This window comes from Pseudomonas sp. HOU2, from assembly GCF_040729435.1.
In the GTDB taxonomy this organism is placed as follows: Bacteria; Pseudomonadota; Gammaproteobacteria; order Pseudomonadales; family Pseudomonadaceae; genus Aquipseudomonas.
Window position 1 is genome coordinate 4135001 of record NZ_CP160398.1, and the last position, 115343, is coordinate 4250343.

The following is a 115343-nucleotide window of genomic DNA, read 5'->3' on the forward strand; positions in this document are numbered from 1 at the left end:
GTCGAGCAGGTACGAAAGTAGGTCTTAGTGATCCGGTGGTTCTGTATGGAAGGGCCATCGCTCAACGGATAAAAGGTACTCCGGGGATAACAGGCTGATACCGCCCAAGAGTTCATATCGACGGCGGTGTTTGGCACCTCGATGTCGGCTCATCACATCCTGGGGCTGAAGCCGGTCCCAAGGGTATGGCTGTTCGCCATTTAAAGTGGTACGCGAGCTGGGTTTAGAACGTCGTGAGACAGTTCGGTCCCTATCTGCCGTGGACGTTTGAGATTTGAGAGGGGCTGCTCCTAGTACGAGAGGACCGGAGTGGACGAACCTCTGGTGTTCCGGTTGTCACGCCAGTGGCATTGCCGGGTAGCTATGTTCGGGAAAGATAACCGCTGAAAGCATCTAAGCGGGAAACTTGCCTCAAGATGAGATCTCACTGGAACCTTGAGTTCCCTGAAGGGCCGTCGAAGACTACGACGTTGATAGGTTGGGTGTGTAAGCGCTGTGAGGCGTTGAGCTAACCAATACTAATTGCCCGTGAGGCTTGACCATATAACACCCAAGCAATCTGCATGCTCGAAAGAGACCAGATTGCGGTGTGTGAAGACGCAATGAACCGAAAGTTCGCGCTGCTCACAAACACCTGTATCACATACCCGATTTGCTGAAGCGAGGCCAGCCGGTCACGAGTCAGTACCCGAATTTCTTGACGACCATAGAGCGTTGGAACCACCTGATCCCATCCCGAACTCAGAAGTGAAACGATGCATCGCCGATGGTAGTGTGGGGTTTCCCCATGTGAGAGTAGGTCATCGTCAAGATTAAATTCCGAAACCCCAATTGCGAAAGCAGTTGGGGTTTTGTTTTGCCCGCAGGAAAGTTCCTACGACATGCAGGTGCCCCTTCCGGCTGTCACAGCCCGCCGACAGTGCTAAGGTTCTGCCCTGGCTTTTGTACTTTTCCAAGGAAGCTTTTATGCCGGACGCCTCGTCCCTCAATGCTGCATTCATGGTGGTCCAGAGCAATAGCCTGGACGAGCTGCGCAGCCTGGTGGTCAGCATTATGCGGCGCTATCCATTGGCGCCCTTGGAGAATGAAATCGCTCTCGTGCAGAGCAACGGTATTGCCCAATGGCTCAAGTTGGCATTGGCTGAGGATCCCCAGGACGATGATCTCGGTGGTTGCGGAATTGCTGCAGCCATCGACGTGCAATTACCCGGCAGCTTTATGTGGCAGCTCTACCGCATGGTCCTGGGCCGAGATGAAATCCCTGCCAAATCCCTGCTCGACAAGGCACCCTTGACCTGGCGATTGATGCGTCTGTTACCTCAGTTGATCGACCGTCCGCATTTCGAGCCGCTCCAGCGCTTCCTCACCCACGACACCGACTTGCGCAAGCGCTATCAATTGTCTGAACGCCTGGCGGATCTTTTCGACCAATATCAGGTGTATCGCGCGGATTGGCTTGAAGACTGGGCGCAAGGTTTCCACCAATTACGTAATGTCAGGGGCGAAATCAAACCCCTGCCGCCGACCAGTTGCTGGCAGGCCGAACTGTGGCGTGCGCTATTGCAGGATGTTGGCGAACAAGGCATGGCCCAGAGTCGTGCGGGTGTCCATCAGCGGTTTATCGAGAGAATAAACACCCTCGAAGTCGCCCCCGCAGGCCTGCCCTCGCGGGTGATCGTTTTTGGTATTTCTTCTCTGCCGGCTCAAGTGCTTGAGGCTCTGGCCGGACTTGCACGTTTCAGTCAGGTCCTACTTTGTGTGCACAACCCCTGCCGTCACCATTGGGCCGATATCGTTGCCGACAAAGATCTGCTGCGCCATCAGTACAAGCGCCAGAGCCGCAAGACCGGCATGCCGTTCGTACTTGATCCTGACACCTTGCATCAACATGCCCACCCGCTGCTCGCCGCGTGGGGCAAACAAGGTCGCGACTACATCAGCCTGCTCGACAGCTATGATGATCCAAATAGTTATCGCGCGGCATTTCGTGACGGGCGCATCGACCTGTTCAGCGAAACGCGGCCGCAGAACCTGCTCAATCAGCTCCAGGACGACATCCTGGAGTTGCGACCACTTGATGAAACGCGCGAGCATTGGCCCGCTGTCGATCTGATGCAGGATGAGTCGATCCGCTTTCACATCGCCCACAGCGCGCAGCGTGAGGTCGAGATTCTTCATGATCAGTTGTTGGCCCGCTTCAGCGCCAACCCTCAACTGCGTCCCCGCGATGTGATCGTCATGGTGCCGGACATCGACAGCTATGCCCCGCACATCCGCGCGGTGTTTGGCCAGCTCGAGCGACACGATCCGCGCTTCATCCCGTTTACTCTGGCCGATCAGGGGCAGCGCGGCCGCGATCCCTTGCTGATTGCCGTCGAGCACCTGCTCAAGTTGCCGGACAGTCGTTTTCCGGTCAGTGAAATCCTCGATTTGCTCGACGTTCCCGCATTGCGTGCCCGATTCGGTGTTGAGGAACGTGATTTGCCGACCCTGCATCGCTGGATTGAAGGCGCTGGTGTGCGCTGGGGCATGAATGCCGAGCAACGGGCCGGTCTCGGACTGCCATGTGAACTCGAACAAAACAGCTGGCATTTTGGCTTGCGCCGGATGTTGCTCGGTTACGCTGTCGGCAGTTCCAATGCCTGTGCGGGTATCGAGCCCTATGATGAAATCGGTGGGTTGGATGCCGCGCTGATCGGGCCTCTGGTCGCGTTGCTCGATGCGCTGGAACTGGCGCATCAGGAACTCACGCAACCGGCACAACCCCATGAGTGGGGCCTACGTCTCCAGGCGCTGATGCAATTGTTCTTCAAGGCCTGCAATGAACATGACGACTTCTTGCTGACCCAGTTGGAGGAGCTTCGCGAGACATGGCTGGAAACCTGCGAATCGGTAGGCCTGACAGATGAACTGCCGCTGACAGTGGTGCGTGAGGCCTGGCTTGCCGGTCTGGATCAGGGCCGCCTGTCCCAGCGCTTTCTCGCCGGTGCCGTGAATTTCTGCACTTTGATGCCGATGCGTGCGATTCCTTTCAAACTCGTCTGTTTGCTGGGAATGAATGATGGTGACTATCCACGCGCGCAGCCGCCCCTGGATTTCGACCTGATGGGCAGCGATTACCGTCCGGGAGATCGTTCCCGACGGGAGGACGACCGTTATCTATTGCTGGAAGCGTTGCTGTCTGCGCGCAATCAGCTCTATATCAGTTGGGTCGGCCGCAGTATTCGCGACAACAGCGAGCGCCCGGCGTCGGTGCTGATCGGGCAACTGCGAGACCATCTCGCCGGTGGCTGGCGATTGGCCGACGAGAGCAGGAATCTGCTGGATGCGTTAACCGAGGAGCACCCGTTGCAACCGTTCAGCGCGCGTTACTTCCATGAGGGCAATCAGCTATTCAGCTATGCCAGAGAATGGCAGGTCTTGCATCAACCCGTTCAGAGCCAAACTGCGGAGCAGTTGCTCGATCCCTATGTCCAGGAAGAACCTCTGACTCTGGTCCTGCTGCAGGACTTCCTGCGCAACCCGGTTCGCCACTTTTTCACCCAGCGACTCAAGGTGTATTTCGAGGCCGCCGAAGCACCACTGGCGGACGAGGAGCCTTTCGTACTCGATGCATTGCAGCGCTACACCCTCAGTGACAGCCTGCTCGACGCGGCACTCCGGCAACCGGACAATGTCGATCAGGCGCTCGAGGCGCATGCCCGTCGCCTGCAAAACAGTGGTCTGCTGCCCATGGCCGGTTTCGGTGAGTGCCTGCAGCGTGAGTTGATCGAACCGCTGCCGAATTTGCTTCAGCGCTTTCAGCAACTGCTCACTTTATGGCCAACACCGCTGACCAGCGCAGTTCCGATCAGTCTCCGATTGCACGGACTGCGCCTTGAAGGTTGGCTCGCCAGCCTGCATCAGCGTGCCGATGGTGGATTGCTATCAGTCACGACCATTCCCAACAGCATCGGCTCGATCAAGAGTCGAAAATGGCACCGGTTGATCAAACCGTGGGTCAATCATCTTGTTGCCTGTGCCAGCGGACTATCGATGACCACTGCGTTGGTAGCCAGTGATGACACGCTGTTGCTCGAGCCCATGGAGCAGGATCGGGCGCTACGTTTCCTCGGTGATCTGCTGCTTGCCTGGCAGGCCGGAATGCGTCAGCCGTTGCCGATCGCAGTAAAAACCGCATTTGCCTGGTTGTCCCAATCCGATCCGCTCAAGGCGCAAGCTGCGGCCCGCAAAGCCTATGAAGGTGATGGCCAGACCAGCGAAGGCGAGCGTCGTGAGAGCCCGGCGCTGTCCAGGCAATTCGCCGACTTTGATTCGCTACTCAGCGATGAGACATTTTCAGGGTGGTGCGACGCCTTGTATCGCCCTCTATTCGAAGCACCCTGGCGCTCACTCGCAAGCGAAGGGGGGCGCTCATGAGTTCGAAGATCCCGCTGGCACTGGCTTTCCCGCTGCACGGCAGCCAATTGATCGAAGCCAGTGCCGGTACCGGCAAAACCTTCACCATTTCCGCTCTGTATCTGCGGCTGATCCTCGGCCATGGCGGCGACCTGAATGGCTTCGGTCGTGAGTTGTTGCCTCCGCAAATCCTCGTGGTGACCTTTACCGATGCGGCAACCAAGGAGCTGCGCGAGCGGATTCGTACTCGATTGGCCGAGGCTGCCCGATTTTTCCGTGATGAGATACCGGCGCCTGATGCCCTGATTGCTGATCTGCGCGAGCAATATGCGCCGCAACAATGGTCCGGTTGCGCCAATCGGCTGGATATCGCCGCGCAATGGATGGACGAGGCCGCCGTTTCCACCATTCACAGTTGGTGTCAGCGCATGTTGCGTGAACACGCCTTTGATAGCGGCAGCCTGTTTACTCAATCCCTCGAGACCGATCACAGCGATTTGCTTGGCGAGGTGCTGCGCGACTACTGGCGTCTGTTCTGCTACCCGATGCAGGGCGATGTCCTCAATTGGGTGCGCAACAACTGGGGCGGACCCGCGGCGCTGCTGCCTCGAGTGCGTGGCCTGTTTGCCAGCGAGCGCGACAGCGACGAAGGCAAGCCCCCGGCAGAGCTGATCGACGAGTGTCTGCAGGAGCGTCGTGCTGCCTTGCTTGAACTGAAGATGCCCTGGCGCCAATGGGCCGATGAGCTGCTCGTCATTTGTCATGAAGGCGTTGCGAACAAGGCCGTCGACGGTCGCAAGATGCAGGCGCGTTACTTTGAGCCCTGGTTTGAAAAGCTCAAGGCCTGGGCTGAGGACGAATCGCTGGAGCAACTGGACATCGGCACCGGCTTCACCCGGCTGACGCCCGACGGCATGGCGGAAGCCTGGAAAGGCCAGGCACCGAGCCACCCGGGACTCGATGCAATGGCAGGGCTCAAGTCGAGTCTCGATGCATTGCCGACCCCTGATGCTGCAGTTCTGCAACACGCGGCCAAATGGGTAGGCGCGCGTTTTGAAGAAGAGAAACGTCGTCGCGCCGAGATGGGGTTCGATGACATGTTGCTGCGTCTTGACGCGGCACTGCAGTCCGATGGCGCGGAGCGCCTTGCCACACTGATCCGCGAGCAGTTTCCAGTCGCGCTGATCGACGAGTTTCAGGACACCGATCCGGTGCAGTACCGGATCTTCGAAAGTATCTATCGCATCGAAGACAACAGCCCGGACACTGGTCTGTTTCTGATCGGCGATCCCAAACAGGCGATCTACGCGTTCCGTGGCGCCGATATCTACACTTATCTGCGTGCACGTGAGGCTACCGCCGGCCGACTGCATACGCTGGGTACCAACTTCCGCTCCAGCCACGGCATGGTGAAAGCGGTTAACCATGTGTTTGAACGCGCCGAGTCCCGAGAGCTGGGGCGCGGCGCGTTTCTGTTTCGGCAGAAAACCGGCAAGAACCCGGTACCGTTTCAACCCGTCGAGTCTCAGGGTCGCAAAGAATGGCTACAGATTGCCGGACAGGACGTTGCGGCGCTGAACGTCTGGCACCTGCCTACCGACCAGCCGCTGTCGGGTGCCGTCTATCGCCAGCAACTGGCGGCGGCCTGTGCCAGTCAAATCACCGCGTTGCTCAATGGCGGGCAAGCCGGCAGTGCTGGATTTGTGCAGAGTGGCAAGGAATTCAGAGGCCTGCGTCCTTCGGACATTGCGATTCTGGTTCGCGATGGCAAGGAGGCGCAGGCCGTTCGTGGCGAACTGGCTGCGCGTGGCGTGCGCAGCGTCTACCTTTCGGACAAGGACTCGGTTTTCGCCGCCCAGGAAGCCCATGACTTGCTGTCGTGGCTCAAGGCCTGCGCGGAGCCGGACGTCGAGCGCTCGCTGAAAGCCGCGCTGGCCTGCATCACTCTCAACCTGCCACTGGTCGAGCTGGAACGCCTGAACCAGGACGAGTTGGTCTGGGAAACCCGCGTCATGCAGTTCCGCGGTTATCGCGAATTGTGGCGCAAGCAAGGTGTGCTGCCGATGCTGCGTCGCCTGCTGCACGACTTCCAGTTGCCGCAGATCCTCATGGCACGCAGCGACGGCGAACGCGTGCTGACCAACCTGCTGCACTTGTCGGAATTGCTGCAGCAGGCTGCTGCTGAGCTCGACGGCGAGCAGGCGTTGATCCGGCATCTGGCCGAACACCTGGCATTGTCCGGTCAGGCGGGGGAAGAGCAGATTCTGCGTCTGGAAAGCGACGAACAACTGGTCAAGGTCGTGACCATCCACAAGTCGAAAGGCCTTGAGTATCCCCTGGTGTTCCTGCCGTTCATCTGCTCGGCAAAACCAGTGGACGGTAGCCGCTTGCCACTCAATTACCACGACGCGTCGGGCAAGGCGCAGGTAAGCCTGAAACCGACTGCTGAGTTGATTGCCTTGGCCGATGATGAGCGTCTCGCCGAAGACCTGCGTCTGCTCTACGTGGCATTGACCCGCGCGCAGCATGCCTGCTGGCTGGGCGTGACCGATCTCAAGCGCGGTAATAACAACAGTTCAGTGCTGCATCTTTCTGCCCTTGGATACCTGCTGGGTGGTGGCGAGATGCTGGGCGAGTCCACCGGATTGAATCACTGGCTGCAGGACCTGCAACAGGATTGCCCGGCCATCGCCATCGCTGACATGCCTCAACCCACGGACGAGCATTATCAGCCACCGCGCACTGCAGCGACGCTCAGCGCGACGCTGTTGCCCAAGCGCAAGGCCAGTGAAAACTGGTGGATTGCTTCCTACAGTGCCTTGCGCATCAGTGATGTATTGAGTGTCGGCAGTGATGAAGCGCCGGACAGTCCGCAAGCGCAAAAACTGTTTGATGATGAGCGCCTTGATCCCGAGGCACCGAGAGAAATCATCGCTGGTGGCGCCGATATACATCGCTTCCCACGCGGGCCCAATCCAGGGACATTCCTCCACGGTTTGCTGGAATGGGCGGGTGACGAAGGTTTCGCCGTTCCGCGCGATGCGCTGGAGGACGCGATTGCCCGGCGCTGCAACCTGCGTGGCTGGAAAGGCTGGATCACCACATTGAGTGATTGGCTGGAGCATCTGCTGAAGACACCGTTGCCGGCAGGTACCGGGCGATCACCAGTGGTACTGGAGCAATTGACACAGTACCGGGTCGAGATGGAGTTCTGGTTCGCCAGCCATCAGGTCGACGTGCTCAAACTCGATGAGCTGGTGCGCCAGCACACCCATGGTGGCGTGGCGCGGGTGGCGGCCGAGCCGGTGCAGCTCAACGGGATGTTCAAGGGATTCATCGACCTGACCTTTGAACACGATGGCCGCTACTACGTGGCCGACTACAAATCCAACTGGTTGGGTGCTGACGACATGGCTTATACCGAGCAGGCCATGGAACGCTCGATTCTCGACAGCCGCTATGACCTTCAATACGTGCTGTATCTTTTGGCACTGCATCGTCAGCTCAAGGCGCGGCTGCCTGATTACGATTACGACCGGCATGTGGGGGGCGCGCTGTATCTGTTCCTGCGCGGCACACGGTCGGACAGTCGCGGCGTGTATTTTGCCCGTCCGCCACGAGAGCTCATCGAAAGCCTGGACCGCTTGTTCCAGGGCAAGCCTGCACCCAAAACCGAGCCTGCATGGGAACAGGGAGTCCTGTTATGAACCGTACCTTCGCCGATCTGCTGCCGACACCGTTGGCCGACGACAGTCTGTCGACCTTGTCACCGCTGACCCGCGCCGACGATCTGCTAATGTTGCTGACCCGCTGGGTCGAACGGGGCTGGCTGCGTTCACTGGACAAGGCGTTTGTCGCGTTCCTTCATGAGTTGTCACCCGAGGCTGATCCGCTGGTGCTGCTTGCCGCCGCGTTGACCAGCCATCAGCTCGGTCACGGGCATGTGTGTCTGGATTTGTTCGAAACCCTCAAGGCCCCGGATTTCGCCTTGTCGCTCCCTCCCGAAGGGGATGTGCAAGGGGGTGTTCTGCTACTGCCGTCGCAATTGCTCGAAGCCCTCGACGGCGCTCATTGGTGCAAGGTGCTGGCGGGCAGTCCGCTGGTCGCGCTGGCGGCTGACACAAGTGCAGTGGCGCAGGAACGCCCCTTGGTGTTGTCCGGAAAGCGCCTGTATCTGCGCCGCTACTGGGCTTATGAACGACGGATCGACAGCGCCTTGCGTCTGCGTCTGGCGCAGAGCGAAATGCCGCCGGCGGACTTGCCGCAGCGCTTGAATGAGCTGTTCGGGGCGAGAAAACCAGGTGCAGTGATCGACTGGCAGAAACTCGCTTGCGCCCTGGCCACGCGCGGCGCATTCAGTATCGTCACCGGCGGCCCGGGCACCGGCAAGACCACCACGGTGGTGCGTCTGTTGGCGCTGCTCCAGGCGCCCGCCGTGGAGGCCGGGCAGCCGCTGCGGATTCGTCTGGCGGCGCCCACCGGCAAAGCGGCTGCACGCTTGACCGAGTCCATCAGTCAGCAAGTGCAGTCGCTGAAAGTCGCCGACGCCGTGCGCGAGAAAATCCCCTGCGACGTGACCACCGTACACCGTCTGCTCGGCAGTCGGCCCGGTACCCGTCACTTCCGCCACCATGCGGGCAACCGCTTGCCGCTGGACGTGCTGGTGGTCGACGAAGCGTCGATGATCGACCTGGAAATGATGGCCAATCTGCTCGATGCCTTGCCGCCCCATGCGCGTCTGGTGCTGCTCGGGGACAAGGACCAACTCGCCTCTGTGGAGGCCGGTGCGGTGCTCGGCGATCTGTGTCGCGATGCCGAGGCTGGCTGGTATAACCCGCAAACCCGGCAATGGCTGGAGTCAGTCAGTGGCGAATCGCTGCAGGACAGCGGTTTGCACGAAGACAACGACGGCGCGCATCCACTGGCCCAGCAACTGGTGATGTTGCGCCACTCCCGACGATTCGGCGAGGGCAGCGGCATCGGGCAACTCGCGCGGCGAGTCAATCATCAGTTGCCCGAGGAAGCGCGGCAACTACTGAGCGCTGGTCATTACGCCGACGTGTTTTCGCTGCCGCTCAATGGCGAACACAACCACAAGTTCGAACGTCTGGTGCTCGATGGCCATGGCGACGGGCCGCAGGGCTATCGCCATTACCTGAGCGTGTTGCGAAATCAACGACCACCACAAGGCCGACCGCTGGAACACCCGGACTGGATTCACTGGGCGCGTGAAGTGCTGCAGGCATTCGATACGTTCCAGTTGCTGTGCGCGGTGCGCAGAGGCCCTTGGGGTGTAGAAGGCTTGAACCAGCGCATCACCGACGCCTTGCTCAAGGCGCGGCTGATCGACAGTGACCAGCAATGGTACGAAGGCCGGCCGGTATTGATGACCCGCAACGACTATGGCCTGGGCCTGATGAACGGTGACATCGGCATTGCGCTCAAGCTGCCGGAGCGTGAAGGCCCCGACGCGGGCAAACCGATATTGCGCGTGGCCTTTCCGCGTAACGATGGCCAGGGCGGTGTGCGCTTCGTGCTGCCGAGTCGGCTCAACGACGTGGAAACGGTGTACGCCATGACCGTGCACAAATCCCAGGGTTCGGAGTTCGCGCACACTGCGCTGATCCTGCCGGATGCCTTGAATCCGGTGCTTACCAAAGAGTTGATCTACACCGGGATCACTCGCGCGAAAAACTGGTTCACCCTGATCGAACCTCGCGCAGGCGTGTTCGAAGAGGCCGTGCAGCGCAAGGTCAAGCGACTCAGCGGACTGATGCTGGAACTGGAGGAGGGTGGCGAGGCTCGGGGATGAAAGATCTGGCGATTGGCGGCGGTTACTGACCAGCCGGTCAGGAGGCACTGTTTCGCGGGTGTTACTCCGCTGTGCTATCGTTGCGGCATCATTTCGGTACGATGCAAGAGAATCCCTGCATGAAGGTGGCAGTCTGGGCGACAGAGCGCGTGGTTCGCTGCAAGCACGTATTGCTTGTCGGTCTGCTCTGTTTGCTGACAGGCATTGCCATGGCACAGCCACAAACGCCCACGGGCATGGCCGAACAGCGCGCCCAGGCAGTGACGCAAGTCGTGCTGGGCATCCTCAGCTACGCACGCTGGCCGGTCGAGCCTGCGCAGTTGCGCCTGTGTATCGTCGGCCCCACCGAGTACACCGACGATCTGGTCAAAGGCACCACGCAAGCCACTGGTCGTCCGGTCACTGTACGCCGACTGCTGGCCGACAATCCGGCCATCGTCAGCGAGTGTGATGCGGTGTACATCGGCAAACTCACCGCAGATGAACGCAGTCGGCTCTTCTCTTCATTGATCGGCCATCCGGTGCTGAGCATCAGCGAAGGTGGCGATCAGTGCACGGTCGGCAGCCTGTTCTGCCTGCGCGTCAGCGATGAGCAGGTGTCCTTCGAGGTCAATCTCGACTCCGTTGCCCGTAGCGGTGTACGCATTCACCCGAGCGTGCTGCAGTTGTCGCGCCGCAAACCGGCGGCACCATGAAACTGTTCGGCTCCAGAACCCGCCCGACACTGGGCTCGGTCATCGGTCGTGGACATTTGATTGTCGCGCTGGTGGCCGTGACGATGGCCAGTGTGTCGCTGACCCTGTTGGGGGTTCTCGCGCTGCGGGTCTACGCCGATCACAACCTGCACCTGATTGCGCGCTCGATCAGCTACACCGTGGAAGCGGCGGTAGTGTTCAACGACAAGGCTGCCGCGACGGAAGCGCTGGCGTTGATCGCCTCCACCGAAGAAGTGGCGGACGCCCAGGTTTTCGATGCGCAGGGCCAACTGCTGGCGCGTTGGCAGCGGCCCGAAAACGGCCTGTTTTCCGAGCTGGAAATGCAGGCTGCCCGTACCATTCTGGAAAAACCCATCAGCCTGCCGATCGTGCATCAGGATCGTGAGATAGGGCGCATTCTGCTGGTCGGCCACGGCGGTAGCCTCATGCGCTTTTTGCTCAGCGGTCTGGCCGGGATCATCCTGTGTACCGCCATCAGTGCCTGGGTCGCGCTCTATCTCGCGCGTCGACAGTTACGCGGTATTACCGGACCACTGCGTAGCCTCGCAACGGTGGCCCACGCTGCCCGCAGCGAGCGAGCGCTGGATCGACGCGTGCCGCCGGCGCAGATCGCCGAACTGGATAACCTCGGCAACGACTTCAATGCCCTGCTCGACGAACTCGAGTCCTGGCAAACCCACCTGCAAAGCGAGAACGAAACCCTCGCCCACCAGGCCAGCCACGACAGCCTGACCGGCTTGCCGAACCGGGCCTTTTTCGAAGGCCGGTTGATCCGTGCACTGCGCAATGCCGGCAAGCTCAATGAGCGGGTAGCAGTGCTGTTTCTCGACAGTGATCGCTTCAAAGGCATCAATGACAACTTCGGTCATGCCGCCGGCGATGCAGTTCTGGTGGCGGTCGCCAACCGGGTGCGTGCGCAACTGCGTGAGGAGGATCTGGTGGCGCGCCTGGGCGGTGATGAATTCGCCGTGCTGCTCGCGCCGTTGCACAAGGTCGAAGACGCCGAGCGCATTGCCGACAAGATTCTCGCCAGCATGGACGTGCCCATCGCGCTGCCGGGGGATACCAGTGTGGTGACGTCGCTCAGTATCGGCATCGCGGTTTTCCCCGATCATGGTGCCACGCCAGGCGCCTTGCTCAATGCGGCCGACGCGGCGATGTATCAGGCCAAGCGCCTGTCGCGTGGCGCTCAATTCACGGCCGGGTCGGAGAGCCCGGTCGTCAATCTTCAAACCAGGAGCTGATTCCGTGTTCACATTTCCCGCTCGACTGTTTTCCGCCTTGCTGATGATCGCCGTACTGGCGCTGACCGGGTGCCAGACCGCACCGCAGAAAGGCCTGACCCCGGCGCAGATCGCCGTCCTCAAGCAACAAGGATTCGAGGCGACCGACGAGGGCTGGGAGTTTGGCCTGTCCGGCAAAGTGCTGTTTGGCAGCGATATCGAAAGTCTGAACAACCAGAGCACGGAAATCGTCGAACGCATCGGCAAGGCGCTGCACGGCGTCGGTATCGAGCGGGTGCGGGTTGACGGTCATACCGACGCGTCGGGCAAAGAGACCTATAACCAGCAACTGTCGCTGCGTCGGGCCAAAAGTGTGGCCAAAGTGCTGACCACCGTCGGTATGAAAGAAGAGAACATCCAGTTGCGCGGCCTGGGCAGCAGCGAGCCTGTGGCGTCCAATGACACTGCCGCCGGACGCACCGAGAATCGCCGGGTGTCGATTGTGGTCAGCGCCGATTAATCGGCAAACCGCATCTCGCGGGTCTGCCCCATCAGAAGGCCCTGATTGCGCTCGGTCACTTCGCGGATGTAATCCCACAACAAAGTTATCCGCTTCAATTTCCTCAGATCCTCCCGGCAGTACATCCAGAACTGCCGGGTGATGTCGATTTCCTCGGGCAGCACCGGCAGCAGGCGCGGATCCTGCGCGGCGAGGAAGCACGGCAGAATTGCCAGTGAACGCCCTTGCTGCGCCGCGACGAACTGCGCGATGACGCTGGTGCTGCGCAGGTTTGCGCTGGCGCCGGGCAGCACATTTGCCAGGTACAGCAGCTCCGAGCTGAACGCCAGGTCATCCACGTAACTGATGAATTGATGCTTGCCCAAATCCGCAGGGCGGCGGATCGGTGGGTGCTGGTCGAGGTAGTCCTGGGTCGCGTACAGCTGCAAGCGGTAGTCGCAGAGTTTGCAGCACACGTACGGGCCGTGCTCCGGGCGCTCCAGGGCAATGACGATGTCGGCTTCGCGTTTGGACAGGCTGATGAAGTGCGGCAGCGGCAGGATGTCCACCGAGATCGCCGGGTAGGCGTCGACGAAATGGCTCAGCTGCGGGGTGATGAAAAAGCTGCCGAAACCTTCGGTGCAACCCATGCGCACGTGCCCGGACAGTGCCACACCAGAGCCCGAAACCTGCTCGCAAGCCATGTGCAACGTGCTTTCAATCGACTCGGCATATCCCAGCAGACGCTGGCCTTCAGTGGTCAGGACAAAACCGCTGGTGCGTGATTTTTCGAACAGCAATGTGCCCAACGCCGCTTCCAGCGAACTGATGCGCCGCGACACGGTGGTGTAGTCGACGGCGAGCCGTTTGGCTGCGGTGCTGGCCTTGCGGGTGCGGGCGACTTCGAGGAAAAACTTCAGGTCGTCCCAGTTCAGCGACCCGAGGGAGGTGATGTTTTTTTGCATGATGGACGGGCTTATATGTGCGTTCTTATTAGAAGTTTGCACATCTATACTCCAAAAACAGTCCGACAACCAATTCGTGACACACGCCTCATCTCAAGGCGAACCTCTTCGCCTTGGCTCCTACGATAAAAACAAGTTTCGGAGACCAGCATGAACGCATCGCTTACGCCCAACGAAACCACGGTCCAGAAGGTCAAGCTGCTGATCGACGGCGAATGGGTCGAATCGCAGACCACCGAGTGGCACGACATCGTCAACCCGGCGACCCAGCAAGTGCTGGCCAAGGTCCCGTTCGCCACTCCCGCTGAAGTCGACGCCGCCATCAGTGCCGCGCACCGCGCGTTCCAGACCTGGAAACTGACCCCGATCGGCGCGCGCATGCGCATCATGCTCAAGCTGCAGGCGCTGATTCGTGAACACTCCAAACGCATCGCCGTGGTGCTGAGCGCCGAGCAGGGCAAGACCATTGCCGACGCCGAGGGCGATATTTTCCGTGGCCTGGAAGTGGTCGAACACGCCTGCTCCATCGGCACCCTGCAAATGGGCGAGTTCGCCGAAAACGTGGCCGGTGGCGTCGATACCTACACTCTGCGCCAGCCGATCGGTGTGTGCGCCGGCATCACCCCGTTCAACTTCCCGGCGATGATTCCGCTGTGGATGTTCCCGATGGCGATCGCTTGCGGCAACACCTTCGTCTTGAAGCCTTCCGAGCAGGACCCGCTGTCGACCATGCTGCTGGTGGAACTGGCGATTGAGGCGGGCGTTCCGGCCGGTGTGCTCAACGTGGTTCATGGCGGTAAAGACGTGGTTGATGGCCTGTGCACTCACAAGGACATCAAAGCGGTGTCGTTCGTCGGTTCGACCGCGGTCGGTACGCATGTATACGACCTGGCCGGCAAGCACGGCAAACGCGTGCAATCGATGATGGGCGCGAAGAACCATGCCGTGGTGCTGCCGGATGCCAATCGCGAGCAAGCGCTGAATGCACTGGTCGGCGCGGGCTTCGGTGCCGCCGGGCAGCGTTGCATGGCCACTTCGGTGGTGGTGCTGGTCGGTGCAGCGAAACAATGGCTGCCGGATCTGAAAGCGCTGGCGCAGAAACTCAAGGTCAACGCCGGCAGCGAGGCGGGCACCGATGTCGGCCCGGTGATCTCGAAGAAAGCCAAGGCGCGGATTCTCGACCTGATCGAAAGCGGCATCAAGGAAGGCGCCAAGCTTGAGCTCGATGGTCGCGACATCAAGGTGCCGGGCTACGAGCAAGGCAACTTCGTCGGCCCGACCCTGTTCTCGGGCGTGACCACCGACATGCAGATCTACACCCAGGAAATCTTCGGCCCGGTGCTGGTGGTGCTGGAAGTCGACACCCTCGATCAGGCCATCGCACTGGTCAACGCCAACCCGTTCGGCAACGGCACGGGCCTGTTCACCCAGAGCGGTGCAGCGGCGCGCAAATTCCAGAGTGAAATCGATGTCGGCCAGGTCGGTATCAACATCCCGATTCCAGTGCCGGTACCGTTCTTCAGTTTCACCGGTTCGCGCGGATCGAAACTCGGCGACCTCGGCCCGTACGGCAAGCAAGTGGTGCAGTTCTACACCCAGACCAAAACGGTCACGGCGCGCTGGTTCGATGACGACAGCGTCAATGACGGCGTGAACACCACCATCAACCTGCGCTGAGGACTGGCCATGAAAATCGCATTTATCGGTCTGGGCAACATGGGCGCGCCGATGGCGCGCAACCTGATCAAGGCCGGCCATTCGCTGAATCTGGTGGACCTGAACAAGACGGTGCTGGCGGAACTCGAGCAACTGGGCGGCACCATCCGCGCCTCGGCCCGTGAAGCAGCCGAAGACGCTGAACTGGTGATCACCATGCTCCCGGCCGCCGTGCATGTGCGCAGCGTCTGGCTCGGTGAGGACGGTGTGCTGGCCGGCATTGGCAAAGGCGTGCCGGCGGTGGATTGCAGCACCATCGATCCGCAGACCGCCCGCGATGTGGCCGCTGCGGCAGCTAAACAAGGCGTGGCCATGGCTGATGCACCGGTCTCCGGCGGCACCGGCGGCGCAACCGCTGGCACGCTGACCTTCATGGTCGGCGCCACCCCGGAACTGTTCGCCACCCTGCAACCGGTGCTGGCGCAGATGGGGCGCAATATCGTGCATTGCGGTGAAGTCGGCACTGGGCAGATCGCCAAGATTTGCAACAACCTGCTGCTGGCGATTTCGATGGTTGGTGTCAGCGAAGCGATGGCGCTGGGTGATGCGTTGGGGATCGACACTTCGGTGCTGGCCGGGATCATCAACAGTTCGACCGGGCGTTGCTGGAGTTCGGAAATGTACAACCCGTGGCCGGGCATCGTCGAAACGGCACCGGCCTCGCGCGGTTACACCGGTGGTTTCGGCGCCGAACTGATGCTCAAGGATCTGGGCCTGGCGACTGAAGCGGCGCGTCAGGCGCATCAACCGGTGGTGCTCGGCGCGGTGGCGCAGCAGTTGTATCAGGCGATGAGCCAGCGTGGGGAGGGTGGCAAGGACTTCTCGGCGATTATCAACAGCTATCGCAAGCCACAGTAATGCCGCTGGGTGCGATTCTTTGTGGCGAGGGAGCTTGCTCCCGCTGGTCTGCGTAGCAGACCCAAACCCGGTCAATGCGGTTCTTCAGAAAAACCGCATTGACTGAATTTACGACTGCTGCGCAGCCGAGCGGGAGCAAGCTCCCTCGCCACAGGTGATCTCCCGGCTTTTTTATGTGAGACAAAAAAGATCGCAGCCTTCGGCAGCTCCTACATGGGTGAGACTAGACCCTGTAGGAGCTGCCGAAGGCTGCGATCTTTTGCGTGTCAGGCGAAGACGAAATATTTGCGCACGGTCTCCACCACTTCCCAGGTGCCTTTCATCCCCGGTTCAACCACGAAGATGTCGCCAGCGCGCAGGTGAATCGGCGCCATGCCGTCCGGGGTGATGATGCAGTAGCCTTCCTGGAAGTGGCAGTACTCCCACTTCACGTAATCGACCCGCCACTTGCCCGGCGTGCAGATCCAGGTGCCCATGATCTTGCTGCCGTCTTCGCTGGTGTAGGCGTTGAGGTTGACGGTGTGCGGGTCACCTTCGAGTTTTTCCCATTTGCAGGCGTCGAGTACCGGCAGCGGGTGAGTGTCGCGCAGAACGGTGATGGGGGCGGTCGCGGTCATGTGGACTCCGGGCAGAAGGATTTGAAGTCGAACCCTATAGCGCCTGCTCGTCGTTCAGTTGTCTGGGGTCGACATCGGGCTGCTCAGAAACGCGCGGATCGGTGAGCGCGTGTAACAACGCCCGGGCGTAATTGGGCAACGCGGTGAAGTCCCTGGCGCACAGCATGAGCGTGCGGCGCGCCCACGTTTCATTGAGCGCAACCCATTTGAACGACCGCAACGCGGCCCGCTCGACAGCGGCCAGCGGCATAATTGCCAGCCCGGCACCTCGGGCGACCATGCGCATGACCCCGTCGAAACCGTCGGCGCGGATGCGGATCTGCATCCGCGAACCGCTGTGCAGTGCTTGTTCTTCCAGATACACCGCCAGTGCACTGTCGGCGCGCAGCCCTACAAAGTCATGTTGCAGGGCGTCGCTGAAGCTGACCTCGTCAGCGTCAGACAACGGATGCCCGAAGGGCAGGATCAGTGCCAACGGATCATGCCGAAACGGCAGCGTCTGCAGGTCTGAACTGTCCACCGCGTCGGACACGATCCCCAGATCCGCCGCCCCTTGGCGTAACGCATGGGTGATGCGCGCGCTGGGCAACTCCTGCAGATCGATGTCGAGGTTGGGATGGTCGCGCAAAAAGTCCGCCAGTGCCTCCGGCAGGTATTCGGTGATCGCGGTGGTGTTGCACAGCAGCCGCACCTGACCTTTCACCCCCTGAGCGTAATCCGCCAGATCCTGCTGCATGCGCTCGGACTGCTGCAGCAGCACGCGCGCATGTTGCGCCAGTGCCTTGCCCGCGGGTGTCGGGGTCACACCACGGCGGCCGCGGTGCAGAAACTCGGTGCCCAGCGAGGCTTCCATCGCACGAATCCGCGCACTGGCGGCGGCCAGTGACAAATGACTGCGCGCGGCGCCGGCGGTGATGTTGCCGGTGTCGAGGATGTGCAGGTAGAGGCGCAGGTCGGTGAGGTCGAAGTGCATGGGGCAGCCTCTGGTTTTTCTGGTGTCCGGGATGGCCCTATCGCTGGCAAGCCAGCTCCCACAGGATTTGTGTTGTGCACAAATCCTGTGGTCCACACTGAAACCTGTGGGAGCTGGCTTGCCAGCGATGAGGCCAGAAGCCCTAATCAAATACCAAGCCTCTTGTATTGGAAGAGGCAGCCTCAGTATATGGCAGATTTTCAGTACACCCGCAAAGGCGCACAGTAGCGCCATGAACGCATTCGCCGATTTCTATCAAAACCTGGGTCTGGCCTTGTCCTTGCTGGTCATCGCCACCTTCATAATGGCCGGCCTGGTCAAAGGCGTGATCGGCCTCGGCCTGCCCACTGTTGCCATGGGCCTGCTCGGTCTGGCTATGGCGCCATCACAGGCAGCCGCGCTGCTGATCATTCCGGCGACGCTGACCAACCTCTGGCAACTCGCGTTCGGCGGGCATCTGCAGGCGCTGATCAAACGCCTGTGGCCGCTGCTGCTGATGATCTTCCTCGGCACCGCCGTCGGCACGCTGTCGATCGGCATGGCGGGCGGGCATTGGGTCGTGCGCGGGCTGGGCGCGGCGTTGCTGCTTTATGCGTTGAGCGGGTTGTTGCTGCCGACGTTGCGGGTCAATCCGCGCCTTGAGCCGTGGCTCGGTCCGCTGTGCGGGTTGATCACCGGCGTCATCACCTCGGCCACAGGCGTGTTCGTGATTCCGGCGGTGCCGTACTTGCAAGCGCTGGGCTTTAATCGCGATGAACTGGTGCAGGCGTTGGGGCTGTCGTTCACCGTCTCGACCCTGGCGCTGGCCGGCGGCCTGTTCTGGCGCGGTGCGCTGGGTGGTGGCGAATTGAGTGCGTCGCTGCTGGTGCTGATCCCGGCGATGCTGGGCATGTGGTTTGGGCATTGGTTGCGTCAGCGCATCAGTGCCGTGCTGTTCAAGCGGGTGTTCTTTATCGGACTGGGCGCACTCGGCGCCCATTTGCTGATCAGCGGCTAGCCGAAGAAGTGCTGAGCATGTCGATCCGACGGATATCGAAATCGCGCTCCAGGTACGTCATGCGGTTGTCGAAAAACTCGCGCATGTGCGGCAGGTTCGAGTGCACGTCCAGATGCGCCTGGCTTTCCCAGATCTCGTAAAAGATGAACAGCGTCGGGTCTTCCTTGTCGCGCAGCATGTGGTACTCGATGCAGCCGGGCTCGGCGCGGCTCGGCTCGACATAGGCGCGAAACAGCGCTTCGAAGGCCTCGGCTTTCTCCGGGCGGGTCTTGGCGTGCAGGATGAAACCGTGGCGTTCACTCATCAAAACAACTCCTCAAATGCAGATGGCCGAAAATGCTATTGCAATAATCGGCATTCGATTCGTGCTTTTTGATCAAATGTATTTTGCGCCGGCGCGGCTTATTTCGCGCGAGAGGGATGGTTAACCTGCCGCCATTCGTTTTCCCATCTTTCTCCAGCCTGATGGCTGCGTGAGGCGTTCTCATGAAAAAAGTGCTGTTGCTCAATGGCGGCAAGAAATTCGCCCACTCCGACGGTCGTTACAACGCCACCCTGCACGAAACTGCACTGAGCGTGCTGGATCGCGGTGGTCTGGATGTCAAAACCACGTTCATTGACGAGGGTTACGACGTCGCTGAAGAAGTGGCGAAATTCCTCTGGGCCGACGTGATCATTTATCAGATGCCGGGCTGGTGGATGGGCGCGCCGTGGACGGTGAAAAAATACATCGACGAAGTGTTCACCGAAGGCCATGGCAGCCTCTATGCCAGTGACGGTCGCACCCGTTCCGATTCGTCGCAGAAATACGGCAGCGGCGGCCTGATTCAGGGCAAGCAGTACATGCTGTCGCTGACCTGGAATGCACCGCAGCAGGCCTTTGATGACCCGACAGATTTCTTTGAAGCCAAGGGTGTGGATGCGGTGTATTTCCCGTTCCACAAGGCCAATGAGTTTTTGGGCATGAGCGGGCTGCCGACGTTCCTCTGTGTGGACGTGATGAAGCGCCCGAACATCGAGAATGATGTTGCGCGGTATGAGCAGCATCTGAAACAGGTGTTTGCTCTCAAGGCTTGATGGATTTCAGGCTACTATCGAATGGCTTGGCCTGATCCTGTGGCGAGGGAGCTTGCTCCCGCTGGGCTGCGCAGCGGCCCTCGCTTTTACCTGAACCGCAGGGGAGCGCTTCGCACTCCAGCGGGAGCAAGCTCCCTCGCCACGATGAATACGCATTCGATTAGAGAGTTTCCGTGAAAGCCAGATCCGATGAGTTGCAGATTTTCGTCTGCGTGATCGAGTGCGGTTCGATTTCCGCCGCCGCCGAACAGGTCGGGCAGACGCCGTCGGCGGTCAGCCGCACACTGTCGCGGCTCGAAGCCAAGCTCGACACCACGCTGATCAACCGCACCACGCGGCGCATGGACCTAACCGAGGAGGGCAAGTATTTCTTCGAGCAGGCCAAGCTGATTCTCGACCAGATGGATGCCCTCGAAGAGCGTCTGTCGTCACGCCAGCAAACCCCGTCCGGGCGCCTGCGGATCAACGCCGCGTCGCCATTCATGCTGCACGCCATCGTGCCGTACATCGACGAATTCCGTGATCTGTACCCGGACATCCAGCTCGAACTCAACAGCAATGACCTGATCATTGACCTTCTGGAACAAAGCACCGACGTCGCCATCCGCATCGGCACCCTTGCCGATTCGACATTGCATGCGCGCTCGCTCGGTTGCAGTCCGCTGCTGATCGTCGCCAGCCCGGCCTATCTGGAAAAGCACGGCGCGCCGCAGCAGGTTGCCGACTTGAGCGAACACGCCTTGCTCGGCTTCACCCACAACGAAGGCCTCAACCAATGGCCGCTGCGCTACGTGCACGGTGACCGCTGGCCGATCACCCCAGCCATCAGCGCCTCTAGCGGTGAAACCGTGCGCCATCTGGCGCTGGAGGGGCAGGGCATTGCCTGCCTGTCGCACTTCATGACCATCGACGACATTCGCGCCGGGCGCCTCAAGGTGCTGTTGGCGGAGTTCAACAGCGGTTATCGCCAGCCGATCAACGCGGTGTACTACCGGAACTTGCAACTGGCGCTGCGCATTCAGTGCTTTCTCGACTTTATCCAGAGCAAGCTTGCGGCGTACGCCAGCAGCGATTTCAAAGGTTGATTCGTGACCCCTGCGCAACAGTGAATTGGGTGATCGCGGGTTTTTCCACCGGGGTGAGCGGTCGATACTCACTGCATCACTTATTCACGCAGGGAGTTTCTCCATGAACGTATTCATCACCGGCGCCGCCGGTTTTATCGGCGGTTCCATCGCTACCGGTCTGGTTCAGGCCGGGCACAGTGTCACGGGCCTGGTGCGCAGCGTCGCACAGGCTGACGAGCTGAAAGCACTGGGCATCACCCCGGTGATCGGCACCCTCGAAGACAGCACATTGCTGGCCGATCAGGCCCGCGCCGCCGATGCGGTGATCAACGCCGCCAGCAGTGACCATCGCGGCGCAGTCGAAGCGTTGCTCGATGCCCTGCGCGGTTCTAACAAAGTGTTCCTGCACACCAGCGGTTCGAGCATCGTCGGTGATGCGTCGGGCGGCAAGTCCAGCGACGTCATCTACTACGAAGACAACCTGCCGGAACCCACCGTCGACAAGGCGGCTCGCGTGGCCATCGACAACCTGATCCTCGCCGCTGCCAAGGACGGGGTGAACTCGGCAGTGATCTGCAACACCTTGATCTACGGCCACAGCCTGGGCGTCAATCGCGACAGCGTGCAGTTGCCGCGCCTGCTCAAGCAAGCGCGCAAAAGCGGCGTGGTGCGGCATGTCGGCACGGGCCAGAACATCTGGTCCAACGTGCACATCGAAGACGTCGTCGCCCTGTACCTGCTGGCGCTGACCAAAAACGTGCCCGGCACCTTCTACTTTGTCGAAAGCGGCGAAGCGTCGTTCATCGACATGACCACAGCCATGGCCGAAGCGCTGAATCTCGGCGAGCCACAGGACTGGCCACTGCAAGACGCCGAAGCCGAGTGGGGCTATGAAATGGCCAACTACGGCCTCGGCTCCAACAGCCGCGTACGCGGCAAACACGCTCGCGAACTGCTGGGCTGGGTGCCGAAGCGGACGTCGGTGGTGGACTGGATTCGTAGCGAGATGGTGTGAGCCCTACACAAACCATCCAAACACCACCGAATCTGTGGGAGCTGGCTTGCCAGCGATAGCGGTCGACCAGTCAGCATCTGTGTTGGATGTTACGCCGCCATCGCCACCAGGCTGGCTCCCACAAGTGAACCGCATTCTGACTGACGGAATGCAATCAACCTGTAGGAGCGAGCCTGCTCGCGAAAGCGCTGGCTCAAACAACAGAATAGTCGGCTGGCACGCCGTCATCGCCCGTTTTTTTGTCCCGGTAAACCCCCGCAAATACGCCGCATGCCAGTGGAATTTAATTTTTAGCGGGGACTTGTCCGGGCGCTCGGGAAATTACCGGCTAGGCTGCTACCGCGGTGAAACGAGGGCGGCTGCGATGCATGTCGCGCTCTATGTGTTGCAGGCATGAGGCCCGTTCAGCACGGCACCACCCATGGAGTTTTTCTGGCAAAAGGAATTTGCGATGGCGACACCCATTGATGCCTTCTCGTAAAGGCGTATCCCCCGGCGGACACACATGAATCCGCGATCTCCCGATGAGTAATGGTCGGCCATGACGGCCGGCATCTGTCATTGACTCTGGTTATTGCATTGCACGCTACGCGCGTGGGCGAAGCCGTCACCTCAATTGGCGAAAACAAGGAATAGTTATGATCATTTTGGGTATTACGAATAATGATTTGGCGGGTGCTTGCCTGGTACGTGACGGTCAGATTCTTTCGGCGGTCAGCGAAGAGCGTTTCACCCGGATCAAGGACCATAAAATCTGGCCGGCCAAGTCCATCGAGTTTGTGTTGAGCCAGGCCGGCGTGTCGCTGGAAGACGTCGATCATGTCGCCTATGGATGGAACGCCGGTTTCAGTGCCGACAAACATCTGGAGTTGTACTTCGATCGCATTGTCGAGGAGGTCAGGAACAACCCCCAGGGGCTGGCGCAGTTCCGCCAGCGGGTGACCGATGAAATCAACAACGACAAGGCAAGGCGCGGCGAATTCGACCAGTTCATTGTCGACAACGGTCTGCAAGGCAAGGCGTATTACATCGATCACCACGAGTGCCATGCGCTCGGTGCCTATGTCTGCTCGCCATTCGAGGAAGCGTTGACATTGACCTGCGACGGACGCGGCGATTTCCAGTCGCTGACCGTCACCTGGTACAGCCCGACAGAAACCACGGTGCTGCAACGCGAAACCAGCATCGACAGCCTCGGTTATTTCTATGGCCGGATCACCCACCTGCTCGGTTACAAGCCCAACCGCCACGAAGGCAAGGTCACCGGGCTGGCCGCATTCGGTGATCCGCAGAAACTGCTGGGCGTGATGCAGCAGATGATCCGTTTCGAAGACGGCCGTATCAAGGCGCGCTGCGGCGATATGTTCCTGCCGTCCTACAACACCTACAGCGAGCCGCTGGAAACCCTGTTTGCCCGGGAAACCCCCGAAGACATCGCCGCCGCCGTGCAGCGTCACAGCGAAGACCTGCTGGTGGCCACCGTCAGCCATCATCTGGCGCAGCGCGGCACTGCCAACCTGTGCCTGGCCGGCGGCGTGTTTGGCAACGTCAAACTCAACCAGCGCCTGCGCGAGATCCCGGGCGTCAAAGACGTCTACGTGCTGCCGTGCATGGGCGATGGCGGCCTGGCACTAGCGGCGGCAGTCGGCGCCGCATACCTGGAAAACGGCACCCGTTTCAAGAATCCGTCGATGATGCTCGGGCCACAATCGCGCAGCGTTTCGCAGAACATCAACCTGATCATTCGTGACTACCCTGAACTCGGTTATCACACGCCGTCGAACATCATCGAGGTGCTGACCGAGGCGCTGACGGAAAATCAGGTGCTGGGCATGTTCAAGGGCAAGATGGAGTTCGGCCCGCGCTCGCTGTGCAACCGCAGCATCGTCTATCACGCGCAGGATGCCGAGGTGAACGACTGGCTCAACAAACGCATGCACCGCACCGAGTTCATGCCCTTCGGCCCGGTCACGGCCATCGAGCAGGCGGCGGCCTGCTACGTCGGTTGGGACGAGCAGCAAGTGGCCGCCGACACCATGACCATGACCTACGACTGCCATCCGCAATTTCGCGAGGCGAGTCCGGCGGTGGTGCACATCGACGGCACCGCGCGCCCGCAGATCATTCGCCCGCAGAGCGACCCGTTCATGCATCGCCTGCTGACGGCCTGGCATCAGAAAACCGGTCAGGCGGCCTTGATCAACACCTCGTTCAACCGCCATGAAGAGCCGATCGTGTGCTCTTCCCAGGACGCACTGGATGCGCTGAAAGAAGGCATGGTCGATCTGGTGGTCATGAGCGAATCGCTGATTGTCTGGCGCAAGGGCAGAAACAGCTTTACTCAACAACGCTTCGAATAAATGGATGGTATTCAGGGCTCCCCGGGAGTCCTGTTTCAGGAGTACCGGGCGTATGGTTGACGCATGTATTTAATCTTTTTCGGGTTCTTTGCGGCGGAAGGGATCATCTATCCGTTCTGGCCGACCTGGCTGGATTCCCTGGGCTTCAGTGCCAGTGAAATCGGTTTGCTGATCGCCGCCGCGTATTGGCCGCAGGTGGTGACCGGGGTGCTGATCACCTACGTGGCCGACTGGCGCGTGGATCAGTTGCGGCTCGCCGCTGTTCTGAGCGTTACCGCCGCGTTATGTACGTTGCTGTTCTACTTCATCCCGGCGCATTTGTGGATGTTCGTGTGCCTGAGTGTGCTGTTTGGCGGGGTGTGGATGGTGGTGCTGCCGCTGTCCGAATCCTATCTGCTCAAGCGCGACAAACTGGCCCTGCAGAATTACGGCTGGGTGCGGGCGGTGGGTTCTTCGGCCTTTATCCTGACCTCGACCCTCGGTGGTTTTCTGTTTGCGCAGTACAGCCAGTCGTGGGTGCCGCTGGTGATCGCGGCGAGCATGTTGATCACCGCTGTGGCGTGTCTGCGCCTGAAACGCCAGGTGTCGCGGGCGCATCTGGCGCCGCCCGGCCCGGCGCGCAAACGGCCTGAGTGGCGGGCGCTGTTGGCGCACAAAAGCCTGTTGATTGCGATTGCTGCCGCCAGCTTCATTCAACTGAGTCACACCCTGTACTTTTCCACGGCTTCGATCGGTTGGGGGGTGAAGGGCTTTTCTTCCTCGGCGATCGGCATGTTCTGGGCAGTGGCGGTGATTGCGGAAATCATCTGGTTCGCGCTGTCCAACAAGGTCCTGGCGTTTTGCGCGCCGTTGTCGTTGGTGATGTTTTCCAGTGTCTGCGCGGCGCTGCGCTGGGTGCTGTTTGCCAACAGCGATGCGGTGTCGATGATCCTGCTGGGCCAGTGCCTGCACGCGCTGAGCTTTGCCGCCTACCACGCGGCGATCATGCGTTTTATTCGCGACCAGGCACCGCAGGATATTCAGGTCTTTACTCAAGGGGTTTATTACTCCCTGGCGGTGGCCTTGCCCATGGGCCTGGCCACACCTTTCGCCGGTTACCTGTACCAGACCCGGCCGCAGTGGTCCTACTACGTGATGGCGCTGTTCGCGTTGGTCGGAACGGTGCTGGCGTTCATTGCTCATCAGAAAATGCGAAGTTCAACTCATGGCTCAACAAACGTTTACAGCCGTCTGCTTTGATATGGACGGTGTGCTCATCCAGTCCCGCGAGGTGATTGAACACGCCTGGACCACCGTGGCGCGCGAGTACGGGATCAGCGTCGATCAGGCGTTCATCGATGAACACATCCACGGCCGTCCCGGCGGTCATACCCTCAGGACCTTGTTCGCCGAGTTTGACGAAGCGCAGCAGGTGGCGATCAAGCGCGAAGTCGACGCCATTGAGCAGGTAACGAACTGTGCGCTGGTGCCGGGCGTCGCGACGTTGATCGCCCGACTGCGCGAGCACGCCGTGCCGCTGGCGCTGGTCACCAGCAGTTGGCGGGCGCGGGTCGGGCACGTTCTGCAGCAACACGACCTGATGTCGGCGTTCGACAGCATCATCTGTCGCGACGACGTGCGCAGCGGCAAACCGGCGCCCGATCCCTATCGCCTGGCGGCAGCACAATTGGGCCGGCAAAGTGATGAATGCCTGGTCTTTGAAGACTCTGTCAGCGGTGTGCAGTCGGCGGTCAGCAGCGGTGCGCTGTGTATCGGCATTGGCGACGACCCGACGCTGACCGCGCATGGCGCCGCAGGCGTGTATGCCGATTTCACCCGGCTTGCGCTCAGGCTGGACGGCAGGGGCGCCCACGGTTATGCCGATGGAGCGCTGTTCATCAACACGCACCCGACCCAAAGGTTTGCCCGCTCATGACATTGACGTTGCAGCACGCCAGCGTGCTCTGGAAATTCCTCTGTGCGGGGCGCCAACACAGCGCTTGTGAACTGATCGTGGTCTGCGGCTCCTACGACTTGCGGGTCTGCGATTACGCCTGCCAACTGTTGAAAGACGGCGTGGCACCGCACCTTTTGTTCACTGGCAATACCGGCAACTGGACCCGACATTTGTGGGAACGCAGCGAAGCCGATATTTTTGCCCAACGTGCCCTGGCGCAAGGGGTGACGGCGCAGCAGTTCACCCTGGAAACCCGCGCGACCAATTTTGCCGAAAACATCGCGTTTGCCCGGGCGATGTTTCCCGATGTGCGTCGCGCGACCTTTCTGACCAAGCCCAATTCGATCCGGCGCGTGGCGTTGACCCTGCCCGTGCAGTGGCCCGGACTGGAAGCCTTTGTTGATGCGCCGTCGTTCGGTTTTCCTGATGACGTCAGCAACCTGATCGGGGTCTTGGGCCTGATCGACGAAATGGTCGGCGATGTACACCGCATCATGGTTTACCCTTCGCTGGGATTTCAGGTCGAGCAGACCATCCCCGAAGAGGTTCAGGTAGCCTGGCGGTATCTGGTGGAGCAAGGCTTCGATCACCATTTGATCAAGGGCAGGAGTTGACGCTGACTCCCGCCGGGAGACAGACATGCAGTACGACACGCTGATCCGCAACGCCACCGTCATCGATGGCAGCAACACGCCCGGTTACCGCGCCGATGTGGCGCTTCTCAACGGGCGCATCGAGCGTATCGGCGACTTGCACGATGCCCGCGCCACGGAGGAAATCGACGCCGCCGGCCGCGTGCTCGCCCCAGGCTTCATCGACGTGCACACCCACGACGACACCGTGGTCATCCGCCAGCCGCAGATGCTGCCGAAACTCAGTCAGGGCGTGACCACGGTGATCGTCGGCAACTGTGGGATCAGCGCCTCGCCGGTCAGTCTGAAAGGCGATCCGCCGGACCCGATGAACCTGCTCGGCAGCGCAGCGGCGTTCGTCTATCCACGTTTCAGCGATTACCGCGCCGCCGTCGAAGCAGCGAATATCACGCTGAATGTCGCCGCACTCGTCGGTCACACCGCACTGCGCAGCAATCACCTCGACGACCTGTTCCGCACCGCCACGCCTGACGAAATCGCCGCGATGCGCGAGCAATTGCGTGAAAGCCTTGAAGCCGGCGCGCTCGGTTTATCCACAGGTCTGGCCTACGCCAGCGCCTACAACGCCTCCACCGACGAAGTGAAACAACTGACCGAAGAACTGACGGCATTCGGCGCGGTGTACACCACGCACCTGCGCAGTGAATTCGAACCGGTGCTGGAAGCGATGGACGAAGCGTTCGGCATTGGCCGTCACTCGCGGTCACCGGTGATCATTTCCCACCTCAAATGTGCCGGTGTCGGTAATTGGGGGCGCAGTCCGCAGTTGCTCGCGGCGTTGGAGGAAGCAGCGAAAACCCAGCACGTAGGATGCGATTGCTATCCCTACGCGGCGAGTTCTTCGACGCTGGATCTGAAGCAGGTTACCGATGCTCACCGCATCACCATCACCTGGTCGACGCCGCACCCCGAAGTCAGCGGCCGTGATCTGATCGACATCGCCGCCGAATGGAACGTGCCACTGCTCGAAGCCGCCAAGCGCCTGAAACCGGCGGGCGCGGTGTACTACGGCATGGACGAGGCGGATGTGCGAAAAATCCTCGCCCATCCGTTGTCGATGGTCGGGTCTGACGGACTGCCGGAAGACCCGTTCCCGCATCCACGCCTGTGGGGCGCTTTCCCACGGGTATTGGGACATTTCAGCCGTGATGTCGGGCTGTTTCCGCTGCACACCGCCGTGCACAAGATGACCGGTCTGTCGGCGGCGCGGTTTGGCTTGAAAGGGCGCGGCGAGATTCGTAAAGGCTATTGGGCGGATTTGGTGTTGTTTGATCCGGCGACGGTGCGCGATGTGGCGGATTTCACTGATCCGCAGCGGGCGGCGCAGGGGATTGACGGGGTGTGGGTCAATGGCGTGTTGAGTTATCGCGACGGACAGGCGAACGGTCGTCGGGAAGGACGATTTCTGGCGCGGAACGGGGATTTGCGCGAAGGATTTCATTGATTGCCAAGCCCCTGTAGGAGCTGCCGAAGGCTGCGATCCTTTGATCTGCGTCTCATAGTGGCACTCTGAGATTAAAGAATGTCGAAACCAAGCCGAATTGCTGACATCCAGCCCGGCTACACTCTTGGGCCAACCAGTCAGGGAGCACCCCATGAGCTTCGGCAAAACCACCCCGATCCTGCGGATTTTCGATGAAGCCAAGGCGTTGGAATTTTACGTCGACTTCCTCGGTTTCAAGATCGACTGGCAGCATCGCTTCGAAGCGAATTTCCCGCTGTATCTGCAGGTGTCGCGTGGCGAGTGCGTGCTGCACCTGTCCGAGCATCATGGCGATGCGACGCCGGGTTCGGCGCTGCGTATCGAGACCGATGAGCTGGAGGTGTTTCAGCAGCAATTGGTGGCCAAGGACTACAAGTTCTCGCACCCACAGATTCAGGCGATGCCGTGGGGCAGTCAGGACATGACGATTGCTGATCCGTTTGGTAATCGGTTGGTGTTTACCAACGCGATCAGTGTTTGAGCTGAGAAGAGCCCCTCACCCTAACCCTCTCCCGGAGGGAGAGGGGGACTGACCCCGGGGATATTCGAGAAATACGCCGACCTGAACCTCCTTTACCGAATCCATAATCGACTCGGTCATTCAGGTCGATGTACGACGCCAGACACCTCGATGGCCCCCTCTCCCTCCGGGAGAGGGTTGGGGTGAGGGAAAAAGATTCACGCCATACAAAAAAGCCCGCAGCCAAACCATTAAGGTCTGGCTGCGGGCTTTTTCGTTATTCGGTCGGCACTAATTGATCCAGCACCCGGTTGACGGCGATCTCCGCCACCATCACTACTTGCGCGATGCCTTGCAGGGTCTTGCGGTGCGAGCCTTCCAGCAGCCCGGCGAAGTCGTTGAGCATTACGGTGGCCGAGCCGAGGGATTCGCAGGCATCGGCCAGCAACGGTTCGGTGCCGCTGGCCGGGTTGGCCATGTAGAGACGATTGGGCTGGTACGGGGTGGCCATGATCGCGGGCCTCGGTGGGCCGAGGTAGTGGTCGAGGGCGCGCTCGGCGGCTTCGTGGAATTTCTTTGATTCGGGGGATTCGTAGGGGGAGGCCGCGTCGGTGGGCGGCGGGTTGGGTGTAACTTTGAACATTTGCCAGATCCTCATTGAGGGCTGGCCGCCGTTTCCCTACTAAAAGAAATGGAGGCAGCCGTGCGCAGGTTAGTAGACCGGGGATCTGGGAAACCGGCGCGCCCGAGGGCGCCCTGCGCACAGCCACCATAACGTTCAGGCAAGACCTGACTGTCTGATGAGCGATACGCCCCAAAAACCTCGGGCTACTAAACCCGATCACTGGAAATCAGTGACGGACTCAAGTTACCGACGGCCTCCGGGGCGCACAAGCCGGCGGATTCTGGCGTAGCCGTAGGCAGTGGCGCAAGGATTTGTAGGCAGTAGGGCGTAACACTGAGTGTCTTTAAACACTGGGGCTGCAGCGGGTTTATCGGCCGCTGAAATTGAGGAATTGTCTGTCGGGTTTTTGGTGTGGCCACTGCCGCCATCGCTGGCAAGCCAGCTCCCACAGGGTTATGTGCGAGCCGCAGATGTTGTGTACGACCCGGTCAATGTGGGAGCTGGCTTGCCAGCGATGAGGCCAGAATAGTCACCCCCGATGCATCTGCCGAAACTCCCCCGGCGGCATCCCGCGCCGGCTCTTGAACGTGCGGTGAAACGATCGCGGCTCGGTAAACCCCAGATACTGCGCAATGTCCTGGATCGGCAACGTGCTGTTGAGCAAATAATGCTCCGCCAGTTCCTGACGCAAATCATCGAGAATCTGCTGATACGACGTCCCCGCCTGATGCAACTGGCGTTGCAACGTGCGCACCGACACCGCGAGCTGTTCTGCCACCTGCTCCTTGCGCGGCAAGCCTTCCTTGAGCAACTGGCGCAGGATGCTTTTGACCCGCTGTTCCAGCGACGCATCCTCCAGCGTCGCCATCAAGCCCATCGCGTGTTCTTCCAGGGTACGCAGCAATTGCGCGTCGGCCTGGCGCAGCGGTAACTGCAGATACGCCAGCGGCACGATCAGCGCCGAATACGCCTGCTCGAACAGCACCGGGCAATCGAAAAACGCTTCGTACTGCGCCTGCGTAGCGTTTGGCGGGCATGGATGTTCCAGCCACACGGCAGCGGGTGACATCTGCGTGTCGGCGATCCAGCGCGCATATTGCAGCCATGAACCAAGAACGTTTTCCACCAGATGCCGGCGAATTCGCGGACGCTCATAGCGGCAAGTCCAGATCAGATGCACATGGCCGTCCTGCACTTCGGCGCGGCTGACGCCCATGTCGCCCACCAGTTTTTCGAACGGCATGATCCGGCTCATCGCATCGCCCAGGGTCGCGCAGTTCATGGTGATGTAACCGAGCACGCTCCAGGAATTGGGCAGGACGAAATTGGCCGCGTTGAGACCAAACAGCGGATCGCCCGAGTGCTCACAGAAATAATCGAGCAGGCGCTCATGAGTTTCGCCCGGCAGGCGCAGGCTGTTGTCGCTCAGTTGCTGCGCCTGCAAACCGGCTGCCGCCAGCGCCGGCTCGATGGCCATGCCCAGTTGCTCGGCATGGCGCACGTATTTGAGCAGCGGCGGAACCGAGGTGAAGCCGAGCGATTGCATGATCCGAATCCCTTGATCAAGGCCTGCGTGAGCGAATGAATGGCTGAAAGGTAATTTGAAACCCCGACTAAAGTAAATGCCTGGCACTTGCGCGACGTTTGACTCAATTGGCTACTCGAACTGGCCGGATGCGACCGTGACACTTTGCGGCCGCTGACTAGTATGGAGGCCTGCCACATCACTGATCAGACTGCATAAGAAGGACACACGCATGCGACGCTGGAACGGCTGGGGAGAGGCAACAACGGTGGTCGAACTGCCGGCCCAGGGCGCGAGGTTTCTCCATGAACGACTGGGGGCCGGGCGCGCGCTACCCGATGCCACGTTGGACGCGGCATTGGCGCGGGTGCCGCTCTCGCGGCTGGCGGCGCACGCCTTGTACAGCGTCGACGCTCACGACCGTCTGCTGCATGCCCGGGGCCAGAGCCTGCCGGACTGGCTGGCGCTGCGCGAAGGCGCGCTGGGCAACTATCCCGATGCGGTGGCGTTTCCCGAAACTGCGGAGCAGATCCGCCAATTGCTGGCGCTCGCCCATGAGCAGGACCTGTGCCTGATTCCCTACGGCGGCGGCACTTCGGTGGCCGGGCACATCAACCCGCCGGATTCGGCGCGGCCGGTGGTGACGGTGTCGCTGGCGCGGATGAATCGCCTGATCGACCTCGACGAGCAGAGCCAACTGGCGACGTTCGGCCCCGGCGCCAGTGGCCCGCAGGTGGAAAGTCAGCTGCGCGCTCGCGGCTACACGCTGGGGCATTTCCCGCAGTCGTGGGAGTTGTCGACGCTGGGTGGTTGGGTTGCCAGTCGCTCCAGCGGTCAGCAGTCGTTGCGCTATGGGCGCATCGAGCAATTGTTCGCTGGCGGCACCCTGGAAACTTTCGCCGGGCCCTTGGAAATTCCGACCTTTCCAGCCTCGGCGGCGGGGCCTGATCTGCGCGAAGTGGTGCTCGGTTGCGAGGGCCGTTTCGGGATCATTTCCGAGGTCAAAGTGCGAGTCAGTCCGCTGCCGGTCGATGAACGTTTTTACGGGGTGTTCCTGCCCAACTGGAGCAAGGCGCTGCAAGCGATTCGCCAATTGGCCCAGGCGCGGGTGCCGCTGTCGATGCTGCGGCTGTCGAACGCGGTGGAGACCGAAACCCAACTGGCGCTGGCCGGCCATCCACAGCAGATCGCCTGGCTGGAGAAGTATCTGAACCTGCGCGGTGCCGGTGAAGGCAAGTGCCTGCTGACCTTCGGCGTGACCGGCAACCGTCGGCAAAACGCGCTGTCGCTGAGCCAGGCGCGCCAGCATCTGAAAGCCTTCGGCGGTGTGTTCACCGGTACTTTGCTCGGCAAGAAATGGGCGCAGAACCGCTTCCGTTTCCCCTACCTGCGCGAGAACCTGTGGAACGCCGGTTACGTGGTCGACACCCTGGAAACGGCCACCGACTGGAGCAACGTCGACCACCTGCTCAACCTGATCGAAAACAGCCTGCGCGACGCCTTGGCAGCGCAGGGCGAGCGGGTGCATGTGTTCACCCATCTGTCCCACGTCTATGGCGAAGGTTCGAGCATCTACACCACTTACGTGTTTCGCCCGGCGGCGGATTATCCGGCGACGCTGGCGCGCTGGCAGGCACTCAAGCACGCGGCCAGCCAGACCATCGTCGACAACCACGGCACCATCAGCCACCAGCACGGCGTCGGCAAGGATCACGCGCCGTATCTGCCGCGCGAGAAAGGCGCGCTGGCGATGGACACCTTGCAGGCGCTGAGCAAGCACTTCGATCCGGCCGGGCGCCTCAACCCCGGCACGCTGTTGCAGGAGTGACGGCCATGCACCCGGACTGGAACGCCGCGTGGCGCCAGAAAACCTTGCCGACATTGGCCGACGAAACGTGGGACCTGATCGTCATCGGCGGTGGCATCAGCGGTGCCGGCATTCTGCGCGAAGCGGCGCGGCGCGGTTGGCGTTGTCTGCTGCTGGAGCAACGGGATTTCGCCTGGGGCACCTCCAGCCGATCATCGAAAATGGTTCATGGCGGTTTGCGTTACATCGCCAAGGGCCAGTGGCGGCTGACCCGTGATTCAGTGCGCGAGCGTCAGCGCCTGCTCGACGAAGCGCCGGGGCTGGTGGAACCGATGAGTTTCATGATGCCGCACTATCGCGGCGGCTTTCCCGGGCCGCGTGTGTTCGGTGGCTTGTTGTCGGTGTACGACGCATTGGCGGGACGCCGCAGCCATCGTTTTCATGACGCGCAGCAACTACGTTTTCTCGCACCGGGGGTGAAGGAAACCCAGCTGCTGGGTGGCACCTGTTTTATTGATGCACTGACCGATGATGCGCGGCTGGTGATGCGCGTGTTGCGCGAAGCGCGGACCGATGGCGCAGTGGTGCTTAACGGGGTGCGCGTCGAACATTTGCTGCGCGAAGACGGCCGGGTGTGCGGGGTTCAGGTCGAAGATTGCGAAGCGGGCGGGTCGTTGCAACTGCGTTGCGGCGTGCTGGCGGTGGCGACCGGGGCATGGGCTGAGCGCTTGCGGTTGCCCGAGGCACCACGACAACTGCGGCCTTTGCGCGGCAGCCATCTGCTGCTGCCGGGCTGGCGTTTGCCGGTGGCGCAGGCGTTCACGTTTCTGCATGAGCGCGACCGTCGGCCGGTGTTCGTTTTTCCGTGGGAAGGGGCGACGGTGGTTGGCACTACGGATCTCGATCATCGCGAGAATCTGGACCAGAGCGCGAGCATCAGCGCCGAAGAACTCGACTATCTGCTGGCGGCTTGCACGCAACAATTTCCCGGTGCCGAAGTGACGGCCAGCGATGTGCTGTCGACCTGGTCCGGCGTACGTCCGGTGGTGGGCAGCGCGGCGGGTGAGCAGCAAGGCAAGCCGTCGAATGAAACCCGTGAGCATGTGCTGTGGCAGGAGCCGGGGTGCGTCACGTTGGCTGGCGGCAAACTGACGACGTTTCGCCCGCAAGCCATCGAAGTGCTCAAGGCCTGTGCCGACATGCTTGGCCGCAATTTCGAAGATGATGCCGCGCCGGTGTTCGCCGCGATACCGCCACTGATCATTCCCGGACTCAGCCCGCAACAGTGGCGACGTCTGGCTGGACGCCATGGCCGTGACTTGCCGAAGCTGGCGCAACTGATCACTGAGTTGGGTCACGAAACGGTCGGCAACACCGACACCTTGTGGGCCGAACTGGCCTTCGCCTGTGAGGCGGAAATGGTGCTGCACCTCGATGATCTGTTGCTGCGCCGCACCCGTCTGGGCCTGTTGCTGGCGCGCGGTGGCGAAGCGCATTTCGCGGCCATCCGCCAACTCTGCCAGCCCCGCCTGGGCTGGGACGATGCACACTGGCAGCAAGAGCTGCAGCGTTACCGGGCATTGTGGCAACGCCATCACGGTCTGCCGGATGCCACGCCTTGAGGCCCCTTGAAGAGAGCGCCATGGATAACCACCCGAACAAGCGCTACCTGCTGGCGATCGACAACGGCACCCAGAGCGTGCGCGCATTGCTTTTCGATTTGCAGGGCAATCTGCTCGGTAAAGGCAAGGTCGAGTTGCAGGCGTACTACTCGACGCAACCGGGCTGGGCCGAGCAGGATCCGGACTATTACTGGGCGAAACTCGGCGAGGCCTGTCAGCAGGTGTGGGCGCAAACCGGGATTGATCGCTCGCAGATTGCCGGGGTGTCGCTGACCACTCAGCGCGGCACGGTGATCAATGTCGATGCCGAGGGCAAACCACTGCGCCCGGCCATTCTGTGGCTCGATCAGCGCCAGAGCGAAGTCGAGGGCGGGATTAAGGGGCCGTGGGGCTGGCTGTTCAAACTGGTCGGCGCGCAGGCCACCGTGGATTATTTTCGCGCGCAGGCCGAGGCCAACTGGATCGCCCGACATCAACCGGAAATCTGGGCGGCGACCGACAAGTTTCTGCTGCTCTCGGGCTTTCTCACCCATCGCCTGTGCGGGCGCTTTGTCGACTCGGTGGGTTGCTGCGTCGGCTACCTGCCGTTCGACTTCAAACGCCTGAAATGGGCCGCGCCCAGTGACTGGAAATGGCAGGCGTTGGCGGTGCGTGCGGAGCAATTGCCGACCTTGCACAAACCCGGCGAAACCCTCGGCTACATCAGCGCTGAAGCCAGCCGCCACACCGGGATTCCCGAGGGCTTGCCGCTGATTGCGGCGGGCGCTGACAAGGCCTGCGAAGTGGTCGGCTCCGGCGTGGTCGATGCGAGCACGGTGTGCCTGTCCTACGGCACCACGGCGACGATCACCAGCACTCGCTCGCGCTACCTGGAAATCGTCCCGCTGATCCCGCCGTACCCCTCGGCGGTGCCGGATCAGTACAACTGCGAGGTGATGATTTATCGCGGTTACTGGATGGTCAGCTGGTTCAAGAACGAGTTCGGCCTGCGCGAAATGCAGCAGGCCAAAGAGCAGGGCATCGAGCCCGAGCAACTGTTCGATGCGCTGGTCAACGCGGTGCCGCCGGGGTCGATGGGGCTGATGCTGCAACCGTACTGGTCGCCGGGAATTCGTGAGCCGGGTGTCGAAGCCAAAGGCGCGATGATCGGCTTCGGCGACGTGCACACCCGCGCGCATATTTACCGGGCAATTCTCGAAGGGCTGGCGTATGCGTTGCGTCAGGGCATGGAGAACATCGAGAGGCGTTCGAAGGTGTCGATCAAGCGTCTGCGCGTGGCCGGTGGCGGTTCGCAGAGTGATGCGGCGATGCAACTTACGGCGAATATTTTTGGCCTGCCGGCGGAGCGTCCGCATGTGTACGAAGCGTCGGGGCTGGGCGCGGCGATCTGTTGTGCGGTGGGGTTGGGCTTGTATGCGGACTTCCCCACGGCGATCGCCGCGATGACGCGCGTGGGCACGGTATTCACCCCACAGCCCGAGGCACAGCAGATCTATGAGCGTTTGTACAACGAGGTGTACCTGCGCATGTATCGCCAGCTCAAACCGTTGTACCAGAGCATCCGCAAAATCACCGGTTACCCCGCCTGAAACAACACCACCAATCCCCTGTAGGAGCTGCCGAAGGCTGCGATCTTTTGACTTGGATTTTTAAAAACAAGATCAAAAGATCGCAGCCTTCGGCAGCTCCTACACAGGTGAGCGGTGAGCTTCATATGGCGCTATCGGAGACTTTTTCTGGTGAGATCGGACAGTGTCAGCGCCGGAGGCGGTTGTTAGGCTCAACCCCCACAGCACCTCCAATAAGAATTAAAAGCAATGAAGCTGACATTTCTCCTGTTGCTGCTTTGTGCAATGGCCCCGACGGCGTGGGGCTGGTCGAACCACACGGTGGGCAGCTATCTGGCGTTGCAGGAACTGCCGGCGCTGCGCGATGCGCCGCCGGTCGAAGTCGAGCCGCTGGAGCGTTTTCTCGCCGAGCAGTATCCGGCCGTGGTCGCGCTGCTGGAGCAACAGGAAAGCTTCGCCCGTGAACACTTCACCCAGTACCCGCCGCGCCCCGACAATCTGAAGCTGCCCGCCGTACCGAGTGACGATCTGCGCCATGATTTTCTCACCGCGTTGCGACTCAATCCGCGCATTCATCTGGCGATGGTCATTCAGCCGCTGCCGGGCCAAGACATCCCCGAGCGCGAACATCTCAGCGCCGATCAGGTGATGGTCGAGCAGACGCTTTCGCCATGGAATCGTCAGCGTTTCATTCGCGTGGCGGACGGCGAAAAAGTCGCGGCGCTGGCGGTATTGGCGAGCGCCGCCGACGAGCCGGATTACGGTCACGACATCAACCTGTTCAGCGATAACCCCGGCGAGGTCGGCGCGCTGTATGGCTTCGGCCCGCAGCCGTTTGGCGATGTGCGTTTTCAGTACAGCTCGCAGGCACCGTTCCACATGGGCTTCTTCCATGAAAGCGCGGTGGTGTATGCCGCTGCCGGATTTCTTCAGCGCAGTTGGCCGGACTGGCGCGCCTATCAGTACCTGGGGCTGGCGCGTTTGGCATTCGCCTCTGGCCATCCTTACTGGGGCTACCGGTTTCTCGGTTGGGGCGTGCACCACGTGCAGGATCTGACCCAGCCGTATCACGCCAAGCCATTGCCCGGGGTGGAGCTGCCGAGTCTGTTGCTGCTGGAGGGCAAGGCGCTGGCCGGTTTTGCCGAGGACAAACAGGCGTCCATCGAGCGCGTCGCCACCCGCCATATGGAAATCGAGAAATATCAATCGACCTGGCTGCGCCGCGTGCTGCGCACCGGTCAGGCGCATCCGATGCTCGCGGCCTACGCCGATGTCGCTCAAGACCAACAGTATCCGCCGTACTCGGTGGACTACTTGCGCGAGGTGGTCAGCGCCGAGTCGGTCGAGGACTCGGCAGCGTTCGATGAGGCCATCGGTCAATGGCTGGATACGGCGCCGGTGACCAGTGATTTCAGCAGCGGCAATCAGTTGCAGCGCGAGACGTTCGAGCATCCGGCACTCAATCAGCAGCTGTTCAGACTGCTCGGCCATTTCGGCGCGCACAGCCGGATTTATGTCCGTGCGGGACTGGCACCGTAGCCATCGCGGCCACGCATAAAACAATAAGAACAAGGAGGAACCCATGATCAACACTCGATTGCGCCTCACCGGCGTAGCACTTCCCGGTGTCGGCCTGGCAGGGCTGCTGCAACTCTGTGCGGTGGATGCGCTGCAGGCTGCCGAGTTCAGCGTGCTGGGCAATCAGGTCACCGGCTCGATCGACACGACCCTGTCCTATGGTCGCTTGTGGCGGGTGCAGGGCCGCGACAAGAACAACGATGACGTCAACACCAACGACGGCAATCGCAACTTCGACACCGGACTGGTTTCCGAGGTGTACAAGATCACTTCCGAGCTGGAAGCCAACTACCAGAACTACGGGATGTTCCTGCGCGGCACGGCGTTCTACGACACCCAGCTGATGGACAAGCGCAACGATTACTACCGCAACAACAACCCGGCACAGCCGAGCCAGAGCTATCCGCAGGACGACCGTTTCACCAGCCAGACCCGCGACATCGCCGGCAGCCGGATCGAGATGCTCGACGCCTATGTCTACGGCAATTGGGACGTGGCGCAGATGCCAGTCACCGCGCGGGTCGGGCGTCAGGTGTTCAACTGGGGCGAGGGGATTTTCTATCGCGGCGGTGTCAACACCACCAACCCGGTGGACGCCGCGAAATACCGCTTGCCCGGCGCCGAGGTCAAGGAAGTGCTGATGCCAGTGGAGGCGGTGAGCTTCAACGTTGGCCTCAGCGATTCGCTGACCCTGGAGAGCTTCTACCAGACCAACTGGAAGGAAACCCGCATCGACCCGGTCGGCACGTTCTATTCGCAGACCGACCTGTTCGCCGATGGCGGCAACACCGGTTACAACAACTTCAGCGGCACTGCGCTCGACACCCCGGTACCCGGCTTTGGCAACGTCATCGGGCTGTACAGCGCACTGGGCAACAACCCGTTGCTCGGCCCGGCACTGAAAAGCACCGGCCTCTACGCCAACGGTGTGACGCCGGCCTACGGCAATACGCTGAAAGTGGCGTCGATCGGCAAGGACTACAACGCACGCAATGACGGCCAGTTCGGCTTCGCCTTCCGCTACATCGCCGAGGAACTCAACAGCACTGAGTTCGGCCTGTACCTGGTCAACTACCACGCCAAGGAGCCGACCATCGCCGCTGACCTCGGTGGCTACAAAGGCATCGACATGAATGCCCTGACCAACATGCTCGCCGGTGTCGCCGGCAGTCAGGCCGGGGCGCTGGCCAACGGTCTGGCGACGGCCGATGTGATGGGCAACATTCAGGCGCATCGGCGTTACGCCGAAGACATTCGCATGTACGGGTTCAGCTTCAACACGACTTTGGGTCAGGCCTCGGTGTTCGGCGAGATCGCCTATCGACCGAATCTGCCGATCGGCATCGCCGCGACCAACGACCTGATCGGCGACCTGGCCAACGGCGCCGCTGTGGCGGTGACCGGCAAGCCCGTCAACGTCGGCGGGCAGATGGTCACCCTCGACAGCGAGATCAACAACGCCGAGCGCGTCGAGGCGTTCAACACCTCGCTGGGCAGCATCTACAACTTCGGTCCGACGCTGTCGTTCGACTCGATGTTCGGCATCTTCGAACTGGCCTCCGAGCACTTGCGCGGCAGCAGCCTGCAATACACCGCCTACGACGGCAGCACGCGCTATTACGCCGGTACCGGCAACACCTCTTATGTGTCCGGCGGTGATCGTGACGATCAGGTCAACCGCAACTCCTACAGCTACACGGTGATGTTCAACGGCACCTTGAACGACGTGTACGCCGGGGTCAACGTCTCGCCGTATGTCGTCTACAAGGACGACTTCAAGGGCAACAGCTATCAGGCCGGCAACACCATCGACGGGCGCAAGGCCTACACCCTGGGGATCAAGGCCAACTACCAGAACAAGCTCGAAGCCGAGGTGCAATACACCAACTTCTGGGGCGGCGGGCAGAACAACGGGATTCGCGACCGCGACAACGTTGGGTTCAATCTCAAGTATTTCTTGTGAGTTTCAGACGCAGATCCCGGGACAACTCATCCCCCTGTGGGAGCGGGCTTGCCCGCGAAGACGGCAGCACATTCGACATCAATGGTGGCTGACCCACCGCTATCGCTGGCAAGCCAGCTCCCACAGGGTACGCATTCTGGAGAAGAACATGTTTCATATTTCAAGATTGACGAAGACAACGCTGGCGCTTGTGCTGGGTCTCGCTGCGAGCAGCGCTTTCGCCGCCATCACCCCCCAACAAGCCGAACAACTGAAAACCACCCTCACACCCATGGGCGCCGAGCGCGCCGGCAACGCCGCCGGGACCATTCCGGCCTGGACCGGCGGCATCACCCAGGCGCCCGCCGGCTACAAACCGGGCCAACATCACCCGGATCCATATGCCGCGGACAAGCCGCTGTTCACCATCACCAAGGCCAATCTCGATCAGTACAAGGCCCACCTCAGCCCCGGTCAGATCGCGCTGTTCAACAGCTACCCCGACACGTTCCAGATGCCGGTCTATCCGTCGCGTCGCTCGGGTTCGGCGCCGCAGTGGCTGTATGACAACACCCTGAAGAATGCGACCTCGGCCAAGCTGCTGGAGGGCGGCAGCGGGTTCGCCGATGCCTACGGTGGCGTGCCGTTCCCGGTGCCCAAGGACGGCATCGAAGTGCTGTGGAATCACATCACCCGTTATCGCGGGATCTATGTGGTACGCCGCGCCTCCGAAGCCCCGGTGCAGCGCAACGGCAGCTTTGCGCTGGTGACTTCGCAGCAGGAAGCGCTGTTCAATTTCTACCGTCCGGGCGGGCAGTACGCCGACCTGAAAAACATCCTGTTCTACTACCTCGCCTTCGTGAAAAGTCCGGCGCGACTGGCCGGTGGTGCGGCGCTGGTGCACGAGATGCTCGATCAGCTTAAGGATCCGCGCCAGGCCTGGGTCTACGACGCCGGGCAACGCCGCGTGCGCCGCGCGCCGAACCTGGCGTACGACACGCCGATCGCCTCATCCGATGGCCTGCGCACTGCCGATGACACCGACCTGTTTAACGGCGCACCGGACCGCTACGACTGGAAGCTCAAGGGCAAGCAGGAAATCTACATCCCCTACAACAACTACAAGGTCGGCAGCCCAGACGTGAAGTACGCGCAACTGCTGACCCCGGGCCACCTCAACCCGCAATTCACCCGCTACGAGCTGCACCGCGTGTGGGTGGTCGAAGGCAATCTCAAACCGGGTGCGCGGCATGTCTATTCCAAGCGCGTGCTGTTTCTCGACGAGGACAGCTGGGGCGCGGCGCTGGTTGATCAATACGATGGGCGAGGGGAGTTGTGGCGGGTGTCGATGGCCTACCTGAAAAACTTCTACGACCTGCCGACCACCTGGAGCGCACTGGACGTATTCCACGACCTGCAGGCCCGCCGTTACTACGTGCAGAACCTCGATAACGAAGAAGCTTCCACCGTGGACTTCTCGCAACCGGTGCCGGAAGACGCCTATTTCATGCCATCGGCGTTGCGCCAGCGCGGGACACGATAGAGGCGTATCACAACCCCTGTAGGAGCTGCCGAAGGCTGCGATCTTTTGACTTTGATTTTAAAAAACAGGATCAAAAGATCGCAGCCTGCGGCAGCTCCTACACAAGGCGGGTTGTCTTTGACATTGGGTTGACTGGTCGGACGCCATCGCGGGCAAGTCCGCTCCCACAGGTTTTTCGGTCGTTCACACATTTTGTGTTCGACTCGTGACCTGTGGGAGCGGGCTTGCCCGCGATTGGATTTACGCTTTGGCTGCTGACTGAAGGTCAGACGCGGATATGGCTGACCATCTGCTGCAATGAGAATGGCCGTTCGGAAGATTGCCCGGTGTGAGCCAGAACCGATGTGTTAGTCTGCAATCAATGATTTCATTGATTGCAGGGGGCGTCATGGCCAGCATCACCATTCGAAACCTTGACGAGAAGCTCAAGGAACAGTTGCGTATCACCGCTGCTCACAACGGACATTCCATGGAAGAAGAGGCGCGCCTGATTCTCGGTCGAGCCTTGGCCACAGTTGATCGTGCCGGCGGACTTGGAAGCCGGATACGCAACAGGTTCAGTGCAAACGGCGGAGTTGAACTGGATTTGCCAGAGCGCGCAGAGAAAGCCACCGGGGTGGATTTTTCTGAATGATAGTGCTCGATACCAACGTGCTTTCAGAGTTCATGCGTATCGAACCTGAAGCCAGAGTGCTGGCTTGGGTTGATGCGCAGCCCGCCATGGATCTGGCCATCAGTGCGATAACGGTGGCTGAGATACTCCACGGCATCGCCCGACTTCCCTCAGGCAAGCGCAAACAGAATCTTCAAGCCCATGCGATGGCTATGTTCGAGGAAGACTTCGCGGGACGCATTTTGCCGTTCGACGCGCATGCCGCTGTCGAGTACGCGGCACTCGTCGCAGATTGCGAAGCAAAGGGGCGGGCGGTGTCGATGGCTGATGCTCAGATAGCCGCAATCTGTCGGGCTCATGGTGCGGCAATCGCCACGCGTAACGTGAAGGACTTTCAGTTCTCGGGAGTGGAAGTGATTAATCCGTGGGAAGCGTGAGCGTTGAGGCAGTGAGTATGGGCTGACTGGACTGACGCCATCGCGGGCAAGCCCGCTCCCACAGGTTTTTCGGTCGTTCACATATTCCGTGTTCGACTCGTTTCCTGTGGGAGCGGGCTTGCCCGCGATTCGATTTACGCTTTGGCGCTGACTGAAGATCAGACGCGGAAGTGGCTGACCATCTGCTGCAGCTGGCCGCCCAGGCGCGCCAGTTCAACGCTGGACGCTGCGGTTTCATCACTGGCCGCGGCGGTCTGTTCCGACACGTCGCGCACGTTGATGATGCTGCGGCTGATTTCTTCGGCCACGGCGCTTTGCTGCTCGGCCGCGGCGGCGATCTGCTGGTTCATCGACTGGATATTCGACACCGTGCGGGTGATGTTTTCCAGGGAGTCGCCAGCCTTGCGGGTCAGGGCCACGCTGCTGTCGGTCAGGGCGCGGCTGTTGTTCATCACGGCAGCCACTTGCTGGGTGCCGTTCTGCAGACCGGCGACCAGGCCTTCGATTTCTTCGGTGGATTTCTGCGTACGCTGAGCCAGGCCACGGACTTCGTCGGCAACCACGGCAAACCCACGACCGGCTTCACCGGCACGCGCCGCCTCAATCGCGGCGTTGAGTGCCAGCAAGTTGGTCTGTTCGGCCACGGCCTTGATCACGTCCATGACGCTGCCGATCTTGTCGCTTTCCTGTTGCAGCACGCTCATGGCTTCGGTGGAACGCACCACTTCGCTGGCCAGACGCTCGATCTGCGCGATGGCTTCGTTGACTACCTTGTCGCCTTCACGGGCTTCGCCATCAGCGGCGGCAGCGGCTTGCGAGGCTTCTTCGGCGTTGCGCGCGACTTCCTGCACGGTGGCGGTCATCTCATGCATGGCGGTGGCCACCTGGTCGGTCTCGACCTTCTGGCTGTTCACACCGGCGCTGGTCTGCTCGGTCACGGCGGAGAGTTCTTCGGCGGCGCTGGCGATCTGGGTGACGCCGTCGCGGATGCCGCTGATCAGGTCGCGCAGGGTCACGCCCATGCGCGCGATGCCCTGTTGCAGCACACCGAGTTCGTCGCGGCGGGTGACGGTGACGTTCTGGGTCAGGTCGCCGCTGGCAATGCGCTCGACCACGGCCAGGGTTTCCTGCAATGGACGGGTGATCTGACGGGTGATGATCACCGCGGCAATCACACCGACCAGCAGTGCCAGCAGGGTGCTGATCAGCTGGAAAGTACGGGCCTGGGCGCTTTCGATGTCGCGACGGTCGAGCTGAATCTGGTACAGCTGCTCGCTGGTGTTGACGATCGCGGTGCCCTGATCGGTCATCTCCTTACGCGCCTGCACCGCTTCGCTGTTGGCGTTCTTGTAGGCCTGCAACGCGCTGCGGTAGTTGCTCAGGGCGGTTTCCAGCTGACGCAGGGCGTCTTGCTGGGTGGCGGCGAAATGCACGTTCAATTGCTTGAGGCTGGCGATCGCTGCGTCCAGTTGGCCGACGGCTTTCTGCTCGGTTTCGGCGTTGGTGGTGGCGGTGTAGCCGCGCACTTCATAGCGCGCGAGGATGAAGGCTTCCTTGGCCTGGGTGATGGCCTGGAACTGCTCGAAGCGCTGCTCGCTCATGTCCATTTGCTGCACGCGCTTGCTGATGGTTTCGATCAGGTTGTAAGCGGTGTCGGCGTTGGTGCCCATCACGTCGCGGGCGCTGTTGCCGGTGCGGTAGGCGTTGCGCATCTTGTTCAGCGAGGTCTGGTATTCGGCGATAGTCGCGGCCTGCTCTTTCAGCAGTTTGACGTTTTCCGGGCTCTTGAACTTGTTGATCAGCGCCTGTTGTTGCGCGGCGAAGCTTTCGAGGGTGGTTTGTACATTCTGCGCGGCGGTTTCGTCGCCGTTGGTCAGCATGTATTGCAGGCGCACCACGCGCAGCTTGGTCAGACCGGCATTGAGCTGGGTGATGTCGCTCATCCAGTTGCTGCGGTCAATCAGGCCGCCGAGGCTGGTCCAGCCCGTCAGGGCCAGCACGCAGGTCAGGGCCAGGACCAGGCCGAAGCCCAGGCCCAATTTCATGTTCACGCTGATGTTGCCGAACCAGCTATTCATCACAATTCCTCCAGGAACGTAGAGCTACTTGATCGTCGGTCAGGCTGGAAGATTGTTGTTTTTTTGAGCCAGCAAGGGTGTTAGCAGGACTGTATCGGCCGCAAACACGAGAGCTGAAAGGATTTTGTCCGGCGGAATTTGTAACAAGGGCACTTCAAGACTTTTTTCACATACGTTTCACCGACCGCTTACGCCGGCTTCACTAACCTCGCCGCATCGAATTGACTGTGATGGATGCCGACGAGGCGGCCCGATGTGGAATTGAGACTGAGTCTGTTCGGCGTCAAACGCTCGATATCCCTGAGCGGATTGGCCCGCTATCGCAATACCTGGGCCGTGCTTGGCGCATCGCTGCTGGTGATTCCGCTGACCCTGTGGCTGCTCGCCCCGGCGGCGGTGCCGGATCTGGCCCATGGCAATATGTCCGGTGCCAAGGCGCTGGCGGCCGGTTGGGCCAAGGGCGAGATGATTGTGCTGGTGCGTCACGTCGAGCGCTGCGATCACTCGCCGGCGCCGTGCCTGAGTGGCGATGATGGCATCACCGACCGCTCGCGCAGTGTTGCGGTTGGTGTCGGCGCACAGTTCGAGCATCTGGGCCTGAATAACGCCGACATCTACAACAGCCCGATGCTGCGCACCGTGCAGACCGCCGGTTACATGTTCAATCGCGCGGCCAGCGGCGAAGACTGGCTGATCAGTTGCAAGGGCCACATCCTGCAGGAAGCGCTGGCGCACAAGCTTCCGGGGCGCAATCTGATTCTGGTGACCCACAGTGAGTGCATGGCGGAGTTGGAGAAGGACTTGAATTCACCGGTTTCTGATCCTGGCTACGGTTCCTCGCTTTTTGTATCTGCCGCAAACAAAGCGGACCCGCGCGTGCTTGGCTTCATCGAAGCCTCCGACTGGCACTCAGTGAGCACTCGATGAACTGACGTTTGCCAAGCGTCAGCGCAAACAAAACCCGCCAGCGACGGCGGGTTTTTTATTGTCTGGCGCGAAGGATGTTAGTAGCCGACGAAGTAATACGCCTGGCGCCCGACCATCATGGTCTTGAGCACCTTGAGTGGTGGGACGGGTTCGCTATCTGCCGAGATCACCGCGACGTTCGAGGGTGAAGCACTGAGGAAGTCGTGCAGTTGCGCGTCGGTGTCCAGACCCTTGAGCACGCTTTGGGTGTAGAACACGCTGGCGCCACCGACCCGTTCATTGGCCTGGAACAGCGCAACCTGCTGACCATTGGCTTGCAGGGTCTGAATGTGTTCAGTCAGCGGCAGGAACGACAGTTCCTTGTCGGCGTTGGGCAATGCCCACTGGGCCGCGCCGAGGTAGCTGGCGATCACCACCGTGAGCAATCCTGCGGCAAGCGCCTGACGATGGCGCGCGACTTTTCCGATAAACCGGTCGGCGGTTTCACGCGCCTGCAAGCGCTCGAACAACACGCGCGCGTACTCCGCGGCGATCACCGCCGCCGCCGGGGTCATCGACATCAGGTACACCGTGCGTTTGCTCGAGGCCAGGGTCAGCATGATGAACTGCGCGACGATCCACAGGCTGAAAAACAGCAGATAACGGTTGGCCTTCAGCGCCTTGCGGAAATGCCACAGCCCCAGATACACCAGAATGTTCCACGGCAGGAACGCTTCCGGCAGTTTGGCCAGATAGTAATAGAACGGCTCGTAATGCCCGGCCTCGACGAACGAGCCGCTGAAGCGGCCGACGCTGTTGGTCAGCAGCACTTCAGCGACAGCGTGCGAACCACCACGCTGATAGAGCACGGCGAGCCAGATCAGCAACGGAATCAGACCCACCACCGTCAGCAGGCCGGGACGCAGCCAGGCGCCGACCTTCAGGCGTTTGTCGATCAGGTTGTCGGCCAGCAGGTAGGCGAAAATCACCACCCCCGGCATCGCCAGTCCCAGCACGCCCTTGCTCAAAGTGGCGATGGCGATGCCGACGATAAACAGCAGCGAGTTAGCCGCGTTCGGTGCGCGTTGCGCCTGAAAGAACGCCAGCAGCGCGGTGGTCACGCCGAGCGCCAGCAGCGCATCTTCGCCGACCCCGCGCACGTTGCTCCAGTAACTGGCCATGGTCGCCAGCAGAATCCCCGCTGTCCATGCCAGCGCTTTCGGCCGACCGAAGCGGCGCAACATGCCGTACAGCACCATGACACTGAGCAACCCGGCCACCGCCGACGCCAGCCGCACCGCCCACGGCGAAACGCCGAACACGCGCATGGCGCCGGCGTCCAGCCACAGGCTCAGCGGTGGTTTTTCCAGAAACGGTTCGCCGAACAGGCGCGGCGTCACCCAGTCATCATCCAGATGCATCTCCATGGCGATCCCGGCGACCCGGGCCTCGGTGGAGCCTTGCAACTGGTGGTTACCCAAAGCGAAAAAAAACAGCAGGGCGGCGAGTAGAAACAGTGAAGTGGCGGCACGCGGCATGGGTTTCAGGCAACCGGAAAGGGCAGGAGCCTTGAGCATACTTCGCCAATGCTTAACAAATTGTGAAACTCACGCCAGTTGACGCGACCAACGCTTTTCCGGCGTTTCAAACAACGGATTGACCAGCGCCGTCAGCACATGGTCCTGCCAGCGGCCAGCGATATTCAGGTACGCCTTGGCATAGCCCTCGCGCTCGAAACCCAGGCGCTCCAGCAAGCGCGCACTGCGCTCGTTGCCGGGCATGTAATTGGCCATGATCCGATGCAGGTTCTGCGTGTCGAACATGTAGCCGATGCCGGCCTCCAGACCTTCCCGCATCAGGCCCTGACCCTGATGCGCGTGATCAATGTGATAACCCAGATAACACGCCTGAAACGCACCGCGAATGATCCCGCTGAAATTGCACGCGCCGATCATCTGCTCGCCATCCGCCGTCAACAGGGCGAAATGCATCGCCAGCCCGGCCTCGAAAGCACTGGCCTGGACTTCAAGCCGACGACGAATCTGCTCGGTGGAAAAGTATTCGGTGGTGCGAATCGGCGACCACGGCGCGAGGTGGCGCTGGTTGCGTGCATAGAACGCACTTTCCAGTTCGGCCTGTTCCGGAGCGAGGATGGCGAGCGTCAGGCGTTGGCAGGGCAGGCTCAGCAGTGACATCGGGCGCTCCGGTTGGCAGGGTCGAGGGACAGGATTGATCATGGGGCGGGAAAAAACAAACCGCACTGGCGCCCTGTAAATTTCTTTGGTTGAGTGCACAGGGTTATCGACTGCGGCATTTCCGGGATTGGAGGAACAAGCAATGGAGTTTGCATTGACGGTAAATGGGTTGGCACTGTGTGTTCGGGCGCCGGACCCAGCGCTGGTCGCTCCGATGCGGGAGGCGCTGAACGCCAGTTACCGCGAGCATGCGCCTTTTCTAGAGTGGGCGGTTGAACACACCAGTGAGGAGCGGGCGCTGTCGTCCATGCTGCGAGCAAGGGATGATTTCGCCAGCGAGACCGGTGAGCGGCGCTTATTCATCGTGACTGAAGACGGAAAAGCCGTCGTTGGCTGCATCGGCCTCGTGCCGCGTCGGCGCAAGCGCTACGTCGTCGGTTATTGGGCCCACAGCGCGTTTGCCGGCAAGGGCTACATGCGCGAAGTGCTCCAGCAACTGGTCAGGCGCCTGCCTGAGTTCACCTTTTACCTGACCACATCGTCGGCCAACACCCGCAGTCAGCGTCTGGCTGAAGCGGCGGGGTTTGCGCTGATCAGGGTTCACCCACAGGCGCGGCAATCGCAGCAGCACGGCGTGCAGGACACTTGGGTGTATCGCTCCGGCAGCAAACGCCAAGCAAAAAAAAGCCCGCGGGAGAGCGCGGGCGAACCGTAGTTTCTTGAATGAGCGAGCGGACTGTACCGTGTTGATCGAACGGGGGCAGTGAAGAAAAATTCATCTCGGCGGCGACCGCTCTGCAACGCGTCAAGGCAAGTGATCCGCAGCGAAATCGGCTTCCGAACGTGCCCGCAGCCGACCCTTGCGACAGGCCTGCTGAAAGCGTTCGAAGTCGCGCTCGTTCTGCGCGGTGTAACTGCGGGCGTATTTGAACAGTGCGTCAGCCAAGGCATCACCCTTGCCGATGTAACCACTGATCAGCGCCGCATTGCCCGAGGCTTTGGCGTGGGCGCGGGCCAGTGCGCGGCCGCAGACCCGGGCATAGGCGGCGAAGGTTTCGGCGTCGAAGTTTTCCAGCTCGGCGGAGATCTTCATGTCGCGCAACTGCCGCACATAGAAATGCCGACCGTTGGGACCAGTGGTCCAGCCGAGAAACAGATCGCTCGCCGACTGCATCAGGCGCTGCCCTTCGACCACTCGCTGGCCTTCATGGCGCGTGCGGGACTTGGCCTTCACGTAATCGGCAAGCACCGAGCGCCGCGCCTCCTTGAATTGCAGAAACAACGGAAATTCCTGATCGTCAGTCAGCAACGCCACCAGACACCGGGTGCCGACACTGCCAACGCCGACCACTTTGAACGCCAGATCCTGCACGTGAAACCGCGAGAGCAATTCCCGCCGGTCAGCCTGCAGCGTGGTTCGGTAATCACGCATGAACGTATCGAACAACGGTCGCCAATCCGCCAGCCGCAACCAGTCATCATCGGCGTCGAGCAGCGTGGTGTTCTTGTGCAGGTGGAAAATCTCCGGCAAATCGTCACGAATGACCAGCCGCCCATTCGCGTCGCGCTCGCTGATCTTCGGCAGCAACTCGGCGTGGGTGCGCCGCTCGGCCTTATCGACGGCGCGCTGCACATGCTCCAGCGCACTCTTGCGCGCCTGATCGAGCAAGTCTTCGTACTTGATCGATTCGTACCAGGTTTCCAGCGCGCTCTGTTCGGCGCACTCCAGCATCGTCGCCTGATAGGCGCCGACCATCTGCCGACACACGTCTTCCTCAACCGACTCGCCATGGCGCAAATCCCGCGCCGCCACCACAAAACTCGCCGCCAGCCGCTTCACATCCCATTCCCAAGGCCCGGGATGCGCCTCGTCGAAATCATTCACGCTGAACAACAGATTGCGCTCCGGCGTGGCAAACCCGCCGAAATTCATCAAGTGCGCATCCCCACAGATCGGCCCGACCAGCCCCATGTTTTCGGTACTCGACAGATCATGCGCCTGCAGCAATGCATTGCCACGGAAGAACGTGAAGGGCGACACCAGCATGCGTCCGTAACGCAGTTCCACCAGTGACGCGACGCGGCCCTGACTGGAGGCCTTGATCAGCGGGATTGGATCGCGGTTCATTTTTCCGCTGGTGGCGTGGGCGCTGCGCGAGCATTGCTTGCGGGCGTCCTTGCCTTGCTTCATGCGGGTTTGGAGGGTGGTCATCAGCGCTCGCTCTGGGAAGGGGCGCTGTGAGTGTAGAAGGGGATTTGCGGTTTATCCGTCGAGCCGTCGCTGCCTTTCAGGGACTTTTTGTTGCCGGTTTTTTCGCGTCCGTCGGCGGGTTGTCGGAAAGCCACAACGACAACGAATAACTGGCCACCGCCTGCCGCCGCGCCGCGTTGCGCATCAGATACACCTGAACCGTGTACTCGCCATCAACAGGCACGGCGGCGGCAAAGTGATCACCCATGATCGAACCGTTGAACAGCGCCTCGTCAGCACCCGGGGCGGCGACGTTGAAATAGGCGGACGTGTTGGAAGATTTGAAATCAACCGTCAGCGTCTGACCGGCCTTGGCAACGAGTTTGTATTCGGCGGTTTGATAGCCTTTGATCTTCTGTTTGAACTGCACGCTGCCGACTTCGCTCTTGAACGTGACCTGTTGCACACGGGGGGGAGGGGCGTCTGCAGCGATGGCGGGGAGTGACATCAACGAGGCCAAGGCGGCGGCGATCCAGGTGTTCATGGTGTGTAATCTCCTTGATGTTCAAGCCGTAGCTGGGGGCTTCCAGTCACTGTGACAGTCGGATTTTGCAGGAGTGCGGCCTGCGCTAAAGGGGTCGCTCCGGTTGAGGGAACGCCAGATGCGATAAAGCCCGCATAAGGCGGGCTTTATCGTGGAGAGTTGATGGGCCGGGGTAATTTGAAAAGGCTCTGTAGCTATCTGTTTTTATTGGCTAATAATTGATCAGATAAATTCCTTGGAATACCAGCTGGAATGCTGTGTGGTCTAGTTTCCGATGGACGGTCATTTTTGAGTTGCGTCCCCTCCACGGCTTCGAGGTTAAAGCTCCAAGCGAATGGGCGTGACGGCGTTAGCCGTATGGACCGGACATGCTGAGACATACCGAGCTTGCACATATCTCAGCCCAGCATGCCCCTCATGCTCTGCTGCAACGAAGACTTGAGCGCTTCATCACTGGCTACCAGCCGGTAAAGCTCTAGGTCCTGGCGGCGGCGTATCAGCATGACTTCCTCGAAAATCTTCTCGAACGCCAGTGCACGATGGTCTTCGTCCTGGCTCTTTTGGTACTTTGGCTCAAAGTCCGGATGTTCCTGAATGCCCTTTAGAATACTCAGGAACTTCACGCGCTTTTCTTCAGTGGTCACACCCCAGCCCTGGAACCAACGCTCGTTGAAGCTCTGGATGATTTGGTCAAGCGGGTCCTTTTCCTGCTCACCACCATGTACCCCACGCGGATTTGGGTTGGCTGGATCCAGCTCGGTTTCCACGTCATCCAACGCAATGCTGTGGTTCAACTTGACTCGTTCCAGCCCATAGGACGCGAGGTCAACCGAGTTAAGCAGAGCGTCGATTTCGTCGGCGTCTTTGTCCTGCACTTTGAGTTTCGGGATCAGGAACTTGAGGAACCAGAACAGCTTTTCCCAGGCCACAATCTCATACGGCATGATCGAGGCCATCTGGCCGTAGATCTTCACGAACTGCTTGGCCTTGATTTTGAAATCGACCTTGGCCTCATCCTCTAGCTCTAGTTCCACGTCGAAACGCTCAGTGGCGATATCGATCAGCACAGCCAGCTTTTCAGCATCGACGTTGTCGAAATACTGCGTGGCAAATGCCTCTACTTCCGGCCACTCGTAGACGCCGACCTCGTCCAGCTGGTCCTTGAGTTCGTGCAGCACATTGATATCCGTTGCTCCGGACAGGCTGGTAGCCGTATAGAATGGGTCGAAGGAGGCTTTGATGTCCTCCACCTGGTTGAAGAAATCCAGAACGAAGAGGTCTTCGGTCTTCTTGCCCCACTTCGGCGCGGCTCGATTAAGGCGCGACAGCGCTTGCACTGCGAGTACGTACTGCAGCTTCTTGTCCACGTACATGGCACACAGCTTAGGCTGATCGAAGCCTGTCAGGTACTTGTTGGCCACCACCAGCAATCGGTATTCGTCGGTGTCGAATTTGTCTCGCGTATCCGCTTCGGGGAAGCGGTTGATGCCGGCTTCGGTGTACTCGATACCATCAACCAATTTTTCGCCGGAGAAGGCAATTAGCGCCTTGAACGGGTTGCCGCGCGCTGCCAGCAAGCGGCTGATGGCCTTGTGATAACGGATGGCGGCTTCGATGTTTTGGGTTATGACCATGCCCTTGGCCTGGCCCTTGAGCTTTTTCGGCGTGACCACCTGCTCAATAAAATGCTCCAGCATCACCTCGGCCTTAACGTCGATGGTCTGCTGGTCGCGTTCGACATAGGCGCGTAGCTTCTTCTGTGCTTTCAGCGTGTCAAACAGCGGATTGTCCTCGATGGACTTCTGAATTTCGTAGTAGCTGCGGTACGTGGTGTAGTTGGCCAGCACATCGAGGATAAAGCCCTCTTCAATGGCCTGCTTCATCGAGTACAGGTGGAAGGGCGCGAAGCGGCCATCGGCCTGCTGCTCGCCGAACTTCTCCAGCGTGCTGTTCTTCGGCGTGGCGGTGAAGGCAAAGTACGAGGCATTGCCGCGCATCTTGCTGTTCTTGATGGCGCTGAGGATCTTCTCCTGAGTGTCGTCTTGCTCGTCGCCGCCCATCACCTTGTTCATCGTGCCGTGGCTGCTACCGTCCTGCGAGCTGTGTGCCTCGTCGATGATCACGGCAAAGCGTTTGCCGGCCATGTCGTCGATGCCATCCACGATCACCGGGAATTTCTGGATGGTGGTAATGATGATTTTTTTTCCCTGCTCCAGCGCCCGCTGGAGGTCAGAGGACTTCAGCGCCGGAGCGATGATGTTTTTTACCTCGGAGAACTCGCGTAGGTTCTCGCGCAATTGCTTGTCCAGCAGGCGGCGGTCGGTCACCACAATCACCGAGTCGAACAGCGGCACATCTAGAGCGCGCGCGCCGACAACGTCCAGTGAAGCCGGATAGGTTTCTATCAACTGATAGGCCGCCCAGGTGATGGAGTTCGATTTGCCCGAGCCGGCTGAGTGCTGAATCAGGTAGCGCTGACCCACGCCATGCTGGCTGGCATGCGTCACTAGGCGGCGCACCACATCCAGTTGGTGGTAGCGCGGGAAAAACAGCGTACGCTTGGCCAGTGGCATCTTGCTGCTGCCGTCCAGGCGCACAAAGTGTTGGATGATGTTGGCCACACTTTCGCGGCTGAAAATCTCCTGCCACAGGTAGGCGCTCTTGTGCCCGGCGGGGTTGGGCGGGTTACCAGCCCCGTGATTGTGGCCTTTGTTGAATGGCAGGAAGAACGTCGCGACACCTGCCAACTTCGTGGTCATGTAGACCTCGTCGGTGTCTACCGTCATGTGCACTAGGCAGCGGCCGAATTGCAGCAACGGCTGGCCCGTGTCGCGGTTCTGCTTGTACTGCTTTTGCCCGTGATAACGGGCGTTCTGGCCCGTCCAGGGGTTCTTCAGCTCCAGCGTGGCGAAGGGCAAGCCATTGATAAACAGCACCAGGTCGATTTCTTCCAGTGGATTACTCATGGAGTAACGCACTTGGCGGGTGCTGCTAAAGATATTCGCCGCAAACTGCTGTTTGACTCGCTCCGAACTGCTCGCAAGCGGCGCGGGGTACATCAGGTTAAGGTGCACGTCGTCGATGGCCAGGCCGCGCTTGAGCAGGTGCAGTACACCGTACTTCTTGGCCAGCCGGTCGAAGCGTTCGAGGATGCGTAGATCCCAGTCCTCGTAGCGCTGCTTGAGACGCTCAAGATCATCGCCTTGGCTGGCCTCAAAAAATTGCCACAAGCAACGGCTATCCACGGCATAGTGGGCATTGAAATCCTGAGCTCGACCCAGTCGATACCCGTGGTTGAGGGCCGCCGGCACCGCGCTGTCACGGACCAGCGCCTGCTCTTCTAGGCAAGTGCCGGTGAGGTATTTCTCGATGCTAGCTTCCAGCGCCTGTTCGTTGGTCTTGCTTACCATGCCGGCTTCCTTATGCCTGTTCTTTCTGCCAGGCTAGCCCGGCGCGGGGTGCAAATTTCTAAAACTGCCCAGCCAGCGGGGGTAGACATTCGTCGCTACCCACCTGACTTACCACTAACCCATTGATCCACTCGACAGCAAACAATTAACAGAGCTGGCCGACAGCCTGCTGAATGTCTAACGGCTCGGCGTATTTGTCTAAGCACTGCAGTTGCTGCTGGGCATCCATCAGGCCACCTCCATATCTTGAGTCTCCGGCTCCGACACGCCCGGCACTTTGATCTTGCCGGTCACGGCGCTATTGATCAGGGTGACTTTGTATTCTTTGAGTTTGGTGATTTGTTGTTCAAGTAAATCGAGAGCTTTGTTCAGCTTCTCCGACTCAAGATCAAGGTGCGCCACTATTGCGTCCTGTTCCTCACGGTTTGGAAAACCAATTTCCATAGACATAAACATATGACCGTAAAAGCGCAAGCGTGAAGAGTGCAGGCCCGTTGAGACTTTGTTGTAGTGCGCAATATAAGTCGTAGTTTTCAGAAGCATCTCAAGGTACTGCGGATTTAATGTGCCGTGATTCAGCTGCCTGTAAACCCCATAGGCCGAACTAACGATGCCAGCCCGATCAGAAACGCCAAGCGCGCCCATCCAGGCCCACATAATGTTGAATATAAGATCATCTTTCTGGCAAGTCTTTGATCCGGTGTAATCCTCAGACATAAACATTGTCACATTCTTTTCTGAGCGAGGCGTTACTCCAGTCAGATGAGAAACTGAGAGAAGCTCTTGCTGCCCGTCGGGGGAGCGCTCATCGACTTCGCGGAAAATATACTTGGCTCGCTTTATCGACCAATGCGACGGAATTTCGCCAATCCATTCGATATCGGAGTTCCGCATGGGTGCACGCGGATTAAGGCCGCGGGTTACGGCCTGCTGGATCAGTATCTGCTTGCGCTCCTTGAGTAGTTCGATCTGGCGTTCCTTGGTCTGAATCGCCTGATCAATTTGTGCAGTTTTAACAGATAAAAATCGAGCAATAAGCTTCTGTTCTTGAATTGGCGGGTTGAGTGATTTAAAAGCCAGAAATACATCCTTCGGAATGGTATTTCTCAAGCCTTTGTACAGAAACCTCAGTCGCTTTCCTGAGTCAAGACTTAGGTAAAGGTATTGAAGATATTCTTCATCGAATTTTCTGCGCGGCCGGAACACCGTGTAGGCGCCCGTTATCATTCCATGCAAAGAGGAAAGACCAATGGTTCTAGGCGTTTCCTCAACATCGAACAAGCAGAAAACAAAGTCGCCAGGAGTGACCTCTTGGTAGGTGTCAAACTCTGCGGGAAACTTTCCTTCTGGATTGTCCATGTCGCGTTTGATAATCCCGCCTAGAGTGAGCGACAGAAGCGTATAACGATTGGAATTCTTGCCAACAAGATTTTTGTTAAGATCAAAAATGTACTTGTTTGCCAGGGTCTTCCAGTGTGCGGGAACACTTCCATAGCACTCAACGCCGGAGTCACGATAGTTCTCATAGGTCGGGAAAGAGCCGAGAGATTTAGACATTGTTGACTCCAGAAACCTCGTCGAGAGGCACTCCCAAAATCTCCGCAATCAACCCTTCCGCCTGCTGCTCCAGCGCCACTATCTTCCGAGCCACTTCGTCCATGCTGCGCAGAGGTTGGTGCTTGTAGAAGTATTTGTTGAAGCTGATCTCGTAGCCGATCTTCACCGACTCCAGATTGATCCAGGCCTCGGCGACATGGGGCACCACTTCGGCCTTGAAGAAGCGGTGGATGGAATCGGCCAGGGGGATGCTTTCGCTGTCGCGCAGGTCGCTATTGGATTCATAGGTAATAAATTCGCCGGTCCTGTCGCTGGGGTAGTAGCCGAAGTCCGGTAGGTCGGCCTCGCGGCAGTCCAGCCGCTCCAGCAGCGCGGCCAGCTCAGAGCGGTCAAATTTCTCCACCTTGCGGATGACCTTGGCGGCGTTTTCGTCGTACCAGCTCACTGCATTGAGCACCTGATTGCGCTCACTGGCACCGAGCTTGATGCTGGCCTCTTTACTCAGTTGTTTAAGCGCCTTGTCCACCTGTTTGGCGAACAGGTTGAAGTCGTCATATTCCTCGCTGCCGATGGCTTGCATCAGGTAGTTGGCCACGGTGACCAGCAGGGACTGCTTAGCCCATGTTTCCAGGCTCAGCAGCTTTTTGCGCTGCTTGGCGTTGAGCTCCAGGCCTTGTTCTTCACACCAGGTGAGGATGGCTTTTTCATGGGTGGTCAAGGTAGCGTCCTGATACACCGCCTCGCCCCACTCTTGGTAAATCCACTGCATGGGTTCGCGCAGAGCCTTATCGAAACGTAGGGTTTCGATGCGCTCGGCGCTGAACTGCGCCTTGCGCCGGTCTGGCCGTTCGATGCTGACCTTGTGGTAGCCGAAGTCGCGGTTATCAAACACCTGCGCGGCAATGCCGTCACCACCGGCCGGGCGGTCGCAGCTGGCCAGGTCGAGGTAGGTTTGGGTGATCTGCTCGATATGCTCGGGGGCAAATTCACAGTTTTTGTTGCCGAGGTTTTTGCGCAGTTTGCGGTAGAGCAGGCTGGCATCGATCAGTTGCACCTTACCTCGGCGCTGCGCCGGCTTATTGCTGGTGAGCAGCCAGATATAGGTGGTGATGCCGGTGTTGTAGAACAGATTGTTGGGCAACTGGATGATTGCATCAAGCAGGTCGTTTTCGATCAGGTGGCGGCGGATATTGCTCTCGCCACCACCGGCGTCGCCGGTAAACAGGCTGGAGCCGTTATGCACCGAGGCGATTCGCGAGCCGAGGCCGCTATCTCCGGGAGCTTTCATTTTGTTGACCATTTCCATCAGAAACAGCAACTGGCCGTCGCTGGAGCGCGGGGTGGCGTCCTGCAACTCGGCGTTGTCCCAATAGTCTGCGAGGCTAACCTTGAAGCGCGGATCGATCACGTCGCCGCCGTCTTTGATGAACTTCTGTTCGCTGGCCCAACTTTTACCGTAGGGCGGGTTGGACAGCATGAAGTCGAAGCGGCTGCCGGCAAATTCGTCCACCGAGAGGGTGGAGCCGGGGCGGATGTGGGCAGGGTTGTTGCCCTTGATCATCATGTCCGACTTGCAAATGGCATAGGTCTCGTCGTTGATCTCCTTGCCATAGAGGTGAATGTCGCGCTGGATGGCCGAGTCCGGGTATTTTTCTTCGATAAAATTCTGCGACTCGGTGAGCATGCCGCCACTGCCGCAGGCCGGGTCGTAGATGGTCATCACGGTGGGCAGGCGGTCTTTGATCGGGTCGAAGACCAGGTGGGTCATCAGCTCGATCACTTCGCGCGGGGTGAAGTGCTCGCCGGCTTCCTCGTTGTTCTCTTCGTTGAACTTGCGGATCAGCTCTTCGAACACATAGCCCATGCCCAGGTTGCTCAGGGCTGGTAGGCGGTTGCCGTGCGGGTCTTCGCTGTCCTGCGGGGTGAGGTTGATGGTGGGCGAGGTGAATTTCTCAAGTACGTCAAGCAGCACGTCTTTGCTGGCCATGTGGCGCATCTGCGACTTGAGATTGAAGCGCCGGATGATGTCTTTGACGTTGTCGCTAAAGCCGTCGAGGTATTCCTCAACGTTGCTCAGGAGGATCTGCTGGTTGTTGGTGGCGGTCTTCTGCAGTTGGCTTAGCGTCCACTTGCTGGTGTTGTAGAACACATAACCGGAAGCGGCACGCAGGGCGCTGTCGTCCAGTTCGGTCTGGCTCATTTCATTTTGCTGAAAGGCCAGCTCTTCCATTACCTTGACCTTGCTCGCCTCCAGCAGGGCATCGAGCCGGCGCAGCACCACCATAGGCAGGATGACGTCACGGTATTTTCCGCGCACATACACGTCGCGCAGGCAGTCGTCGGCAATCGACCAGATAAATGAAACCAGTTTGTTGTGGACCGCGTGGTTCAACTGCAGATACTCCAAATCAAAGCGCTGAATAGCAGCGCTGCTAGGGCGGCTTTACCGCACCCATGTGCAAGCTAAGGAGCGCATCATAACCAATGCAGCTGCGCTTTTGGCGGAGGTGAGGTAAGCGGATCGAACACACCTTCAGAACTCCAGCATTAAGGTCGACGATGGTTGAACACTTTAAGAAGGCGCCATGATGCTTGCTGAACGAGTCTAGGCTCCGCAGGTGGTGGTCTGCGGCGCGTATTTTATGAGGGGAGAGATAGCGCTTCACGCCAGAATCGTAACGGCACTTGATCGCATGGCTCACGCGTTTGGTGGATAACCTCTTCCAGGATGACGAACAGCCTCAGCGCCTGTGCCCGGTGACCCAGTAAGCACAACGATTTTAGGATGCGCGTCATTCGCAGGTCGTTGTGATTCTGCCTGAATGCCCAGTTCTGACTCCGGCTATCCCAGTCGCCTGATTTCTCGATCAGCCCTGACGCTTGCTGGCGTAAACCATAGAAACTCAGCATGCGACGCAGAGCGCGTCCTACTCCGCCTCTGACGCGCTCGTCGTTCGCTAGCTCGTCGAACTCGGCAAGGCTCGCCACTGGCGAGTGGCTGTTGAAAGCACTGGGCTCAGCCAGCGGAAACCACCATTGTATGAAGTCATGTGTGCTTTCCAGAGTTCCATCATCCCAGGCCAATGCCTGGGCTAATGTACGCTGGCGATGGTCCATGCCATCGTAACCCAGATAGTTGCGAATCAATTCTTTCGCACTCGCCATACATTGCCCTCGTTACGCTTTATTGGCCACCAGTTCCAGCGCTTTACGGATGACATCAGGCGCTACTTCTGGTTGGTCTTGTGTTGTCCGCTGGAAGACAACGATAGTGATCTTTTTGCGACGCTGCCTATCAGCACCGTAACGAGCGGCCTCCGTCAACGCCAATACCAACCCGGCAATCGCCAACGATGGATCAATTCCACCGTGCCCGGCGCCTAGCACTGGCATGACCACTTCGTTGATCCGCTTGTCAGCAAGCAGCTCGAACAGTTCCTGCATACCATCGAATACGTAGGACATCCTGGCGGCAAGCCCTTGCCCGGCGCGCTGCGTGGTGGTGGAAACTAAGGCTATTGCGGCCGCGTTTTTCGAGGGGTCCGAAACAAGGATGGCTCGGCCGGGACCATAGCTTTCGCTAGACTCATCCATCGTCTTTTGTTGCTGCGTACCGACGCCAAAGCGCATCTGGCATTGCTGTCTGACAAGATCCGAGAATTCCGGCGCCGTATCGGGGCAATGCCGGTTGATATAAACGCCCAACGCACTCCGGGTATCGCGGGTGCAATAGTCTTCGAAATACTCATTGCAAGGTAATGCCACCACGGTTGTTTTCGCGTCCACCGGATGGTTTTCGATTCGCCCGGTGACGATGCTGATCTCACTCTCTCCGACGCTGGTACAGAAGCCGCCGGGGCATTCCCAGACATTGGTGGTATTGCCCTTTTGCTGCACGATACCTTCGATGAAATCACACAACACGCGGTGCTGAATGGCCTGTGCATCCGCCGGCTTGGCGATGGAAAAATGATCTGACAACGGGACCTTTAGAGCATCGCCGAAATAGATGGCCCCACTGACCGGGGGCACGACCTGTGCCAACCACAAAAAGCGCTTGAGCACCACGAACTGGTCTTCCACCAATTCCCGACCATAGATCACCAGCTTGCGGCTCATCAACACATTGCGAAAATCGCTATTCAGATCGTTGAGCCAGACATTGTTCTGACAAAACGCCAACGCCTGGCCTTGAACATGCCCCATGAACTTTGCGATCGGCCCAAGCCAATTAGCATAGGACGAACCCAGTGAGGGAGAGGCGATCAGGAAAAGCCCAACTTCAGCACCACGCTCCACAAGGTCATCCAAGCGCTGCACGATATAGCGTCGGGCCACGATGCCACCCATGCTATGAGCAACGAAGACAATTTTCCGCGCCCTGTTGACACCATCGAGGTGCAGGCTTTCCTTCAATGCATCGACAACATCGCCTAGGCTGTAGGACCCGCTGAAGAACTCGGTGCGATAGGTGAACTCATAAATGCCCACGCTCCCTATAGCCGCGTGCTGGGAAAGCAGGTCCGGCCAGTAGGTTTTATTTTGATGACGCCAGCACGTTTCACCGTCGGACAGCACCCCATGCAGAAACACTACGGCCATCGGCGATGCCGTATCGTCCATTGCTCTGATCCAGCGCCCCTTCATAGCGTTTCTCTCACGTCCATTTCCGTACATTCACGAATCATAAAAAGGCGCAGTTAACCAATGCCGGTAAGGCGACTCCAGCCTTCCCCCGAACATTCCAGGTACAGACGCTGTCGAGCGCGGTTTTCTCTGGATTGATCTGGATAACTTTGCAGCCCGCCCGGCTCGCCTCTTTTGGAAGCCGAGCGGCAGGGTGAACATTGCCCGAGGTGCCCACCACGATGAGCAGATCGGATGAACTGGTTGATTTAAATGCCCTATCTAGCATGCCCTCAGGCAACAGTTCGTTGAACCATACGACGCCTGGCCTGACCTTACCTGCGCATGTCTGGCACTGGGGTGGCGACAAACGCCCGTCCCCCCCAGGCACCTCAGACAGGCTGTCCACCAACGAGAACGGGCTCGCGCACTCGAAGCACCGCGGATGGTGAAGACTGCCGTGAAGATGCTGCACATCGGTGCTTCCGGCACGCTCATGCAGATCGTCGACGTTCTGGGTAAACAATGTAAGTTGCGGGACACGGCGAGCAAGCTCGGAGATGGCCACATGAGCGGCATTAGGCCGCGCCGCAAGAACCTGCGCGCGCCGCCACTCGTACCAGCCCCACACCAAGGCAGGATCGCGCCGGAACGCTTCGGGCGTGGCAAGCTTCTCGGCGTCGAAATTCGCCCAAAGCCCGGTCAGTGCATCGCGGAACGTCGGAATACCGCTTTCAGCGGATACACCCGCTCCTGTCAATACGGTGATCTTTTGCGCACCTTGCAGTGCCGTGATTAATTCGGGATCAAAATCGGTGAAGTCCATGGCACCTTTCTGACGGCCTACTCCACGTGACCAGCACGTGGCGCTAACCGAATCAGTCCTTGGGATGAGCGGGGTTCGACCTGACAATACGAAACCAGAACGCTTCTGGCTCCTAAAATTCCAGAGCCGAATTTTACGTACAACCACGAAATAAAAAAGCCCCTTAGGTTGTGTACGAAAGGTTCTGAAACGCAGGTTCGGCAAGGCGAAAACCAGTGAGGAAGCGGACTGGGCCCGCTCTCGGTTGACTGGTTGCCAGTGAGCTTTCCGACCCGGTCGCGTCCGACCTGGCTCGCGATCGAGCCTGTTTTCAAAGCGGCATTGGTGAACTCGGATGCATTTCGTACAGAGCCTAGAGCTTACAGCGACGAGTTGGATCATTGGGCACATACCCGCCCGCGACTGTTCAGCCCTGCGGTCGACCTGAAACGCCAGCCAACTGTGCCCATGATGCTCAAGCAAGTATCGAAGCGGCGAAATGGAATAAAGCCAGCGATTGGGAGGGAATGACGCAACAGATCCGTGCTTTGAGCGCACGCCATCATTCCTGACATATCACGCATCCGAAGGCTCCGACCTCCGTACAGGCAGCAAAGAAAGACGACAGTAACCAATAGAGCTGGACGAAGTAGGGGCTGGCGCTGTGACCCGCTTTGATGTCCTCAAAAGCTTGCTCAACTGCGGCCTTGCTCAGGGATGAGGTCACGATGGCCACCCGTTTGAAGGTGTGAGGGGCATTCCTGCAAAACTCCACTGCAGTTCGAGAATCTGCGGTTGTGCCTCGGCATGTGCGATGAATGCCTGTTTTTACCCTGTTGTTGGTATAAAGCCGATTCCATCGCGCGAATTTCTTGGTCATGGCCGGCGCGGGCAAATTGAGATTGCCCAGGTTTTTGATAGCCTGGCTGACAGAAACGTGGAACGCGCTCGCGCCGAGAGTCAACTCCCCGTGCTTGGCATGGTAGAAGGTGATTCTTGGAGAGGCTGGATCCGTTCGGAAGCCAATGAAATCAGCCCATTCGTCACCAAGATCATCGCAGACCATAACATCGTCTTCGGGCGCGACCGTCGATAGTACTGCGCCGAACGTGGAGTCAAGATCGAACGTATGATGGACAGCGGTAAAGGCACCTTTCTCGTCCGTGACAGTAGCCAGCTCTGCATTGCCGAAGAGGTAGCCCAGGAACTGATTGCCACCGTTCACCAAGGAGTCGTCCTGGTAAAGGTTGCCGTCCAGATAGGCAAAGCGAGGCTGGTCGAACAGGACAATGTACGTGTCTTCTTTGTCGATGAACTGCTTAAGCAGAACGCGACCTTCGTCCGCTCCTAGAGCGAACTGTGTGTCCTCGACATAGACATCGGCGAGCAGAGGTAGCGTGAGGCGTTTCAAAGCGATTCGCGTTTTGTTGATCGCGAGTTCGCCCACTTCGACGCCTGTTGCAAGCTGGGACACGAGTAGTTTGCCGGCGGCGTTTTTGGCAACTCCCAAGATGTCTGTCAACTCTGCGAGTATCGGATCGACTTCTACCTTTGGCAGCTCTCGATAGCCACCTCCGTCCCGCTTGACCAAACGAATAACTTTGTCGTCAAAGATGGCCTGTCCGAGGATGGCGGTATCAACCGCAAATTGGGTAGGGCTAGCCGTCAGATCCGATAGCTCCAGCGGTCGGGCGAAAGCTGCCAGAAAAGGGGAGGACGATGGCCTTCCAGGTCGAGGGTGCAGGCGGTCAATGATACTGCAGGCATAGTCCACCAGTTCCAGGTAGCCAGCACGATCCGCTCGAAGTGAAATCCGGCCGGTTCGCGGTGTTGTTGAGAAGTGCTCGTCCGCCTCTGTGAAGCTGTAACCCAGCGGGGCAAATCGAGCCGAGGAGGCCATGCCCACGTTGTTCTGGAGGTTCTCGCCCTCAAGTGTCTTGCTGCGCAATGCAAAGCGGGACAACGTCATATGGCGTAGCCGAACCCGGGCAAATACTGAATCCTTGCTAGTGAGTCCACGGTCAACATCTTGGGAGCTGATGCGCTGCAGGTGCCGCTTGGTGAAATCTGCGGGGACGTCGATCTGGGATTTGAAAATGGCGACGTAATCACGGTGCTCGACGATCAGCAAATATCCGGTTACTCGGTCGATCACGTCGTCAGCCTCAGGTAGGAAAGCTGGTGTCTTGTCGAATTGAAAGCATAGAGCAGACCAGATTGATGCCCCGTGGGCCTGCCGTATGAAAGAGAATAGGTTGTTCGAGGGAGATGTGTGAGCACATCTGATCGCCCGGAACAACGCCGTGATTGCGCCCATTGTGATCGGAGCTTTTCGGCGATAGAAGTAGCAGGATTTGCTGGCTTGAAGCTCATCGATCATGTCCGTTTCCCTACGGCAAGGGGTAAAACGTGGAGTCCATCAACTCGATGAGGGTAGCCCAATGCCACTAAGACTGTATAGATGGATACGCTTTAACAGAGCATGGCTGCTTGCGAGCAATCATAGGCTGACATGAAGGACTGCTAATGGTGGATTACTTCCTGTAATGACTGACCGGTTTGGATCGTCTGTAGTCGGTCGTGACTATCAAAATCAGATCCTCTCTCTGGGGGGCAAAGTCCATGATTTTTCTAAACGACGAACGATCAGCCGCACGGTCAGCAAATAGTAATACCGCGTCGCGTCGCTGCGTCGATCTAGGCGATGTTCAAGGAACCAAGCCACATGCTTTCTCTGCCAAGCCCAAGGCGTTTTTCGCTGCCAGCGCTCTGCAATTTCAGTCTGGATGATTTTCGCCTGTCGCACATGGCGTTGCCGGGTTGCGTGCGAGCCGGTCAGCACGCCAGCCAAAAACAGCTCCATATCGAATGGCTTACTCATGACCACCCTCCAATGTACGCGGCGACCACGTCGATCCGCCCGTGCCCCAGCTCATAGCTGATTTGTCTTCGGGCCTGACGATCAAGGTTCTTGTCTACATGACCACCGTTGATAGGGGAGCGGTGTTGGGTGATTTGTTCATAGCGCTCACACGCGTACGCCGCTCGCAGCTCATGGAAGCCTTTGAGGTTGTGTGCATGCAGGATGTGCCGTGCAGGCCGGACGACTTCCTTCACAACGTTCAGGTAATTTTCATTTGGGGCAATCAGGTTGCGGCTACCGGCAGGCGACACTTGCCGTGCAAACCCAAGTGCACGTCGAACAATCTCGTCCACCGCAATCCAACGTGGCGCCGAGGCGCCGGCGCGGCCGCCTTTGGTGCCATCCTGAATGTTAATCCTGCCTTGGTCGTTAGCCTCACGGCTTAGCCGAGGCAGGTCGGCCAAGATAGCCTCACGCAAGCGCATGCCGGTGGCTCTTGCCAACAGGACGATCGCGGCGGCCCGTCTCTGGTCACGACTGCAAAGCGCATCGACGATCTGCATAACCTGCTTGCGGTCCTGACCCTGTGGCACCCACTGACGAACACCGTTGCGCTGCATACCCAGCGCCTTGCTCGGGCTGGACAATTTCACGCACTGATCACCGCGAAGCGCCGCCATGGTCCTGTTAACGCTGGATAGCCGGTTTTGTGCGGTGCTGACGGCGAGGTCACCGCGCCCAACCACTTCGCGCAGATACGCCGCGTAGTCGGCCAATACCTTCCGATCAATCTGCCGCGCATCATTGATACCGGGCCCTTGTTCGGAGCGGCACCACTTCACGAATGCCTGCCACCGATCGCAGTGCGCTTTCACGGTGCCGTAATGACCGCCGCCGAACATGTCTCTCAGCGCTTGCGGACCTGCGTAGCTCAATTGCCTGCCGTAGCCGAAATTACGACCATCGCGTTTACCCACCAGTGCCATGTCGCTTACCTCATCTTCCGCTCTCCGATCCACGCCCCACGTCATCCCGCCAAGAATGTTGAGTGTTATCAGGGATCAAGGCCCCTGCGACCTGTGGGGAGTGTCCACTACGCGGGACTGGCGGCTCCTTACGACCGGGAGCTTGGGCATCTCATGATCTGGCCTCCTGAGCACTTCCGAAGAAGTGGGCGGGTGGAGGCTGCACTGACTGACGAGACCGGCGCCGCGAGATCCTGAGTCGGGTGAAGGCAGTGATGTGATGACCGGGGCATGCCTGGCTGTCAGTCAGGTGCAGTCCATTCCTTGGGCTGCGGCACCATCATCTGCATCGCTGTTGCTGGTGACTTCGGTGTTTGTCACGCCGATCGTCACGAGGGGGAGTGCCGCAAAGCCTTGTACGAGTTGGGCTGCAGCAGCGGTAGGAGCGCCCGTCTCTTTCCAGGAGAAAGAGACGGGCGCAGGTTGGCCCAAGATTCGGCCAAGCGGATAGGTTGCTGCAGGGCAGCGAAGTAGGATGTGTCGTCTGGCGCACGAGGGCCATGATCTGAAGTAGGCATCCATCACCGGGGAGGTGACCGGGCGAGCTGCCGGACGCGAATCGCCTTTTGGGGGGAACCACCGCGGGAGCGGCGTGACCTTCAAGGTTCGGGCCACCTGGGTTGCTGTCATCGACAGCGCTTGCACGGCCAGTTCTACGCCTGTGGATAAACCCGGTCAAGGGCCGAAATTCAGCGTTACTCTGGACTTGGAGTGAGGTTATCCACCTATGGAGTTCCGTGGTAAACCCCGGACAACGTCGTGGCTTTTAGCTTTTCAAGGTGAGGTCCTTCCAAACAGGGCGGCTTTGCAGCCCTGTTTGGAAGGACCCGCGCTTAAAAGCGGATAAACGAGACTGCTGGCCTGAATCTTGAGCGCTCAGTTGCTGTCGCCGCCGTTATTGCGCCTGTACAGCGTTAGCGGATCCGCACCACGTTCTTGTCTCTGACTTGGCCGTATGCTGAGGCAAGCAGGCTACCGGTGGCGGCTTTCTGGATGTACTCACTCCACCAGGCCATCATCGGACGCCGGCGCTCAATGTAGTCAGCGCGGTTGTAGGCACTGCGCACCTCATCCTTGTCGACGTGCGCCAGTGCCACTTCGATGAGTTCCGGGTCCCACCCATGTTCATTCAAGATGGTGCTGGCCATCGAGCGCATGCCGTGGCTGACCAACCGATCCTGGAAGCCCATGCGTTTCAGCGCCATGTTGGCGGTCTGGCTATTGGCGTGGGTGCGCGGATTTCTGTCAGCCGGGAAGATGTATTCGCGATGGCCGCTGTGAGTCTTCAGTGACTCCAACAGTGCGACAGCGTGATCACTCAACGGGATACTGTGTGGACGGCGCTTCTTCATCCGCTCCGGAGGGATAGTCCAGACACGCCTTTCAAAGTCGATGTCTGCCCAGCGAGTAGTCGCCGCCTCGGCAGGGCGAGTCATCGTGTGCAACTGCCATTCGATCAGGCACCGGGTGGTGCGCTTGATGCTGGCGTTCGCGATTTCCAGCATGAGCTCGGGGAGCTCTTCGGGCGGAAGCGCAGCCATGTTCTCTTTCTTGGGCTTCTTGAATACCGCTCTGATGCCGCTGAGTGGGTTGGCGAAGATCAGGCCGGAGTTTACGCCGTAGGTCATGATCTCGTTTAGCCGCTGACTAAGACGCTTGACCGTCTCCAGGCTGCCTTTCGCTTCGATAGGGCGAAGTAATCCAATCACCATCGGCGCGGTGATTTTCACCAGTGGTGTCGTTCTCAAGTCGGGGAACACATGCAGCGTGAGCGACCGCCAGATGTCTTCGGCGTAGGCCGGGGTGACCGAGTCTTTCTTGAGCTCGAACCAGGCGGTGGCCACGTTCTCGAAGGTGTGTTCCGTTTCTGCGCGCTTGGCTTCATTCAGCGTATTGCGTTGCACCTTCGGATCAATGCCCTGTGCGAGCAGCTCGCGCGCATCGACTGCCATCTTTCGTGCATTCGCCAGTGACAGTTCGGGGTAGGTCCCGAAGCCGATGTTGATGCGCTTTTTGGTCACCGGTTCGCGGTAGTTGAAATTCCACAGCAATGAGCCGTTGCTGCGAACCCGGAGCTGCAAACCGTCACCGTCGGTGAGGACGTAATCCTTGGACGCGGGTTTGACTCCCTTGAGCTGTCGATCGGAGAGGCGGAGATTTTGAGCAGGCATGAGTTTGTCCTCAGGCACTGTTTCGGTATTCCAAAGATTAGCACCGGACGGACTGGAATACCGTCTGGAATACCCGAACGGTTGGAACTCAAAAAATCTCAGAAGACCGTAAAAGCGCTGGAAGCCCCGGATTTGCTGGGCTTCAGGCACAAAAAAAGACGTCCGTGGACGTCTTTTTTGTTGAAGTGGTGGAGCCGGGGGGATTTGAACCCCCGTCCGCCAGTGCTCCGCTGTCGGTACTACATGCGTAGCCGTGTCTATTAAGTTAACCCTCAGCGACCCGACGGGCAGGGTGCTTTGGGCGAGTTGTGTAAGTTTTAGCCGCTTCGTCCACAACGTACTGCACGGCGATTCTGTTCTATATGACAATCATTTCGGGTTTACAGACATCCCCTGATGATTGCTGGGCCCGAAGGCACCAGGAGTGCATGTCAGCTGCAATTAAGCAGCGAGAGCAGCACCGTATTGGTCGTCATTGGCAACTATAAGAAGTTGCAACAGTGGATTTACGACTTCTGTTACCAAGTCGGCATGCACCTAAAGTTTCGTCACCGGCGTCGAATCCTAATCGGCCCCGAACTCGTTACCTCGTACATCATGTGAGGCAACAAGCCTGCGCAGTGTACGCCAAACGGCCGGCAAGGCCAACCCGAAGGTTGGCCGAGGCCTTGAATCAGTTGTTGGTGCCGGTGGATTTACGCAGTTCAACGATGGTTTGCGAGGTTTCCGCAATGCAGTCGTCGATTTTACCTTGGGCCTTAAGCGCTTTGGCTTTGGCAACACTGGTTTCAGCGCGCTGAGTCAGTTCTGGATTCGTAGACAGCTGCCCTTTGGCATTGTCGATGGCCTGGATATTGGCATCGCACAGGTCGGCAGGCTTGTCGGCGGCGAACGAGGTGGAGGCCATCATCGAGGCAGTAACGAACAGACCTAACAGTACAGAACGTTTCATGTGTATCTCCTTGAACTGAGGGATCCAGACTGCGCTGGCCGTCAGGACGGGCAACCGAGTGGAAGAAAAGCCCCGATTTTCGGGGTCTGTTCTGTGGACTACGGCCGCACGCAAGGGTTCTATTTTTCTTCAGCAGGCCTTGGCCCGGGTCACCCGATCCACCAGATAGACCAGCCCGTGATAGTCGATACCGCCGTGTTGCGTCAGGCCGATCTCACAGGTGCGGCTGGTGGAAATCCCTTCGCTGCAATGTTGCACCGCGTCCTTGAGGGTGCGCAGCGAATGGCTGTTCAACTCCGGGGTGGTGAAGCCCTTGTCGCCGGCAAACCCGCAGCAATGAATGCCTTCCGGAATCACCACGTTTTTGCTGCATTTGCGCGCCAGATCGATCAGCGCCTGACTCTCGCCCAGATGCTGGGTGCTGCAGGTCACATGAACCGCAATCGGTGCCTCTTGCGGGGTGAACTCCAGTCGATCGAGAAGATGCGTACGAATGAAGCGCACCGGGTCATACAGATCCAGGCGAACATTTCCCACTTCCTGCACCAGGCGCAAGGTACAGGGGCTGGTGTCGCAATAGATCGGATCGAGCCCGCCACGACTGGCATGAAGGAGAGCGCTGATCAGTTCCTGACGCTTGTGTTCGGCCTGTTCGGCATAGCCTTTGGAGGCGAAAGGCTGACCGCAGCAGAGGTTGTCCTGATTGTCCGGGAACACCACTTGGTAGCCGGCCTTTTCCAACAGGCCACGGGTTTTGTCGTACAGCGACATTTGCTCTTTGTCGCCGGCTGCCGGGCCCATCACCCGCGAAACGCAGGCAGCCAGATACACCACCCGCGGGCGCTCATCGGAGACGCTTGGGCTGAAACGAATGGCTTTTTCCGGCTGCGGCATCGCGTTGGTCCACAGTGGCACCTGGCCCTTGGACAAACGCGTCAGGGTTGCCGAAAGCTTGGCCAGACGCGGTGCGCCGAGCAGCATCCGTGCGCCGTTGGCCACGTGCAGGGTGAAGCGTGCGCCTTGCAGGGTCTTGGCGAAATTTCCTTCGATCCAGTCAGCGGTTTTCTGATGCGTGGCGTTGCGGGCGCGGAGCTTTTTCACCAGCTCGCCGGTATTGATGCCTACGGGGCAACGCTGCGCGCACAAGCCTGTCGCGGCGCAGGTTTCGATGCCCTGGTACTCGTAGGCTTTTTCCAGCTCGGTGGTGTCAACGCCGGCGCGTTTTTTCGCCTGAATGTCACGCCAGATCACGATGCGCTGACGCGGGCTGAGGGTCAGGCCTTTCGACGGGCAGACCGGTTCGCAGAAGCCGCATTCGATGCATTTGTCGACGATCTCATCAGCTGCCGGCAGCGGCTTGAGGTGCTTGAGATGGATCTGCGGGTCTTCGCTGAGAACCACGTCCGGGTTGAGGATACCGTTGGGGTCGAGCAGACGTTTGAGCTGCCACATCAACTGGTAGGCGTCGCTGCCCCATTCCAGCTCAACGAACGGCGCCATGTTGCGCCCGGTGCCGTGTTCAGCCTTGAGCGAACCGCCGAACTCCACCGCCACCAGTTGCGCCACGTCGTCCATGAACGCCTGATAGCGTGCGACTTCTTCCGGACTGTTGAAGCCTTGGGTGAAGACGAAGTGCAGATTGCCTTCCAGTGCGTGTCCGAAAAGGATCGCTTCGTCGTAGGCATGTTTGTCGAACAGCGCGATCAGGCGATTGACGCCGATAGCCAGTTGTTCGACGGGGAAGGTCACGTCTTCGATGATTACCGTGGTGCCGGTTTTGCGCACGGCGCCGACGGCGGGGAAGGTGTCCTTGCGGATGGCCCAGAGCTTGGCGTTCTCGGCCGGGTCTTCCGTGAAGTCGACCTGTTTTTCCACCGGGAAACGGGTCAGCGACGCCATGATCTGCGCCAGTTGTTCCTGCAGCAAAGTGGAAGAGGCGGCGCGGGATTCGATCAGCAGCGCGCAGGCATTATTCGACAGATGCTGTACGAAATCCGGCATGCCGGGTTTGTCCTGCACCGAGCGCAGGCTGCGCCGATCGAGCAACTCTACGGCAGACACCGGTTGGCTTTTTAGCACCGTGACCGCGTTGCAGCAGGTTTCCACATCGGGGAAGACGATCAGCGCCGAGGCCTTGTTCGGGTGGTCGATCACCGTGTCGTAGGTCACCGCGCTGATGAAGCCGAGCGTGCCTTCGGAGCCGACCAGTAGGTGGCTCAAGATATCCACAGGCTCGTCGAAATCCACCAGGGCGTTGAGAGACAGGCCGGTGGTATTTTTCAGACGGTATTTGTGGCGGATTCTCGCAGCCAGTTCGGCATTGGCGCGGGTCTCGCGGCCCAATGTCGCCAGGCGCTCCAGCAGATCGCTGTGGCTTACGCGAAAAGCGGCTACGCTGGCGGCGTCTTCGGTGTCGAGACGGGTGCCGTCGGCGAGTACCAGGCGGATCCCGGCAAGTGTGTGGTAGGTGTTTTGCGCGGTGCCGCAGCACATGCCGCTGGCGTTGTTGGCGACGATGCCGCCGATCTTGCAGGCGTTGATCGACGCCGGGTCCGGGCCGATCTTGCGCCCGAACGGTGCCAGCCACGCGTTGGCCTGCGCGCCGATCACGCCCGGTTGCAGGCGAATCTGCATGCCCTGGCCGCGAATCTCGCGAGCGTTCCAGTTATCCCCCAGCACAATCAGCACCGAATCACTGATCGCCTGCCCGGACAAACTGGTACCGGCGGCGCGGAAGGTCACCGGGACTTGATCGCGCTGGGCCAGTTTCAGCAGCGCCACCACTTCGTCTTCGGATTCGACGCGGATCACCAGTTTGGGAATCAGCCGATAAAAACTGGCGTCGGTGCCGAAGGCCAAGGTCGACAGTGGATCGTCGAAACGGCGTTCCGCTGGTATCAGTAGCTGCGCATCGCGCAGGAAATTCACCGGAAGCGTCATTGGTCCTCCAGGATCAGTACTACCAAATCTTTCGGGCCGTGGGCGCCGTAAGCCAGCACTTGTTCGATGTCGGCGGTTTTCGACGGGCCGGACACCAGCAGTGCGTTGGTCGGCATGCCTTGGGCCCACTCGAATTCCTGTTGCACCTGATAGAAGTTGTCGCGGATTTCGCTGGCCTTGAGCAGGGCGAAATGCACCGGCGGCACCAGGCTCATCAGTCGCGGCTCTTCACGGGTGGGCCAGAGGATCAGGCTGCCGGTGGCGGCGATGGCACCGAGGGTGCTAGTGAGGCTGGCCGGGGTGTCGTTGAACAGCTCGGCTTTCCACTCTTCCATCGGCCGGTTGTAGGACTTCAGCGTCGGCAGATCAGGATTGTTCGCCCAGTGTTGTGTGATGCGCTGCCCGTGGGGTGTAGTCGGTGCGATCAGCAGGCTCGGCAGCTGCCGATCACCCAGCAATTGCGCGAGCAGCGCCGGCCAGTCTACGCCGGTAGTCAGATGGATCTCGGTGTGCACCGCTTCCATCAGTTTGCGCAGTTGCGGAATGCGTTGCTCGGCGCTGTAGGTGTAAGGCTGGGTCACCAGATCGACATCGAAGTCGTCAGCAATCGGTGTGGCGCCGGTCAGACTTTTCCGCAGTTTGGCGAGGATATTTTGCTTGGCGCTCATCAGCGATCTCCCTGTTTGGCCAGATGCTCGCGGGCCATGTCGTGCAGTGAGCGGGCGGCGGGTTTTGGTGCGCTGTGGTTTTGCGTCCACGGGCCGACATTGCTCGGGGTCAGGGCGCGCAGGCGCGTGGCGAAGAACCCGAACAGCCGATACAGCGTCGGCGAGCTGTTGAGTTTCGCCCAGGCGTTCCAGATGAAGCGTTCCTTGCGCGAATACTTGCTGCCCTGGCCGCGCATCACTTGATGCGGACTGTCCGGGGCTTTGACGTTTTCTTCGCGCAATCGCCGCAGCAGGGCAGGGATCGGAATTTTCACCGGGCACACTTCACCGCAGGCGCCGCACAGCGACGAAGCGCTCGGGTGATCCGGGACTTTCGCCAGGCCGACCATGTGCGGAGTGATGATTTTGCCGATCGGTCCCGGGTACACCTCGCCATAGGTGTGACCACCGACGCGGGTGTAAACCGGGCAATGATTCATGCAGGCACCGCAGCGGATGCAGTTGAGGGTCTGGCGCATTTCGCTGTCGGCAAAGGCCTGGCTGCGACCGTTATCGAGCAGCACCAGATGCACTTCCTGCGGGCCGTCGAGTTCATGTTCCTTGCGCGGGCCGGAGATCATGTTGACGTAAGTAGTGATCGGAATGCCCAGCGCCGAGCGGGTCAGCAGCGAGAGCAGCGGCACCACGTCGCGCAGGTTTTCCACAACCTTTTCGATACCGGTGACGGCGATGTGCACCGGCGGCACGGTGGTGGTCATGCGTCCGTTGCCTTCGTTTTCCACCAGCAGCAGGGTGCCGGTTTCGGCGACGGCGAAGTTGACGCCGGAAACGCCGATGTCCGCTTCGAAGAATTTCTGCCGCAGGACTCTGCGACCGATCTGAATGAGTTGGTCAACGTCCTTGGTGTACTCCACGCCAAGTTTGTCGTGGAACAAGGACGCGACCTGACCGGCATTCTTGTGGATTGCCGGCATTATGATGTGTGAAGGCTTCTCGTGGTCGAGCTGGACGATGTATTCCCCCATGTCGGACTCTAGGCATTCAACACCTTGAGCCTCGAGGAAATGGTTCATCTCCATCTCTTCGCTGACCATCGATTTGCCCTTGATCACTTGCCGCGCCTCGTGAGCGCGGATGATCGACAAGACGATGCCATTGGCCTCGTCCACCGTTTCCGCCCAGTGCACTGTCACACCGTTGCGGGTCAGGTTCTGTTCCAGTTGCTCGAGCAGGTCGGGCAACTTGGAGAGCGCACGCGCCCTGATCGAGTTGCCCAGGGCGCGCAAGTGTTCTCTTTCGTGGGCATCGCTGAAAGCCGCTGCCCGCTTGGTCATCAGTGAATCCATCGCAGTGCGGAAGTTGTTCCGTAGCTGCTGATCACCCAGGGCGTTGTGCGCCCGGGTACGGAAATCTTCTTCTACGGCAACCGTAGGAATAATCGTCGAGGTGCTCATTGCGCACCTCCGGTTCGTTGCCACAGAAAGCTGGCGAGATGTTGCCCGCGCAGCGCTTCCTTTTGTTTCTCCAATGCGCCGTTGATGTTCATCAAACAGCCACAATCGGCGCTCAAGACTTTATGTGCGCCGGATTCCTTCAGCGCGCGGGTCTTGTCAGCCACCATCGCGCCGGAAATGTCTGGCATACGGACGCTGAATGTCCCTCCGAAGCCACAGCATTCACTTTCGTGGTCGTGGTTGACCCGTTCCACGTTGCTCAACTGCGCCAACAACTCGCGGCCGTGCAAGTGGGTGTTCATCTCGCGGCGCGCCGAACACGAGGTGTGCAGCGCGACTTTGACCGGCTCGCCGCTGTCCTTGAGCTGCACCTTGCAGACGAACAGCAGGAACTCGGCCAGCTCATAGGTGCGGGCCGCGAGGGCCTGCACCTGTTTCAACGTTTGCGGCTCGTCCTTGAACAAGTCGGCGTAATGTTCACGCAGCATGCCCGCGCAGGAACCCGACGGCACCACCACCGGATAATCCCCGGCAAACAGCGCCAGTTGCGAGCGCGCGACCGTCCGCGCCTGCTCGGTGTAACCCGAGGTATAGGCCGGTTGCCCGCAGCAGCTCTGCCCTTGCGGGTACTCGACCTTTATCCCTTCATGCTCCAGCAAGTGGATCGCGTCCATCCCGGCTTCGGGATAGAACAGGTCGACCACGCAGGTACCGAACAGATAGACCCGCGACGGTTTCTCGCTGGGGTATTGCCGAGGTTCGGGCAGTGGCGGTGCGACGCGAGTGGCGTTGGGCACGGCGTTGTAAAAAAGCTCGCTCATCAGGCGTGTCTCCGGGTGGGCCCGGTTATCCGTCTGTGGCGGCTGCTGAATATAAAGAGCCTTGCTTTCAGCAGCCTTACAGACCGGGGCGTGAATTGCTGACGCCGGAATCACGAACCGGCGTCGGTTATTTCCGTTTTGTTTATAGGTTTAGTGCACCAGCATGCCGGTGAACCAGTAGGCCTGGGCCAGAGTGATCAGGCCGACAATCGTGGCAAAGAATAGGCTGTGCTTGAGGGTGAAGCGGAACAGATCCGATTCCTTGCCCACCAACCCGGTCGCAGCGCAGGCCACGGCAATCGATTGTGGCGAAATCATTTTGCCGGTCACGCCGCCGCTGGTGTTGGCTGCCACCAGCAAGGTGTCGTTGACGCCGATCTGGTGTGCGGTAGTCGCCTGCAGCGAACTGAACAGCGCGTTGGACGAGGTATCCGAGCCAGTGAGGAACACGCCCAGCCAGCCGAGGAACGGCGAGAAGAACGGGAAGGCTGCGCCGGTCGCGGCCAAGACCAGGGCCATGGTCGAAGACATGCCCGAGTAATTGGTGACGAAGGCGAACGCCAACACCATGCCGATCGACAGAATCGGCCAGCGCAGTTCGTAGAAGGTCTCTTTCAAAGTGGTCAGACCAGTTTTGAAGTTAATCTTCAGCACCAGCATCGAGATCAGCGCCGAAAAGAAAATCGCCGTGCCTGTCGCCGAAATAGGGTCGAGTTTGAATACGGCCGGGATGGCAGTCGGGGTGGCGACGATCGGGGCAGTCTTGATCACCAGTTGATCAAGGTGCGGGATGGCAAAGTTGAATACCCAGGCGTACATCGATCCGCCGGCGGCGAACATGGCTTTGAAGGGTTTGAGGGTCCAGATGGTTACCAGCACGGTGAGGATCAGGAATGGCGACCAGGCAATGAAAATTTCCCAGAGGCTGTAAGGCGACGCCACGGTGCTGCGCTTCTGGCCGAAACCGCCTGCGCTGGCGGTTACCACCGAGGCCGAAACGGCGCCGGCGATGTGTTGGCCGGCGGCGCGTTTTGGCTGCCAGACTTTGAGGAACAGGGTCAGGGAAATCAGGCTGGCCAGGGCCGAGGTGATGTCCGGCAGCTCCGGGCCGATGAAGTTCGAGGTGAAGTATTGGGTCACGGCGAAGCTCAGGCCTGCAACCAGTGCTGCCGGCCAGGTCTCACGCACGCCACGCAGGCCGTCCATCATGAACACCAGCCAGAACGGCACGAACAGCGAGAGCAGTGGCAGTTGGCGACCGGTCATGGCGCCGATCTTGAACGCGTCGATGCCAGTCACCTGGCCGGCCACGATGATCGGAATCCCCAGCGCGCCGAACGCCACCGGCGCGGTGTTGGCAATCAGGCACAGGCCGGCGGCGTACAGCGGGTTGAAGCCGAGGCCGACCAGCAGCGCAGCGGTGATCGCCACGGGCGCGCCGAAACCTGCGGCACCTTCCAGAAACGCCCCGAAGCAGAAACCGATCAGCAACACCTGCAGACGCTGGTCGTCGGTGATCGACAGTACCGAACTGCGAATGACCTCGAATTGACCACTCTTGACCGTCAGTTTGTAGAGGAACACCGCCGCGACAATGATCCAGGCAATCGGCCACAGACCATAGGCAAAACCGTATCCGGCGGCGGCGAAGGCCATGTCCACCGGCATGTGGAAGGCGAAAATCGCCACGGCAATCGACAGCGCGAGCGTGATGCTGCCGGCCACATGCCCCTTGAGGCGGAACACCGCCAGCGCGAGAAAGAAGAAAACGATGGGAATGACGGCCGCAAGCGCGGAGACGCCGAGACTGCCGAGCGGGGTATAGAGCTGTTGCCAGGTTTGCATATGGGGTGGCCCCTAATTGTTGTTGGTCAGGCACTGTCAGCGTTCTTGGTTAATTGGTAATACCAATTTACAATCGCTGTTGGCTAGGGTAAAAGCCTTGATGACGATGTGTCAATTTGTCGCCCTGAAACTTTTGTCGAACAAGCGGTGCAGAGCGCATCTGATCCGGTCGGTCGAATGTGCGCTGACAGGTGTCGGCGGGGCGCCGATAGGCCAGAATAGAGAGCCCGGCGCGCGGTCGGGATCGTGGAGAAATGAGTTATGGGGTTTGATCAGATTCGTCAGCGCCGTTTGTCTGACGATATTGTCGAGCGACTCGAGGGGATGATCCTCGAGGGCACGCTGAAGTCCGGCGAACGGCTTCCGGCCGAGCGCGCCTTGGCCGAGCAGTTCGGCGTATCGCGTCCGTCGTTGCGTGAAGCGATTCAGAAACTGGCGGCCAAAGGTTTGCTGGTCAGTCGCCAGGGCGGCGGTAACTATGTGGTGGAAACGCTCGGCTCGACCTTCAGCGATCCCTTGCTATTGCTGCTGGAGAGCAATCCCGAGGCGCAGCGTGATTTGCTGGAGTTTCGGCATACTCTGGAGGCATCGTGTGCCTATTACGCAGCATTGCGCGCCACGGACGTGGATCGCGAGCGACTCACTGTGGCGTTCAACGAGCTGCAGGATTGCTATACGCGGCATGACGAAGTGAGCCGGGCGGAAGAGGGCGCGGCGGATGCGAAGTTTCATCTGGCAATCGCCGAAGCCAGTCATAACGCGGTGCTGCTGCACACCATTCGCGGTCTGTTCGATCTGCTCAAGCGCAACGTTGTGACCAACATTGGCGGCATGTACAAGCAGCGCACGGAAACCCGCGACATGCTGATCTCTCAGCACCGGGAATTGTATCTGGCGATTATCGAGGGGCGGGCGGAGCAGGCGCGCGAGGTTTCCAGTCGACACATTCTGTATGTGCAGGAAGTGCTGGAAGAGGTGCGGCAGGAGGTTCAGCGCATGGCTCGGGCGGAGCGGCGCAAGGGGATGTAGCTTTTAGAAGCAAAAAGATCGCAGCCTTCGGCAGCTCCTACACAGGAATGTGTTTTTCCCTGTAGGAGCTGCCGCAGGCTGCGATCTTTTAAAGCAGGAAAATTACTCTTCCTTGCCCTTGTTGCGCACGGCGCGCTGCAGCTCTCGACCGGCGTCGCGTTCGCGCTCGGTGTCACGCTTGTCGTATTCCTTCTTGCCCTTGCCCAGAGCAATCTCGCACTTGACCATGTGCTTGCTCCAGTAGAAGGACAGGCACACGCAGGCGTAGCCTTTCTGTTGCACGGCAGCGGCGAGTTTTTCCAGCTCGCGCTTGTTGAGCAGCAGTTTGCGGGTGCGGGTCGGGTCGGCGATGACGTGGGTGCTGGCGGTCATCAACGGTGTGATGTGACTGCCGAGGAGCCAGGCTTCGCCATCCTTGAGCAGCACGTAACTGTCGACCAGTTGCAGCTTGCTTGCCCGCAGACTTTTTACTTCCCAGCCGGCCAGGACCAGACCAGCCTCGAAACGATGTTCGATGAAGTAATCGTGTCGCGCCTTTTTGTTCTGCGCGATGGTCCCTGTTGGGTGTTTCTTCTGTTTAGCCATAGGGGCGGCATTATATGGAGATAAACGGTCCTCGGCTACGGTGATGCTGCGTGCTTGAGCACGTTGAGTGAATCCCGGACAATGCGGCCTCTTTTTCTAACGCTTGGGCGTGATATTCAATGTCGACAGACAAGGTTTCTGTCCACGGCAGTTGGGCTAGCCGCTGGGTTTTCATATTCGCCGCGACCGGTTCGGCCGTGGGACTGGGCAGTATCTGGAAATTCCCCTACATGGTCGGGGTCTACGGTGGCGGCGCCTTCGTGCTGATGTTTCTGGCCTGTATCGCCCTGATCGGAATCCCGGTCATGCTGGCCGAAACCCTGATCGGCCGCCGCGCACGGCAGAGTCCGGCGAACGCCCTGAAGGTGCTGGCACTGGAAGCCGGGCATTCGGGCAAGTGGTCGTGGGGCGCATTTGCCGGGATGATCACGGCGCTGCTGATCCTGTCTTTCTATAGTGTGGTTGGCGGCTGGTCGCTGGATTACATCATCGACATGGGGCGCGGCGACTTTCAGGGCGCTACAGCGGAGCAGGTCGGCGCTTATTTTGGCAATGTGATCTCCGATCCCTGGCGCCTGACACTTTGGCACACAGTTTTCATGTTGTTGTCGGCCGTAGTGATCGCCAAAGGCGTGGTTGCCGGGCTTGAGCGCAGTTTGCGTATCATGATGCCGCTGCTGTTCGTGATGGTACTGGTGTTGCTGGGTTACAGCATGACCACCGGGCATTTCATGGAGGGCGTGCATTTCATGTTCGATTTCCACCCGGAAAAAGTCCTCGACGGCTTGCTGCCCGCCATGGGCCATGCGTTCTTTTCCCTGAGCGTGGGCGTCGGCTCGATCATGATCTACGGCGCTTACATGACCAAGGAAGCCTCGTTGTCCGGCACTGTGGTCGGTGTGGCACTGCTCGACACCTTCGTGTCGCTGGTGGCCGGTCTGGCATTGTTTCCGATTGTGTTTGCTGGCGGTTTGAACCCTAGCGAAGGCCCGGGCCTGATGTTCGTCAGTCTGCCATTTGCCTTCGGTAACGTGGTTTTCGGCCAGTTGATGGGCGTGGTGTTCTTTGTCCTGGTGGCAATTGCCGCCTGGAGCTCGGCGATTTCCCTGCTCGAACCAATGGTTGCCTATCTGGTTGAACGCACGAAAATCAGCCGTGGCTGGGTGACTTTCTGGCTGGCATTCATCTGCTGGTTCGTTGGTCTGGGTACGGTTTTCTCCTTCAATATCTGGAAGGAAGCCAAATTTTTCGTGAACGATGGCGGCCTGTTCCACCTCTACCAATGGGGGGCGGCGGGCGGTCTGGACTTCTTCGGCGTGATCGATTTCTTCACCTCGCGGATCATGTTGCCGCTCGGTGGCCTGTGCTTCGTGCTGTTTGCCGGTTGGGTGATGGGGCGCGAGGCGGTGCGTGACGAGTTGTCGATTCGTAACCCGGCACTGTTTGCCCTGTCCTTGTTTTTGATGCGCTACGTGGCGCCTATCGGCATTCTTGTAGTGTTTGCCGCTCAGCTCTGGAAGTAACGCTTACATGACGACACATATTCAACGTTCGGCGTTGCTGCCATACCCGGCGCAATTCCTCTACGACCTGGTCAACGACGTAGCGCGTTACCCGGAATTCCTGCCGTGGTGCTCGTCCGCCGAGGTACTGGAGAGCTCGCCCGAGCACATGCGCGCCAGCGTTGGCGTGGCCAAGGGCGGCCTCAGTCAGCACTTCGTCACGCGCAATACGCTGGTGCCGGGGCAATCGATCGAGATGAACCTGGAAGAAGGTCCGTTCAATCAGTTGCATGGTGTCTGGGTGTTCAAGGCATTGAACGAGAAGGCCTGCAAGATCAGTCTCGACCTGTCGTTCGACTACGCCGGCCCGCTGGTGCGCGCGACACTCGGTCCGCTGTTCAATCAGGCGGCGAATACGTTGGTGGATGCGTTCTGCCAGCGTGCCAAGCAGATGCATGGTTGAGCCGGTGATCGAGATTGAGGTGGTGTATGCCGCCGTGGATCGTCAGGTTCTGCGCACTTTGCGCGTCCCTCAGGGGACGACAGTGCGTGAGGCGGTGCTCAAGTCAGGTATCAGCGATGAATTTCCTGAGCTGGATCTGAGTGATTGTCCGCTGGGGATTTTCGGCAAGGTGGTGGCTGATCCACAGGCCTGCTTGATTCAGACAGGGGATCGCATCGAGATTTACCGGCCGTTACTGGCGGATCCGAAGGAGGTTCGGCGCTTGCGGGCGGCCAAGGCTGCCGAAGCCAAGGCACGAAATCAGTAGGCTGAGCAAATCGCAGGCAATAAAAAACCCGGAAATCCCGGGTTTTTTATTGCCTCGCACATTACTGCGGCGAGGTGTCCAGCGGCTCAGGCGTCGGAACCGGAACGGTTTCAACACCGTCCACGTCCTTCTGGATCGAATCCAGCAAGGAGCCTGGTTTGGCTGGTTCTTCCGGCTTCGGCTTCTCGGCGTTTTCAGCAGGGGCGGTCACGCTGGTGCCACTGTCCTTGCCGAGAATGGCTTCGTCACGGCTTACGCCCGGCATGAAGTCACCGGACAGGCTGACAAGCTGGTCGTTGGAGTTGAAGTTAACACTCACGCGCTCCTGCTGGCGTTCACCGCCACCAGGTTGCAGGCTGTACAGATAATCCCAGCGATCGGCATGGAACGTGTCGGTCAGCAGAGGGTTACCCATGATAAACCGTACTTGCCGACGGGTCATTCCCGGGCGTAACTGGTCTATCATGTCCTGCGTGACGACATTGCCCTGCTGGATGTCGATTTTGTAAACCCCGGGGAATGAACAACCGGCGAGTGCGAGCAGTCCCACAAAGGTGAAACTGGTTAGCAAGAGCTTGGTGTTTTGCATCGGTGGGCGACTTCCACTATCTTGGCTGGGACAACGTAAACGCCGATCATACCCGCATTAAGAGAAGCTGCGAAGCAGCATCGCGAGAAAGCTGACCATGGTTGAAAATAGCGAACTACGCAAAGCCGGCCTCAAAGTGACCCTGCCACGGGTCAAGATCCTGCAAATGCTCGACTCTACCGAGCAGCGTCACATGAGTGCCGAAGACGTCTACAAGGCGTTGATGGAAGCGGGCGAGGACGTCGGTCTGGCCACGGTTTACCGTGTTCTGACCCAGTTCGAAGCCGCTGGCCTCGTGGTCCGTCACAACTTCGACGGTGGCCACGCGGTATTCGAACTGGCCGACGGTGGCCACCACGACCACATGGTCAACGTGGAAACCGGTGAAGTCGTCGAATTCGTCAGTCCGGAAATCGAAAAGCTCCAGAAGGCAATTGCCGAGGAGCACGGTGTTGATCTGGTAGATCACAATCTGGTGCTGTACGTACGCAAGAAAAAGTAAGCATGTCGCGCGAATTCAGGTTCGCGAAACGAACGAAGGCGACCCAAGGGTCGCCTTCGTGCTTTCTGCTGCTCTTAAACTTTTGCGGTGACCACCATTTTTTTCGCGTGAGCCAAAGATTCTTTGGTCAGGTCGATGCCACCCAGCATCCGCGCTACTTCCTCTATACGGTCGTTCTTGCTCAGCTTGGACACGGCGGTGTGAGTCGCCTGATCACCACGCACCTTGTGCACGAACAAATGCTGATGACCCTGCGCCGCCACTTGCGGCAAGTGCGTCACGGTCAGCACCTGCCCGCGATCGCCAAGACGCCGCAACAACTGGCCGACGATTTCGGCGGTCGGTCCGCCGATGCCCACGTCTACTTCGTCGAATACCAGGGTCGGCACCCGTGAGGTCTGCGCGGTGATCACCTGAATAGCCAGGCTGATCCGCGACAGCTCGCCACCGGAGGCCACTTTGGCCAACGCTTTCAATGGTTGACCGGGGTTGGCGCTGACCAGCAATTCGACTTGTTCCAGGCCATTGGGCAGCAATTCGTCGCTGCTGTTGGCGCGCAATTCGATGGTGAAGCGCCCGCCCGGCATGCCCAGGCGCTGGATTTCCTGTTCCACGGCGCTGGCAAGGCTGCCGGCGGCCTGATGACGCAAGTCGCTCAGCTCGCGGGCCTTCTCTTGATAATGGCGCGCGTAGGAAGCCAGTTCTTCACCCAGGCGCTCGATGGATTCGTCATTGGCGTTGAGGGTTTCGATTTCATCGAGCAACTTCTGCTGCATCTCGGCGACTTCGGTTGGCTGGATCCGGTGTTTGCGGGCCAGGGTGTAAATCGCGTCGAGGCGTTCTTCCAGATATTGCAGGCGCGCCGGGTCGGCATCGAAGTTGTCGAGGAAGCGGTTGAGTTCGCCCACGGCTTCTTCGACCTGGATCTGCGCGCTGGTCAGCAGGCTGCTGGCTTCGCCCAGTGCGCCAACCGAGTTGTTCACGCTCGACAGGCGATTGAGGCTGGCGGTCAGTGCGTTCAGTACGTTGCCGGAATCGCTTTCGCTGCACTGCTCGACCACCTGTCGGCAAATGCCGAGCAGGGTTTCGGCGTTGGTCAGGTTTTTGTGTTCCTGCTCCAGCTGTTCCAGCTCGTTTTCGCCGAGGCCGAGGTTTTCCAGTTCTTCGAGCTGGTAGCTGAGCAGTTGGTGACGCGCGCGTTGTTCGTCGCCGGAGTTGGAGAGGCGCTCCAGTTCCTGGCGGGTCTGGCGCCAGCGCTGCGCGGCCAGTTGCACCTGACGGGCCAGATCGGTAGCGCCGGCGTATTCGTCGAGCAGGCGGCGATGGGTATCGGTTTTCAGCAGGGACTGGTGTTCGTGCTGACTGTGGATATCGATCAGCAGTTCGCCGAGAGCCTTGAGATCGCCGAGCGGGCAGGGCGTGCCATTGATATAGCCGCGCGAACGGCCTTCGGCGGTGATCACCCGACGCAGAATGCACGGGCCGTCATTTTCGAGATCGCGCTCGGCCAGCCAGGCATGGGCTTCAGGGATGTCGACCAGATCGAAGGTGGCGAGAATGTCGGCCTTGTCGGCGCCCGGGCGGACCACACCGCTGTCGGCGCGATCGCCGAGGGTCAGGCCCAGCGCGTCGAGCATGATCGACTTGCCGGCGCCGGTTTCCCCTGTGATCACGCTCATCCCGCGATCGAGTTCGAGATCGAGATGTTCAACGATGGCGTAGTTGTGTACGGACAGGTGCACCAGCATAAAGGCCGCTCCCAGGCTTTAGGTCTGGTTATTTATACAGTGTTTTGTTTCGGCCTGACAATGGCTTCGCTTAGCTCGATTTGCTTGATCCGATCAAATGCTTAGTCCGAGCGGGAATGACAATGCAGCACTTTTTTGTAGGGTTAATCATTGCAGGCCCTTGAAGCCTGATTTTGCGGCCCCATATATCGGGGCAGAAGCGCGAGTACAGCTCGCGGACGTAATTGAAAGGAGAATTCTATGGCTGACGAACAGACAGTAGATACGCAAAATCCAGAAGCCAATCAGGCGCCCGAGACTTCGGGTGACGACCTGGCGACCCGTGTACAAGTGCTCGAAGAGCAGTTGGCCGCCGCGCAGGATCAGTCGCTGCGCGTAGCTGCCGATCTGCAGAACGTCCGCCGCCGTGCCGAGCAGGATGTCGAGAAGGCGCACAAGTTTGCGCTGGAAAAATTCGCCGGTGACCTGCTGCCGATCGTTGATAGCCTGGAGCGCGGCCTCGAACTGTCCAGCCCGGACGACGAAAGCATCCGTCCGATGCGCGAAGGCATCGAGCTGACCCTGAAAATGTTCCACGACACCCTCAAGCGCTATCAGCTTGAAGCGATCGATCCGCATGGCGAACCGTTCAACGCCGTTCACCATCAGGCGATGGCCATGCAGGAAAGCGCTGACGTCGAACCGAACAGCGTTCTGAAGGTGTTCCAGAAGGGCTATCAGCTCAACGGTCGCCTGTTGCGTCCGGCCATGGTTGTGGTCAGCAAGGCGCCGGCGCCAATTTCGCCTTCGATTGACGAGAAGGCTTGAAATTAGCCGCAAGGCCCCCATTTAGAAGTCAAGCGTTTAAGTATTACCGCAGTTAGCCACCACTGCTGCGGCAACAAAATCCAAAGTTTCGGGAGAGTGAACATGGGCAAAATTATCGGTATCGACCTGGGGACTACCAACTCCTGCGTCTCCGTGCTGGAAAACGGCGTAGCCAAAGTTATCGAAAACGCCGAAGGCGCGCGTACCACGCCGTCGATCATCGCTTACGCCAACGATGGTGAAATCCTCGTTGGTCAGTCGGCCAAGCGTCAGGCAGTGACCAATCCGCACAACACCCTGTACGCGGTGAAGCGTCTGATCGGTCGCAAGTTCGACGAAGAAGTCGTACAGAAAGACATCAAGATGGTCCCGTACAAAATCGCCAAGGCTGACAACGGCGACGCCTGGGTTGAAGTGAACGGCCAGAAAATGGCGCCGCCACAAATCTCGGCTGAAATCCTGAAGAAGATGAAGAAGACCGCCGAAGACTACCTCGGCGAGCCTGTGACCGAAGCGGTGATCACCGTTCCGGCCTACTTCAACGACAGCCAGCGTCAGGCGACCAAAGACGCCGGCCGCATCGCCGGTCTGGACGTTAAACGTATCATCAACGAACCAACCGCAGCGGCTCTGGCTTACGGTATGGACAAGGCCAAGGGCGATCACACCGTGATCGTTTATGACCTGGGTGGCGGTACTTTCGACGTTTCCGTGATCGAGATCGCTGAAGTTGACGGCGAGCACCAGTTCGAAGTGTTGGCCACCAACGGTGACACCTTCCTCGGCGGTGAAGACTTCGACATTCGTCTGATCGACTACCTCGTTGACGAATTCAAGAAAGAAAGCGGCATGAACCTCAAAGGTGACCCGCTGGCCATGCAGCGCCTGAAAGAAGCCGCTGAGAAAGCCAAGATCGAGCTGTCGTCCGCTCAGTCGACCGACGTCAACCTGCCGTACATCACTGCAGACGCTACCGGTCCTAAGCACCTGAACGTGAAAATCTCGCGTGCCAAGCTCGAAGCACTGGTTGAAGACCTGGTTCAGCGCACTATCGAACCTTGCCGCATCGCCATGAAAGACGCCGGTATCGACGTTGGCGCGATCAACGACGTGATCCTGGTCGGCGGTCAGACCCGTATGCCGCTGGTACAGAAGCTGGTTACTGATTTCTTCGGTAAAGAAGCACGTAAAGACGTGAACCCGGACGAAGCGGTTGCCATGGGTGCTGCGATTCAGGGCGCCGTTCTGGCCGGTGACGTGAAAGACGTTCTGCTGCTCGACGTCAGCCCGCTGACCCTGGGTATCGAAACCATGGGTGGCGTGATGACCGCGCTGATCGAGAAAAACACCACGATTCCTACCAAGAAATCGCAAGTGTTCTCGACTGCCGACGACAACCAGGGCGCTGTGACCATTCACGTCCTGCAAGGCGAGCGTAAGCAAGCTGCACAGAACAAATCGCTGGGCAAGTTCGACCTGGCCGACATTCCACCCGCTCCACGTGGCGTGCCGCAGATCGAAGTGACCTTCGACATCGACGCCAACGGCATCCTGCACGTCGGCGCGAAAGATAAGGCGACCGGTAAAGAGCAGAAGATCACCATCAAGGCCAACTCCGGTCTGTCGGATGAAGAAATTCAGAAGATGGTTCGCGATGCCGAGCTGAACGCCGAGGAAGACCGCAAGTTTGCTGAGCTGGCTGAATCCCGTAACAAGGGTGATGCACTGGTTCACTCGACTCGCAAAATGGTTACCGAAGCGGGCGACAAGGTCAGCGCTGAAGAGAAGACCGCGATCGAAGCTGCCGTGGTTGCACTGGAAGCCGCTGTGAAAGGCGACGACAAGGCTGCCATCGAAGCGAAGATCGAAGAGCTGTCGAAAGTCTCGGCTCCGGTTGCTCAGAAGATGTACGCCGAACAGGCTCAGCCTGCTGAAGGCGCGGCACCGCACGACGAGAAAGCTGAAAAGGCTGACGATGTTGTCGATGCCGAGTTCGAAGAAGTCAAAGACCACAAGTAAGTTGTTGGTCGGCCGGTTGACTGCCTTGCGGCGGTGACTGGTAGGATGTCGCCGCGCGGGAGCTTGCTCCCGCGTTGGCGTATCTGGAATACACGAATTTTTACAGCATGCGACAAGGTTCGCCTGCTGCTGGTATGGCCGGGAATGCTCCTGCTTTTCGCGCCGCAAGTACCAAATGAAACAAAGACCAGGATCGTTGAATTGACGTGAGTTGGGTCCGGGCCTGTATTGGGGCTCAACGAGTTTGGCCATCCTCAGGAGGGGTTTGCCGAACGTCCTCAAGAGTGCAAAAGACTTATGGCAAAGCGTGACTATTACGAAGTATTGGGTGTAGAGCGTGGTTCAAGCGATGCAGACCTGAAGAAGGCCTATCGTCGTCTGGCGATGAAGCATCACCCGGACCGTAATCCCGATGACAAAGCGTCGGAAGAACTGTTCAAAGAGGCCAACGAGGCCTACGAGGTATTGTCCGATTCTAGCAAGCGCGCGGCGTACGATCAGTACGGTCATGCTGGCGTCGACCCAAGCATGGGTGGCGGTGGCGCCGGTTTCGGCGGGCAGAATTTCTCGGACATCTTTGGCGATGTCTTCAGTGACTTCTTCGGTGGCGGTCGCGGCGGTTCCCGTGGCGGCGCCCAGCGTGGCAGCGATCTGCGCTACACCCTCGAACTGAATCTGGAAGAAGCGGTGCGCGGTACCACCGTGAATATTCGCGTTCCGACACTGGTCAATTGCAAGCCATGCGATGGTTCCGGCGCGAAGAAAGGCTCGTCGCCATCGACGTGCCCGACCTGCGGCGGCATCGGTCAGGTGCGCATGCAGCAAGGCTTCTTCTCGGTGCAGCAGACCTGCCCGCGCTGCCATGGCCAGGGCAAGATCATTTCCGATCCGTGCGATTCCTGCCACGGCGACGGTCGTGTCGAAGAGTACAAGACCCTGTCGGTGAAAGTGCCGGCTGGCGTTGATACCGGCGACCGCATTCGTCTGTCCGGCGAAGGCGAGGCGGGGACTCAGGGCGGTCCGACGGGCGACCTGTATGTTGTGATCAACGTGCGCGAGCACGACATCTTCCAGCGCGACGGCAAACACCTGTTCTGCGAAGTGCCGATCAGCTTCGTTGATGCGGCGCTCGGCGGCGAACTGGAAATCCCGACACTCGACGGTCGCGTCAAACTGAAAATCCCTGAAGGCACCCAGACCGGCAAGCAGTTCCGCGTACGCGGCAAAGGCGTGGCACCAGTGCGTGGCGGTGGCGCGGGCGACTTGATGTGCCGTGTAGCGGTCGAGACGCCAGTCAATCTGAACCGTCGTCAGCGCGAATTGCTCGAAGAATTCCGCAGCTCGCTGGCGGACGACAACAGTCACTCGCCGAAAACCACCGGTTGGTTCGATGGTGTGAAGCGCTTCTTCGGCGATCTGTAAGGAGTCGGCATGCGACGTATAGCTGTGATGGGCGCCGCCGGGCGCATGGGCAAGATTCTGGTCGAGGCCGTGCAGCAGCGCGCGCCGCTGACCGGCCTGACCGCGGCGATCGTTCGTCCCGGCAGTACGCTGATCGGGGTGGATGCCGGTGAGCTGGCTTCGCTGGGTCGCATCGGTGTGCCGTTGTCCGGCAACCTCGAATCGGTGGCTGAAGAGTTCGATGTGCTGATCGATTTCACCCTGCCGGAAGTCATGCTGAAAAACCTCGCGTTCTGTCGCAAGGCCGGCAAGGCCATGGTCATCGGCACCACCGGGCTCGACGCTGCGCAAAAGCAGCTGCTGGCCGAGGCGGGCAAGGATATTCCGATCGTGTTCGCGGCCAACTTCAGCGTCGGGGTCAACCTGTCGCTGAAGCTGCTCGAAATGACCGCCCGGGTGCTGGGCGATGATGCCGACATCGAGATCATCGAGGCGCATCACCGGCACAAGATTGATGCGCCTTCGGGCACGGCGCTGCGCATGGGTGAGGTGATCGCCGATGCGCTGGATCGTGATCTGCAGAAAGTCGCGGTCTATGGTCGTGAAGGTCACACCGGTGCGCGCGAGCGGGAAACCATCGGTTTCGCCACCGTTCGCGGCGGTGATGTGGTCGGTGATCACACCGTGCTGTTTGCCTGCGAAGGTGAGCGTCTGGAGATCACGCATAAGGCTTCCAGTCGCATGACATTCGCCAAGGGTGCGGTGCGTGCGGCGTTGTGGCTGGATGCTCGCGAGCCGGGTCTGTATGACATGCAGGATGTGCTCGACCTGCATTGATTGACTGTTTCACCCAGCGCAAACGCCCGGTTTGCGCTGGTTTTTCTACACCGCGCGACGGCCTGTCGCATTCTCCGGCCTTTTAGGCTCTTTAGCGGTGGACCAAAAAAGCCTTTTTCTGTAAGCTACAGCTTTAGTGTGTCCACTAAAAGCGCGCAGAATAATTCAGTGAAGAAGCGGGGTGACGTGTCCATACGTCACTCCGCTTTTTTACAATCTGCGATTGCCCTTTCATGCGTTATTTACGGGAGGTCTTCTTGACTAAGCCAGCCATACTCGCCCTTGCTGATGGCAGCATTTTTCGCGGCGAAGCCATTGGAGCCGACGGTCAAACCGTTGGTGAGGTGGTGTTCAACACCGCAATGACCGGCTATCAGGAAATCCTTACCGATCCTTCCTACGCCCAACAGATCGTTACCCTGACTTATCCGCACATCGGCAACACCGGCACCACGCCGGAAGATGCCGAGTCCGACCGCGTATGGTCCGCTGGCCTGGTTATCCGTGACCTGCCGCTGGTAGCGAGCAACTGGCGTAACACGATGTCCCTGTCCGACTACCTGAAAGCCAACAACGTTGTGGCAATCGCCGGTATCGACACCCGTCGCCTGACCCGCATCCTGCGTGAAAAAGGCGCACAGAACGGCTGCATCATGGCCGGCGACAACATCTCCGAAGAGGCTGCAATTGCCGCCGCGCAAGGCTTCCCGGGCCTGAAGGGCATGGATCTGGCGAAAGTCGTCAGCACCAAGGAAAAGTACGAGTGGCGCTCCACTGTCTGGGATTTGAAGACCGACAGCCACGCGACCATCGAAGCGTCCGAGCTGCCATATCACGTGGTTGCCTACGACTACGGCGTCAAACTGAACATCCTGCGCATGCTGGTCGAGCGCGGCTGCCGCGTCACCGTGGTGCCGGCGCAAACCCCGGCGGCCGTCGTACTGGCGCTCAAGCCGGACGGCGTGTTCCTGTCCAACGGCCCTGGTGATCCGGAGCCTTGCGACTACGCGATCAAGGCGATCAAGGAAGTGCTGGAAACCGAAATTCCGGTCTTCGGTATCTGCCTCGGTCACCAGCTGCTGGCTCTGGCCTCTGGCGCCAAGACCCTGAAAATGGGCCATGGCCACCACGGTGCCAACCACCCGGTACAGGATCTGGACACTGGCGTCGTGATGATCACCAGCCAGAACCACGGTTTCGCGGTTGACGAAGCGACCCTGCCGGCCAACGTGCGTGCGATCCACAAATCGCTGTTCGACGGCACCCTGCAAGGCATCGAGCGCACTGACAAGAGCGCGTTCAGCTTCCAGGGCCACCCTGAAGCGAGCCCGGGCCCGAACGATGTGGCGCCCCTGTTCGACCGCTTCATCAACGAGATGGCCAAGCGACGCTAAGCGTTCGCCTTGAGACTGTAGCGAGAAGCCCTCGAGGGCGGCCCCGACATCGGTGGCGCCCCTCAGGGCTTCAGAAATCGATCAAGACGGCTTGCCGACTGACCTGCGGATTTGAGTGACAAACCCATGCCAAAACGTACAGACATTAAAAGCATCCTGATTCTCGGCGCTGGCCCGATCGTTATCGGCCAGGCCTGCGAATTCGACTACTCCGGCGCCCAGGCCTGCAAAGCCCTGCGCGAAGAGGGTTACCGCGTCATCCTGGTGAACTCCAACCCGGCCACCATCATGACCGACCCGGACATGGCCGACGCCACGTACATCGAGCCGATCAAGTGGCAGACCGTGGCCAAGATCATCGAAAAAGAGCGTCCGGATGCGGTGCTGCCAACCATGGGCGGCCAGACTGCACTGAACTGCGCCCTGGACCTGGAGCGCGAAGGCGTTCTGGAAAAATTCGGCGTGGAAATGATCGGCGCCAATGCCGACACCATCGACAAGGCTGAAGACCGTTCGCGTTTCGACAAGGCCATGAAATCCATCGGCCTGGAATGCCCGCGCTCCGGTATCGCCCACAGCATGGAAGAAGCCAACGCCGTCCTCGAGCGTCTGGGCTTCCCGTGCATCATCCGTCCGTCCTTCACCATGGGCGGCACTGGTGGCGGTATCGCGTACAACCGTGAAGAGTTCGAAGAAATCTGCGCCCGCGGGCTGGACCTGTCGCCGACCAAGGAACTGCTGATCGACGAATCGCTGATCGGCTGGAAAGAATACGAGATGGAAGTTGTCCGCGACAAAAAGGACAACTGCATCATTGTCTGCTCGATCGAAAACTTTGACCCGATGGGCGTGCACACCGGTGACTCGATCACCGTTGCTCCGGCACAGACCCTGACCGACAAGGAGTACCAGATCCTGCGTAACGCCTCGCTGGCGGTACTGCGCGAGATCGGCGTCGAGACCGGCGGTTCCAACGTGCAGTTCGGTATCTGCCCGGACACCGGCCGCATGGTCGTGATCGAGATGAACCCGCGTGTGTCGCGTTCTTCGGCACTGGCTTCGAAAGCCACCGGTTTCCCGATCGCCAAGGTCGCGGCCAAGCTGGCTGTGGGCTACACCCTCGACGAACTGTCGAACGACATCACCGGCGGCAAGACTCCTGCGTCCTTCGAACCGTCGATCGACTACGTCGTGACCAAGCTGCCACGTTTTGCCTTCGAGAAATTCGCCAACGCTGACGCCCGTCTGACCACGCAAATGAAGTCGGTCGGTGAAGTCATGGCCATCGGCCGCACCTTCCAGGAGTCCCTGCAGAAAGCCCTGCGTGGTCTGGAAGTCGGCGTTTGCGGTCTGGACGAGAAGCTCGACCTGAGCAATCCGGAAAGCATGAGCATCCTCAAGCGCGAGCTGACCGTGCCGGGCGCCGAGCGTATCTGGTACGTGGCGGACGCATTCCGCGCCGGCATGACCGTCGAAGACATCTTCGGCATGAACATGATCGACCCGTGGTTCCTGGTGCAGATCGAAGATCTGATCAAGGACGAAGAGAAGGTCAAGACCCTCGGTCTGTCCGCCATCGACCGCGACCTGATGTTCAAGCTCAAGCGCAAAGGCTTCTCCGATCAGCGTCTGGCCAAACTGCTGGGTGTGACCGAGAAGAACCTGCGTACTCACCGTCAAAAACTGGAAGTGTTCCCGGTCTACAAGCGCGTTGACACCTGCGCTGCCGAGTTCGCTACCGACACCGCCTACCTCTACTCGACGTACGAGGAAGAGTGCGAAGCCGCGCCGTCCGGTCGCGACAAGATCATGATTCTGGGTGGCGGTCCGAACCGTATCGGCCAGGGCATCGAGTTCGACTACTGCTGCGTACATGCTGCCCTCGCACTGCGCGAAGACGGCTACGAAACCATCATGGTCAACTGCAACCCGGAAACCGTTTCCACCGACTACGACACTTCCGACCGTCTGTACTTCGAGCCGGTAACCCTGGAAGACGTGCTGGAAATCTGCCGCGTCGAGAAGCCGAAAGGCGTAATCGTCCAGTACGGCGGCCAGACGCCGCTGAAACTGGCGCGTGCCCTGGAAGCCGCTGGCGTGCCGATCATCGGTACCAGCCCTGATGCCATCGACCGTGCCGAAGACCGTGAGCGCTTCCAGCAAATGGTTGAGCGCCTGAACCTGCGTCAGCCGCCAAACGCCACCGTGCGCAGCGAAGACGAAGCCGTTCGCGCTGCCGCGAAAATCGGTTATCCGCTGGTGGTGCGCCCGTCCTACGTATTGGGCGGCCGCGCGATGGAAATCGTTTACAAGGAAGACGAACTCAAGCGCTACCTGCGTGATGCGGTGCAAGTGTCCAACGACAGCCCGGTGCTGCTCGACCACTTCCTCAACTGCGCCATCGAAATGGACGTGGATGCGGTCTGCGATGGCAAGGACGTAGTGATCGGCGCGATCATGCAGCATATCGAACAGGCGGGTGTTCACTCCGGTGACTCCGCATGCTCGCTGCCGCCGTACTCGCTGCCGGCGCACATCCAGGACGAGATGCGCGAACAGGTCAAGAAAATGGCCCTGGAACTGGGCGTTGTCGGCCTGATGAACGTGCAACTGGCGCTGCAGGGCGAAGACATCTACGTCATCGAAGTCAACCCGCGTGCTTCGCGTACCGTACCGTTCGTGTCCAAGTGCATCGGTGTCTCCCTGGCCATGATCGCGGCTCGCGTCATGGCCGGTAAGACCCTGAAGGAAATCGGCTTCACCAAGGAAATCATTCCGAACTTCTACAGCGTGAAAGAGGCGGTGTTCCCGTTCGCCAAATTCCCTGGTGTCGACCCGATCCTCGGCCCAGAGATGAAGTCCACCGGTGAAGTGATGGGCGTCGGCGACACCTTCGGTGAAGCTTTCGCCAAGGCCCAGATGGGCGCGAGCGAAGTGCTGCCGACCGGCGGCACCGCGTTCATCAGCGTGCGTGACGACGACAAGCCGCTGGTTGCAGGCGTGGCCCGTGATCTGATCAACTTGGGCTTCGAAGTGGTCGCGACTGCCGGCACTGCCAAGCTGATCGAAGCCGCAGGCCTGAAAGTGCGTCGTGTGAACAAGGTGACCGAGGGTCGTCCGCACGTGGTCGACATGATCAAGAATGACGAAGTCACCCTGATCATCAACACCACCGAAGGCCGTCAGTCGATCGCTGATTCCTACTCCATTCGTCGTAATGCCCTGCAGCACAAGATCTACTGCACCACCACCATTGCTGCGGGCGAGGCTATCTGTGAAGCGCTGAAGTTCGGTCCCGAGAAGACCGTACGCCGCTTGCAGGATCTACACGCAGGATTGAAGGCATGATCAAATACCCAATGACCGTCCAGGGCGCGAAAGCCCTGGAAGAAGAACACGCTCACCTGACCAAGGTCGTTCGTCCGAAGCTCAGCCAGGATATCGGTACGGCTCGCGAGTTGGGTGACCTGAAGGAAAACGCCGAGTACCATGCCGCCCGCGAGCAGCAAGGCATGGTCGAGGCGCGGATTCGTGACATCGAAGGCCGGATCCAGAATCAGGTCATCATCGACGTCACGACTATCCCGCACACCGGCAAAGTGATCTTCGGTACCACCGTCGAAATCGCCAACGTCGAGACGGATGAAAGCGTCACTTACCACATCGTGGGTGAGGATGAGGCTGACTTCAAACTCGGCAAGATTTCGGTTGGCTCGCCTTTGGCCCGTGCCTTGATCGGCAAGGAAGAGGGTGATGTGGTCGCCGTGAAAACGCCGAGTGGCGTTATCGAGTACGAGATTGTCGAAGTCCGTCACATCTGAAGGCAGGCGCCCGCTACGTGCGGGCGCCATGCTTTGGCAGCTGACCCAGATGTTGTGGGTCGGCGGCTTCTGGTTGATACATCTCGGTTTGCGACCGGTGTTGGGCAAGATTGGCCTGGCACCGTTGCTGATCGATGAAGTTGCCGATGCATTCGAAGTGCCGGTGGCGGGTTTTGCCGCGGCATGCGTGATTTTTCAGGCTTTGGTGCTGGTACAGGCCGATGGCCTTGCCAGTCTATGGCGGGATTTTCGCGGGCAGGTGTTGCTGATGGCGTTGTATGCGTGTGCGATGTTTATTGCAGTGCGTGTCGGCTGGCCGCAGGCGCAGCGCTGGCAGGAATTCAGTTTTCTGCTGTTGGGCTTCTCCGGTGTGGTGTTGGTGTTGCAACCGCTGCCGGGATGGAGTGGCAGGGTGCGCGAAGCACACCCTTGACCCTTGTCATCACTTGAAGCGATGAACGTTCGACAGCTGCTTGTTGACGCTGAAGTTCTTGCGATAAACCAGTGCCATCTTGCCGATGACCTGAACCAGGTCAGCCTTGCCGACCTTGCACAGCTCTGCAATGTGCGCCAGGCGCGACTCGCGATCGAGGATATTGAGCTTGATCTTGATCAGCTCGTGATCCGCCAGTGCGCGTTCGAGTTCGGCTAATACACCTTCAGTCAGACCGTTGTCCGCCACCGTCAAAACCGGCTTCAGGTGGTGGCCAATGGATTTGTACTGTTTCTTCTGCTCTGGAGTGAGCGGCATAATCTGACCCTTTCGTCTGGATTCTGTAAAATGGCGGCCATTTTACCCGAGGGTTCGTGGATCCGCCCAATTAATCACGACCCTTATCATCGAGGTGCCCAATGGCGCGTTCCAAGACAAGCCTTGGTTGGCTGAAACGACATGTCAACGATCCTTATGTGAAGCAGGCGCAGAAGGATGGCTACCGCTCGCGTGCGAGTTACAAGCTTCTGGAGATCCAGGAGAAATACAAGCTGATCCGTTCCGGCATGAGCGTTGTCGATCTGGGCGCAGCGCCCGGCGGCTGGTCGCAGGTCACCAGCCGGCTGATCGGTGGTCAGGGGCGTCTGATCGCTTCGGACATCCTGGAAATGGACAGCATTCCGGACGTGACCTTCATTCAAGGTGACTTCACCGAGGACGAAGTGCTCGCGCGAATCCTTGAAGCGGTGGGTAATTCGCAGGTGGACCTTGTGATTTCCGATATGGCCCCCAATATGAGTGGTACGCCTGAAGTGGACATGCCCAAAGCCATGTTCCTTTGTGAGCTGGCGCTTGATCTGGCGGAGCGGATACTCAAACCGGGTGGCAATTTCGTGATCAAGATTTTTCAGGGCGAAGGTTTCGATATTTACCTGAAAGACGCCCGCAAGAAATTCGACAAGATCCAGATGATCAAGCCGGATTCTTCCCGTGGCAGCTCGCGAGAGCAATACATGCTGGCTTGGGGTTATCGCGGCGGTAACGAGTAAAACGAGGTTTTTCGGTGGGGCGATAGGTTTTTCGTATTTTGCCCCGCGTGCATAAGCGAATATTGTGTAGAAAGTGTTTCACAAAGGGTTACAGACGGCGCCTGCCAGAGTTGTAGGTAATGTAGTAAGTTAGGCCGGTGAATATCATGCGAAGCGCGCGCCAGTAGCGGAGCTTGCTTCAGAGGGTAGTTAATTGAACGATATGGCAAAGAATCTGATCCTGTGGTTGATCATCGCGGCAGTCCTCGTGACGGTGATGAACAACTTCTCCAGCCCTAACGAGCCGCAGACCCTCAACTATTCCGACTTCATCCAGCAGGTCAAGGATGGCAAGGTCGAGCGCGTAGCCGTTGACGGCTATGTAATTACCGGCAAGCGCAATGATGGCGACAGCTTCAAGACCATTCGTCCGGCGATCCAGGACAATGGCCTGATCGGCGATCTGGTCGACAACCACGTTGTGGTCGAAGGCAAGCAGCCTGAGCAGCAAAGCATCTGGACCCAGCTCCTGGTGGCCAGCTTCCCGATCCTGGTGATCATCGCGGTGTTCATGTTCTTCATGCGCCAGATGCAGGGCGGTGCCGGCGGCAAGGGCGGGCCGATGAGCTTCGGCAAGAGCAAGGCACGTCTGCTGTCCGAAGATCAGGTGAAAACCACTTTGGCTGACGTCGCCGGTTGTGACGAAGCCAAGGAAGAGGTCGGCGAGCTGGTTGAGTTCCTGCGTGATCCGGGCAAGTTCCAGCGCCTGGGTGGTCGTATTCCTCGCGGCGTATTGATGGTCGGTCCTCCGGGTACCGGTAAAACCTTGCTGGCCAAGGCGATTGCCGGCGAAGCGAAAGTGCCGTTCTTCACTATTTCCGGTTCCGACTTCGTTGAAATGTTCGTGGGTGTTGGTGCAAGCCGCGTTCGCGACATGTTCGAGCAGGCCAAGAAGCACGCGCCATGCATCATCTTCATCGACGAAATCGACGCCGTCGGTCGCCATCGTGGCGCCGGCATGGGCGGCGGTCACGACGAGCGTGAACAGACTCTCAACCAGTTGCTGGTGGAGATGGATGGCTTTGAAATGAATGACGGCATCATCGTGATCGCTGCCACCAACCGTCCTGACGTACTCGACCCTGCGCTGCTGCGTCCGGGCCGTTTCGACCGCCAGGTTGTTGTAGGTTTGCCGGATATCCGTGGTCGCGAGCAGATCCTCAAGGTCCACATGCGCAAAGTGCCAATGGGTGATGACGTGGCTCCTGCCGTTATCGCGCGTGGTACTCCTGGCTTCTCCGGTGCTGATCTGGCCAACCTGGTCAACGAAGCGTCGCTGTTCGCTGCACGCAGCGGCAAGCGCATCGTCGAAATGAAAGAATTCGAGCTGGCAAAAGACAAGATCATGATGGGCGCCGAGCGCAAATCCATGGTCATGTCCGAGAAAGAGAAGCAGAACACCGCTTATCACGAAGCCGGTCACGCTATTGTCGGTCGCGTCGTACCTGAGCATGATCCGGTGTACAAGGTCTCGATCATTCCTCGTGGACGTGCGCTGGGTGTGACCATGTTCCTGCCGGAAGAGGATCGCTACAGTCTGTCCAAGCGTGCGTTGATCAGTCAGATCTGCTCGCTGTACGGGGGCCGTATTGCTGAAGAAATGACTCTTGGTTTCGACGGTGTGACCACCGGTGCTTCCAACGACATCATGCGTGCCAGTCAGATTGCGCGGAACATGGTGACCAAGTGGGGTCTGTCGGAAAAACTCGGTCCGCTGATGTACGCCGAAGAAGAGGGTGAAGTGTTCCTCGGTCGCGGCGGCGGTGGTCAGGCTGCAAGCTTCTCCGGTGAGACGGCCAAACTGATCGACTCCGAGGTGCGCAGCATCATCGATCAGTGCTACGGCACCGCCAAGCAGATCCTCACGGACAACCGTGACAAGCTGGATGCGATGGCCGATGCGCTGATGAAGTACGAAACCATTGATGCCGAGCAGATCGACGACATCATGGCGGGTCGTACGCCTCGCGAACCGCGTGACTGGACAGGTGGCACGGGTACGCCTCCGCCTCCAGTGATTCAGGATGAGCGTCCGGAAACACCGATCGGCGGTCCGGCTGCTGACGTTTAAGGTTTGAAATGACTTCTGCACAGTCCCTGACCCGGTTGCCTTGCGGCAACCGGGTTCTTGATTTGGCCCGGACGCATGTCATGGGCATTCTCAATGTCACTCCCGACTCTTTTTCCGACGGCGGCCGGTACAACCAGCTCGACGTGGCCTTGCGTCACGCCGAAGCCATGGTGGTTGCAGGCGCGACGTTGATCGACGTCGGTGGCGAATCGACCCGGCCTGGCGCGCGGGCGGTCTCACCGCTGGAGGAGTTGGAGCGCGTAGCTCCGATCGTGGAGCTCATCAATCGCGAGCTGGATGTGGTCATCTCGGTTGATACTTCGACACCTGCGGTGATGCGTGAAACGGCGCGCCTGGGTGCCGGGTTGATCAATGATGTGCGTTCGCTGCGCCGCGATGGCGCCTTGGATGCCGCAGCCGCGACCGGATTGCCGGTCTGTCTGATGCACATGCTCGGTGAGCCGGGTGACATGCAGGACAATCCGCATTATCAGGACGTTACCCGGGAAGTGGGTGAGTTTCTGGCGGAACGAATGGCTCAATGTGCGGCGGCGGGCATTCCTGCCGAGCGGATCATTCTTGATCCCGGTTTCGGCTTCGCCAAAACCCTGCAGCACAATCTAAGCTTGTTCAAGCATATGGAAGCCCTGCACGCTCTGGGGCGTCCGCTATTGGTCGGTGTCTCACGCAAAAGCATGATTGGCCAGGCGCTGAATCGTCCAGTGGGCGAGCGTCTGCACGGCGGTCTCGCACTGGCGGCATTGGCATCGGTTAAAGGCGCACGTATCTTGCGTGTCCATGATGTGGCGGAAACGGTAGACGTGGTGCGCATGCTCGCAGCCGTGGAATCAGCCGAATAAGAATGATGGAGCACTTATGAGCAAGAAATACTTTGGTACTGACGGTATTCGTGGTCGTGTCGGTGAATATCCGATCACTCCTGACTTCATGCTCAAGCTCGGCTGGGCGGCGGGTATGGCCTTTCGCAAGATGGGCGCCTGCAAGGTGCTGGTCGGCAAGGACACGCGCATTTCTGGCTACATGTTCGAATCGGCGCTTGAAGCAGGCCTGACATCGGCGGGCGCCGATGTGATGTTGCTCGGTCCGATGCCGACGCCGGCGATTGCCTATCTGGCGCGCACGTTCCAGGCCGAGGCGGGGATCGTGATCAGTGCTTCGCACAACCCGCATGACGATAACGGCATCAAGTTTTTCTCCGGCAAGGGCACCAAGCTGCCTGATGAGCTGGAGCTGATGATCGAAGAGCTGCTCGATACTCCGATGACTGTTGTCGAGTCGAGCAAGATCGGCAAGGTGTCGCGCATCAACGACGCCTCCGGCCGCTACATCGAATTCTGTAAAAGCAGTGTGCCGACCGGTACCAGTTTTTCCGGTTTGAAGATCGTTATCGACTGTGCACACGGTGCGACCTACAAGGTTGCTCCAAGTGTTTTTCGTGAGTTGGGTGCGGAAGTGGTCGTGCTCTCGGCTCAACCCAATGGTCTGAACATCAATGATAATTGCGGTTCGACCCATATGGGTCAGCTGCAAGCCGCCGTTCTCGCTGAGCATGCTGATCTGGGTATCGCCTTTGACGGTGACGGTGATCGGGTGCTGATGGTTGATCATACGGGGGCCATCGTTGATGGCGACGAGTTGCTGTTCATCATTGCCCGGGATCTGCACGGGCGCGGTAAATTGCAGGGCGGCGTAGTCGGCACGCTGATGAGTAACCTCGGTCTGGAGCTCGCTCTGGCAGAACTCTCGATTCCGTTCATTCGCGCCAACGTAGGCGACCGTTACGTGATTGCCGAGCTGCTCGAGCGTAACTGGCTGGTCGGTGGTGAGAACTCGGGGCATATCGTCTGCTTCAATCACACCACCACGGGTGATGCGATCATTGCAGCGTTGCAGGTGCTGATGGCGCTTAAAACCCGAAACGAAGGGTTGGCGCAAACGCGTCAGGCCTTGCGCAAGTGCCCTCAGGTGCTGATCAATGTGCGTTTTGGGGGCGGTGAAAGTCCGCTTGAGCATCCGGCTGTCAAGGAAGCCAGTGCGCGTGTCACCCAGGCAATGGCCGGGCGTGGGCGGGTACTTCTGCGCAAGTCCGGTACAGAGCCTTTGGTGCGCGTGATGGTCGAAGGTGAGGATGAAACTCAGGTTCGTACCTATGCCGAGGAACTGGCAAAACTGGTAAGTGAAGTTTCTGCCTGATTCGGCTTGCCAGTCATGATTGTGTTGGGTAACATCTGCGCCCACTTTGACCGACGAGGTACAGCATGCGTCGCCCTATGGTAGCTGGTAACTGGAAGATGCACGGTACCCGCGCCAGCGTCGCTGAGCTGATCAACGGCCTTCGTCATCTGGCCTTGCCAAGCGGTGTTGATGTCGCGGTATTCCCGCCTTGCTTGCATATCAATCAAGTGATTGATGGCTTGAAAGGCAAATCGATTTCGGTCGGTGCGCAGAATTCTGCGGTGGAATCCATGCAAGGTGCATTGACCGGTGAGATTGCACCGAGTCAGTTGGTGGATGCAGGTTGTTCCCTGGTGCTTGTCGGGCACTCCGAACGCCGCCAGATAATGGGCGAGCGAGACGGGATGCTGAATCGCAAGTTCGCAGCGGCACAGGCATGTGGCTTGATTCCGGTGTTGTGTGTAGGGGAGACCCTCGAGCAGCGCGAAGCCGGAAAAACTCTTGAGATTGTCGGGCGTCAGCTGGGCAGCATCATCGAGGAGCTGGGTGTTGGTGCCTTTGCCAAGGCAGTCATTGCTTACGAGCCTGTCTGGGCCATTGGTACCGGACTGACTGCAACGCCGCAACAGGCTCAGGATGTGCATAAAGCCATTCGCGAGCAGTTGGCGGCAGAGAATTCTGAAGTCGCACGAGGTGTGCGGCTTCTATACGGCGGCAGCGTGAAGGCGGCCAATGCGGTCGAACTGTTCGGCATGCCGGATATCGATGGGGGGCTCATTGGTGGAGCTTCCCTGAATGCAGATGAGTTCGGTGCGATTTGTCGCGCCGCGGGAAACTGAAAAAATGCTGGAAACAGTCGTAGTCGTTTTTCATCTGCTGGGTGCATTGGGCGTAGTTGCTCTGGTTTTGCTGCAGCAGGGTAAGGGTGCGGACGCTGGCGCGTCTTTCGGAGCAGGTGCTTCAAATACTGTGTTCGGAAGCCAAGGTTCCTCTACCTTTCTTAGTAAGTTTACTGCTATACTTGCCGCCGGTTTCTTCATAACCAGCTTGGGGTTAGGTTACTTTGCTAAAGAGAAGGCTCATCAGCTGACTCAAGCAGGTTTGCCAGATCCAGCAGTGTTGGAAGTACCTAAGCAGCAACAACCGGCTTCTGATGATGTCCCGGTGCTTCAAGAGCAAAAGTCGGCTACTCCAGCGACTGACGTACCTCCAGCTCAAGAGCAGAAGTAAGAAGGGTTTCAAACGTAGTTTTGCCGAGGTGGTGGAATTGGTAGACACGCAACCTTGAGGTGGTTGTGCCCATAGGGTGTAGGGGTTCGAGTCCCCTTCTCGGTACCAATTAGTCAGGAGAGCCCGCTGTTGCGGGCTTTCTTGCAGGTGGAAGGTTACATTGACCCTATAAGGGATCGGTCGTATACTTCCGCCCCAGCTTTGTCGCGGGGTGGAGCAGTCTGGTAGCTCGTCGGGCTCATAACCCGAAGGTCGTCGGTTCAAATCCGGCCCCCGCAACCAGTTTAAGGAGCCCCTTTTCAGGGGCTTTTTGTTAGCTGGACACTTTCTACGCCGATGTTCGACGGCGTTTCAAGGATGGGCGTTTCGCCCATTTTTTTATTTTGCAGCGCATGCATTTACATGCACGAGGGGGTTCAGGTGTCGAGCAAGCTAGAAGAGTTGCAGGCCTTGTTGGCCCCGGTGGTCGTGGCCCTAGGCTATGAATGCTGGGGTATCGAGTTTTCGGCTCAGGGTCGTCACTCGATGTTGCGCGTTTATATCGATAAAGAGGGTGGCGTGCTGGTGGACGATTGCGCCATTGTCAGCCGTCAGATCAGCGGTGTTCTGGATGTTGAAGATCCGATCTCCGTTGAATACACCCTCGAAGTTTCCTCGCCTGGCATGGAACGCCCACTGTTCACTCTTGAGCAGTTTGCAAAATTTGCCGGTGAACAAGTGAAGATCAAGCTGCGCTCGCCTTTTGAAGGTCGACGCAACTTTCAGGGCCTTCTGCGCGGTGTAGAAGAACAGGATGTCGTGGTGCAGGTAGAAGACCATGAATTCCTGTTGCCGATCGATATGATCGACAAGGCCAACATTATTCCCAGTTTTGACTGAGACGCGGATCCCGCGGATCCAATGGCTTGCGAAAGGCGAGGCGTACGATGAGCAAAGAAGTACTGCTGGTTGTTGAGTCGGTATCCAATGAAAAGGGCGTACCGGCAAGCGTGATTTTTGAAGCGCTGGAGCTGGCTCTGGCCACTGCTACCAAAAAGCGTTTTGAAGACGAAGTTGACCTGCGTGTGGAAATCAACCGCCACACCGGTTCCTACGAGACTTTCCGTCGCTGGACGGTCGTCGAAGAGAATGATCTCGACGATCCTGCGATCGAAACCTGGCCAAGCAAGGTTGCCGAAACGCATCCGGGCGCCAAGGTCGGCGACGTCGTCGAAGAAAAGATCGAATCCATCGAGTTCGGCCGCATTGCTGCACAGACCGCCAAACAGGTCATCGTGCAGAAAGTGCGTGAAGCCGAGCGCGCTCAAGTGGTCGACGCCTATCGCGAGCGCCTGGGAGAAATCATCTCCGGCACCGTGAAGAAAGTCACTCGCGACAACGTGATCGTCGATCTGGGCAATAACGCGGAAGCGTTGCTGGCCCGTGAAGACATCATTCCTCGCGAAACCTTCCGTGTCGGTGTGCGCCTGCGTGCACTGCTCAAGGAAATCCGCACCGAGAACCGCGGTCCGCAGCTGATCCTGTCGCGTACCGCGCCGGAAATGCTGATCGAGCTGTTCCGTATCGAAGTGCCGGAAATCGCTGAAGGCCTGATCGAAGTCATGGCGGCGTCCCGTGATCCGGGTTCGCGTGCCAAGATCGCTGTCCGTTCCAAGGACAAACGCATCGACCCGCAGGGCGCGTGCATCGGTATGCGCGGTTCGCGCGTCCAGGCCGTGTCGGGCGAGTTGGGTGGCGAGCGTGTCGACATCGTCCTGTGGGACGATAACCCGGCGCAGTTCGTGATCAATGCCATGTCGCCGGCAGAAGTGGCGGCCATTATCGTTGACGAAGATGCCCATGCAATGGACATCGCCGTTGGCGCAGACAATCTGGCTCAGGCCATCGGTCGGGGTGGTCAGAACGTGCGTCTGGCGAGCCAGTTGACTGGCTGGACCCTGAACGTGATGACCGAATCGGACATCCAGGCTAAGCAGCAAGCAGAAACCGGCGACATCCTGCGCAACTTCATCGACGAGCTGGAAGTCGACGAAGAACTGGCTCAGGTGCTGGTAGATGAAGGCTTTACCAGCCTGGAAGAGATTGCCTACGTACCGTTGGAAGAAATGCTCAACATCGACGGCTTTGACGAAGATATCGTCAACGAGCTTCGCGCTCGTGCCAAGGATCGTTTGTTGACCAAAGCCATCGCTACTGAGGAAAAGCTGGCAGACGCCCATCCGGCCGAAGACCTGCTCTCGCTTGAGGGTATGGACAAGGATTTGGCGATGGAACTGGCGGTGCGCGGCGTAATTACCCGCGAAGACCTGGCCGAGCAGTCTATTGACGACCTGCTCGACATCGACGGCATTGACGATGATCGTGCCGGCAAGTTGATCATGGCCGCCCGAGCCCACTGGTTCGAGTAATTAGGCGCGGCCTGAGGAGAGAAGTGCATGACGCAAGTCACGGTGAAACAACTGGCCGATGAGGTCAAAACACCGGTAGAGCGCCTGTTGCAGCAGATGCGTGAGGCAGGTCTGCCGCACACCGCCGCCGAAGAAAATGTGACTGACAGTGAGAAGCAATCCCTGCTGACTCACTTGAAGAGCAGCCACAAGGCGAAAGTGGAAGAACCACGCAAGATCACGCTGCAGCGTAAAACCACCAGCACCCTGCGTGTGGCTGGTAGCAAGAGCATCAGCGTTGAAGTTCGCAAAAAGAAAGTTTTCGTACAGCGTAGCCCGGAAGAAATCGAAGCCGAGCGCAAGCGTGAACTGGAAGAGCGTCGCGCAGTAGAAAATGCTGCTCGTCAGAAGGCTGAAGAAGAAGCCAAGCAGCGCGCTGAAGAAGAAGCGCGTCGCCAGCCTGCTGCTGCGCCGTCCGCTCCCGCCGAAGCTGTTGCAGCACCTGCGCCAGTTGCGGAACCTGTGCGCGACGCCGCGCCGGTTGCTGCTGCGCCAGCTGCCGATACTCGCAAGCGTGACGAACAGCGCCGTCCGGACAAACCACGTGCCGACGATAACAATCGTCGCGGTGGTGGCGATGGCGAGCGCAAAAACGCTCCGCATCGCGCATCGGTCAAAGAAAAAGCGCCGGCTCCACGTGTGGCGCCACGCACTACCGACGAAGAAAGCGATGGCTTCCGTCGTGGTGGTCGCGGCAAGGCCAAGCTGAAGAAACGCAACGCTCACGGTTTCCAGAACCCTACCGGTCCTGTCGTGCGTGAAGTGAAGATCGGCGAGACCATCACTGTTGGCGATCTCGCCCAGCAGATGTCGGTCAAGGCTGCTGAAATCATCAAGTTCATGTTCAAACTGGGCACTCCAGCGACCATCAACCAGGTACTCGATCAGGAAACTGCTCAACTGGTAGCTGAAGAGCTGGGCCACAAAGTGACCCTGGTCAGTGACACCGCCCTGGAAGATTCCCTGGCCGAGTCCCTGAAGTTTGAAGGTGAGGCAGTTTCCCGTGCACCCGTCGTGACCGTCATGGGCCACGTTGACCACGGTAAGACTTCCCTGCTCGACTACATCCGTCGTGCCAAGGTAGCCGCGGGCGAAGCCGGCGGTATCACTCAGCACATCGGTGCGTACCACGTTGAAACCGACCGTGGCATGGTGACTTTCCTCGACACCCCTGGTCACGCTGCGTTTACCGCAATGCGTGCCCGTGGTGCCAAGGCGACCGACATCGTGATCCTGGTGGTTGCGGCGGACGACGGCGTGATGCCGCAAACCATCGAGGCTGTTCAGCACGCTCAGGCGGCTGGCGTTCCTCTGGTGGTTGCGGTGAACAAGATCGACAAGCCGGGTGCTGACCTCGATCGCATCCGCAGCGAACTGTCGGTTCACGGCGTGACTTCCGAAGAGTGGGGCGGCGACACTCCATTCGTACCGGTTTCGGCGAAAATGGGTACCGGCGTTGACGAACTGCTCGAAGCCGTTCTGCTGCAGGCTGAAGTGCTCGAACTGACCGCCACGCCATCGGCTCCTGGCCGTGGTGTAGTCGTCGAATCGCGTCTGGACAAGGGCCGTGGCCCGGTAGCCACTGTTCTGGTTCAGGACGGTACGCTGCGTCAAGGCGACATGGTGCTGGTCGGCTCGAACTATGGCCGCGTGCGCGCCATGCTCGACGAGAACGGCAAGCCGATCAAGGAAGCAGGTCCGGCCATTCCGGTCGAGATCCTGGGTCTTGACGGTACGCCGGACGCTGGCGACGAGATGAGCGTGGTTGCCGACGAGAAGAAAGCCCGTGAAGTGGCTCTGTTCCGTCAAGGCAAGTTCCGCGAAGTCAAACTGGCTCGCGCTCACGCCGGCAAGCTGGAAAACATCTTCGAAAACATGGGCCAGGAAGAGAAGAAGACGCTCAACATCGTCCTCAAATCCGACGTCCGTGGTTCGCTGGAAGCTTTGCAGGGCGCTCTGAACGGCCTGGGCAACGACGAAGTGCAAGTGCGCGTAGTCGGTGGCGGTGTCGGTGGTATCACCGAATCCGACGCCAACCTGGCACTGGCTTCCAACGCTGTACTGTTCGGCTTCAACGTGCGTGCCGATGCTGGCGCACGGAAGATCGTCGAGCAGGAAGGTCTGGACATGCGTTACTACAACGTGATCTACGACATCATCGAAGACGTCAAGAAAGCCCTGACCGGCATGCTCGGCAGCGATGTTCGCGAGAACATCCTGGGCGTGGCCGAAGTGCGTGACGTGTTCCGTTCGCCGAAGTTTGGCGCGATCGCCGGTTGCATGGTGATCGAAGGTGTTGTGCACCGTAACCGTCCGATCCGTGTACTGCGTGAAGACATCGTTATCTTCGAAGGCGAGCTGGAATCCCTGCGCCGCTTCAAGGATGACGCTTCCGAAGTACGTGCCGGCATGGAATGCGGTATCGGCGTGAAGAGCTACAACGACGTCAAAGTCGGTGACAAGATCGAAGTCTTCGAGAAGGTTCAGGTTGCTCGCAGCCTCTGACTCGCGCACTTCAAGGGCCACGCCGAGCCGCCGCATGCAGATGCGCGCCACGGCGTCAGGACTCTAAACGCAACGCCCGGTCTGGCTTTTGTCAGGCCGGGCGTTTGCCGCTTTCAGACCTTGCGGGTTTCACCGTGGGGCAGTAACAGGTAACAAAATCATGGCAAAAGAATACAGCCGTACCCAACGTATCGGCGATCAGATGCAGCGTGAGCTGGCCCAACTGATCCGTCGTGAAGTCAAAGACCCGCGAGTTGGTCTGGTCACCATTACCGCAGTGGAAGTCAGCCGTGACGTCGGTCACGCGAAGATCTTCATCACCGTGATGGGGCAGGACAACGCTGAAGACATCGCGCAAAGCATCAAGGTGCTCAACGCTGCCGCAGGTTTCCTGCGCATGCAGCTGGCCCGTGAAATGAAGCTGCGCAGCGTGCCGCAATTGCACTTCCACTACGACGAAAGCGTCGTGCGTGGCGCGCATCTGTCGGCCCTGATCGAGCGCGCCGTGGCTGAGGACAATCAGCACCTGGCCGCTGCACCTGAAGACACCAAGGAGTAATTCGGTGGCTCAGGTCAAACGTATCCGTCGTAACGTCAGCGGTATCATCCTGCTCGACAAGCCGCTGGGGTTCACCTCCAACGCCGCGTTGCAGAAGGTTCGCTGGTTGCTCAACGCCGAGAAGGCCGGTCACACCGGCAGTCTCGACCCGCTGGCCACCGGTGTGTTGCCGTTGTGCTTTGGCGAAGCAACGAAGTTCTCGCAATACCTGCTCGATTCCGACAAGGGTTACGAAACCCTGGCGCAACTGGGCAAGACCACTACCACGGCGGACGCCGAGGGTGAGGTTTTGCAGCAGCGTCCGGTGACCGTTGGTCGCGCCGATGTCGAAGCGGTTCTGCCGAAATTTCGTGGGCAAATCAGTCAGATACCGCCGATGTACTCGGCACTCAAGCGTGACGGTCAGCCGCTGTACAAGCTGGCCCGTGCAGGCGAAGTAGTGGAGCGCGAACCGCGTTCTGTTACTATTGCGCGCTTGGAATTGCTGGCCTTCGAAGGCGATACTGCGCGTCTTGCGGTGGATTGCAGCAAGGGCACCTATATCCGCACCCTGGTGGAGGATATCGGTGAGCAACTCGGTTGTGGTGCGTACGTCGCAGAACTGCGTCGTACCCAGGCCGGGCCTTTCACCCTGGCGCAGACAGTGACCCTCGAAGAGCTGGAAGCGGTACATGCCGAAGGCGGCAACGAAGCGGTCGACCGCTTCCTGATGCCATCGGACAGCGGCCTGCAGGATTGGCCGCTGCTGCACTTCTCCGAAGCGAGTGCGTTCTACTGGCTCAACGGCCAGCCGGTACGTGCCCCGGATGCTCCGAAGTTCGGCATGGTACGGGTACAGGATCACAATGGTCGCTTCATCGGTATTGGTGAAGTGAGCGAAGACGGGCGCATCGCGCCGCGTCGACTGATTCGGTCAGAATGACCGAACGAGTGTGGCTGTTAACAGGCACGGTCACTACTCATTTATAGATACAGGGATTTGTCCCTGGCCTGTTGAAACTGTTTTTGAAACAGTTTCCTGATAAAAGGATTGCCTCATGGCTCTCGACGTTCAAGAAAAAGCTCAAATCGTTGCCGACTACCAGCAAGCTGTTGGTGATACTGGTTCGCCAGAAGTGCAAGTTGCACTGCTGACCGCCAACATCAACAAACTGCAAGGTCACTTCAAGGCCAACGGTAAAGACCACCACTCCCGTCGTGGTCTGATCCGCATGGTAAACCAGCGTCGCAAGCTGCTGGACTACCTGAAAGGCAAAGATCTGAGCCGTTACAGCGCTCTGATCGGCCGCCTGGGTCTGCGTCGCTAATCAGCGATTGCGCTATGAGGTTGGTTGTCTGTCAGGCATCAGCGGTTTTCCGCTGGTGGCTGGCAGGCTCCCAGCCTCAAGTTTTATCTGCACTACCGTTTTACCCGGACAGTCAGCGGGCCGATTCCCGACATTGCCCAAGAATTTCGCAAGAAACCAGTTCCCCCAAGAGCCACAAAGAAGGTAGGACACCGTGAACCCGGTAATCAAAAAATTCCAGTTCGGTCAGTCGACCGTTACCCTCGAGACCGGCCGTATCGCCCGTCAGGCCTCCGGCGCAGTATTGGTCACCGTTGACGACGACGTCAGCGTATTGGTGACCGTAGTCGGTGCCAAGCAAGCCGATCCAGGCAAGGGCTTCTTCCCTCTGTCCGTTCACTACCAGGAAAAGACTTACGCTGCCGGTAAGATCCCTGGCGGTTTCTTCAAGCGTGAAGGCCGTCCTTCCGAGAAAGAAACCCTGACTTCCCGACTGATCGACCGTCCGATCCGTCCGCTGTTCCCGGAAGGCTTCATGAACGAAGTGCAGGTTGTCTGCACCGTCGTTTCCACCAGCAAGAAGACCGATCCGGACATCGCTGCGATGATCGGTACCTCGGCTGCCCTGGCCATTTCGGGCATTCCGTTCGACGGCCCGATCGGCGCCGCTCGCGTCGCTTTCCACGAAAGCACCGGCTACCTGCTGAACCCGACCTACGAGCAGCAAGCTGCCTCGAGCCTGGACATGGTGGTTGCCGGTACTTCCGACGCCGTACTGATGGTTGAATCGGAAGCCAAAGAGCTGACCGAAGACCAGATGCTGGGCGCGGTACTGTTCGCTCACGACGAGTTCCAGGTGGTGATCAACGCCGTCAAAGAACTGGCCGCTGAAGCTGCCAAGCCAACCTGGACCTGGGCGCCTGCTCCAGAAGCCACCGAACTGCTGGGCGCGATCCGTGCCGAGTTCGGCGAAGCGATCTCCCAGGCTTACACCATCACCGTCAAGGCTGACCGCTACGCACGTCTGGGCGAGCTGAAAGACCAGGTCGTTGCCAAGCTGTCCGGCGAAGAAGGCCAACCTTCGGCTGCCGACGTCAAAGCCGCTTTCGGCGAAATCGAATACCGCACCGTTCGCGAAAACATCGTTAACGGCAAGCCACGTATCGACGGCCGAGACACCCGCACCGTACGTCCGCTGAACATCGAAGTCGGCGTTCTGCCGAAGACTCACGGTTCGGCGCTGTTCACCCGTGGTGAAACCCAGGCTCTGGTAGTCGCGACGCTGGGTACTGCCCGTGACGCACAGCTGCTGGACACCCTGGAAGGCGAGAAAAAAGACCCGTTCATGCTGCACTACAACTTCCCTCCGTTCTCGGTGGGCGAGTGTGGTCGCATGGGTGGCGCTGGTCGTCGTGAAATCGGTCACGGCCGTCTGGCCCGTCGTTCGGTTTCGGCCATGCTGCCGGCCGCTGACGTGTTCCCGTACACCATCCGTGTGGTTTCGGAAATCACCGAGTCCAACGGTTCGAGCTCGATGGCTTCCGTTTGCGGCGCTTCCCTGGCCCTGATGGACGCTGGTGTTCCAATGAAGGCGCCGGTTGCCGGTATCGCCATGGGTCTGGTTAAAGAAGGCGAGAAATTCGCCGTCCTGACCGACATCCTGGGTGACGAAGACCACCTGGGCGACATGGACTTCAAGGTAGCCGGTACCGCCAAAGGCGTTACTGCGCTGCAGATGGACATCAAGATCAAGGGCATCACCGAAGAGATCATGGAAATCGCTCTGGGCCAGGCCCTGGAAGCGCGCCTGAACATCCTCGGCCAGATGAACCAGATCATCGGCCAGTCGCGTACCGAACTGTCGGCCAACGCTCCGACCATGATCGCGATGAAGATCGACACCGACAAGATCCGTGACGTTATCGGTAAAGGTGGCGCGACCATCCGTGCGATCTGCGAAGAAACCAAGGCTTCGATCGACATCGAAGACGACGGTTCGATCAAGATCTTCGGCGAAACCAAGGATGCCGCAGAAGCTGCTCGTCAGCGCGTTCTGAGCATCACTGCAGAAGCTGAGATCGGCAAGATCTACGTCGGCAAGGTTGAACGCATCGTCGACTTCGGCGCATTCGTCAACATCCTGCCGGGCAAGGACGGTCTGGTACACATCTCGATGCTGAGCGACGCTCGCGTAGAAAAAGTCACCGACATCCTGAAAGAAGGCCAGGAAGTGGAAGTGCTGGTACTGGACGTGGACAACCGCGGCCGTATCAAGCTGTCCATCAAAGACGTGGCAGCAGCCAAGGCTTCGGGCGTTTAATCACCCCACAGCTTTAGCGCAATGAAAATGCCCCGCCGTGAAAACGGCGGGGCATTTTTTTGTCTGCCATAAACGCATTTGTGGCGAGGGAGCTTGCTCCCGCTCGGCTGCGCAGCAGCCGTAAAAACATCAGCCTCAGATAGCTTGGGGTCGCTGCGCAACCCAGCGGGAGCAAGCTCCCTCGCCACAAGTTATGATCAGTAGAAACACGCTCAAATTTGCCGCCGCCCGAGACCGGTGCTAGGTTTAGCCCACCGCCCGTGTAGCTCAGCCGGTAGAGCAGCGCACTCGTAACGCGAAGGTCGCAGGTTCGATTCCTGTCTCGGGCAAAAATTATTTCACCTTGCGGCTCAGATCCTCGACGGTACGTTTGAGCTGATCCATGGCGCGATCCTGATCATTGATTTTCTGCTTCAGGCTGGAAATCTCGCTGCTGGCGGAATTCGAGCTTGAGCCGCTGTTGCGCTTGAGGTCTTCGACCTGGCGTCCGAGGGTGTCCAGTTGCCGTTCCTGATCCTTGACCTTGCTCTTCAGGTCATCGATTTCCTTGCTGCTGGAGTTCGAACTCGAACCGCTGCTGCGTTTGAGTTCTTCAATCTGGCGTGACTGATCGCGGACGGTATCGCGGATCTTTTGCAGTTCGTCGATGCTGATATCGCTTTCGATCACAACATTCTTGCCGTAGTCATTGTGAATCAGCGAAACCTTGTCGCCATAGGATGAGCTGCTGTTGCTCAATTCAAGCGCCATGGCGCTGGCCGGCAACAGCATGGCGGCGAGCAGGGTACTGGCAGACGCAACGGTACAAATCTTCGAAAAGCTGCGCATCACGGTTTTTCCTTGTGGACAGCGAGGGTGAGTGCCGTTATGGCACATCGCTATGACTCGAAAACCGTATTTATGTTCCGCAGGTCAACTTTTTGTGCGAGAGATGTAAAGAGCCGTGTAATTCGTCATGCAAACGTCCTATATTCGGTGCCTGCATGAGCATCGCTTAGCAGTTTTCAGATGATCCCGAATGGTTCCGAAGGCCGGACAATCCGCGTCAGAGAGATCCTTGATGATCCAGATCCATCCTCCATTCTTACGATCAGCGAGAACGCCATGACCGAATTAACTCAAGAGCAACGACACGAACAAGCGCTGGCAAAGTACATTCTGGACGTACCGGACTTGAAAGAAGAGATCAAGGACCTGAGCCCTGATGATCAGAAAGACCAGATCCAGTGGGCGTTCGAGGACGAAGCCGAAGCCCAGGGCTTGCAGCCGTGGGAGCTGACGCTCAAGTACACCAGCACCCCGGAGGAGTTCGAGGCCAAGCGTCTGGAGCTGCACAAAGAGGCGGCCGAAGTATTGGGTGTCGACTGGGAAGAGTACTGCGAGATGAACAATCTGGTGGTCTGAAACAAAAACGCCAGCCTCAACCGGGCTGGCGTTTTTTATTGTGTGACGGTCTCAGAGGCTGAGACGCATCGACAGATCCACTGCCTTCACATCCTTGGTCATCGCACCGATCGAGATGTAATCCACCCCGGTCTCGGCGATCGGCAACAGCGTGCTTTCGTTGATGCCGCCGCTGGCTTCCAGCTTCGCCTTGCCGCCGTTCAGACGCACGGCTTCGCGCATGTCGTCCAGGCTCAACTCGTCGAGCATGATGATGTCGGCGCCGGCTGCCAGCGCCTCCTTCAGCTCCTCCAGGCTCTCCACTTCGACTTCCACTGGTTTGCCCGGTGCGATCTTGTGCGCGGCGGCGATGGCCTGCGCGATGCCGCCGCTGGCAGCGATGTGGTTTTCCTTGATCAGAAACGCGTCGTAGAGGCCGATGCGGTGGTTGTGGCAACCACCGCAGGTCACTGCGTATTTCTGCGCCAGACGCAGGCCCGGCAGGGTCTTGCGGGTATCCAGCAGCTTGACCTGAGTCTGCGCCACGAAGTCCGCCAGATACTGCGCACGCGTTGCCACGCCGGACAGCAGTTGCAGGAAGTTCAGCGCGCTGCGTTCACCAGTCAGCAACGAACGGGCCGGGCCTTCCAGATGAAACAGCGGCTGATTGGGTTTGACCCGTTCGCCGTCCCGCACCTGCCAATGCACCGCGACGCGCGGATCGAGCTGGCGAAACACCGTATCGACCCACGCCGTGCCACAGATAACGGCGTCGTCGCGGGTGATGATGGTGGCTTTGGCCAGACGTTCGGCCGGGATCAGTTGTGCGGTGATGTCGCCGCTGCCGACATCTTCGAGCAACGCACGGCGCACGTTGGCTTCGATTTCGGCGGTCAAATCGGCGAGACGTAAATTCGGCATAACGGGCTCCACAAACTAAGTGCGCCGATTATAGGGGCATGGCAGGAGCCAACCCAAGGCGAGAACGCGCGTGCCAGACTGCAACTGGTCGATTTTCTGTGAGCAAAGCGCGGTTTTTCGTGGTCACTGGAAGGTGTCGCGTGCATAGGGGAAACCCTGACGGCTATAGCGCCGGGGACAAGTTTTGCAAGATAATCCGCCTTGCGTTTGACGTCATAGCTTTGACGCTGATGTGGGAGCGGGCTTGCTCGCTCCCACAGGGAATTGCGCGGTAAATGCCCAGTGGAATCACCGTTTCAGGAGGCTTGGATGCACAACGACGGGAATGTAGTGCCTTTGCACAAGGCCGCTACCGATCAGGCGAATCACTCGCCGCTCGCCCGCCTGCCTGTGATTCTGCTTCAGGTCCGCGACAAGGCCGCCCAGCAACTGCGTCACGGCTTGCAGGAGCTGTTTGATAACGCCGACGACACCCTGTTCGAAATGGCTGACCGGGCGCGCAATGACGTCGAACAGAACATCTTTTTCGAAGCCATGCGTGACCTGCGCCTCAAGCGCAAAAACATCGAACGGGGTTTTCTCGAACAATTCTTCGAAGCCTTCGTCGCGCTGATTCAATACGAAGTCGCACAACCTACATTGCCCGGCACGCTGATATTCGAGGATTCGGCACCGCGTACCGATGACATGGAGCGCAGCGTGGCGGTCGAAACCATGGTCGGCCGGGTGCTCAAGCGTGACGGCTTTGCCCTCGATCAACTGACCGCGCGGCTCAACGTGTTGCTGGGCAAGGATTTCGACAACCAACACAACCCGCTCGGCCCGGCGATGCTCTGCGAGTTTTTTATGCAGGCCGGACGTAACCTGGGCGTGGAGATCAAGGTCAAGCTGATCCTGCTCAAGCTGTTCGAACGCTACGTGCTGGCCGATACCGAGCAGTTGTATGCCGAAGCCAATCAATTGCTGGTCGCCACTGGCGTGTTGCCTGAGTTGAAACCGGCCCCCGCACGCCGCGCAATCGAGCGTGCGGCAGCAAGCATCAGCAGTGAAGAACGTGACGAACCCGCGCCCGCCGACGAAAGCGTGCAGGAAGTCTTCGCCGCGTTGCAGGAATTGCTGCTGCACGTGCGCGGCAGCGTCGCGCCGACCCTGGAACCGAGTGCGGCGGCGCAACCGATCAGCACCCGCGATCTGCTGCGCCTGCTCTCGCACTTGCAGCAATACGTCCCGGCGCTGGCGGCGCAGGACGATTTCGATCTGCGCAATCAGCTTGAGCAGCTGCTGACGAGGGTCAGCGTCAGGAGCGGCAAATCGCGCATTGTCGACGGCGCGGATGAAGACGTGATCAACCTGATCGCCATGGTCTTCGATTGCATCCTCGAAGACCGTAATCTGCCGGATTCGCTCAAGGCGTTGATCGCCCGATTGCAGATCCCGATGCTCAAGGTGGCCGTGCTCGACAAGAGCTTCTTCAGCCGCAGCAGTCACCCGGCGCGGCGCCTGCTCAATGAAATCGCCGATGCCGCCATGGGCTGGGGCGATTGCAATGGCGAGGCGCGTGACAGCCTGTATCTGCGCATTGAACAAGTGGTGCAGCGCCTGTTGAGTGATTTCGTCGACGACCCGGCAATTTTCTCCGAGTTGCTCGCCGATTTCCTGGCCTTCACCAGCGATGAGCGGCGGCGCAGCGAATTGCTCGAGCAGCGTCTGCGCGATGCCGAAGAGGGGCGGGCGAAAACCGAACTGGCCCGCCAGCGCGTCGAGCAAGCCTTGAATCAGGCGCTGTTGGGCAAAGTCCTGCCGCCGTCGGTAGTGACCTTTGTACGTGATGCGTGGAGCAAAGTGCTGCTGCTGACGTGCCTCAAACATGGCGACCACTGCGCTGAGTGGCAGGCCGATGTGCAGACCATGGAACAATTGATCTGGAGCGTGCAGCGTCACGACGAGGCGGACGCCGGCCTGCGTTTGCTGGCACTGGTGCCAGGCCTGCTCAAGTCACTGCGTGACGGCCTGAGCAGTGCAGCGTTCGATCCGTTTGCCACCAGCGAGTTTTTTAGCGAGCTGGAAGCGCTGCATGTGCGGGCACTCGACCCTGCTGCCGGGCAGGAACCGGCCGACCCAGCGACGCTGGTCGAGGTGTCGCAGCACATTACCCTGCGATCCGCCGACGAGAGCTCAGGCAGCCTGAATCCGACAGGCCTTGCCCATGACGACGCCGGGTTGCGACAGGTGGAGCAATTGCGCCTGGGCAGTTGGGTGGCGTTCCAGGAAGACGACGAGCACAGCCTGCGCTGCAAGCTGGCAGCCATCATCGAAGCCACCGGCAAATACGTGTTCGTCGACCGCACCGGGATGAAAGTGCTGGAGCGCAGCCGCGTCGAGCTGGCCCTGGAGTTCCGCCGTGGCGCGGTGCGCGCGCTGGACGACACCTTGCTGTTCGATCGGGCGCTGGAGTCGGTACTGGGCAATCTGCGACGACTCAATCGCGGCAAGTGATCGCGCGCCGGGGGCCGATCACGGCATACTGGGCGCCAACACAGTCGGCGCTGAAGGAATCGGTATGCAGTTGGATCCCGCTAGCGGGTGGTGTCACGGGGTGCAGGTCTGCCCATCGCCCAACTTCAATGAACGCCCTGCGGGCGAAATCTCCCTGTTGGTGATCCACAACATCAGCCTGCCGCCGGCGCAGTTCGCCACCGGCAAGGTGCAGGAATTTTTCCAGAACCGTCTGGATGTCACCGAGCATCCCTATTTTGCAGGGATTGCCGACCTGCGCGTCTCGGCGCATTTTCTGATCGAACGTGACGGCAGCGTCACCCAGTTTGTCTCCTGTCTCGAGCGGGCGTGGCATGCTGGCGTGTCGATGTTCGAAGGCCGGGAAACCTGTAACGATTTTTCCGTGGGCATCGAGCTCGAAGGCACCGATGATCTGCCCTTTACCGATGCGCAGTATCAGGCGTTGATCACACTGACGCGTCAGCTGCAAACAGCATTTCCGGCTATCACCGGCGCCCGTATCTGCGGGCACAGCGACATCGCACCCGGGCGCAAGACCGATCCTGGCCCGGCATTTGACTGGGCGCGTTACCGCGCAGCCCTGGCACAAGAGGAAGGACAATGAGTTTTCTGGTGTTACTGCTGGCGGTCTGGATCGAGAAATTCTCGGCCCTGCGCCATCGGGTTCAACGCGATGGCGGATGGATCCGCGAACTGCACAAACTCGAAACCAGCGCGCGCCTGGCCCAGCGACCATGGCTGGTGCTGACGATTCTGGTGTTGCTGCCGGTGGCGCTGCTCGCCTTGTTGCTGGTGGTACTGGAACCCGTCGCTTACGGCTTGCTGGCGCTGCCGGTGCATTTGCTGGTGGTAATTTATGCGCTGGGGCGTGGTGATTTGCTCGGTGGCCTCGGGCCGTTTCGTGACGCCTGGCGCCGTGAAGACCTGCAAGCGGCCGCGCATGTGGCCAAGCGTGATCTGGATATCTGCGCCGACAGTGGTGAGCAATTGCTGGATCGGGTCCAAGGGCACCTGTTGTGGCAGGCCTATCAAAGTTTCTTCGCGGTGATCTTCTGGTACTTCGTGCTCGGTCCGGTGGCGGCGCTGGCTTATCGCTTGCTCGCATTGGCTGAAGAGCACAGCCAGAACCCGGCGCTCGCCGAACGTGCCGGCCAGTTACGTCACGCCTTTGACTGGTTGCCGGTGCGCCTGCTGGCTGCCAGCCTTGCACTGGTCGGCAACTTCGTTGCGGTCAGCCGGGTGATGTTGCACGAACTGCTGAACTGGAACATCAGCGCCGCACACCTGATCAACAAGGTCGGGCTGGCAGCGGGTGAGATCCCGCCGCCGGTGGTCGGGCCTGAAGGCATCAACACCCTCGATTGCCTGTGGGAACTGCTGCTGCGCGCGGCGGTGCTGTGGTATGCCGGGTTTGCCTTGTGGACAGTCTTGATTCACTGAACCCTCGGTGAAATTCATTGTGGCGAGGGAGCTTGCTCCCGCTGGGTGGCGAAGCCGCCCTCGCTGTTCATCATAAACAACGCGTCCAAGCGATTTGCGTCTGCTGCGCAGCCGAGCGGGAGCAAGCTCCCTCGCCACAGGGTGAGCGATCTGCCCCAGACAGTCGTTAACCTTAAGTTACAAAACCTCTCCCCGATTTGAGCTATACAGAGACAGCGCCCGATAGTGGCTATCTGCTGTCGCCCCGCGCCTGCCAATAAAAACAAGAAAAACCAAGGGAGACTTCCAGTGAAGAGCTTGCTCTATCCCGCCGTCTCGCTGATGAACCGTCTGAGCTTCGGCATGAAGTTCAGCCTGATCAGCGTGCTGTTCTTGGTGCCGATGCTGGTGACCAATTTCTATCTGGTGCGCGATTCCTATCGCGAATTCCAGGGCACCCGGGTCGAATTGCAGAGCCTCGATCTGTTGGGCAGCAGCCTGAGTCTGCGCCGGGATCTGGAAACGCTGAACAATCTGGTGCAGATCAACGTCGTCATCGGGCAGTCCGGCAAGGCCGACAACCTCGAAGCGCAGATCAGCGGTCTGGAACAAACCGTGCTGGCGCGTCTGCAAGGTCTGCAGGCAATGACTGACGATCCCGAGCAGATCAAGTTGTTCGACGGCAAACGCGATGAAATGCTCAGCGCGTTCAAGGCCCAGCAAGCGGAAAGCTCCCTGCAAAGCAAGAGCGGGATGATCGGCAAACTGCTCGGCAACGCGCAGATTTTCAGCCAGATTATCGCCAGTCAGGCCGGTCTGAGCCGAGAC

92 protein-coding genes, 3 tRNA genes, 2 rRNA genes and 1 other RNA gene (2 of these 98 running past the window's edge) are annotated in these 115343 nt (G+C 59.4%); 64 read left to right on the top strand and 34 right to left on the bottom strand.

What is annotated here, in order from left to right; all coding sequences use genetic code 11:
• The 8 genes from ABV589_RS18645 to ABV589_RS18680 all read left to right on the top strand — a co-directional run.
• Positions 1 to 543: ribosomal RNA gene (locus ABV589_RS18645) — 23S ribosomal RNA — on the top strand; it begins 2349 nt to the left of the window's first position.
• Positions 544 to 696: 153 nt separating this feature from the next.
• Positions 697 to 812: ribosomal RNA gene (rrf, locus tag ABV589_RS18650) — 5S ribosomal RNA — on the top strand.
• Positions 813 to 966: 154 nt separating this feature from the next.
• On the top strand, positions 967 to 4419 hold the full coding sequence (gene recC / locus ABV589_RS18655; RefSeq protein ID WP_367086218.1) for an exodeoxyribonuclease V subunit gamma: 3453 nt from the start codon (positions 967 to 969) through the stop codon (positions 4417 to 4419).
• Positions 4416 to 8105, top strand: a complete 3690-nt coding sequence (recB, locus tag ABV589_RS18660) for an exodeoxyribonuclease V subunit beta (protein ID WP_367082972.1) — start codon at positions 4416 to 4418, stop codon at positions 8103 to 8105. The genes recC and recB overlap by 4 nt, the downstream gene beginning before the upstream one ends.
• Positions 8102 to 10210: an exodeoxyribonuclease V subunit alpha gene (recD, locus tag ABV589_RS18665; protein WP_367082973.1), complete on the top strand. Its 2109-nt coding sequence runs from the start codon at positions 8102 to 8104 to the stop codon at positions 10208 to 10210. Before recB ends, recD begins: the two co-directional genes overlap by 4 nt.
• Before the next feature lie 119 nt (positions 10211 to 10329).
• Positions 10330 to 10905 carry a YfiR family protein gene (locus tag ABV589_RS18670; protein ID WP_367082974.1) on the top strand — a complete coding sequence of 192 codons (576 nt, stop codon included), beginning with the start codon at positions 10330 to 10332 and terminating at the stop codon, positions 10903 to 10905.
• Positions 10902 to 12170 (top strand): diguanylate cyclase, encoded by a 1269-nt coding sequence (locus ABV589_RS18675; RefSeq protein ID WP_367082975.1) that lies wholly within the window; start codon positions 10902 to 10904, stop codon positions 12168 to 12170. Before ABV589_RS18670 ends, ABV589_RS18675 begins: the two co-directional genes overlap by 4 nt.
• A gap of 43 nt (positions 12171 to 12213) precedes the next feature.
• Positions 12214 to 12669 (top strand): OmpA family protein, encoded by a 456-nt coding sequence (locus tag ABV589_RS18680; protein ID WP_177325724.1) that lies wholly within the window; start codon positions 12214 to 12216, stop codon positions 12667 to 12669.
• On the opposite strand, the gene ABV589_RS18685 is transcribed toward ABV589_RS18680, so the two are convergent.
• Positions 12666 to 13613 carry a LysR family transcriptional regulator gene (locus ABV589_RS18685; RefSeq protein WP_007962101.1) on the bottom strand — a complete coding sequence of 316 codons (948 nt, stop codon included), beginning with the start codon at positions 13611 to 13613 and terminating at the stop codon, positions 12666 to 12668. The two genes, ABV589_RS18680 and ABV589_RS18685, sit on opposite strands and share 4 nt — an antisense overlap.
• A 150-nt stretch (positions 13614 to 13763) precedes the next feature.
• Here ABV589_RS18685 and ABV589_RS18690 point away from each other — a divergent pair, with 150 nt between their 5' ends.
• On the top strand, positions 13764 to 15290 hold the full coding sequence (locus tag ABV589_RS18690; protein WP_367082976.1) for a CoA-acylating methylmalonate-semialdehyde dehydrogenase: 1527 nt from the start codon (positions 13764 to 13766) through the stop codon (positions 15288 to 15290).
• A gap of 9 nt (positions 15291 to 15299) precedes the next feature.
• On the top strand, positions 15300 to 16187 hold the full coding sequence (gene mmsB, locus ABV589_RS18695) for a 3-hydroxyisobutyrate dehydrogenase (RefSeq protein ID WP_007962098.1): 888 nt from the start codon (positions 15300 to 15302) through the stop codon (positions 16185 to 16187).
• A 266-nt stretch (positions 16188 to 16453) separates the two neighbouring features.
• Here the strand turns inward: mmsB and ABV589_RS18700 are convergent, their stop codons facing one another.
• Both ABV589_RS18700 and ABV589_RS18705 read right to left on the bottom strand, forming a co-directional pair.
• Positions 16454 to 16804: a cupin domain-containing protein gene (locus ABV589_RS18700; RefSeq protein WP_003221437.1), complete on the bottom strand. Its 351-nt coding sequence runs from the start codon at positions 16802 to 16804 to the stop codon at positions 16454 to 16456.
• A 34-nt stretch (positions 16805 to 16838) separates the two neighbouring features.
• Positions 16839 to 17777 carry a LysR family transcriptional regulator gene (locus ABV589_RS18705; protein ID WP_367082977.1) on the bottom strand — a complete coding sequence of 313 codons (939 nt, stop codon included), beginning with the start codon at positions 17775 to 17777 and terminating at the stop codon, positions 16839 to 16841.
• A gap of 232 nt (positions 17778 to 18009) precedes the next feature.
• On the opposite strand from ABV589_RS18705, the gene ABV589_RS18710 reads away from it, so the two are divergent.
• Complete coding sequence (locus ABV589_RS18710) at positions 18010 to 18774, top strand: sulfite exporter TauE/SafE family protein (protein ID WP_367082979.1); 765 nt, start codon at positions 18010 to 18012, stop codon at positions 18772 to 18774.
• On the opposite strand, the gene ABV589_RS18715 is transcribed toward ABV589_RS18710, so the two are convergent.
• A complete protein-coding gene (locus tag ABV589_RS18715) occupies positions 18764 to 19078 on the bottom strand; it encodes a putative quinol monooxygenase (protein WP_367082980.1) in 315 nt (104 codons plus the stop codon). The genes ABV589_RS18710 and ABV589_RS18715 overlap by 11 nt on opposite strands.
• Positions 19079 to 19260: 182 nt before the next feature.
• Between ABV589_RS18715 and ABV589_RS18720 the strand changes: the two genes are divergently transcribed.
• From ABV589_RS18720 to ABV589_RS18760, 9 genes are all read left to right on the top strand, one after another.
• A complete protein-coding gene (locus tag ABV589_RS18720; RefSeq protein ID WP_367082982.1) occupies positions 19261 to 19851 on the top strand; it encodes an NAD(P)H-dependent oxidoreductase in 591 nt (196 codons plus the stop codon).
• 173 nt (positions 19852 to 20024) lie between these two features.
• Entirely contained in the window at positions 20025 to 20936 is a 912-nt protein-coding gene (locus ABV589_RS18725; RefSeq protein ID WP_367082984.1) for a LysR family transcriptional regulator, read from the top strand.
• 103 nt (positions 20937 to 21039) lie between these two features.
• Positions 21040 to 21933, top strand: a complete 894-nt coding sequence (locus ABV589_RS18730) for an NAD-dependent epimerase/dehydratase family protein (protein ID WP_367082986.1) — start codon at positions 21040 to 21042, stop codon at positions 21931 to 21933.
• A 638-nt stretch (positions 21934 to 22571) separates the two neighbouring features.
• Positions 22572 to 24293: a carbamoyltransferase C-terminal domain-containing protein gene (locus ABV589_RS18735; protein ID WP_367082987.1), complete on the top strand. Its 1722-nt coding sequence runs from the start codon at positions 22572 to 22574 to the stop codon at positions 24291 to 24293.
• A gap of 63 nt (positions 24294 to 24356) precedes the next feature.
• Positions 24357 to 25532: an MFS transporter gene (locus tag ABV589_RS18740; protein ID WP_367082989.1), complete on the top strand. Its 1176-nt coding sequence runs from the start codon at positions 24357 to 24359 to the stop codon at positions 25530 to 25532.
• A gap of 1 nt (position 25533) precedes the next feature.
• The gene (locus ABV589_RS18745) at positions 25534 to 26208 is read left to right on the top strand and encodes an HAD family phosphatase (protein WP_367082990.1); all 675 of its coding nucleotides are present in this window, start codon (positions 25534 to 25536) and stop codon (positions 26206 to 26208) included.
• A complete protein-coding gene (locus ABV589_RS18750; RefSeq protein ID WP_367082992.1) occupies positions 26205 to 26843 on the top strand; it encodes a YdcF family protein in 639 nt (212 codons plus the stop codon). Before ABV589_RS18745 ends, ABV589_RS18750 begins: the two co-directional genes overlap by 4 nt.
• A gap of 25 nt (positions 26844 to 26868) precedes the next feature.
• Complete coding sequence (locus ABV589_RS18755) at positions 26869 to 28326, top strand: D-aminoacylase (RefSeq protein ID WP_367082994.1); 1458 nt, start codon at positions 26869 to 26871, stop codon at positions 28324 to 28326.
• 151 nt (positions 28327 to 28477) lie between these two features.
• A complete protein-coding gene (locus ABV589_RS18760; RefSeq protein WP_367082995.1) occupies positions 28478 to 28846 on the top strand; it encodes a glyoxalase superfamily protein in 369 nt (122 codons plus the stop codon).
• A 256-nt stretch (positions 28847 to 29102) separates the two neighbouring features.
• On the opposite strand, the gene ABV589_RS18765 is transcribed toward ABV589_RS18760, so the two are convergent.
• Complete coding sequence (locus ABV589_RS18765; RefSeq protein ID WP_367082997.1) at positions 29103 to 29468, bottom strand: hypothetical protein; 366 nt, start codon at positions 29466 to 29468, stop codon at positions 29103 to 29105.
• A 511-nt stretch (positions 29469 to 29979) separates the two neighbouring features.
• Complete coding sequence (locus ABV589_RS18770; RefSeq protein WP_367082999.1) at positions 29980 to 30996, bottom strand: AraC family transcriptional regulator; 1017 nt, start codon at positions 30994 to 30996, stop codon at positions 29980 to 29982.
• Positions 30997 to 31207: 211 nt separating this feature from the next.
• Between ABV589_RS18770 and ABV589_RS18775 the strand changes: the two genes are divergently transcribed.
• From ABV589_RS18775 to ABV589_RS18810, 8 genes are all read left to right on the top strand, one after another.
• Positions 31208 to 32803: an FAD-binding oxidoreductase gene (locus tag ABV589_RS18775; protein ID WP_367083001.1), complete on the top strand. Its 1596-nt coding sequence runs from the start codon at positions 31208 to 31210 to the stop codon at positions 32801 to 32803.
• 5 nt (positions 32804 to 32808) lie between these two features.
• Entirely contained in the window at positions 32809 to 34404 is a 1596-nt protein-coding gene (locus ABV589_RS18780) for a glycerol-3-phosphate dehydrogenase/oxidase (RefSeq protein ID WP_367083002.1), read from the top strand.
• Between the two features lie 20 nt (positions 34405 to 34424).
• Complete coding sequence (locus ABV589_RS18785) at positions 34425 to 35993, top strand: FGGY-family carbohydrate kinase (RefSeq protein WP_367083003.1); 1569 nt, start codon at positions 34425 to 34427, stop codon at positions 35991 to 35993.
• A 228-nt stretch (positions 35994 to 36221) separates the two neighbouring features.
• Complete coding sequence (locus ABV589_RS18790) at positions 36222 to 37511, top strand: phospholipase (RefSeq protein WP_367083005.1); 1290 nt, start codon at positions 36222 to 36224, stop codon at positions 37509 to 37511.
• Positions 37512 to 37554: 43 nt separating this feature from the next.
• Positions 37555 to 39513: a DUF1302 domain-containing protein gene (locus tag ABV589_RS18795; RefSeq protein ID WP_367083007.1), complete on the top strand. Its 1959-nt coding sequence runs from the start codon at positions 37555 to 37557 to the stop codon at positions 39511 to 39513.
• 148 nt (positions 39514 to 39661) lie between these two features.
• Positions 39662 to 41035 carry a DUF1329 domain-containing protein gene (locus ABV589_RS18800; RefSeq protein ID WP_367083009.1) on the top strand — a complete coding sequence of 458 codons (1374 nt, stop codon included), beginning with the start codon at positions 39662 to 39664 and terminating at the stop codon, positions 41033 to 41035.
• A 388-nt stretch (positions 41036 to 41423) separates the two neighbouring features.
• The gene (locus ABV589_RS18805) at positions 41424 to 41669 is read left to right on the top strand and encodes a plasmid stabilization protein (protein ID WP_367083011.1); all 246 of its coding nucleotides are present in this window, start codon (positions 41424 to 41426) and stop codon (positions 41667 to 41669) included.
• Positions 41666 to 42085, top strand: coding sequence for a type II toxin-antitoxin system VapC family toxin (locus tag ABV589_RS18810; protein WP_367083012.1), 420 nt, complete (start codon positions 41666 to 41668; stop codon positions 42083 to 42085). Before ABV589_RS18805 ends, ABV589_RS18810 begins: the two co-directional genes overlap by 4 nt.
• A 158-nt stretch (positions 42086 to 42243) precedes the next feature.
• Here the strand turns inward: ABV589_RS18810 and ABV589_RS18815 are convergent, their stop codons facing one another.
• The gene (locus ABV589_RS18815) at positions 42244 to 44163 is read right to left on the bottom strand and encodes a methyl-accepting chemotaxis protein (protein ID WP_139055485.1); all 1920 of its coding nucleotides are present in this window, start codon (positions 44161 to 44163) and stop codon (positions 42244 to 42246) included.
• Between the two features lie 255 nt (positions 44164 to 44418).
• Here ABV589_RS18815 and ABV589_RS18820 point away from each other — a divergent pair, with 255 nt between their 5' ends.
• Complete coding sequence (locus ABV589_RS18820) at positions 44419 to 45090, top strand: histidine phosphatase family protein (protein ID WP_367083014.1); 672 nt, start codon at positions 44419 to 44421, stop codon at positions 45088 to 45090.
• A gap of 77 nt (positions 45091 to 45167) precedes the next feature.
• Here the strand turns inward: ABV589_RS18820 and ABV589_RS18825 are convergent, their stop codons facing one another.
• Together ABV589_RS18825 and rimJ are read right to left on the bottom strand one after the other, a co-directional pair.
• Positions 45168 to 46646 (bottom strand): glycosyltransferase family 39 protein, encoded by a 1479-nt coding sequence (locus ABV589_RS18825; protein WP_367083016.1) that lies wholly within the window; start codon positions 46644 to 46646, stop codon positions 45168 to 45170.
• Positions 46647 to 46676: 30 nt separating this feature from the next.
• Positions 46677 to 47264: a ribosomal protein S5-alanine N-acetyltransferase gene (gene rimJ / locus ABV589_RS18830; RefSeq protein WP_367083018.1), complete on the bottom strand. Its 588-nt coding sequence runs from the start codon at positions 47262 to 47264 to the stop codon at positions 46677 to 46679.
• 142 nt (positions 47265 to 47406) lie between these two features.
• On the opposite strand from rimJ, the gene ABV589_RS18835 reads away from it, so the two are divergent.
• Positions 47407 to 47979, top strand: a complete 573-nt coding sequence (locus ABV589_RS18835; protein WP_367083020.1) for a GNAT family N-acetyltransferase — start codon at positions 47407 to 47409, stop codon at positions 47977 to 47979.
• A 90-nt stretch (positions 47980 to 48069) separates the two neighbouring features.
• Here ABV589_RS18835 and ABV589_RS18840 read toward each other — a convergent pair whose 3' ends face one another.
• From ABV589_RS18840 to ABV589_RS18930, 19 genes are all read right to left on the bottom strand, one after another.
• Positions 48070 to 49476, bottom strand: coding sequence for a DUF2252 domain-containing protein (locus ABV589_RS18840; protein WP_367083022.1), 1407 nt, complete (start codon positions 49474 to 49476; stop codon positions 48070 to 48072).
• 76 nt (positions 49477 to 49552) lie between these two features.
• A complete protein-coding gene (locus tag ABV589_RS18845; protein ID WP_367083024.1) occupies positions 49553 to 49999 on the bottom strand; it encodes a hypothetical protein in 447 nt (148 codons plus the stop codon).
• Between the two features lie 398 nt (positions 50000 to 50397).
• The gene (locus ABV589_RS18850; RefSeq protein ID WP_367083026.1) at positions 50398 to 53409 is read right to left on the bottom strand and encodes a type I restriction endonuclease subunit R; all 3012 of its coding nucleotides are present in this window, start codon (positions 53407 to 53409) and stop codon (positions 50398 to 50400) included.
• A 228-nt stretch (positions 53410 to 53637) separates the two neighbouring features.
• Positions 53638 to 54966: a restriction endonuclease subunit S gene (locus ABV589_RS18855; protein WP_367083028.1), complete on the bottom strand. Its 1329-nt coding sequence runs from the start codon at positions 54964 to 54966 to the stop codon at positions 53638 to 53640.
• Entirely contained in the window at positions 54959 to 57358 is a 2400-nt protein-coding gene (locus ABV589_RS18860; protein WP_367083030.1) for a class I SAM-dependent DNA methyltransferase, read from the bottom strand. The genes ABV589_RS18855 and ABV589_RS18860 overlap by 8 nt, the downstream gene beginning before the upstream one ends.
• Positions 57359 to 57606: 248 nt before the next feature.
• Positions 57607 to 58131, bottom strand: a complete 525-nt coding sequence (locus ABV589_RS18865) for an opioid growth factor receptor-related protein (RefSeq protein ID WP_213629794.1) — start codon at positions 58129 to 58131, stop codon at positions 57607 to 57609.
• Between the two features lie 12 nt (positions 58132 to 58143).
• Positions 58144 to 59589, bottom strand: a complete 1446-nt coding sequence (locus ABV589_RS18870) for an alpha/beta fold hydrolase (RefSeq protein WP_367083032.1) — start codon at positions 59587 to 59589, stop codon at positions 58144 to 58146.
• Positions 59590 to 59650: 61 nt separating this feature from the next.
• Positions 59651 to 60418 (bottom strand): NAD-dependent deacylase, encoded by a 768-nt coding sequence (locus ABV589_RS18875; protein ID WP_213629790.1) that lies wholly within the window; start codon positions 60416 to 60418, stop codon positions 59651 to 59653.
• A gap of 541 nt (positions 60419 to 60959) precedes the next feature.
• On the bottom strand, positions 60960 to 62777 hold the full coding sequence (locus tag ABV589_RS18880; RefSeq protein WP_202988191.1) for a hypothetical protein: 1818 nt from the start codon (positions 62775 to 62777) through the stop codon (positions 60960 to 60962).
• A 213-nt stretch (positions 62778 to 62990) separates the two neighbouring features.
• Positions 62991 to 63278: a hypothetical protein gene (locus tag ABV589_RS18885; protein WP_122869314.1), complete on the bottom strand. Its 288-nt coding sequence runs from the start codon at positions 63276 to 63278 to the stop codon at positions 62991 to 62993.
• Positions 63275 to 64246 carry an integrase domain-containing protein gene (locus ABV589_RS18890; RefSeq protein ID WP_367083035.1) on the bottom strand — a complete coding sequence of 324 codons (972 nt, stop codon included), beginning with the start codon at positions 64244 to 64246 and terminating at the stop codon, positions 63275 to 63277. Before ABV589_RS18890 ends, ABV589_RS18885 begins: the two co-directional genes overlap by 4 nt.
• 953 nt (positions 64247 to 65199) lie before the next feature.
• A complete protein-coding gene (locus ABV589_RS18895) occupies positions 65200 to 66456 on the bottom strand; it encodes an integrase domain-containing protein (protein WP_367083037.1) in 1257 nt (418 codons plus the stop codon).
• 186 nt (positions 66457 to 66642) lie between these two features.
• Positions 66643 to 67032: a transfer-messenger RNA gene (gene ssrA / locus ABV589_RS18900) on the bottom strand.
• Positions 67033 to 67129: 97 nt separating this feature from the next.
• Entirely contained in the window at positions 67130 to 67408 is a 279-nt protein-coding gene (locus tag ABV589_RS18905; protein ID WP_367083039.1) for a hypothetical protein, read from the bottom strand.
• Between the two features lie 129 nt (positions 67409 to 67537).
• On the bottom strand, positions 67538 to 70348 hold the full coding sequence (locus tag ABV589_RS18910; RefSeq protein WP_367083041.1) for an FAD-binding and (Fe-S)-binding domain-containing protein: 2811 nt from the start codon (positions 70346 to 70348) through the stop codon (positions 67538 to 67540).
• Complete coding sequence (locus ABV589_RS18915) at positions 70345 to 71016, bottom strand: lactate utilization protein (RefSeq protein ID WP_367083043.1); 672 nt, start codon at positions 71014 to 71016, stop codon at positions 70345 to 70347. The genes ABV589_RS18910 and ABV589_RS18915 overlap by 4 nt, the downstream gene beginning before the upstream one ends.
• Positions 71016 to 72470, bottom strand: a complete 1455-nt coding sequence (locus tag ABV589_RS18920; protein ID WP_367083045.1) for a LutB/LldF family L-lactate oxidation iron-sulfur protein — start codon at positions 72468 to 72470, stop codon at positions 71016 to 71018. The genes ABV589_RS18915 and ABV589_RS18920 overlap by 1 nt, the downstream gene beginning before the upstream one ends.
• Positions 72467 to 73291, bottom strand: coding sequence for a (Fe-S)-binding protein (locus ABV589_RS18925; protein ID WP_367083046.1), 825 nt, complete (start codon positions 73289 to 73291; stop codon positions 72467 to 72469). Before ABV589_RS18925 ends, ABV589_RS18920 begins: the two co-directional genes overlap by 4 nt.
• Positions 73292 to 73441: 150 nt before the next feature.
• Positions 73442 to 75136: a lactate permease LctP family transporter gene (locus ABV589_RS18930; protein WP_027610771.1), complete on the bottom strand. Its 1695-nt coding sequence runs from the start codon at positions 75134 to 75136 to the stop codon at positions 73442 to 73444.
• Positions 75137 to 75397: 261 nt separating this feature from the next.
• Here ABV589_RS18930 and ABV589_RS18935 point away from each other — a divergent pair, with 261 nt between their 5' ends.
• On the top strand, positions 75398 to 76165 hold the full coding sequence (locus ABV589_RS18935) for a GntR family transcriptional regulator (protein WP_367083047.1): 768 nt from the start codon (positions 75398 to 75400) through the stop codon (positions 76163 to 76165).
• Positions 76166 to 76267: 102 nt separating this feature from the next.
• Here ABV589_RS18935 and smpB read toward each other — a convergent pair whose 3' ends face one another.
• Complete coding sequence (smpB, locus tag ABV589_RS18940) at positions 76268 to 76750, bottom strand: SsrA-binding protein SmpB (protein ID WP_003221505.1); 483 nt, start codon at positions 76748 to 76750, stop codon at positions 76268 to 76270.
• A gap of 119 nt (positions 76751 to 76869) precedes the next feature.
• Between smpB and ABV589_RS18945 the strand changes: the two genes are divergently transcribed.
• From ABV589_RS18945 to ABV589_RS18955, 3 genes are read left to right on the top strand one after another with little or no spacing between them, the layout of a single operon-like run.
• A complete protein-coding gene (locus tag ABV589_RS18945) occupies positions 76870 to 78273 on the top strand; it encodes a sodium-dependent transporter (RefSeq protein WP_007961408.1) in 1404 nt (467 codons plus the stop codon).
• 7 nt (positions 78274 to 78280) lie between these two features.
• Positions 78281 to 78715: a type II toxin-antitoxin system RatA family toxin gene (locus ABV589_RS18950; protein ID WP_003221509.1), complete on the top strand. Its 435-nt coding sequence runs from the start codon at positions 78281 to 78283 to the stop codon at positions 78713 to 78715.
• Positions 78708 to 79022, top strand: coding sequence for an RnfH family protein (locus tag ABV589_RS18955; RefSeq protein WP_367083049.1), 315 nt, complete (start codon positions 78708 to 78710; stop codon positions 79020 to 79022). Before ABV589_RS18950 ends, ABV589_RS18955 begins: the two co-directional genes overlap by 8 nt.
• A gap of 61 nt (positions 79023 to 79083) precedes the next feature.
• On the opposite strand, the gene ABV589_RS18960 is transcribed toward ABV589_RS18955, so the two are convergent.
• Positions 79084 to 79611 (bottom strand): outer membrane protein assembly factor BamE, encoded by a 528-nt coding sequence (locus tag ABV589_RS18960; RefSeq protein ID WP_007961419.1) that lies wholly within the window; start codon positions 79609 to 79611, stop codon positions 79084 to 79086.
• Between the two features lie 97 nt (positions 79612 to 79708).
• On the opposite strand from ABV589_RS18960, the gene fur reads away from it, so the two are divergent.
• Entirely contained in the window at positions 79709 to 80113 is a 405-nt protein-coding gene (gene fur, locus ABV589_RS18965) for a ferric iron uptake transcriptional regulator (protein ID WP_003221515.1), read from the top strand.
• A 74-nt stretch (positions 80114 to 80187) separates the two neighbouring features.
• On the opposite strand, the gene recN is transcribed toward fur, so the two are convergent.
• Positions 80188 to 81861 carry a DNA repair protein RecN gene (gene recN / locus ABV589_RS18970; RefSeq protein ID WP_367083051.1) on the bottom strand — a complete coding sequence of 558 codons (1674 nt, stop codon included), beginning with the start codon at positions 81859 to 81861 and terminating at the stop codon, positions 80188 to 80190.
• Positions 81862 to 82101: 240 nt separating this feature from the next.
• Here recN and grpE point away from each other — a divergent pair, with 240 nt between their 5' ends.
• The 8 genes from grpE to ABV589_RS19010 all read left to right on the top strand — a co-directional run bounded on the left by grpE (position 82102) and on the right by ABV589_RS19010 (position 92573).
• A complete protein-coding gene (gene grpE / locus ABV589_RS18975) occupies positions 82102 to 82668 on the top strand; it encodes a nucleotide exchange factor GrpE (protein ID WP_007961425.1) in 567 nt (188 codons plus the stop codon).
• A gap of 102 nt (positions 82669 to 82770) precedes the next feature.
• Positions 82771 to 84687, top strand: a complete 1917-nt coding sequence (dnaK, locus tag ABV589_RS18980) for a molecular chaperone DnaK (RefSeq protein WP_003221521.1) — start codon at positions 82771 to 82773, stop codon at positions 84685 to 84687.
• A gap of 297 nt (positions 84688 to 84984) precedes the next feature.
• A complete protein-coding gene (gene dnaJ / locus ABV589_RS18985; RefSeq protein ID WP_003221522.1) occupies positions 84985 to 86109 on the top strand; it encodes a molecular chaperone DnaJ in 1125 nt (374 codons plus the stop codon).
• A 9-nt stretch (positions 86110 to 86118) separates the two neighbouring features.
• Complete coding sequence (dapB, locus tag ABV589_RS18990; RefSeq protein WP_108591473.1) at positions 86119 to 86925, top strand: 4-hydroxy-tetrahydrodipicolinate reductase; 807 nt, start codon at positions 86119 to 86121, stop codon at positions 86923 to 86925.
• A 257-nt stretch (positions 86926 to 87182) separates the two neighbouring features.
• A complete protein-coding gene (gene carA, locus ABV589_RS18995) occupies positions 87183 to 88319 on the top strand; it encodes a glutamine-hydrolyzing carbamoyl-phosphate synthase small subunit (protein WP_367083052.1) in 1137 nt (378 codons plus the stop codon).
• A gap of 126 nt (positions 88320 to 88445) precedes the next feature.
• Positions 88446 to 91667: a carbamoyl-phosphate synthase large subunit gene (gene carB / locus ABV589_RS19000; RefSeq protein ID WP_007961429.1), complete on the top strand. Its 3222-nt coding sequence runs from the start codon at positions 88446 to 88448 to the stop codon at positions 91665 to 91667.
• Positions 91664 to 92140, top strand: a complete 477-nt coding sequence (gene greA, locus ABV589_RS19005; protein WP_003221530.1) for a transcription elongation factor GreA — start codon at positions 91664 to 91666, stop codon at positions 92138 to 92140. Before carB ends, greA begins: the two co-directional genes overlap by 4 nt.
• 28 nt (positions 92141 to 92168) lie before the next feature.
• On the top strand, positions 92169 to 92573 hold the full coding sequence (locus ABV589_RS19010; RefSeq protein WP_027610778.1) for a hypothetical protein: 405 nt from the start codon (positions 92169 to 92171) through the stop codon (positions 92571 to 92573).
• 9 nt (positions 92574 to 92582) lie between these two features.
• On the opposite strand, the gene ABV589_RS19015 is transcribed toward ABV589_RS19010, so the two are convergent.
• Complete coding sequence (locus ABV589_RS19015; RefSeq protein WP_003221534.1) at positions 92583 to 92891, bottom strand: YhbY family RNA-binding protein; 309 nt, start codon at positions 92889 to 92891, stop codon at positions 92583 to 92585.
• Between the two features lie 101 nt (positions 92892 to 92992).
• Between ABV589_RS19015 and rlmE the strand changes: the two genes are divergently transcribed.
• The 16 genes from rlmE (at position 92993) to ABV589_RS19095 (ending at position 108604) form a co-directional block, all read left to right on the top strand.
• Positions 92993 to 93622, top strand: coding sequence for a 23S rRNA (uridine(2552)-2'-O)-methyltransferase RlmE (gene rlmE, locus ABV589_RS19020; protein ID WP_367083055.1), 630 nt, complete (start codon positions 92993 to 92995; stop codon positions 93620 to 93622).
• A 202-nt stretch (positions 93623 to 93824) separates the two neighbouring features.
• Positions 93825 to 95732 carry an ATP-dependent zinc metalloprotease FtsH gene (gene ftsH, locus ABV589_RS19025; RefSeq protein WP_045122149.1) on the top strand — a complete coding sequence of 636 codons (1908 nt, stop codon included), beginning with the start codon at positions 93825 to 93827 and terminating at the stop codon, positions 95730 to 95732.
• Positions 95733 to 95740: 8 nt separating this feature from the next.
• Entirely contained in the window at positions 95741 to 96592 is an 852-nt protein-coding gene (gene folP, locus ABV589_RS19030; protein ID WP_367083057.1) for a dihydropteroate synthase, read from the top strand.
• A gap of 16 nt (positions 96593 to 96608) precedes the next feature.
• Complete coding sequence (glmM, locus tag ABV589_RS19035; RefSeq protein ID WP_367083059.1) at positions 96609 to 97946, top strand: phosphoglucosamine mutase; 1338 nt, start codon at positions 96609 to 96611, stop codon at positions 97944 to 97946.
• A 65-nt stretch (positions 97947 to 98011) separates the two neighbouring features.
• Positions 98012 to 98767 carry a triose-phosphate isomerase gene (gene tpiA, locus ABV589_RS19040; RefSeq protein WP_367083060.1) on the top strand — a complete coding sequence of 252 codons (756 nt, stop codon included), beginning with the start codon at positions 98012 to 98014 and terminating at the stop codon, positions 98765 to 98767.
• A 4-nt stretch (positions 98768 to 98771) separates the two neighbouring features.
• Complete coding sequence (secG, locus tag ABV589_RS19045) at positions 98772 to 99158, top strand: preprotein translocase subunit SecG (RefSeq protein ID WP_027610782.1); 387 nt, start codon at positions 98772 to 98774, stop codon at positions 99156 to 99158.
• 22 nt (positions 99159 to 99180) lie between these two features.
• Positions 99181 to 99266, top strand: a tRNA-Leu gene (locus ABV589_RS19050).
• 97 nt (positions 99267 to 99363) lie between these two features.
• Positions 99364 to 99440, top strand: a tRNA-Met gene (locus tag ABV589_RS19055).
• 138 nt (positions 99441 to 99578) lie between these two features.
• Entirely contained in the window at positions 99579 to 100037 is a 459-nt protein-coding gene (gene rimP / locus ABV589_RS19060) for a ribosome maturation factor RimP (protein WP_007973115.1), read from the top strand.
• 47 nt (positions 100038 to 100084) lie between these two features.
• On the top strand, positions 100085 to 101566 hold the full coding sequence (gene nusA / locus ABV589_RS19065) for a transcription termination factor NusA (RefSeq protein WP_007961436.1): 1482 nt from the start codon (positions 100085 to 100087) through the stop codon (positions 101564 to 101566).
• A gap of 27 nt (positions 101567 to 101593) precedes the next feature.
• Positions 101594 to 104110, top strand: coding sequence for a translation initiation factor IF-2 (infB, locus tag ABV589_RS19070; protein ID WP_047597927.1), 2517 nt, complete (start codon positions 101594 to 101596; stop codon positions 104108 to 104110).
• 160 nt (positions 104111 to 104270) lie between these two features.
• Entirely contained in the window at positions 104271 to 104669 is a 399-nt protein-coding gene (gene rbfA, locus ABV589_RS19075) for a 30S ribosome-binding factor RbfA (RefSeq protein ID WP_003221549.1), read from the top strand.
• Positions 104670 to 104673: 4 nt separating this feature from the next.
• Entirely contained in the window at positions 104674 to 105591 is a 918-nt protein-coding gene (gene truB, locus ABV589_RS19080; RefSeq protein WP_367083062.1) for a tRNA pseudouridine(55) synthase TruB, read from the top strand.
• 115 nt (positions 105592 to 105706) lie between these two features.
• Complete coding sequence (gene rpsO, locus ABV589_RS19085) at positions 105707 to 105976, top strand: 30S ribosomal protein S15 (protein WP_003221553.1); 270 nt, start codon at positions 105707 to 105709, stop codon at positions 105974 to 105976.
• Between the two features lie 193 nt (positions 105977 to 106169).
• Positions 106170 to 108275, top strand: coding sequence for a polyribonucleotide nucleotidyltransferase (pnp, locus tag ABV589_RS19090; protein WP_007961443.1), 2106 nt, complete (start codon positions 106170 to 106172; stop codon positions 108273 to 108275).
• Positions 108276 to 108531: 256 nt separating this feature from the next.
• Positions 108532 to 108604 (top strand) — tRNA-Thr (locus ABV589_RS19095).
• A 4-nt stretch (positions 108605 to 108608) separates the two neighbouring features.
• On the opposite strand, the gene ABV589_RS19100 is transcribed toward ABV589_RS19095, so the two are convergent.
• A complete protein-coding gene (locus ABV589_RS19100; RefSeq protein ID WP_007961445.1) occupies positions 108609 to 109103 on the bottom strand; it encodes a hypothetical protein in 495 nt (164 codons plus the stop codon).
• A gap of 276 nt (positions 109104 to 109379) precedes the next feature.
• Between ABV589_RS19100 and ABV589_RS19105 the strand changes: the two genes are divergently transcribed.
• A complete protein-coding gene (locus tag ABV589_RS19105) occupies positions 109380 to 109679 on the top strand; it encodes a DUF6388 family protein (protein ID WP_007961446.1) in 300 nt (99 codons plus the stop codon).
• A gap of 51 nt (positions 109680 to 109730) precedes the next feature.
• On the opposite strand, the gene nadC is transcribed toward ABV589_RS19105, so the two are convergent.
• Complete coding sequence (nadC, locus tag ABV589_RS19110) at positions 109731 to 110579, bottom strand: carboxylating nicotinate-nucleotide diphosphorylase (protein WP_121183660.1); 849 nt, start codon at positions 110577 to 110579, stop codon at positions 109731 to 109733.
• 309 nt (positions 110580 to 110888) lie between these two features.
• Here nadC and ABV589_RS19115 point away from each other — a divergent pair, with 309 nt between their 5' ends.
• From ABV589_RS19115 to ABV589_RS19130, 4 genes are all read left to right on the top strand, one after another.
• Entirely contained in the window at positions 110889 to 113075 is a 2187-nt protein-coding gene (locus ABV589_RS19115) for a DUF1631 domain-containing protein (RefSeq protein WP_367083065.1), read from the top strand.
• A 64-nt stretch (positions 113076 to 113139) separates the two neighbouring features.
• Complete coding sequence (ampD, locus tag ABV589_RS19120) at positions 113140 to 113700, top strand: 1,6-anhydro-N-acetylmuramyl-L-alanine amidase AmpD (protein WP_003221563.1); 561 nt, start codon at positions 113140 to 113142, stop codon at positions 113698 to 113700.
• Positions 113697 to 114536, top strand: a complete 840-nt coding sequence (ampE, locus tag ABV589_RS19125; RefSeq protein ID WP_139055471.1) for a regulatory signaling modulator protein AmpE — start codon at positions 113697 to 113699, stop codon at positions 114534 to 114536. Before ampD ends, ampE begins: the two co-directional genes overlap by 4 nt.
• 288 nt (positions 114537 to 114824) lie before the next feature.
• Positions 114825 to 115343, top strand: partial view of a methyl-accepting chemotaxis protein gene (locus tag ABV589_RS19130; RefSeq protein ID WP_367083066.1) — the 5' end (the start) only. It continues 1512 nt past the right edge of the window; the window shows 519 of its 2031 coding nt (coding positions 1-519); it begins with the start codon at positions 114825 to 114827; its stop codon lies beyond the right edge, outside the window.

Excerpts from the sequence above, each read along its gene's own strand:
- recC (WP_367086218.1), top strand. The coding sequence starts at position 967 with ATGCCGGACGCCTCGTCCCTCAATGCTGCATTCATGGTGGTCCAGAGC.
- recB (WP_367082972.1), top strand. The coding sequence starts at position 4,416 with ATGAGTTCGAAGATCCCGCTGGCACTGGCTTTCCCGCTGCACGGCAGC.
- recD (WP_367082973.1), top strand. The coding sequence starts at position 8,102 with ATGAACCGTACCTTCGCCGATCTGCTGCCGACACCGTTGGCCGACGAC.
- ABV589_RS18670 (WP_367082974.1), top strand. The coding sequence starts at position 10,330 with ATGAAGGTGGCAGTCTGGGCGACAGAGCGCGTGGTTCGCTGCAAGCAC.
- ABV589_RS18675 (WP_367082975.1), top strand. The coding sequence starts at position 10,902 with ATGAAACTGTTCGGCTCCAGAACCCGCCCGACACTGGGCTCGGTCATC.
- ABV589_RS18680 (WP_177325724.1), top strand. The coding sequence starts at position 12,214 with ATGATCGCCGTACTGGCGCTGACCGGGTGCCAGACCGCACCGCAGAAA.
- ABV589_RS18685 (WP_007962101.1), bottom strand. The coding sequence starts at position 13,613 with ATGCAAAAAAACATCACCTCCCTCGGGTCGCTGAACTGGGACGACCTG.
- ABV589_RS18690 (WP_367082976.1), top strand. The coding sequence starts at position 13,764 with ATGAACGCATCGCTTACGCCCAACGAAACCACGGTCCAGAAGGTCAAG.
- mmsB (WP_007962098.1), top strand. The coding sequence starts at position 15,300 with ATGAAAATCGCATTTATCGGTCTGGGCAACATGGGCGCGCCGATGGCG.
- ABV589_RS18700 (WP_003221437.1), bottom strand. The coding sequence starts at position 16,804 with ATGACCGCGACCGCCCCCATCACCGTTCTGCGCGACACTCACCCGCTG.
- ABV589_RS18705 (WP_367082977.1), bottom strand. The coding sequence starts at position 17,777 with ATGCACTTCGACCTCACCGACCTGCGCCTCTACCTGCACATCCTCGAC.
- ABV589_RS18710 (WP_367082979.1), top strand. The coding sequence starts at position 18,010 with ATGAACGCATTCGCCGATTTCTATCAAAACCTGGGTCTGGCCTTGTCC.
- ABV589_RS18715 (WP_367082980.1), bottom strand. The coding sequence starts at position 19,078 with ATGAGTGAACGCCACGGTTTCATCCTGCACGCCAAGACCCGCCCGGAG.
- ABV589_RS18720 (WP_367082982.1), top strand. The coding sequence starts at position 19,261 with ATGAAAAAAGTGCTGTTGCTCAATGGCGGCAAGAAATTCGCCCACTCC.
- ABV589_RS18730 (WP_367082986.1), top strand. The coding sequence starts at position 21,040 with ATGAACGTATTCATCACCGGCGCCGCCGGTTTTATCGGCGGTTCCATC.
- ABV589_RS18735 (WP_367082987.1), top strand. The coding sequence starts at position 22,572 with ATGATCATTTTGGGTATTACGAATAATGATTTGGCGGGTGCTTGCCTG.
- ABV589_RS18740 (WP_367082989.1), top strand. The coding sequence starts at position 24,357 with ATGTATTTAATCTTTTTCGGGTTCTTTGCGGCGGAAGGGATCATCTAT.
- ABV589_RS18745 (WP_367082990.1), top strand. The coding sequence starts at position 25,534 with ATGGACGGTGTGCTCATCCAGTCCCGCGAGGTGATTGAACACGCCTGG.
- ABV589_RS18750 (WP_367082992.1), top strand. The coding sequence starts at position 26,205 with ATGACATTGACGTTGCAGCACGCCAGCGTGCTCTGGAAATTCCTCTGT.
- ABV589_RS18755 (WP_367082994.1), top strand. The coding sequence starts at position 26,869 with ATGCAGTACGACACGCTGATCCGCAACGCCACCGTCATCGATGGCAGC.
- ABV589_RS18760 (WP_367082995.1), top strand. The coding sequence starts at position 28,478 with ATGAGCTTCGGCAAAACCACCCCGATCCTGCGGATTTTCGATGAAGCC.
- ABV589_RS18765 (WP_367082997.1), bottom strand. The coding sequence starts at position 29,468 with ATGTTCAAAGTTACACCCAACCCGCCGCCCACCGACGCGGCCTCCCCC.
- ABV589_RS18770 (WP_367082999.1), bottom strand. The coding sequence starts at position 30,996 with ATGCAATCGCTCGGCTTCACCTCGGTTCCGCCGCTGCTCAAATACGTG.
- ABV589_RS18775 (WP_367083001.1), top strand. The coding sequence starts at position 31,208 with ATGCGACGCTGGAACGGCTGGGGAGAGGCAACAACGGTGGTCGAACTG.
- ABV589_RS18780 (WP_367083002.1), top strand. The coding sequence starts at position 32,809 with ATGCACCCGGACTGGAACGCCGCGTGGCGCCAGAAAACCTTGCCGACA.
- ABV589_RS18785 (WP_367083003.1), top strand. The coding sequence starts at position 34,425 with ATGGATAACCACCCGAACAAGCGCTACCTGCTGGCGATCGACAACGGC.
- ABV589_RS18790 (WP_367083005.1), top strand. The coding sequence starts at position 36,222 with ATGAAGCTGACATTTCTCCTGTTGCTGCTTTGTGCAATGGCCCCGACG.
- ABV589_RS18795 (WP_367083007.1), top strand. The coding sequence starts at position 37,555 with ATGATCAACACTCGATTGCGCCTCACCGGCGTAGCACTTCCCGGTGTC.
- ABV589_RS18800 (WP_367083009.1), top strand. The coding sequence starts at position 39,662 with ATGTTTCATATTTCAAGATTGACGAAGACAACGCTGGCGCTTGTGCTG.
- ABV589_RS18805 (WP_367083011.1), top strand. The coding sequence starts at position 41,424 with ATGGCCAGCATCACCATTCGAAACCTTGACGAGAAGCTCAAGGAACAG.
- ABV589_RS18810 (WP_367083012.1), top strand. The coding sequence starts at position 41,666 with ATGATAGTGCTCGATACCAACGTGCTTTCAGAGTTCATGCGTATCGAA.
- ABV589_RS18815 (WP_139055485.1), bottom strand. The coding sequence starts at position 44,163 with ATGAATAGCTGGTTCGGCAACATCAGCGTGAACATGAAATTGGGCCTG.
- ABV589_RS18825 (WP_367083016.1), bottom strand. The coding sequence starts at position 46,646 with ATGCTCAAGGCTCCTGCCCTTTCCGGTTGCCTGAAACCCATGCCGCGT.
- rimJ (WP_367083018.1), bottom strand. The coding sequence starts at position 47,264 with ATGTCACTGCTGAGCCTGCCCTGCCAACGCCTGACGCTCGCCATCCTC.
- ABV589_RS18835 (WP_367083020.1), top strand. The coding sequence starts at position 47,407 with ATGGAGTTTGCATTGACGGTAAATGGGTTGGCACTGTGTGTTCGGGCG.
- ABV589_RS18840 (WP_367083022.1), bottom strand. The coding sequence starts at position 49,476 with ATGACCACCCTCCAAACCCGCATGAAGCAAGGCAAGGACGCCCGCAAG.
- ABV589_RS18845 (WP_367083024.1), bottom strand. The coding sequence starts at position 49,999 with ATGAACACCTGGATCGCCGCCGCCTTGGCCTCGTTGATGTCACTCCCC.
- ABV589_RS18850 (WP_367083026.1), bottom strand. The coding sequence starts at position 53,409 with ATGGTAAGCAAGACCAACGAACAGGCGCTGGAAGCTAGCATCGAGAAA.
- ABV589_RS18855 (WP_367083028.1), bottom strand. The coding sequence starts at position 54,966 with ATGTCTAAATCTCTCGGCTCTTTCCCGACCTATGAGAACTATCGTGAC.
- ABV589_RS18865 (WP_213629794.1), bottom strand. The coding sequence starts at position 58,131 with ATGGCGAGTGCGAAAGAATTGATTCGCAACTATCTGGGTTACGATGGC.
- ABV589_RS18870 (WP_367083032.1), bottom strand. The coding sequence starts at position 59,589 with ATGGACGATACGGCATCGCCGATGGCCGTAGTGTTTCTGCATGGGGTG.
- ABV589_RS18875 (WP_213629790.1), bottom strand. The coding sequence starts at position 60,418 with ATGGACTTCACCGATTTTGATCCCGAATTAATCACGGCACTGCAAGGT.
- ABV589_RS18880 (WP_202988191.1), bottom strand. The coding sequence starts at position 62,777 with ATGATCGATGAGCTTCAAGCCAGCAAATCCTGCTACTTCTATCGCCGA.
- ABV589_RS18885 (WP_122869314.1), bottom strand. The coding sequence starts at position 63,278 with ATGAGTAAGCCATTCGATATGGAGCTGTTTTTGGCTGGCGTGCTGACC.
- ABV589_RS18890 (WP_367083035.1), bottom strand. The coding sequence starts at position 64,246 with ATGGCACTGGTGGGTAAACGCGATGGTCGTAATTTCGGCTACGGCAGG.
- ABV589_RS18895 (WP_367083037.1), bottom strand. The coding sequence starts at position 66,456 with ATGCCTGCTCAAAATCTCCGCCTCTCCGATCGACAGCTCAAGGGAGTC.
- ABV589_RS18905 (WP_367083039.1), bottom strand. The coding sequence starts at position 67,408 with ATGAAACGTTCTGTACTGTTAGGTCTGTTCGTTACTGCCTCGATGATG.
- ABV589_RS18910 (WP_367083041.1), bottom strand. The coding sequence starts at position 70,348 with ATGACGCTTCCGGTGAATTTCCTGCGCGATGCGCAGCTACTGATACCA.
- ABV589_RS18915 (WP_367083043.1), bottom strand. The coding sequence starts at position 71,016 with ATGAGCGCCAAGCAAAATATCCTCGCCAAACTGCGGAAAAGTCTGACC.
- ABV589_RS18920 (WP_367083045.1), bottom strand. The coding sequence starts at position 72,470 with ATGAGCACCTCGACGATTATTCCTACGGTTGCCGTAGAAGAAGATTTC.
- ABV589_RS18925 (WP_367083046.1), bottom strand. The coding sequence starts at position 73,291 with ATGAGCGAGCTTTTTTACAACGCCGTGCCCAACGCCACTCGCGTCGCA.
- ABV589_RS18930 (WP_027610771.1), bottom strand. The coding sequence starts at position 75,136 with ATGCAAACCTGGCAACAGCTCTATACCCCGCTCGGCAGTCTCGGCGTC.
- ABV589_RS18935 (WP_367083047.1), top strand. The coding sequence starts at position 75,398 with ATGGGGTTTGATCAGATTCGTCAGCGCCGTTTGTCTGACGATATTGTC.
- smpB (WP_003221505.1), bottom strand. The coding sequence starts at position 76,750 with ATGGCTAAACAGAAGAAACACCCAACAGGGACCATCGCGCAGAACAAA.
- ABV589_RS18945 (WP_007961408.1), top strand. The coding sequence starts at position 76,870 with ATGTCGACAGACAAGGTTTCTGTCCACGGCAGTTGGGCTAGCCGCTGG.
- ABV589_RS18950 (WP_003221509.1), top strand. The coding sequence starts at position 78,281 with ATGACGACACATATTCAACGTTCGGCGTTGCTGCCATACCCGGCGCAA.
- ABV589_RS18955 (WP_367083049.1), top strand. The coding sequence starts at position 78,708 with ATGGTTGAGCCGGTGATCGAGATTGAGGTGGTGTATGCCGCCGTGGAT.
- ABV589_RS18960 (WP_007961419.1), bottom strand. The coding sequence starts at position 79,611 with ATGCAAAACACCAAGCTCTTGCTAACCAGTTTCACCTTTGTGGGACTG.
- fur (WP_003221515.1), top strand. The coding sequence starts at position 79,709 with ATGGTTGAAAATAGCGAACTACGCAAAGCCGGCCTCAAAGTGACCCTG.
- recN (WP_367083051.1), bottom strand. The coding sequence starts at position 81,861 with ATGCTGGTGCACCTGTCCGTACACAACTACGCCATCGTTGAACATCTC.
- grpE (WP_007961425.1), top strand. The coding sequence starts at position 82,102 with ATGGCTGACGAACAGACAGTAGATACGCAAAATCCAGAAGCCAATCAG.
- dnaK (WP_003221521.1), top strand. The coding sequence starts at position 82,771 with ATGGGCAAAATTATCGGTATCGACCTGGGGACTACCAACTCCTGCGTC.
- dnaJ (WP_003221522.1), top strand. The coding sequence starts at position 84,985 with ATGGCAAAGCGTGACTATTACGAAGTATTGGGTGTAGAGCGTGGTTCA.
- dapB (WP_108591473.1), top strand. The coding sequence starts at position 86,119 with ATGCGACGTATAGCTGTGATGGGCGCCGCCGGGCGCATGGGCAAGATT.
- carB (WP_007961429.1), top strand. The coding sequence starts at position 88,446 with ATGCCAAAACGTACAGACATTAAAAGCATCCTGATTCTCGGCGCTGGC.
- greA (WP_003221530.1), top strand. The coding sequence starts at position 91,664 with ATGATCAAATACCCAATGACCGTCCAGGGCGCGAAAGCCCTGGAAGAA.
- ABV589_RS19010 (WP_027610778.1), top strand. The coding sequence starts at position 92,169 with ATGCTTTGGCAGCTGACCCAGATGTTGTGGGTCGGCGGCTTCTGGTTG.
- ABV589_RS19015 (WP_003221534.1), bottom strand. The coding sequence starts at position 92,891 with ATGCCGCTCACTCCAGAGCAGAAGAAACAGTACAAATCCATTGGCCAC.
- rlmE (WP_367083055.1), top strand. The coding sequence starts at position 92,993 with ATGGCGCGTTCCAAGACAAGCCTTGGTTGGCTGAAACGACATGTCAAC.
- ftsH (WP_045122149.1), top strand. The coding sequence starts at position 93,825 with ATGGCAAAGAATCTGATCCTGTGGTTGATCATCGCGGCAGTCCTCGTG.
- folP (WP_367083057.1), top strand. The coding sequence starts at position 95,741 with ATGACTTCTGCACAGTCCCTGACCCGGTTGCCTTGCGGCAACCGGGTT.
- glmM (WP_367083059.1), top strand. The coding sequence starts at position 96,609 with ATGAGCAAGAAATACTTTGGTACTGACGGTATTCGTGGTCGTGTCGGT.
- tpiA (WP_367083060.1), top strand. The coding sequence starts at position 98,012 with ATGCGTCGCCCTATGGTAGCTGGTAACTGGAAGATGCACGGTACCCGC.
- secG (WP_027610782.1), top strand. The coding sequence starts at position 98,772 with ATGCTGGAAACAGTCGTAGTCGTTTTTCATCTGCTGGGTGCATTGGGC.
- nusA (WP_007961436.1), top strand. The coding sequence starts at position 100,085 with ATGAGCAAAGAAGTACTGCTGGTTGTTGAGTCGGTATCCAATGAAAAG.
- infB (WP_047597927.1), top strand. The coding sequence starts at position 101,594 with ATGACGCAAGTCACGGTGAAACAACTGGCCGATGAGGTCAAAACACCG.
- rbfA (WP_003221549.1), top strand. The coding sequence starts at position 104,271 with ATGGCAAAAGAATACAGCCGTACCCAACGTATCGGCGATCAGATGCAG.
- rpsO (WP_003221553.1), top strand. The coding sequence starts at position 105,707 with ATGGCTCTCGACGTTCAAGAAAAAGCTCAAATCGTTGCCGACTACCAG.
- ABV589_RS19100 (WP_007961445.1), bottom strand. The coding sequence starts at position 109,103 with ATGCGCAGCTTTTCGAAGATTTGTACCGTTGCGTCTGCCAGTACCCTG.
- ABV589_RS19105 (WP_007961446.1), top strand. The coding sequence starts at position 109,380 with ATGACCGAATTAACTCAAGAGCAACGACACGAACAAGCGCTGGCAAAG.
- nadC (WP_121183660.1), bottom strand. The coding sequence starts at position 110,579 with ATGCCGAATTTACGTCTCGCCGATTTGACCGCCGAAATCGAAGCCAAC.
- ABV589_RS19115 (WP_367083065.1), top strand. The coding sequence starts at position 110,889 with ATGCACAACGACGGGAATGTAGTGCCTTTGCACAAGGCCGCTACCGAT.
- ampD (WP_003221563.1), top strand. The coding sequence starts at position 113,140 with ATGCAGTTGGATCCCGCTAGCGGGTGGTGTCACGGGGTGCAGGTCTGC.
- ampE (WP_139055471.1), top strand. The coding sequence starts at position 113,697 with ATGAGTTTTCTGGTGTTACTGCTGGCGGTCTGGATCGAGAAATTCTCG.